The organism is Bacteroides sp. MSK.18.37, from assembly GCF_019129155.2.
In the GTDB taxonomy this organism is placed as follows: domain Bacteria; phylum Bacteroidota; class Bacteroidia; order Bacteroidales; family Bacteroidaceae; genus Bacteroides; species Bacteroides ovatus.
The window spans coordinates 3,287,275-3,402,617 of record NZ_JAHOIB020000001.1 but is presented as its reverse complement, the minus strand read 5'-3'; the positions used below and the strand labels follow the sequence as shown (position 1 = coordinate 3,402,617).

Below are 115,343 nucleotides of genomic sequence, written 5' to 3'. Positions count from 1 at the left end.
AACCTGTACATCGCTCAAGGGCAATATGAAAGAGCAGTAAACTCATTCGGTGACTCTAAGACTAACAGTGCTGCTTTGGCTCAAATCCTTGCTAAGGACTACAACAAAGCTAAAAATACATTGGCTAACGTAGAAAGACCTGATGCTTACACTGACTACCTGATGGCAGTTTTAGGTGCTAGAACTAATAATTCTTCTATGGTAACAAGCAGCTTGAAGAGCGCAGTTGCTAAAGATTCTTCATTAGCTAAGAAGGCAGCTACTGACCTGGAATTTGCTAAATTCTTCACAAATGCAGATTTCATGAACATCATTAAATAAGAGAATTACCACTCTATTTTAAATATTAAGAATTGCCTGTCATTATAAATGACGGGCAATTCTTTTTTTTTATCTGTAAAAACCGTACTTTCGCAGAAAAGAAATCAAAGCAATGAAAAAGAGTAGCATTTTAATCCTCATAATCATTTGTCTATGCAGTTGTGGTAAATCTTCAAAGAAGGTTAGCATAACCGGGGAAATCAAAGGCCTGGGCACAGATACGCTTTATCTGTATGGAATGGACGAATCATTCGACCGGATAGATACCATTTTCGCGAAGAACGATAAATTCTCTTATACAGCTTCAATAGACACCATTACTTCTGCCTTTTTACTTATTGACAATCAGACAGAATATCCAATCTTCCTTGACAAAGGAAATCAGATCAAAATAAAAGGAGATATCAATCACCCGGAATATCTGGATATCAATGGTAATATATATAATGAAGAGTTTACAAACTTTCAGAAAGAACTAAATAGCCTGCCTACCCCATCCGAGAAAGATTTAGAGCAAAAAGCAGAAGAATTCATCATGAAGCATCATTCTTCTTTTGTCAGCCTCTACTTGTTGGATAAATACTTTGTTCAGAAAGATTCGCCCGATTTCAACAAAATAAAGAAGCTAATTGAAGTCATGACAGGAATATTGCAAGACAAGCTGTATATTGAACAGCTCAACGAAGCCATCTCACTGTCAGAGAAAACAGAAACAGGCAAATATGCTCCCTTCTTCAGTCTATCTAACATAAAAGGAGAGAAAATTACCCGGTCATCAGAAGATTTCAAGAAAAAGAACTTGTTAATCAACTTTTGGGCTTCATGGGGAGATAGCATTTCCAATCACCAAAGCAATACCGAGTTAAAAGAGATCTATCAGAAATATAAGAAGAACAAACATATAGCCATGCTCGGTATCTCCCTTGATATGGATAAACAAGAATGGCAGGATGCTATAAAACGTGATACGCTCAATTGGGAGCAAGTCTGTGATTTTGGCGGACTAAATTCCGAAGTAGCCAAACAATACGCCATCAAGCAAGTTCCCAGCAACATTCTTCTGTCGGCAGACGGTAAGATTCTCGCGAAAAACCTCAAAGGAGAACAATTGAAGAAGAAAATTGAGGAAGTAGTCACTGCTGCTGAAGAAAAGGAAAAACAAGACAATAAGAAGAAAAAATAATCAATAATCAAACGTGTTAATTAAAGTATTCGGAGCGGCTGTTCAAGGGATTGATGCAACACTCATCACAATCGAAGTTAACAGCTCGCGCGGCTGTATGTTCTATCTCGTCGGCCTTCCGGATTCTGCGGTCAAAGAAAGCCATCAACGTATTATCTCCGCACTGCTGGTGAATGGTTATAAAATGCCCACTAGCAATATAGTAGTCAATATGGCACCAGCCGACATCCGTAAAGAGGGTTCAGCTTATGACTTGCCTCTTGCCATCGGATTATTAGGAGCTAGCGAAACAATCTCTTCCGAGAAGTTTTCCCACTATTTGCTAATGGGCGAACTAAGTCTGGACGGAAGCATCCAACCTATCAAAGGTGCGCTTCCCATTGCTATCAAAGCTCGCGAGGATGGTTTCGAAGGACTAATCATTCCCCAACAAAACGCACGGGAAGCTGCTGTTGTCAATCAATTAAAAGTATATGGAGTCAGTAATATCAAGGAGGTCGTCGAGTTCTTCAATAATGAACGCGAATTAGAGCCGACTGTTGTCAATACACGGGAAGAATTCTATCAACAGCAGACCAACTGTGACCTGGATTTTGCAGACGTAAAAGGACAAGAGAATGTAAAAAGGGCACTAGAAGTTGCGGCAGCCGGAGGACATAATTTAATAATGGTAGGCGCTCCGGGCAGCGGTAAATCAATGATGGCCAAACGCCTTCCTTCCATTCTTCCTCCTCTTTCACTGGGTGAAAGTTTAGAAACCACCAAGATACATTCAGTTGCCGGACAACTGAAACGCGGGTCCTCATTGATTTCCCAACGTCCATTCCGCGACCCACACCACACAATTTCCCAAGTGGCGATGGTTGGTGGAGGTAGTTTTCCACAACCGGGAGAAATCAGTCTGGCACATAATGGAGTACTTTTTTTAGATGAGTTACCGGAATTCAACCGAGGAGTGCTAGAAGTATTGCGCCAACCATTGGAGGACCGTCAAATCACCATTTCCCGCATCAAAAGCACTATCAGTTATCCGGCCAATCTGATGCTGATCGCATCCATGAATCCATGTCCCTGCGGATATTATAACCATCCGACAAAAGCGTGTGTATGCAGTCCCGGGCAAGTCCAAAAGTACTTGAATAAGATATCCGGTCCATTATTAGACCGGATTGATATTCAAATAGAGATCGTTCCTGTACCTTTTGATAAGATTTCCGATCAAAGGCAGGGAGAACCGAGCAATATCATCCGGCAACGAGTGATAAAAGCCCGTCAACTGCAGGAAAGACGATACACCGAATATGCCGGAATTTATTGCAATGCACAAATGAACAGCAAATTGCTTGCAATGTATGCTCAACCGAATGAGAAAGGACTCGCATTGCTAAAAAACGCAATGGAACGATTCAATTTGTCTGCCCGAGCCTATGACCGGATTTTAAAAGTTGCCCGTACAATCGCTGATTTGGAAGGAGTAGAACAAATACTTCCTAGTCATTTGGCAGAAGCCATCAGCTATCGGAATCTCGACAGAGAGAACTGGGCAGGATAATAATAATGAATAGAAACAGAATAGAATTATTTCATCGATAACACTATCTTTTTTCATATATTTGTTTTACATTTGTGACAAACAAATATGCAATAAATATGAAAACGTCGATAACAAGTCTTTTAATGATATTTTGTTTGAGCATAATGGCTTATGCGCAAACTCCCCAAGACAGAGCCACAGAACTAAAAAAACAAGCACAAAGCAGTCTTAATCAAAAAGATTACATCAAAGCACGTTACTTATTCAAAAAAGCATACGAAGCATTTGCAAGCCGCGAAAACTATCCACAAGCAATAGAATGTGGCGTTCAGGCTAATGCTTTATACGTCAGAGAGAACTTTTACAAAGAGGGATTCGAGCTTTGCCGTGACATGGAGCAGCTTCTATGGACCGGAGAACAGAATAAAAAGAAAGTCTTTTATGACCTGCGTTTCCTTATAAACAAGGAACGATTGCAGATGTACACCGCACTGAAAAATCCCGCACAAGCAAAGACTCAGTTGGATAAACTGGAAGAAATGGCTAATCTTGCAAAGAATGACTCCCTAACGGAGGTACTGTTGTATACAAAAGCCAATTATTACTATACTTTCAACCAAAGTACACAAGGCGATGCCTGTTTCCGCAAACTTATCAACCAATATAAGGAAAAGAAGGACTACGCCAAAGTGAGCGATTGCTACAAGAATCTTATCAATATTGCACGAAAAGGCAATAATGCTCCACTGATGGAACGCACTTACGAAAGTTTCATTGTCTGGACAGACTCGGTAAAAGCATTAACCGCACAAGACGAACTAAATGTACTGAAGAGAAAATATGACGAAAGCCAACTGACCATACAGGAAAAGGACGACTCACTATCTGCCAAGCAATATATAATCATAGGTCTCTGTGTGCTGGCAGTCATATTGGTAGCCGGCCTGGCAATACTGGCTGTGATATTGCTACGATTCATCGCCAACAATCGTAAATTAAAGAAAAGTGTAAAAATTGCCAATGAACATAATGAACTAAAAACCAAATTCATACAGAATATATCTTCGCAAATGGAGCCTACCCTGAATACGCTGGCTACTTCAGCCGAAGAACTGTCACAAAAGGTTCCTCAAGAAGCGGCCCAAATGCAGGGACAAGTCGCAGCTTTGAAGAAATTCAGTGATGACATTCAAGAACTGTCATCTTTGGAAAACTCATTAACCGAGTTTTATGAACTAAGTGAAATCAACGTGGGAACTTTCTGTGAGAATGTGATGGATAAAGTTAAAGAATACATAAAACAGGATGTCACATCTTCAGTCAATGCACCAAAACTTCAGGTAAAGACAAACAAGGAACAATTGGAACGCATTCTTCTCTATTTACTGAAAAATGCCGCTTTCTACACCGACCAGGGTCGTATCAGTCTCGAATTCAAGAAACGGGGAGCGCACACGCACCAATTCATCGTTACGGATACAGGAACTGGAATTCCGGCAGAGCAACAGGAAAATCTCTTCAAACCTTTCACAGAAGTGAAAGACCTGACTACAGGAGATGGACTAGGATTACCGATCTGTTCACTAATTGCTGCCAAGATGAACGGAAGCCTGACACTGGATACGAATTATACGAAAGGAACACGGTTCGTTCTGGAACTTCATGTATAAATTTAGCCAACAGGAAAGCTGTTGTTTCGTTTGATTACTTTTCAAATTGTAAAGTATAGTTATCTTCAACAAAGAATGTTCTAAACGCCAATTTAAGATTTTATAAAAAAACAAACAAATTTCCACATAAACAAATAGTACGTTTTTAATAAACTTTTGAGTAGTTTATTAAGAACGGTATCTGAGTTTATTAAAAACTCTGCCATTGGATTTCCGAGTTTATAAATCCATCTTTTACAACAAAAAGGCTGCAAATTTCATAAAATTTGCAGCCTTTTTGCCTATATCCGGTATATCCTTCCCAATATTTATTAGGGAACACGTCCAGATTTGTTATAATATTATACCATTCAAGTCATCAATTTCATATTCTTTTATCTGTTATTTACAAGGTTTAAGCTCTTTTCCAGACTATAAAGATACAACATTTAAAAGGATTTGTCAAGAGGAACATCCCATAAAATTCATCCCTAATGTATTTATAAGAAATATTGCCCCTCTTCTTTTAATCTTTTGCGTAGAAAACCTACATCAATCTTATGAACATCATTCTTTGTTTGTTTGATAGCATGTACCGCAGCCATTCCGGCAGCTTCACCAGTCACCAGACAAGGTGGCATCACTCGTAAGCTTCCAAAAGCTTCTTCATCAGTAGAAATACAGCGTCCGGCGGTCAATAGATTCTTCATACCTTTAGGAGTCAAGCAACGATAAGGAATTCCATGAGATTCGCCTTTTTTGTAACGCGTCTCTTTATGCCCCGGTTTATGAACATCAATATAGTAACAATTACGTCCGATCTCATCTTCAAATGTTTTACGCTCCAGCCAATCTTGGAAAGTAAACGTATAATCCCCTTCAATCCGACGACTATCTCTAACCCCCAACAAGGAGGCAGTCTTTACAACAAAAGCACTACCAAAAGTTTTAGGCTGAAGTTCTTTCAGTGCCTCCAAGTATTGTTCAGCGATTTGCCTACCGGTAGCCATCGCCCGCGTAGTAGCCCATGGGTCGGTCGAATCAACATTATCAATGTGTCCTGCATTAAATTGTACCACATCCGGACCGATCAGATTACTATTGAAATGTCTGCCTATCAATGGATATTTTCCGGACTTAATCGCGTCAAAGATAGGGCTATTTTTGTTACTCGTATGCAATGAAGGACCTATGAGATTGTAGTTATAGCTATCGACATTAGCAAACGAGAAACACAAAGTAGAACTTTGCAGTATACCATCCTCACCTCCCTTTTTAAATGAAGCACCTGCCCAGGTAGCCACATCTCCATCTCCCGTCGCATCAATAAAGACTTTTGCTTTGAATGCAACAAGCCCGGATTTATTTGCTACGATGATAGCATCTACCGTATCATCAGCTGACATCTCAACAGCAGCAACCCTCGAAAAGAAAAGGACTTTTGCCCCCGATTCAGCGACCATCCGATCGTAAACCTGCATCAAATATTCAGGATTTATATTCACCCAATTCAGTTTTTGCTTTCTCTCATGAGGCACTCCTTTTCTTGATGCCTCGAATATCTTTTCCGCCAAGCCTCGATAAATAATCTTTTCGCCGTCAGAAAACGGACACCATGCCGGAACCATACCTGCTGTTCCCATACCGCCAAGTTGTCCCATTGCCTCAATCAGCAAAGTTTTAGCTCCCTCCCGGGCCGCAGAAATCGCAGCAGTACATCCAGCAGGTCCTCCACCAATTACAATAACATCCCACCGATCATCCACTGCAATCTTGGTATTCTTTAAACGTATCTTGGATTGTGTGGTATTTCCATTCACATTAAGAGCGGGAACTGCAAAAGCAGCAGAAATCAACCCAGCTTTTTTAAGAAAATCTCTTCTTGATGTCATTACAAATTAATTTATTATATTACCTTTCCATAAAAATCTCGGCACGCCCAGGAGTAAATAATTCCCATAAAGAAGCAACAGTCCATCCGGGTGCGAAAATGTCATTATAATATCCTTTGCCATTCTTCCCGTAATCCCAACTGGTATGTTGAACAACTTCCGGATAGTAACCCACTTTGGCAATGCCACACATGTGTCCTTCATAAGGCAATAACTGCCGCATAGAGGTTGAAATCACTTCTGCGAAGTTCGAGAAACGGGATTCTTTATATTCGTTCGATAACCAACGAAGTACATCGGCAAATTCAAATACAAACACATCAATATGATTATTTTCTACCGAAACATTTCCCCAGCCACGTGTTTTCAAACCAATATCACCCAGCATCTGTCCGGGAGCAAAAGGAACATCCCACAAATAATACCACGATAATGCAAAATAAGCGGCTTGCTTCGTCAGATCAGCATAATGCTTATGTTCCTCCCCTTTAGTAACTAATGAAAGATAATAGGTAGCAGTTGCAGCATAAAGTGACGCTTCTTTATCTTCGCAATTCGCATCAAGAGTAGACGAGAAATAATCGGCCTTAGAAATCAGTTCTTTCTCCAAATAATCCGCAGTCCGCTTAGCACTATCCAAGTAACGTTTATCCTTAAAGTATTTATATCCCATGACTAAAGGTAATGTAGCCGAAGGAGTACTTCCTCCGCTTTTATCTACAATCGAAAAGTCATCACGAAACTTTCGTGGAAAACTACCATCAGCATTTTGCAATTGCAGAAACATGTTCAACATGTTTTTCAATCGCTGTTCCCATTCCGGATGCTTACGACCTTTTTCTTTTTCATAAGCCAGGAAATGAAAGATTGCATAAAGCCCTTCTGACTGACGACGGATGCTATGAACAGGATCCTCAAAGTTCTTGTCATAATTTACCGATTCCTTGAGAAAACCTGCTTCCGTGAAACCATTCTTCAAATAACTGTCGAATATTTGGGCGCTGTTAGCCTTCAAATCTTCCCGGTTACATTCCCAACCATATTCCCAGGCATTGAATGCATTCAGAAGAACACGCCCTATAAAACCGACCTCTGCCTGCCCATTACTTGTACACGCATCTGTTCTAAGATGTATGCCCGAATTATATACCAACGGATATTTATCTACAAAACTACTTACAAAGAATTGGCTAAGAGTCTGCTTCATATATTCAACTGAATAGGGAGTATCTACAGGCTTAGGCAAATATGTATCATAACAATATTCCCAAGTATGGCGCACAAAATCAGAGTAATCCTTAGCTTCACCTTCAGTAATTTGCCAAGTCAACAAAATCGTCTCTCCTTTTTTAAGATGCTGATAAGCCGTTACAGCCGGAGCTAATGTCAATTTACGGATATAACTTTTAGGAGCCTCCCGATAAGGAAAACCGAAAGAAAGAGTAGCAACCCCATCCTTATTTTCAAATCCGGTATATCCCAAAGAAGTTTTATCCGAGAGAATAATCTCACCTTCACGATGGGTAGCCAACGTGCTATTTACAAATTTATCCAGTCTGTTGACAGTCATAAAACGTTGTTTCTTCTCACAGAAAATCCCGGTGAGAGGCGCGCTTAACCTGTCTTCACTTACAATCCAACTGTCTGAAGTATGAAATGAAGGGGCTTCCTTGGGCGAACGCAGATTACGCCGATACCAGAACCCCGGCATATAGAATAGGCAATCGTTATGACGGAAATCTGTTGCCACCTGCTGACTGTAATTAAAGTAAATATCTTCCAATGCGGTAATAGACACACTAATACGTAACCCATCATCACCATCTACTATGTTTTGAGACACAGTCAACGGCATCTTTTCCGAATTCTCCAAATAATAAGTGCCGTTATTATTTTGAGACTTCTGAAAAGTCAATGGATAACGCTTCGCGTCATTCCCTGGAACTTTCAAGAAAATAGATGCAGAAATCGATTCCGGCACATTATTAAAAGCTCTAGCAATAGTAGCACATGCTACAAAAGCCATCCCACAAAGTAAATATTTCAAACTCATATAAAACATTAATGTGAATCAGCCCGCCTGATTCTATTTGTACTAAATTGTTAAGGCAAAGTTAAAGAACATCCTCCACATTGAATAAAACAAATTGGGCTATAAATAAAAAAAATTATCCAATTTGGCAAAAATCCCCTCCAAAGCCTCAACTAGAGCTCCATACAGAAACGATTATTTTTCCATAAGGGCAGCAGCACACCACAAATAAGGTCCCTGTCCATGAAAATCACCAGTGCGACACGGACGGTCATAATAGTATTGTTTGCTATTCTTTTTATTCGTTCCTACACAGACATTGCCCACCTGATTTTTTTCATTGAGATATGGCACTAAAGCCATCCACGCCTTTCGGGTAGCCGGAGCATAAGCTTCTGCATCTAACCATCCATTTTGAACCCCCTTAATAAAGGCAAAAGTGAACATTGCTGAACCAGAAGTTTCAGTCCAACAATCAGACTTGTCAATCAATTGATTCCAAAGTCCTTCCGGATTCTGATACTTTTTAAGGCTCTCCATCATTTTGAGATAGCCTTCCATAATGCGTGCACGATCTTTATGTTTTTTAGGCAGGCACTGAAGCAACTCCGCCATACCGGCAGCCATCCAGCCATTTCCACGCCCCCAATAATAAGGCACATCCGGGGCATGATAGAAAAGGCCATTCGGACGTTGTAACTCATCCAAGTACATCACCATCTCCTTAGCAGCACGGTCAATATATTTCTTATCCTTCGTTACTTTATAGGCACGTGTCTGTACAATGGTAATCATATACATATCATCAATCCATAAACGTGTTTGCCAAGAATAACCTTTTTCCGCCCATTCCTTTTCATGCGGTTTCACATTTCTCGGAAGCTCCCACTGCGAATCGGCATAAGGCAAACCTAAATAACGATATTTCAGATCCTTCGTCACCAAATAGAATTCGAGAGGAAGACTACCGAACATATTCAAATCAACATGATTCATAATAGGTTGTAAAATCTTCTCTTCGGTAAACAAGAAATCAAACTTTTCTTGTAAACGTTGAATAAGCTCCTTGTCTTTCGCTCCATCAGCATATCGCAAGGCGCCACTCCAATAGAAGGTTTCTGGATAGCCAATCCATTTACCAACATGAAGCGCGTGTTTTTCTGTTAAAAAGCGATATGCTATTCGTTTGCCTATCTCTTCTGGGGTATATCCTTCAGGAAAGTCCTTCAGTAAACTTTTCTGAGCAAACATCAATTGAAAAGGAATCAAAAATAACAAAATCAAGAATTTCTTACTCATAATATTTTTCTTTATCTATTCAACAATATATCTTTCAGTTCAACATTATATCCATCTACCCGCAAAAGCAGTTTATCAACTCCCTCCTTACAATCTACCTGAAAACAAACTTCTTTAGATTCTCCTGGCATCAGATAAAAGTATCCATCATCAAAATAAGCCGGACGAACAGCCGCATCAGTTTTTGCATCCCTTAATGTCAATGCTATTGCAGCGGCCAAGTATTGTCCCGGATTTTTCACAATAAGCCTGCCTTCATAATGATTAGTCTTTTTCGTGAAGTTCTTCACCGAAACATTTACCGAAGAAACTGGTAAATTAGCCAAGACCTTTCCGTCCCATTCCTTCTGATTGAGCCAATAAACATTATCATCCAGCAACTTTCCGTTATTAGTTGTCAACACCAACTTTACCCAGCAGAAATCAGGAAGTCCTTTTATATCATCCAACTGTGTTACAGAAGTCAGCGCATTGGCTGTCACTTGTCCTACCTTATGTTGTAAAGAGCGTATTTTTTTGCCTACTTTATCATAAACAGTAACTCCTACCTTCAAATCTCGATATTCTTTCAGTGTAGTATTAATAATATCCACTTTATGTTGACTATTAAGGCTCATCTGAATATGAAGAGGACGACATGCTTTTTGCGCGCCATAATAAGCACCAGCTGTTTCCCCATTCGAACTGTAGTTCTGCCAAACCATACTGGGCCATGCAGGATGGCTCATCCACAATAATACCCCGGAAGCATCATTCCACATCTTACTGTTCCATGCTTCAAAAATGGCCCGATGGCTTTCGTAATTAATCAATTGTGCTTTCTTGCAGAAATCATCCAAGTTATCAGAACGTCCTAGTTTACGATCCACCCCTTCCTTATAAAGCTCACTAAAAGTCTTACTACCATATCTATGATTATGCCAGTCATGGTAATACCAAACATCACTAATGGGCCATGTATCCTCTTCCGCCATAAACTCACGAACAGTTTCAGCCGTAGGCAGAGAAGGAGTACCCACTTCCGAACGAAATCCTCCAGCTAAAGAACGGTAGTACCAGCCTGCATCAAACTGATAACGCCAAGGTCCGCTTCCTGAACTATTCAATGAACGGGAATTTCCTGTATAATGCCTGCTGCCATCTTCTTTAGCTAAAGTAGCGGCCAACATGTACTCAAGTTCATTCGGAGCAAAACCCTCATTACGTGCACACCATAAAGCGATGGAAGGGTGATTACGGAAACGACGTACCGTTTCAGTCACATTCTTTATGAACAGGCAATTATCTAATGGATTAAGATTAAATCCGTCTGTTGAAAGCCAAAAATCATTCATCACTAACATTCCGTATTCATCGCAAAGCTCATAAAATACTTCTTCCGTACTCTCACCCGTCCAGTTACGAATCATATTATAATTCATATTCTTATGCAACTTCAAGGCAGGTTCCAATCGTTCCCGGGAAACACGCTTCATACCGTCATCCATGCCCCAGTTACCTCCTTTACAATAGATTCGTTGTCCGTTCACCTTTATAACCATGTATTCTTTCATCAGTGAATCCTTTATCAACTCTATTCCCTGTGAAGAAACCGGTTTCAATAAATTGGGGACAAACTCTCCATCATAATTCGTATAGCGGACCTTACTATCCGTTTTTTTACGTTTCACAGCATCAAAAACGGGTTTTCCATCCTGCAAAGCAGCAGTTGGATTATAGTTCAACCGCACCACAGGAGAGTTATCCTCATACGCAGACAATTCATATTCCAACTCACGGATACCGATACGCATTTTTTTGACATCAAGAGTATCTTTATTGGGTGATATCAGGCTCAAAGATGCTTTATATAAATATTGTTCTCCATATCCATTCGGCCACCAAAGACGTGGATTCTTCATTTGCAGTTCCTTACATTCGTGAGGAGTAAGTTTAATCATCCTTTTTTCATTTGCATTCAAAGAAACCGGATAAACAGCAGACACATCTCCTATATTAAAATGTAAATTGGCAGTACAAGTCGTTTTAGAAGAATTATAAATCTCCGTCTGAACGATAAAATTGACTGATGTAGTGTCAGGTAAAGGCAGATCCGTAATTACATGCGTATCAACAATTTCCAGTTCATTTCCAAATTTGATTCTGACATCCTGCCAAATACCCATGTTCCGGTCGCGTATGCCGGGAATCCAATCCCAGCCTTCTGAAGAGATAAAAGTAGGACCGTCTAAGCACAATGCTCCACCATTGGGGCCGATTCCTTCTTTCTTATTTGCTTCGTGAGGAATACCGGGATTGTTAGGCGGAAGAATACGGATGGCCAACAGGTTCTTCTTATCATAATCCACCCAAGGAGTTATATCAAAAATACCTCGCTCAAAAGCACCAACCATTGTTCCTAATAGTTGATGATTGAACCAGATCTCCGCTTTATAATTGATTCCATTCAGAATCAACTTCACTTTTTCTCCCTTCTTACTACGAGGAATACTAAAAGAATTGCGATACCACCAGTCCATCCGGCAAAGCGTATCAGGAATCAATAAATTGTTAAGCCCCCAATAGGGATCAGGGTATACGCCCTGATCCACCAACGTAGTTAATACTGTACCGGGAACTGTTGCCGAATACCATTCGCTTGTACCTAAATCTTGTGCAAATACCGTTTTTTCAGCTGCTCTAGCTTTATATCCTTCTATCATTTCCCAGCCTTTGGAGAGTTGGTACTCCCAATCGGAAAGCGGACTCAATTCTTCGGGCTCTACCACTTTTTTTTTAGGCTTAGCTGTCTGAAATGAATGTTTTGAATGAGGTATCACTTCGGAACTCTGTTTACGAGATAAACCAAAATTCCATTTTAGTTTTTGTGGATAAATGCATTCTGTAGAAGCACACAGAAAAACAATTACACAAGCAAGATATGTATTCAGCCTTATTCTCATCGTCTTATAATCTACTATTTTGTTTTCAATTTCTTCACATCATCACATACCGCTACCGCCACCTGTGAATCCGCACAACCATAATAGAGGTATAGTTTCTTCTTGTGATAAACAAGTCCCTCGATAAATACTGTTCCGTCCTTGTACTGTCCGCTCTTCTCAAAAGGAGCTTCGGGAGCAAAGAAAGGCTTATCCAAACGGTCTAATACTTTATAGGGATCGTTACCATCCAATAAAAGCTGTCCGGCACAATAAGCATTGCCAGGATAGTTAGCATCTCCAGTTTTACCGCTATTCTTACCATTATACACGAGAACAATGCCATGCTTAGTACGAATAGCCGGAGGGCCACATTCTGTCAACAAACTATCAAAATGTCCTTTACGAGGTTGTATGATTTTCATCAGTTCATTCTTCTCATCCAAAACCGGATACCAGTCAATCAGGTTATCAGAAGTAGCAGCATATATAGCATGTTCTCCCCAATACATGAAATACTTGCCATTAACTTTGTCTATGACCAATTGATTTCCTTTCAATTTTGTTAAAATAGACCCCGATTTACAGAAAAGGTTATTAAATCGACCATTATAGGCTTTATCAAAGGCAAGCCCGTGTTTTGTCCAGTTCTTCAGGTCTCGGGAAGTAGCTACTGCAAGGCGTGCTTTTTTCCGATTCCATGCTGTGTAGAGCATCACATACAGTCCGTCTTCGGTCATAGCCACACGAGGATCTTCACAACCACCCGGCCAATCTTGATCTTTAAAATTATCTTCAGCAGGAAAAAGAACAGGATTATCAAGCCTTTTCATCTCAATCCCATCCTTGCTTTCAGCATAACCAACACGTGAGGTTCTTTTACCTATACCTTGGGCCGAATTATCTTCTGCACGATAAAGCACGACAATCTTCCCATCTTTTACAGTAGCAGCAGGGTTAAAAGTGTCACTTTCCTCCCACTTAACTTGCTGCTTACGCATCGGGCAATAAAACTCTGTAGGCTGCGGTGATATGACAGGATTAACTCCTTCAGGACGCAAGAATGGCCCGATCACCCAATTATTATCCTGTTTCTCCTGATTAGTATCTAAAGAAGGCGCATTGGTAAATCCACATGCAGATAATATACCAACTATGCCAATGATAAGTTTCAGTTTCATCTTAGTTCTCTTTTATAGTTAAAAATGTTTTTTATCACGTAATTGATTCTACACTCCTGATATAAAGAATGTAGAACCAATTCACAACCTTACTCTTATTACTTTAGTTTATATTCTTGCTTATTTATATTCCAACCTTTCAGTGCCAATACAGCGCCGTCTTTCAGCTTTCCTTTTGCAGTCTCAATAGTCACCGTTTTCTTTTCACCCGGCATCAGGGAGAAAAAATTATCTGTATAGAATGACGGACGTATCGGACTCATCTTTGAATTCAGGAATTGCAGCTGATTAAAGAAAGCAATCTGCCCGGAGGTATTTCTCAAAGTAATATCTACAAAGTAGTTGTTATTATCTTCTCTTACTTTATAGGCAAGTTTCACTTTTGCCTGTTTTAGTTTACTCAAATCTTCAAAACCTGAAGCAGCCGGACCGGTCAAAGTCTTGCTTCCTTCATATTTGTCATTAGAACGCCAATAGAAATTAGAAGAAACATCTTTTCCCTTTTCATCTTTCAGAATCAGTTTAATAAAGTGAACTTGAGATATATTTTCCGGGAAACGAATAGTCAACGCATCGTTTACCACTCCATCCGAGGGTAGATTAACCACTGCTGATTCCTCAAAAACTTTCTTGCTGTTAATATCGTAAACCTGTGCTATCACTTTATAATCCTTAAATTCACGATAATAATCATTCACTACAGACACTGTATTTTTCAGATAGTCAAACTGTGCATGTAATGGTTCTAAAGAGTTAGCAGTATGATAAAGGGATGCTGTCGGTTCCAAAGACCAGTCCCACATACGGGAAGCTACTTGAGGCATAGAGCAGTTATGATACCAGAACAGGAGACCGGAACAGAAACGATCACCATAATCCAGTTTATTATAGTTCCATACTTCCCAAATACTCTTCGAATTAATTGCTCCCAGCAGTTGTCCTTTCTGCGCAAACTCATCGATTGATGATGATTTTCCGTAGTTATTCACCAAGTCTGTATACATAGTACTCATCAAATGGAAACCATTTCCATCCAGATAATCCCATACTTCCTTATTGATAGGCCAAAGGTCTTTTTCATCCATCATTTCCCGAAGGATTTCCACAGTCGGAAGAGTAGGCGCACCATATTCCGGGTTAAATCCATCTACACGACTTCCTCTGGGAGATGCCGTATTTTCATAATGTTGCATCGGATTTACTTGTTTGTAAGGACTGCCATCGTGAACTCCTTCACATTCGGACTGCATCTGGAATCCACGTGTGCCATCCAATTTATTCAGTAATTCAGGAGTACCTGTGACTTCCGTACTTTCATTGGAAGCAACGTAATAAGCCAAAGAAGGATGATTGCGAATGCGCTTTACTGTAGATTCTACATTGCTCATATAGACAGCCTTGTCATGTGGATGACGAGTGTCACCAGTCATCCAGAATTCTTGCCATACCAACAGTCCCAGTTCATCACACAACTGGAAGAAATAATCAGATTCTGCAATACCACCTCCCCACATTCTTAAAAGGTTGACACCGGACTGACGGGAGTAGCGCAATTCAGCATAGGTACGCTCATCCGAAGTTCTCAACATGGCTTCCGGTATCCAGTTGGTACCACGAATAAACAATCGTTTACCATTCACATAAAAGACACGTGATTTATCTGGAGTCTTTCTATCCGAAACAATTTCTCGAATACCAAATCTTGTTTTCACTGAATCACATTCTTTACCATCAACTGACACTGTCAGCTTTAGGTCATATAAGTTTTGTGGCCCTTTATTGACAGGCCACCAAAGTTTTGGAGAGTTGATGATAAGCTGCGGAAACTCTTCAGGAGAAAAGGTAGCTATCTTTTCTTCTCCACGCATCAGTCGGAAAGTCTTTTCGAAAGTGATATTCTCACCCACAATTTCACCCTTTACCTTGCAACTGATTACCCGGTTACTGGTTGATGGATTGATAATTTCAACTGATACAGTCTCACGAGCCTGATCATAATCGGGTTTTCGCAATTCAGATTTAACAAAAGGATGACGCAATGCTACTCTACCTGTAGCATAGAGAGAAATATTTTTCCATATACCTGTGTTACGGTCACGGATACCGTCCATAAAGGTAAAGTCCCAACCTACTGTCATCAACATGGTAGTATTCAAACCAATATTGCCATTTCCACCATTATGGAACTCACCAGCTGCCCCCCAAGATTTAGGCTTCGCACTTCCGGGGACATCTACCGGATAAACTTTAATAGCCAATCCATTGCTTTCCCCAATTTTCACAAAATCCGTAACATCAATATAATCCTGAATGAACATGCCGTTTATCGTGCTCAACAAGTTACCATTCACCCATACTTCTGCCCGGTAGTTGATACCATCCAACTGTAACCAGACAGTTTTTCCTTTGAATGATTGAGGAACTGTAAAATCTGTACGGAACCAGTAGGTATAAAAATCACGTCCGGTTTCAGAGATATCCGGTATCAATTTAGATTCAATCTTATTATTGATTCCATAATAAGGCTCCGGGTATTTTTGGTTATACACCAAAGAATTTAGAACTGTTCCGGGAACGATAGCCGGCATCCAATTTGCCGTTGCATAATTGGATAATGAAATCTTTTCTCCGGGGTCTGTTGCATCTCCAGCTTTAATCATTTTCCACTGGTAATCACCCTGATGACCAATTTCAGAATCAAGCCAGATGCGTTGTGCATTTCCGACATTGTTCTTCTCATTTTGTGCTGTCACTACTGCAGCAAAAAGTAATAATAAAATCGGAAAAAAGGTTTTAGCAATGTTGTGCATATTCGTACGTTACAATTTATTGGTTTATATAATCTTAAAAGTCTAAAACGGATGAGGACAAAAATAGTGTTTTCTACCTGTCCGATATGCTAAAAACAAGTCAATAAATGAAATTTCAGTCCCAAACTACTTTATACAGCCTATTTGAAGGTTGTTTAGCAACAGGCGAAAAGACTTTGGTTAATCATTGGTCTATCCATTACAAATAGTTGGCATGTCAGCTATTTATAGTTGAATTCTCGGGTATTAATACCCTACGCGACAGGTACTAATACCCGAGACCTCAACAATTAGCAGTCTGGAGACTACTAATTCCGATACATCGTTCTGTCATTTCGTAAAGACAAATTCTGTCCGTAATCCCCGGTGGTCAAACACTTCTTCAAAAGGTCCCCAATTAGGAAGAACAATATCCGACGTTTCTGTATTCTCTCCTATTACCTGGCAACTTTTCACATCCGTGTTGGGAGACAAAGTATAAAGAGTGAGATCCAAACGATCCTTGGTGTCCTTCTCACTCGGGCGCGGCGTCCACGTGAATCCCGGATGTGTCACAGGATCTGGATGTATCGTCCGGTAGGCATCACCTTTTATACCGCCTTCCCACAGAGAACGAGTAGTAGGCCACTGAACAACGTAAGAAGCAAGACCTGCCGACAGGGCACCTTCCGTCCAGTCAAGCCATGACGGTTCATTGAAGTCACCCGAAAGGCAAACAAAAGGAGTGGTAGACGAATTGAAGTCCTCCAGCAGCTTGTCCACCATGCCCTGACGGGCTTCTTTATTGACTTTTACTACATAGTCGACATCGTCCGTAGCTTCATATCCTTTATACTCGATACCGTTCAACTGATAAGGACCGTAAGGATAGAAAGCACCGTGACAGTTCATCACTAACACGATAATACCTTCACCCAAATCGATATAGACACCGTATTTGTTCGGTGTAATCCCCGAGAAAGGATAGCGCGATATAATGCTGCATTTCCCCTGTCCATTGTTGGAGTGAGTATGCACGTAAAGCCCCTGTGCTTGTATATCAGATTCGGAAAGTTTGCTGCATTCCTGTGCGCAAAGCACATCCACATCAATTTTATTGAAGTAATCCAATACAACGGAAGTGTTTTTTCCCCATAAGTTTTGCGTAGCAAGTTTCAGTGTCTTGGGTGCTACACGTGTTGCCCAAGTAGCAACAACTTTTCCGTTTGCATTAGCAGACATTTCAATATAGTAAGTCTTTCCACTACCTACATTCAGCGCAAGCCCCACTGGTACCGTTACCCGCACATCCTGTTCTCCAGAAATTGGATGAGTGATATGCAACGTAGCATTCACTCCAAAGGTTCCGGCACACATATCTGGAAGCATATAGCATACATCCTCTTGGGGCACATACTGATAGGTCTTTCGAATTACTACCGGAAGATTCTCATATTCACTGTAATACTGAGGTTCGATATGGGCATAAGGAACAGAAGAGGCGGCATCCGCAAAAGTCACGGAATTCACCGTAATATCCGAAGCAGTTTGCGAATCCTTTTGCAAAACGATCTTAGATGCACGCGGAGCAAGAGTAACCTGCACCGATGCAGACGCAGCAGCTACACGAAGTGTACCATCTTTTTCATTACCTCTACTGACAAGCATCGCCATCGGATCAGCTAACGGCAATTGAGGAACATATGCATCTAAATCCCAATAAGTCTTACCAGAAGTCAACTCTGGAAATTTATCGGCTGTAGTACACAAAAACAAGAATCGATAAACGATGCCTTTAGTTACAGAAACCTTTATTTCATTTGCTGCATCCCCTATACTTCCTGTCCTGTCAAACAGATAGTTATATTGGTCATCAAAACAGAATATTTTCCATTTCATTCCGTCCAAAGACACAGAAGACCTAGTGGGGAACATCGTTAACCCTCCCTCCATGTTCAGACTGAAACGTATTTCTTTTGTGTCATCCTCCTTCTGTACATCACTTACATATCCTTCAGCACAAGCCGTGAATAAGCTAGAAATCATTAGAAGAATCACAAATAAAGTATTCTTTAGCATTATCTTACAATTTAATCATTGAATATATATCCTTTCGAGAGCCCACACAGTTATTCCCAGCCAGCTTTATCACGAATACATCTGTAGGGGATTCCGTAATCCTTCTTCACATCCCAATTATTATAATCATAGAATGTCTTGTCTTTTATAGAGAGATCTTTCTCATTGATATTCAACCAAGCCACGCTTGGCCAAGTGCCATAACAAGCTAAATCTTTCACATTAGGAGTAGCTTTATTGTATGGATATCCCGCCAATATACGCAAATCGGTAGCCTCACCGTCTGCCTCGGACCAACAGTAAGTATATATAGACTCCATTACTTGTGACTTGAGATGCTCTCCTACCCACAAAATATACTCTTTGGCCTCTACATTGTTCAATGCTGTCCAGCCCTCGGGACAAAGATTCTTCGCCCCTTCATTACCCGTCTTACCTTTCATAGGAGTATCAAACGTAAACCCTTCATTTCCACAGAAATACGCCTTATCCACAGTGTTATGCACAAGATACGTAGACTGACGACAATGTACCGGTGAATAAAGTTTCTCCCCTCTTGACAAACAAGGCAGCGGAGTGCCCGGATACGGATCGACAAACCCGATGGCCAGCAGATTCTCGTCTGTAACAGCTCCGCTAAGATGTGTGATAGCAAACTGGCTTGTCTTCACAGGATGTGCAGTCACCGTATAAACAATCTCATGACGATAAAGACCACTACCTGCATTTTTAGTAGATGAAGAAATAGTAAGCCATGCAGGCAAACTTCCGTCATACGCAGCGTCCAATGCTGCTGAGCTATAATCTGTAACAACACGTTTTATAGTATATGGCATTGTAGCATCAGCTGCAATCTTTACATAAGTCCCTTTAATCTCTGTACCAGCAATGATAGTAGCTTTGTCATCCATTACGGAGATTCCGTCCTCAATCGTTACCCAATCAATTGAAGTTCCGTCTTTCCATTCTTCTACTGAAATATCAAAGCCTGTAGAACCAGCTATCTTTTTCGTATTAAGCTGATAGAGATAGTTAGCCTCCACATTAATATCAGCAGTAAGATTAAGATAAAGAGTCGGACCTTCTGTATTGGTATTGGCAAGTTTAGTGGTAGCCCATACTACTGTTTTTTCATTCTGCTCAAGAGTTGAAGTCAACTGAGTCGGATAAAGATAGAAACTTTTCCCATCATTAGCTAAATCAGCTACCGGTATTTCCAGAACATCAGCTGATATATTGCCTGCACTACCACTTACATCACCTATGAATCCTTGAGTGTATCTATTCTTAATATATACTTTATCGATCACTAATCCCGATTCTGTTGGATCATTCAGCAAATCAAATCTAGCTACACGTCTTTTAAGTTTTACATCAACCTGATTGTCGGAAGATTCTACATCGGTAACTGTTACATACTCCTTACCATCTGTTTTGACATTAGACATAACAAATGGAGGATTCAATTTACCACTCTCCGCAACAGTCTTACTATTTAGCAGTTCATCGATTGTATTTGCTCCACTCATATTAGGAAAGTTGTTCTCATCCTCACTCTCCACAATGATAAATCTCTTTTCTCCTCCAGTCGAAGAAGTTAATTCTACAGTATATGACCTTGTATCACCGTTTGCACCCACAGAAGCAGCTTCATAATTTAAGACATACCTTTGTTCATACTTACCTTCTTTGCTAAATTGATAAAAAGCTATTTTGTCATTAGTGCCTCCATTTTCGTCACCTACACCTACTGCCTTGGTAAGGAATGCAACCGGAGTATGCAAGTTAAATGTGATTTTTCCTTTGCCAGAAGGCTGGGGATCATCAGAGATCGGGGTTTCATCACTTTTCGAGCAACCGACTAATAAAACGGTTGAGAATAAAGCTAGACATATATAAATATTCTTTAGAATCGTTCGTTTTTTCATGATAATGCCATTTCAATCTAGTTCCAAATCTTTAAATTAATAGTTATAAAGAGGTTGATTCAAAGCACAATTTGAGCCAACCTCTTTATCATTTGTCAAGTATCACTTAATCCCATTGAATTTGTTGATCTTCATCCGGAATCAACGTATTCAGGTCACGTTGCATATTCAGGGTACCTTCCACTGTATATTTCAACCTATTGCCTGGGCTGAGTGTATAATCTTCAAATGTATAAGCTAAATAAAGTGTAATATAAATATGCTTTAAATACGGTTTTACAGCATCATATTCCTCTACTACAGTATAATAAGGCTGTTCATATTCAACATTTCCGATTTTACCATTTAATTCCTTAAAATTATTCCCCTCCGTTCCTCCATTATCTGTCCAAAGTCTCAATTTATATTTCAAAGGAGTAATTTTTTCCTTTGTAAACTCCATATACAATTTATAGCATTTGCGATCTATATAATCCACATCTCTAAGTCCCATATAGACAAATACCGTATTATCATCATGTACATAGGCCTTGTGATTAGTCACCGTAAAAGGGTCCTTTTGCCCTTCCAAAGTAATCTTAAATTGACTCCCATCATACGTGCCTGAATAATCATTGAATGGAATAACATTTAACAAAGCTTTCCGATAATGTAAGCGGTCATTCGATTGATAATCATATGAAGGATCATCTACTATTGTCAATGGCAAAATATATTTATCTGACATATCCAACGAATTAGCGTTATTTTCACCTCCTAAAGTGAAATTAATAGGTAAAGTAGCTACATACTCACCAGCAGGAATATCCACAGTTTCCGGCATCGTATAATACTGTTGATCTAACATCTGGTAATAAAGTTCCGAACGACGTTCACCAAAACGTTCCAGATTCAAGGTTTTCAGAGTATCCGGATCTAGAGCTACATGTACAGTTCTAACATTTGTATTCATTGTAGATCCACTAAGGAGTAATGGAAGATTATATGTAACCATACCATCTGGCTTATAACGTACATACGTAGAACTTACTCCCTCACCATTTATCGTAGCTTTAAAAGAGACCAGCTGCTTAAACTGTTCATCTTCCCATTCATTGTTGCACGAAGTACAGCATATCGCTAGCATTGCAACCAAAAATAAATTATATATCTTTTTCATTTTATACATATAAATAAGTTATGAGATTTATTCTGGGTCTCTCCATCCTGGATTCTGAGTCATCAACAGGTTCCGTTTCATTATATAATGATGAATCGGCCAGAACCACATTTTAGTAGAGAACATCGTTGGCATTGAAGTCGTTTCTACTGGAGTATGGAACCCTGCAGGATCTTCTTTACTGATATAAATATTACATCCATACATAGGAACTGATTCCTCTACCGGCGCATCACACCAACGACGAATATCAAAGAAACGATGCCCCTCCGCAAACAATTCAATCTGACGTTCCCGCTTAATCTTAATACGAAATTTATCAGGACTATCATACACATTATAATCTGGTAACCCTGCACGGATACGGATTGGTTGAACCCCTTTCTTCAATTCTTCTGTTGTACGTGTTATAGTATGCATTTTTTCTCCATTCCATGAAGGGATCTCATATGTACCTTGCACCTCATTCAGTGCTTCCGCATAATTCAGCAAAATCTCTGCATAACGGATATCCGGAGCATATTTAGCCTCAATGCGACTTGCATCGTATGCTTTATCTGCATCTGACAAGTCGTTTGGATGCACAAACTTTTTAATCCCAATACCAGTATTAAGCCAGTTAGTTCCTATTTTATAACCATCTGATTCGCCTCTGTAATAGAAAATCTGTACATCTTTTTCCTCCTTTTGGTTTATGTCGGCATTTAACATATGCCAAACACTTCCATTATAAGCTACCGATGCATAGAAACGAGGTTCGCGACCTGCATATTGTTTAGAAACGCCAACTCCTTTTGCCCCTAATTCTGGATACTTACTCAATTCGTCTTTCGTTACTACCTCAGTTGGTCGAGGATCATTGTTATAACGACTGGGGTCTGTATATCCTTCCATTCCTGCATACATTGAGTTCATACCTGGACAATCACTACCATCTTTCATATAATAGGCATCACATTGCTTCTGAGTCATGCCGTGACAATTGTATCCTCCCCCCTGTGAACGAGGTAATTGGTGGATAACCATCACTTTTATATTTTCCGCTCCCTGATTAGTCCCCCTAGTAAATATGATCTCAGAGTTTCCATAGGCAGAGACTTCTCCGTCAAACAATGCACGGTAGGATTTAAATGGGTCAATATTTTGCCAACCTTTAGGCCAAGGGTTAGAATGGAAAGTTCCTTCATCGTCCGGAGGAGTAATAGTTGCAGGGTCAGATAAACTTGAACCTCCTTCACTTTTATAAGCAACATACAGTTGATATTTGCCTAACTCTATTACATCTTTTGCAGCAGCTGCCGCTATAGCCCATTTCCGTTCATCATAAGTATCAGACAACAGTTTTTTTCCACTCTTGTCCACCAATGCAGCAATCACCTCTGCAGGAGCTTTTCCATTAAATAGGGGACTAGCAGCGTATAACAACACTCTGGAACGGAGACTCAAAGCTGCTCCACGAGTAGGACGTACTATATCTTGTGGACCTCGTGCCTCCTCTAGCAACATAGCAGCTTTTACTAATTCATTAGAAATGTAATCAACACATTCATCATATGAATTCCTCGGATAGGCAATCTCGTCATATTCTTTCGTATAGTCAATACCCTCATCTGGCAAAATAGGGACAGGACCAAACGAACGAATCAACATCCAATAACAATATGCCCGCAAAAAATGCGCTTGTCCTTTCATATCGGCAATTTCTGGTTCGGAAAACTCCTTATTCATGTCTATGTTATTAAGGAAAACAGACAAATGACGAATTCCTTGATAAGCAGGTTGCCAAATATATAGACTATTCCCAGTCCCCAATCCTTTTTCTGTATAATTACCACTCTTCCAATCTACATAATTCAAATCACCATAATACATGTCGTCTGCAAAATTGAAAGACGTATTTTTCTTACTATTCACCTGCTGGAGATAATCATGTTTCAAGTAAGTATAGCCACGCGCCAACCATTCATTTGTATAATCTTTACTCTGAAACACTTGTTCTATAGACATACGTTCATCAAAAATGTAGTCCGAATCCAAATAATCACGACATCCGACAATAGTGGTACCCAGCCCTACTACCAAACACAAAGTTATAATATATTTTTTCATATTTACATTGTTTATAAGTTAACAGATACACCCAATGAGAACGTTCTACTCAAAGGGTATTTCTTTCCATCAGAAACTCCTAATTCTGGATCCCAAAGTTTAAAATCAGAGAAAGTCAACAAATTAGTTCCGACAAAGAAAACACGTACTCTATTTAAGTGAATCTTATTCACCAAAGCTGTCGGAAGAGAATAACCGATATCTAAGGTTTTTAAACGTAGATAAGATCCATCTCTCAGCCAATAATCAGATTTCTGATAATTATTAGGATTCTGACCATAGGTTAAACGAGGAAATTCAGCATTAGGATCTTCATTTACTCCTAAGATCCAACGATTACCATTAGCCATCTCCTTCAATACATTTCCCCATCCATCACCACCACTAAACATCTGCACGGTAGTTCCATCAATAAAGAAAGTAGATTTACCTGATCCCTGAAAATGAACATTCACATCTAATCCTTTCCATTTAGCTGACATACCAAATCCATAAATCAAATTTGGTTTAGTCGTTGCTCCAATAGCGACTTTATCATTACCATCAATTATACCATCACCATTAATATCTTTATATTTAATATCTCCTGGCATGATTTCGTATATCTCACCTTCTGTATACCCATTCTGGGTTTTTGTATATTTGAATTCTTGTTTCGGACTATTTCTAATTTCTTCATAGTCCTTGAATAATCCCAAGGCAATAAACCCAGTTGCTTGATTCACACGATGCCCTTGATCAAGTTTATACTCATAAATAGTATTTTCTTCATCTCGTTCTATAATTTTATTCTTGCTATAAGTCATATTACCTCGCAAAGTGAAATCTACTTTTCCTATCTTTTGCTTCCAAGCAAAGTGTCCATCAAATCCTTTCGCCTCTACAATACCCACATTTGCCTTAGGATTACTTTCCAATCCGACTTCATAAGGAACAGATTTGCGTTCCATATAAATTCCCTCGCGTCGTTCATAGAAATAATCAATAGCACCTGACAATCGATCACTCAAAAAAGAAAAATCAATACCTAAATCTTGTTTCGTTGAAACTTCCCATGAAACATTGGGAGAAGCAATACTAGAATAATACTTTCCAGTCCAACTTTTGTCTCCCACAGATATATCAGCAAAGTTAAAAGTCCCTCCATCACCAATACTATACAAATAAGGGAAACGGACATTTTTACCTAGATTGTCATTACCTGTCTTTCCATAAGAGTAACGGATTTTAAGCATATTAACCCATTTTCCCGCCAGTTTCTTCATGAAAGGTTCTTCTGCCAAATTCCATGCACCAGAAATAGCCGGAAAAAAGCCAAAGCGATAGTCTTTGTGGAAATTTTCAGACCCAGTATATCCAAAATTAAAATCTACGAAATAACGATAATTCCAGTTGTAATTTACCCGACCAGCTAATCCCTGATTACGTTGAGCCATACCGGTCTTCAAGTCAGTTCCTAAATTTTGTGTAAAGACCTTGGACGATTGAGTGTACTTTAAAACACCCCCTACATGATGTTCCTTAAATCCACGATTATAATGCAATTCCCACTCAAAGAATTCTCTTCTATCACCCTCCGAGTTAGATGTCTGCGTCATAGGAACAGCTTCCCTTACCCGAGTAAAATTAAGCGTTCCATCTGGTTGACGATAACGATCGGCTCTATAAACTTCTGGACACTTATAGCGTTTAACCCAATTTGAATTATAAGTATCATATCCAAATCTGCCAATAAATCGTAATCCTTTTGTTATAAAATCCAACTTTTGTTCTAATGTTACATTGGTCTGAATATTATTCTTCCAACTCTCATTAAAACCTGTTTGAGTGGCTTGTACCCAAGGATTCATATTATCATCCTTATCAGACCAAGCAGGAAATTTTCCATCCGAATAAACTACAGGCATCATAATAGGGTTATATCCCATAAGCACCGACCAAAGATTATCCGTTCCACTTCCTGGATCATTCTGTTTACGTAATGAACCGGATAATCCCACTTTCAACAAAGTAGTCTTTGTAATATCAATATCCAGATTCATACGATATGTCCATTTTCTATAATTTGTATTGGTATTATAATCCTTTAGCGCTTTATCTACCTTATACATACCTTGTTGATTTTGATAACTACCAGACACAAAATAACGAGCTGTTCGACCACCACCACGCATATTCAGAGTAGCACGCGAACTCCAAGCACCATCACGCATCATCACATCCATCCAGTCTACATTAGGAAATCGATCTGGATCAAGCCCTGAACGGAATAATTCTAGTTCCGTTGGAGAATAAAGTGCCTCTTGATTTCGTGTCAATCTAGCCTCATTAGCCATAGAAGCATATGTATATCCATCTACAAACTCCGGTGCCTGAGTAAAAGTGCTATAAAATCCTTCTACTTTCGCATCAATATTAATCTTACTCTCTTTTCCTCGTTTTGTATTAATTAAAACGACACCATTTGCACCCTTACTTCCATAAATAGCAGTAGCAGAAGCATCTTTCAGTACAGTAAAAGATTCTATATCTTCTACATTTACTTCATCAATATCACGTTCAAATCCATCAACTAATACTAATGCAGCAGTATTAGCACCAAAGGTAGAAATACTACGAATCCAGAACTCTGACACACTACCCGGGCGACCAGAAGTCTGCATTGCCATTACTCCCGGAACCACACCAGCCAACCCATCTGCCACTGATGTAGAAGGAACAGATTTCAAAGCATCCACATCCACGTTAGTAATAGCACCTGTAACAGCTATTTTCTTCTGTGCACCTGTACCCGTAATCACAACTTCATCAATGACAGTAGCAGAAGCTTCTTTCATGACTACATTTATTACACGTTGTTCTTTCACCAATATATTCACTGTTTCATATCCGATGTATGAAAATACCAGTTTATTATAAGTAGAAGTCTTAATTTTATATCTACCATTTAGATCAGTAATCACACCTAATCCGGGCATATTCTCTATAGCAATATTCACACCAATCAGGGGTTCCTTATTCTGGTCAGTTACAATACCTGTTACTGTTACACTTTCTTGTGTCCATGCACTTATTGAGAAAAGTAACAACAATATACATATAAATATATTTTTTCTCATCATAAAATATGTGTTTATCATTTATTATTCTTCCTGGGCTATTTTACGAATGACAGCCTGTTTTGTTCCATCATGCTTTTCTCCTCTTTCACCCACATAAAAACATTTTCTTTTTTCATCATAAGCAATAGCCCATGGATGAAAGAAACGCGCCTCTGTACGTAATGCCCCATCCGCATATCCTCCTTCTGTACTTCCATTTCCACGTCCAGCAAATGTTGTTACCCTACCTGTAGGAGTTAATATTCGTATACAATGGTTATATTCATCGGTGAAATAGAAGTCATATTCATCCTCTGCACCTGTATAATCTTCATTTTTTACAAAAACGCCTTGTCCAGGCCCATTCACACGAGCATTTCCTCCTACTCCATCTACATATCCAGCTTTACTAGCATGACCGGCAATTATATAGGGCTCGGAAAATTTATCCAATACTTCATTATAATCCATTCGTGCAATATAGCTATTTTGCTGAGAAGAATACAAACGTAATAAATACGCATATTTCCCCGTAGGATGTACCACCATTCGTAAAGTTTCTTTAGTTCTCATATGACTGGCAAAAGTTGTAAATTCTTTTGTTGCAAAATCATATCGCCACATCGGTTGAGTTTCATATAATGTATAATAAAGAGTTCCAGTCTTGGGGTGTACAAAAGCACCGGTCACTCCTTTTTGTTTATGTTGACTGTCCTCTAACAAAGTTTTCGTTTTAAAACCTGAAGCACGAGAAAGAACGATATTTACAGCTCCATTATTAGATAAATCTCTAGACACAATCATATCTTGATTTTCATCCACTGTCCAATTTATAATAGTGGGTCGTTCTGTTTTATTCCCTAAATCAGGAAGCATGGTTACTGTCTTTTGCTCCAAATCAATCAAACGACACGAACCTACACCAGAGGCAGTCATATATAAATGATCAAAATTAGATTTTGGATCAAAGGAAAACCAAGTTGCCCCTTTAATACACCCACAGTCGTCAAAAGAGCCATCTTGTTCATATGCATCATTTTCATTTTGAAACCGTTGACCAGCCAATCTTGATACTAGCCATTGCTTTACATATGTAAACTTCTCTTCGGCTTCCGCATAGGCTATTTCTTCTCCCTCACCATCATAAACACTGATTTCTACATCTCCATCCACAGCCATTCGTGGAACGACACAATACAGTATTTGATTCTTAACATTAATGATATTAGCCTCTTTACCCCCAATAATAACCTTTAACTTGGTTGGATCATTACCGAAGTTATCACCATATAAAATCAAGTTATTACCAACACCTCCTTCTTTAGGCTCAAAATCAGTAATCACAATCGGCTTACTCGGATCAAAAGCCGCTTCTTCCGACTCATCGTCCTTACAACCTAGTACACAAAGGACTATCAACGGCATCATGATAGTAAACAATCTGATGTACCGGTCCTTCCAAAAACTTTTCTTTTTCATACATTAAATTTTAGTTCGCTATTTTTTTAATCTCAAAACTATATCCAACTAACATTTCAACCCTAATTATTAAATACGGGAAGAAAATCTGAAGTTGAAGGCACACAATTTTTTATATAGGGCCAACCATCTTCTGTCCACAATACCCGATCTAACATACCCAAACGTCCTCCAACCTCACCATTTTCTTTCACATAGCTATGGTATATCATCCAATCAGTACCGGCATCGTCTTGTACAATAATGGAGTTATGACCAGGACCAAAGAATTTCTGGCCATCTCCTTCCAATACCAACTCCCAAGCATTGTTAATCATATCTTTACCACTCTTATCAAGGTATGGTCCAAGTAAATCCTGTGAGCGGCCCACTACTACTTTATATCTACTTCTCTCGCCATCACAACAATTGTTTATAGATGCAAACAGATAATAATAGCCGTTCTTCTTATAAATATTGGTACCCTCAAAGGCTTTACCACAGACTTGCTTTTTAAGAGTTGGGGTACCATTCTCATTACGTTTCACAGAAAGTCCATCATCAGTAAGTTCAGTTACATAAATACCATTAAAACTACCGACAAACATATATTTTTTATTATCCTCCTCATAATAGAACTGATCAATACAATTGGACCCAAAATCTTCTTTCGTCAGCAACTCTTTACTATTCACAAAATCACCTAAAGGACTATCTGAAGTAGCAACTGCAGTGTAGCTAGCATCTCCATCTCCCCATTTTGCCCATGAAAAATAAAGTACATATTTACCATTAATATGACGGATTTCCGGAGCCCAAAATGCACCTCCACCAGGAATTTGCGGCTTTGTCGCATTTCGAAAAGCAGTTCTCTTAAATTCCCAATTCACTAAATCCTTAGAAAAATAAATAGGAACCCAATATTTATCTGTTTGAGTAGCATATAAATAGAAACCATCCTCTGTGCGAATAACAGTAGGATCGGCTGCACTTGAGAAGGTAATTACCGGGTTCGTGTAAGTTATACCTATTTTGAAGTAACAAATTTCATCACGAAGAGCAACACTTTCATGAGAACACTCCCCTAGCCGTACAGGCAACAAATATTTTACGGTCTCCATTCCTTCACGCTTAACTATAAACTCTCCAGCAGCCTCATTCTCCCCAGCTTTGAAAAATATCCCCGTTCCTAAATCATAGTTAGCCGCTGGAAGAAGCTGATAAGAAGTTTTATAGTTCTTATTATATTCAGCAACCAGTTCTTTCGCATTAGAGGGTACTTCCAATTTACACGAAAAGTTCCAAGGATTATTTTTTATTTCTCCATCTACCTTATAATTAAAAGTAGTATTAACAGAAATGGGCATCAACACTTTACTAATGCTAACCTCTTCTGAAGTAGTAGCCAAACTAACTATTGGATAATCAAACGAAATATGTAGTAGAAAATCACTCTGACTTTTACGAACCTTTACGGTAGTTGAGGTTAGTCTCAATGCTATCACATATTCAGCCCCATTTTTCTTGAATTCAGCAAATATTTTAGCTGGGTCAAATTTAACTTCTATTTCCTTTGAAGTAACTCCTTGTTCAAAAGCAAGCTGTGAGGTACTTATCGAATACAACGACGATGGCAATAATTTATAAGCAGTTTCTTCCTCCTTATTATATGCCTTCAAATCCTCCTCCTTCCACTCATCCAGTTCTGCTATAAAAGCTGTACTCGCACTGCCCCCCTTCAACTCCACAGAGAAAGGGTACACAACTTGTGTCACATCACTACTGGAAACCTTAATTACATTTAGTCCATTAGGCTGTACTTGTAAATACTGATTCGAATTTACATCCCCATCTTCACCAGAAACATCCTTAGTATCATCAGAACCACATGACAAAAAAAGCAGAAGTCCCGCACTAAGAAACATTAGCCCAATTTTTCGAATATTTTTTTTAATTGATTTGTAATTCATTACATATAGATTTAAGTAATACCCTGTGTTTTATCAAAAAACGTTATCCCTTGAACTATCTTTTTAACTGCATCTAAAACTAAATTCCGTATTATATAATAATGATCATTATCTCTCTATAAAGGTACTAGCACCCCTATCATCTGATACAAAAGTAGAAAATTGGAACTATTTAAGATATTAAATATAGGTCAATAAATGAAAAATTAGTCCCAAACTAATCTAAAGTATTCAAAGATTATACAGAGGAGTTTTTATTAGCAACCATCTGAACAATATCTTTCTTTTATTGGATAATTTCTTCTTCAACAATCCACTACTACTCAAACATTATTTGAAAACTAGAATATTTATGGTGTTGCTATATTTTAAACTAATAGCAACACCATTTCATCTAATTGCTTTCTTTATAACCGGACAAACTAAATCAGCATATCTCATCATACCTAAGTCTGTAAAATGAATGCCATCTACAGTAGCTTCTCCATCCTCTCCCAGCATATTCTTTGATGAAATAAGAATGATATTTTTCTCATTTCTTTTCTTTAAATGATTGAATATCTCTTTCAACGTATCATTCTTTCGTCGCACTTCTTTAGCAACTCTTTCATCATAAAATGTATGAGGAAAAATAGGATCCTCTATAAAAATAATTGGTGTATCCGGATGTTTACCACGAATGATACGATAGAATGTTTCCATCCGTTCTTTCATCTTTGCAACAGAAGCATTAGGCACAAAGTCCAAAACGAAAACACTAGCTTCTACTTCAGCTATTACTTTAGCTACTTCCAAATCTAGAAATGCATTTCCACTGAATCCTAAATTGATACATTCACGGTTTAATCTTCTTGATATGATATTGGTATGTGCCATCCCCGGACGTGAAGCACAACCTCCTTGAAGAATACTGGTTCCATAAAAAACAACAGGATTCTTACGAATTGGATACTCCACTAACGGCTGACTAATAGTAGCCAAAGAATCAACTCCGATAGACAAAGAAATAAGACCATCATACAATGGCAAATAAAGCATGTATTCTCTTTCTTCAGGATGCATATTTTTTATAATGGTGACCTGATTTGTTTTTCCTTTCGGACGGGCACTATTGACAAAACGCCAGTCACCATTCTTCTGAAGACAGTAAAGATCTAAACCTTTTGCACCAGTATCAGTCATATGATTCATGTGGGTATTAAAAAGAGCCACCCATTTAGCTGCTATCGTAGTGGAATTACTACGGAAACGTATTGCCATTCCTGCAGAATTACGGCTCAAATTCCATAATGGAGCACGAGAAATATTCTTTAATGAATCCGGGAACCTTTCATATCGTGCCCCAGCACTCTCTGTCGCCCTTCCTAATAGTGGAAAATTCGAAGCATCGTGGTATACTAATTGAGCATGTATATGAAACACTAAAAAAAGTACAATAAAAATACAAAATTCTCTTTTCATATTCAAGTATTATAATTTCAGACCCTTCAAAAATAAATATATGTTATGTTAAAAGCAACAATACACTATGAATAAAAAAACTCCTAGATCTGTATCCGATCTTTTATTGTTTTATTTATTCAATAATGCATAAGCACACCATATTATCGGTGCCTGTCCATGATAATCACCGGCGATGCGGGGACGATCCATATAATATTGTTTACTGTTTTTCTTTCCGGTTCCAACACAAACCTCAGTAAGATCATTCTTGTCATTAATATAATTACATAAGCCAAGCCATGCACGGCGTGCCACTGGAGCATATTCCTCTTTATTCAACCAGCCGTTATTGACCCCCACAATCATGGCATAAGCAAACATTGCCGAACCAGATGTCTCTGTCCAAAAGTCCGGTTCGGTAATCAGCTGATTCCAAAGACCGTCCTTGTTCACATATTTTTTCAAGTTATCCATCATCAACAAGTAACCTTTCATAATACGTGCACGATTAGGATCCTTTTCCGGTAAGTTATAAAGCAACTCCGTCATACCGACAGCCATCCAACCGTCACCACGTCCCCAATAATAAGGCACATCCGGTGCATGATAGAAAAGACCGTTGGGATGTTGCAATTCGTCCAAATACAGAACCATTTCTTTGGCAGCCCTATTTATGTACTTAGGATCACCAGTAGCTTTATAAGCCTCAGATTGCACAATAGTAATCATATACATATCATCAATCCAAAGACGAGTTTGCCAAGAATATCCCTTTTTATCCCATTTACGCTCCTCTTCATTCGCATTGGCAGGAAGCTCCCATTGAGTGTCAGCATAGGGCAGTCCCAGATCTAAATAACGCTTATCTTTCGTTATATTATAAAATCTTAGAGGTAAGCAACCAAACATATTTTGGTCTACGTGAATCGGTGGAGGTAGAAGTTCTTTTTCCAGATGAAACAATAATTCGAAACGGTTTCTTAACAGCTTTATCAATTCTTTATTATTTGTCAATTCTGCAAAACGAAGAGCTCCATACCATGTACACACCTCTGCATAATGTATTCCTCTATCAAAATACAGTTGATGTTTAGTTTCCATTAAACGTCTGCTCAATTTATTTCCAACCGTCTTTGGATCTGCCTTCACAGGAAAATCTCCAAAATAATTTTGAGCAGAAATCACATTTGAGCTCAAAAAAACAGTCATCAATAAGGCATAAATCAAATAATTCCTTTTCATAATCGTAGTGTTCTATATAATTAATTATTCAATATTAAATTCTCCGAATCATAACCCAGTCACCGGTATCCAACGTGCCGTACTTGTAGATGCAACATCACAAATGGCATCTAAAGAATTTCGCTTTGTAATAGAAAAATTGACAAGTACTTGCCCGGAAGTGATAGTCAATTTTGAACGTGGAATAGCAATTTCAGCAATATATCCATAATCATCTATAAGCCTCTCATTTGTTTCATTGCAAACATAAGTTTTGACCTGGGCATCTAATTGAGCTTCTTTCCATGATGCATCATATATTTCACAATTCTTCAGTCCATTCATTGTTACTTGTATGCAGCAAGCCCCTTTTGACAGCTTATTATTACTCACAGGAGATACGTATAAGGAAGCGTAATCAGAGGCTAACAAGTTTCGATCAAGTACTTCTAACAGGAAATAAATATTATCATCATCATACGAACAACGTAACGTTCCTTGTGCTTGTGACTTACTGCCCACAAAGAGTGCATGATCTGTATTTGCCCACTCTTTATTGTTACCATCTATTGTTACCTTTCTTTTCACGGCATCAATACGATGATTAAGTACAAACTGTGCCATCTGAACCGGTCCTTCTTTCGCTTTAATATTAGTTCCAACCAAAGTATGTGAATCAATAATACAAAATGATCCCCAATAACCACCAGAAAAAGGTTGATAAGCGCTACCGAAATTACGAGCAGTAGCATCTCCTATTTTAAGAGTATATTTACTTGACGATTCATACGAAAGGACGGTTTCTCCCGAAGGGAGCTGTCCCAAATATGGTCCCATACCGGAGAAAACACAATTATTACTATCGACAGGTCCTTCCTGGTCGGCAGCCAAATATTCCCATTTGTCTTTATCTGAATAACAAAGCGAAATATGATATCCTGAATTATTGGTTTCCACAGCAGCAGCTAATCCCTTATTATCATTGAGTCTCACAACAGAAGGCATCTGATGATTATAGCCGACAATTCCGTTTTTCTCCCACCTCATTCGCAATACATAATAAGGAGAAGAACTAAAGTCCGGTTTCCATGTCTTTCCTCCATCAGTAGAAACAACCATTGCCGTACCTGTATCTGTGCCATGTCCTTCCAAGCCAGTACGACTGCTATCTGTAAAGTAACAGTGTAATTCACCTGTAGGCAACTCCAACAAGAAAGGTTCCCAATTAACTCCCTGATAGATCTTGATAGGTTCACTCCAAGTAACACCATTATCCGTACTGCGCTTTAATTCAATTCCTGCATCTTCCGGCAAATCCCGATAACCGGAATTAGCTCTGCAAGATGCAACTGCCAATATATCTCCATTAGAGAGCACCAGCCCATCGCAATTAGCATAGCAATGTATATTCTTATTGCCTTTGCTATCGATAATGTCATAACTGTTAAATATTTCTCCTTTATTGCTCCAAGTTTTCAGATCCTTACTAAGCGCATAAACACAACGCCGACCAATATTATTATTAGCACTACCATTGTGATAGAACAAAATATAGTCACCATTCTTCATCTTTTTTATACGAGGATAGCGAGGATACGAAGATTCCATAGTCACAAGCATCCGATAGTTCATCATCAATGAAGAGCGTTTCGTAACATCTGCGTGGGAATTTATAATAGGTGTCCCCTGATTCAATTCCCCAATAGGTGTGATGCTACAAACCACAGGCTCCTGGGATTCGTCCTCCTTTGGTTTCTCCGTATTCCCGTTACCAGCTAGTAAATTCTCATCATTTTCACCACTGCCCCCGCACGCTATAAATGAGATAGCTATGGAGAAAAATAACATAAAAAAAGTGTTTTTCATAGCTCTAGTATATTTTATTCAACTTGCTATTTTCCCTGTCTCGTCGGTTGCGGACCTAAATATGAGCGCTTCATTCCTCCGAAATCCAAGACAATCTTTTGCAATACAGTTCCGGCATCGCCACATATAATTTTCACTGTGTGTTTACCCGGTTTGTCGATATGCAAAGTGGTTTTGTTGATTCTACAGTTCTTCAACACACTTTCGTACCAGATTTGTGCATACTCAAAAGAAGAAGTAGAAGGATTCATCACAGGACCTTCGTCAATACATACTCCATATTTCGTTTCCACATTCGTTGCTTCATGTCCGGCATACCCACGGTCCTTACTTAATGTAAATGTAGGCAATACGTATGTGTAGACATCAACCGAACCTTGTTCGAATGTATAGAAATCATATTCCAGGCGAGGGGTACTGCGACCTGCTGTCCGCTGCGGGGCGGCTGTCGGGTCACCTAGTTGAATAGCTGTATTTTCTATTCCCAAGTTAGGAATCGTTCTCATTTGAATAGCTTTGTTCTCTACCTTCCGGTGAAAACCGGCAGCGTCAATAGAAACATATCCATTGTGCTCTACAAATAAAGTGTCCATTTCGGCTAATGAAGGAGAAGAAGGGTTGAAGACTGAAATATAAACATTCTCCTTCTCGCCACGATCAGATGCGATTTCCAACGTTCCGAATACTTTCTCACCAGTCGGGACCTTAGCCCAGTCGATTGAGACTTCTATACGATTTTCCGTGGTAGTTTCTCCGGCTTTCTGACTTAACAGAATCCAGTTATCTGAAACCGATGCTTTCCATTTCAGAGGAGTCGCTCCTTTATTGAAAACGTCTACGTAATAGGATTGGCGGAAGTATGTGTTGAAACATGGCAGGGAATGGAAACTCTTCTGCCCTTTCAAAATATCCTCTCCTTCGGCCAATATGCCCAAAGAGGCTGCAGATGCCAGATTTACCTTCCGCAGAGCCGGGAGTTCAAAGTAGGCTGCGGCAAATCCCTGTTTCATGGTCATTACATGATCCCATTTACCTCCAAGTAATGAGTTATATCCTTTTGTTATTACTTCCAGACTATCATAACAAGCCTTAGTCATTTTTTCCAGTTCTGCGGTAGTTGCCCTCTGTTGAATAGAGTACCAACGGTTTCTCTGTCCGTTGAGAATCATACGGTTCAATAGTTCACATCCTTTCACCGGATAGTATAATGATTGATAATAGCATGCTTTCTTATCTTCTGGCAAAGCTTTCAGGATTTTCTCTACCATATTCCCTATCCGTTGATATTCAGCCAAACGAGTATCCACTTCACGATAATTGGCAAGCGAAAAATCAGTATCTGTATTCCGTTCTCTTCCGTGTTTGTCGGTAGCCCACTGATAACCCCATCCCATAAACTCCGGCTTACGCGCAAAGGCCAATTTATAGAAAGAATTTATCACATCCTGATATTCAACCCGATAGTCATCTCCCAACATGCCACACAACCATTCGGTACGATAGTTTGCCGCTCTTTCAAAACTGAATGAATCAATATCGAAAGCCATCGTCAGGAAATAATCAACAGCAAATTCACATGATTTGATGTCTCCGGCATTGAGCAGCCAGATACGATCAGCTGTCATGTCATAAGCTTTACGGAGTTCTTCATACATTAATGTGGGTGAAGTTGTGTTCATCCAAAGATGATCGTGAGGTTTACCCAGATAAGAAGAATGATAATATACTCCCGAACGTCCGGAACGTTTCTGTTCTTTCGGACTGCTCAAACGTTTCATATATCCATAATTATCATCCGGCCAGATAATAGTCACATCATCCGGAAGTTCCAATCCCTGATCGTATACATCCAGCACTTCCTTATAAGGAGTAAAGGCTTGAGGAATGTCTTCCGCACGCTTACCGATGGCATCTACCAGCATTTGCCTTTGTGCCATCAAAGCTTCCTGAAGCATTTCCTTTCTATCATTCATATTATTGCTTGCATTCATTGCCCGGTCGTGCAATCCACGCAAAGCCAAAGTATATACATTTTCAAACGGAGCACATTCATCTACACGTGATTTCAACACTTTGTTGACTCCATCCTTATTATTGATATAGTCCCATTCACCCATTTTATCACGCTTCCACTCACTTGCCGTGTTAAACAATAACGGTTCACAATGAGAGGATCCCATGACAATAGCAAAGCTATCCGCTACCAGGCGATTTTCAGGAATACGGTGGAATGCCATGGATGCGTCATGCATAGCCGGACAAAGATAATTAGCCTGAAGACGCAACAGCAGTTCACACACCTTTGCATACGTTCTCGGTCCGAAGTTTCCACGTTCTTTTTCAAAATTGCGTTTTGACCAACGATAGAGTCCCCAGTCCTCATCATTGATAAATATCCCTCTGAACTTGACAGACGGTGTTTTAGAAATGAACTTATCAACTTTTACACTAACTTGTTTTTGCTGTTTGATTGGAGCATCCGCCCACCAGTACCAAGGAGATACTCCTATTGCTTTTGATATGGAAAGAAGTCCGTAAGCAGTACCACGCCTGTCACTTCCAGCTACGACAATTGCTTTCTTTATGCCCGGAATAGGATTATTGACCACTTCTATCATATAACGCTCCCAACTTCCGGCAATGGCAGCTGTATCTATTTTGTGTCTCGATACCAAAGCGTCAATCCACTCGCTTTTTCCTATAGTACCGGCAATAATCGCATACCGCGCAGATACTTTCCCGGGCTTGCTTTCATCTATTCTCAACTCTTGTCCCGTCACACGACGAACATCATCCACAAAAAGAGAAGCGCTTTTACGTACTACAGTTGCATCTTTTCCATCAAAACAGATAACTGCATTCGTTGATGAAGAAACAATAGGAAAACTATTCTTTCCGGTTCCTTTGTCGAGTAAAACTTGTGCTTTTGCCGAAATCAGGCTACAACAAAATAAGCCCAGCAATAAAATTTTATTTTTCATATATACATTAGATTGACTATTGATAACGCAAAGTAAGGCAAAAAGCAATAAAACGAATAAAAGAAACCGACCTATAAATAGCAGAATATGTTCAAAAAACAACCACCGCAACTCGAGATTCGAAGTTACGGTGGCTAATTTATTATCTATTATTGAAAGCTTTCCTCATCTATCAGAATCTGTCTTCATCAGCCACAGCCTCTTCCCAAGTTTCCCATATCTGCACATTCGGATCATAACCATCATAACCGTAGTTCTGATACAAAGGAGCCTTTCCGTTAGAAACGATTGCTTTTTCAGGAATAGGCCAATAAATGTTATGTTTACCCATGATATAATTGATATCTGTTTTAGTAGCATTTACGTTAATAGTAACGCCTTTGTTGTACATACCTTTCTTTATGCAACGTTGATACCAATAGCTACCACCTTCAGAATCGGTGCCAGATTGCTTATCGAATGTTTCCACTTTATATGTATTCCCGAACTCGTCCGCTCTGCCGCTGATAGCCAAACAGAGTGACACACGGGTTAACTCTACATTACGCCATTCTTCAAAGAAAAGTTCACGCGCACGTTCATCCATGATATCACCGATAGTAACCTTACCTACATAAAATTCAGTACAATGAGCACGTTCTCTGATGATGTTTATATCATCCTTGATTGTTGGATCATCCGGATTGATATAGAATTTTACTTCTGCACGCAGCAGGTAGGCTTCCGCCAAACGATACAAATACCAATCAGCAATACTGCCATCCGTAGCTCCTTCCAGACCATTATTGGTTTCCTTAGCTTGATTGATGACATCATTCAGGCAGAAAATGTAATGAGGGACGTCATACCAACGACGAATAGTGTCAGAACACATCAAATCTCCCTTACGGGTAACAAGTTCATTTTTCTCATTGTAATAATCATCTTCTGCGTAAAGCTTAATATTTTGCCCAAAAAATTCAGAATCCGGATTATTACATTTCAGTTTCTCCATGTGCATCCAGTTTCCCGTCTCTGCACTATGCCGCAAATCGGTTTGATCCATTTTATCATTAACAGCCCACAAATCGTCTTGATAGAAAGTGGTAGTACGGAATGTAGATATACCACGTCCCAGTCCACGCATATAATCATATTCTTTACGATATTTACCATCTTTACGAGTATAGTTGAATAGAGCTTGCTTTCCATCAGGCATTTTGATTCTATTATCAAAGAAGAAAGGATACATAATACGCATAGTCAACATCGGGATGAATGATTCTTTAGCTGCTCCCCGGTTAGGCATACCCATAATCACTTCTTTGTTGGCAGCAATCAACTTGTTCTCCGGACGATGTAAATCCCAGATAACATTGCGGGTAATGGGCCATGATACAGATTCGCCGCCTTCAAAAAAGGTTCCGAAAGATTCTTTCATCAAAGAATAGCCTGATTTATCAATTAAGATATCCAACTGTTCCTTTGCCTTCCCGAATTCGCCAATAGACATATAGAGTTTAGAAAGCAACATACGGCAAGCGCCTTTATTTACCATACCAACATAATCCATATCTTTCTGTTCAGGAACCCATTGTACAGCAAATTCCATATCTGCTACCATTTTTTTCAGAATAGCGTCACGGTGAGTAGATCGATAGTTCTGCTTAGGAACTTCCGGAAGTTTTGTCAACAAAGGTACATGTCCAAATTGAAAAACTAATGAATAATAGCGATAAGCCCGATGGAAATAGGCACGGCCAATGTATTCGTTTTTCAATGTTTCGTCCATTGGTACATTACCAATAAACGAAAGTATTGTATTAGCATTTCTAACACCTTCAAAATTTTGTCTCCAGAAGAAGTATATACTGTTTGTGCGTCCTAGATTTTTTTCGTTAGTTTGGTCGCTGTTCGGCCTCAACAGATTGTCAACATTATCCAACAACCCGCTTTTATCAGTCGCAGACGGTACCATCAAATCTGAAAAAGTATATTCTGTGGGCAGTGCTATCATCTCTCTGGAATCTTCACTCACATAATTACGTTTAAGCTGACGGTCACAAATAGCCAATACAGATTTTATACCATTTTCCGTAGAAAATACAGTTTCCGGTTCAAACATTGTTTGAGGATCCGGATCCAAAAAACTTTCTGAACATCCGGTCAACATTAATGAAGTGCCTACAAATAAAGCTACACTTTTACAAATATATTTTTGAATATAATTTTTCATATACGTTTCTGTTTAAAAGATTAGAATGTTAAATTAAGTCCAAGCGTCCAAATACGAGATGCAAAATTTCCGGTTTCAGGGTCGCCATATCCTTCCCAATCTTTAGCCCATACAGCTGCGTTACGAACAGAGCCATACACTTTCACACGATCGATTTGTATTTTTTCCGTCCAAGCCCTAGGCAATGTATAGCCGACAGATATATTTTCTAAACGAATGAAAGAACGATTATATAATCTACGTGCACCTTTTGCACCTTCCGGGCCTTGCGCCTCGATACGTGCATATTTATTAGTAGGATTGTCTACAGTCCAATATTCCTTCGCATTCTTGTTCACCAATCTGTAAGTCATGCCGCCACCGTCGTCATCATTGTTCAAATACATACTTTCCAGACTCTTATGCCCCATACGAGAGTAAATATTCACAGAAAGGGTTAAATCTTTCCACAAGGTGAAATCATTACGCAATGCCCATGTAACCGGAGCGGCGGTTTGTCCTTGGAATACTTTATCATCATTATTATAGACAACCTTTACTAAATTACCATCAGCATCGTATTGGTCGTTAGCCGGATTGTTCCATACTTTCGGGTCTCCAGGAACCTGCCCGTATTTTTTAGCTTCTTCAACCTCATCTTTCTGCCAGATTCCCGTCACTTTATAATCCCAAATCGCACTAATAGGCTTATCGATAAACCAGCCGGCTGCCACATAGTCCGCTTCTCTTGAACCTACCACACTTCCAGTGGCATCCACTATATCTTGACGATCACCAAACAAATGTTTGATTCTGTTTTTATTATATGAGAGACTGAATGATGAGCTCCATTGGAAATTTTTCTTATCAATATTCAAAGTATTCAATGCCACCTCAAAACCACTATTATCCACCTGTCCTAAATTGGTAGTAATATTCTCAAATCCAGTAAAGTTAGACAAAGGTTGTCTCATAATCATATCTTTGGTACTCATTCGATAATATTCCAATGTACCTGTAATACGGTCATTTAAAAATCCAAAGTCCAATGCAAAGTTCCACGATTGTGTTTTTTCCCATTGCAGATTCGGATTCTTCATACGTTGAGCCATCAAATAACGCATTAAATATAAGTCACCTGAAGAAGTGATATAACCTTGCATTTTACCACCCCCCGGATAAAGATTGGCAAGTGCTTCGTAAGGATTTTCCAATGAACGATTACCATTTTTACCGTATGAAACACGCAGTTTACCACTATTCATGATATGAGCATATTTTTGGAAAAAATCCTCATTAGTGAATGACCATGCTATACCTCCGGAAGGAAACCATGCATAAGGATTATTTGCCCCAAAAGCCGAATAGCCGTCACGTCTGATGGTACCAGTAACCATATAACGATCATCGTAAGAATAGAATGCGCGTGCCATCAATGCATCAGCCGTTTGATGATTATCATCAGTTCTGAATGTACTGACAGACTTATCTCCATTCTGGGTGTTATGGAACCCAAGCGCGTCAGATGGCAAAATATTACGGGCTTCAATTCGGTCTGACCAATATTGGCGTTCTTCCGCTTCTTGCACAAATGTCAAAATAACATGGTGCTTGTTAGCAAAAGTCTGATCCCAAGTAATAGTATTGTTCAGAGACCAATTAAAACGTTTGGCCTGTTCCCGATTTGTTCCACGGTCATTAGGATTGGAATTAGGTCTTTCTGCAGACGTAAAATAACGGTCATAGAAAAATTGAAAACGGGGCGCAATATTAAACTGATAAGTGATGTTGAAAGGCAATTTTACTTTAGCATTGAAGATAGTATTCAATGTAGTATACCCTTTTTCCAATTGAATATATTGCTTCTCAAAATACCAGTTTGTTTCATTAGCACGGTCATATTGATACATCAAGGGGTCTTGTGTATAGTTTCCATTTTCGTCTTTCAACATGGCGTATGGACTGTTTTCCATAAAACCACCTTTATCCATGCCGATTTCACCATCCGAACGATCTTGAAAGTTTATATTTGCACCCACTTCAAACCAATTGGTTACTTTTGCATTTAGTTTCAAGTTTGCACGGATAGCTCGATAAGTATCGTCGACAAACGCTCCTTCATTGCGCAGATAACCTAAAGACATGTAATAATCCACCTTATCGCCGGCACCGCTAATGCTTACATTATAGTCTTGATTGAAACCTAATCGAAACGCTTCATCTTGCCAATCAACGGTCTTTCCCGACAAAAGATTGTCAAGTAAAGCCGTATCATATCTAAATCCTAAACGCCTTGCCCAAATACTAAGATCAGATTCTCCTTCCCGATTGGTTGAATAATTACGCCACTGTTCCAAAGACACTGCATCCGACAAATTATTAGGATTTCGGAAATACTCTGGCTTTGAAGTATATTCATTACCAGGTCTTGAATAAGCTGCATATTCTCCTGTTTCAGCATTCACACCATAAGTGTTTTTTTCTTTCCAGTCTACATAGTGTTGCAGATATTCGTCCGTAGTTTGCCATCTATCACGATAGGCAGCCTTTTGAGTTAAACCTACACTAGCTGTGAAATTAACCACAGGCTTACCTTTTTTACCTTTTTTCGTTGTGATGATGATTACACCGTTTGCAGCTTGTGCTCCATAAACAGCAGCTGCCGACGCGTCTTTCAAAACATCTATTTGCCCAATATCATCCGGATTAATTTCCGAGAGTTCTCCTTGAAAGAACATACCGTCGAGGATAATCAATGGATTATTATGACCACCATCTGTATAAACGGAACGTTGTCCACGGATCTTCATCTCACCGCCGCCTTTTGCGCCTGCATCACCTTCACCATAACCTACCACTAATCCCGGTGTTCCACGTAAAATGTCTTGAACTGTTTTAGGATTTTCATTGGCAATCTTATCAGGACGAACTTGAACGACCGAACCTGTTAAATCCTTTTTACGCATCGTACCATAACCCACTACAACTACTTCATCTAGCGTCTCTGAATCATCTTTCATTGTGACGTCAATCAGTTTTTTACCTGCTACCGAGATTTCTTGATTCTTATAACCAATATAACTGAAATTCAACACAGCATTTGAAGCCTTTACCACAATGCTATAGAACCCATTTAGATCGGTTACTGTTCCATTAGTGGTCCCTTTTTCCATCACATTTACTCCAATCAGCGGTTCACCCGATTGATCTTTCACATATCCCGTAATTTTAGAACTTTGAGCCTGTACTGTACCAAGACAAAAAGTCACCAATAGTAAGAACAATCCTACCCGAAACGTGAAACCTTCTTTTTTGTTTTTCATACTAAATAAATTTGAGTTAATATTATAAAGCTTATATTGAATCTATCTACTTTTATCCACGTTATATTTCAATAGTTACATCAATTTTATAATACAAAGTTACAAATGCAAATTTATCTCAAATAGTATTTTTGTCTCAAAAAACAAAAAAATCAGGTCATAACTAACTTTAGAGCATTTGTCTGTAGTTAACAATTAATTATGCTCCTATCTATACCCTAGCAATTGATTAGATAGTATCATTGGATATATATGGCCAATATAGTATGGTGGATATATATGACCAGCACGGTGAGTATATATATTCAGCACGGTGGATATATATATACACGACATTGTGCATATATACCCATCAAAGCTCTACGCTGTTCGCCGTCAGCAGCAAACAAAGCGGTAGACAATATTTCTCCTATCGCTCCATCGGGTGTAACCACAGCTATCTGTTGAACGCCTTCCACCAATTTCCCGTTTCGAGGAGAAACAATATGCCGACGTTCAGGAGAGTCATTACCGGAGGTTGTAAGACACTCATTATGAAGAAGTATATTATTGACTTTCCATCCCGATCCTACCGGATGATTACCTAAAGCAAGGACGGAACTGTTTCCTATATTTATCAATGCATTCTCTATCAAAAACTCATTCAGTATGCTTTTAATTGTATCCAAAGCATACCCTTTAAGAAAGCCGGATAAGTTGACAGTAACTCCCGGTTGTGAGAAATAGATGCTATGATCTTCGACTGATAAATGAACCGATTGTATCGTGTTCTGATTGTAATTTTCCGAATGGACTGTAATATCAAAACACCCCAGAGTCTTCCCGTTATATTTCAGGCATAAATCAATCATTGAATAGAGTTCTTCGCTAAGAACAACTGGTGAAGTCGGAGCAGTTCGGTTGACAAAAGACAATTCGCTGGCCGGATCATAAAAGTTCGCCATCTTTTCCAACCGGCACAATGCGTCATAAATACGATTAACCACAAGCAACAATTCTCTTTCCGTTTTCTGGCTATACAGGATAATATCCACCCGTGTATGCATGGAAAGAAACCAGGCATAAAGCAGTCCATTACCTTCATGGGATGGTTTATACATATGTTGAATAGGGACTTGCATCGTATAGTAGGACAAATTAGGCACAGATTACACGGATTTTACGGTTGTTCCAATGAAATAGCAACCGCGTAATCCGCGTAATCCATGCCTGAGTAAAAATCATAAGGAATTTTGACGTATCTCCCACAATAACATGGAATACACCTTATTTCAGTTCTTTAATCTTCACGTTCTTGAACCACACTTCGTCTCCGTGGTCCTGAAGAAGTATATTTCCTTCCTCCGGATTTCCGAAATTAGGCCAGTTTTTATATTTACTGTATGCTACCAATGCATTCCACATATCATTGTTACGATCATATTCAATCAATTTAACGCCGTTCAACCAATGTTCTACATGGTTACCTTTTACGATAATGGTAGCTGTATTAAATTCTTTCTTGTTGAAAGGTTTATTCTTAGGAGCCGGAATCAAATCATACAACGACCCTAGCTTTCTATTACCTTTCACACCCAGTTTTGCATCAGGATGTTTGTCATCATCAAGAATCTGGAATTCACAACCGATAGCAGAACCTGCACCTTTATTCATATCCGGGTTTACGAAATATTTAATTCCGCTATTTGCACCTTCAGTAATCTTAAAATCTACTTTCAGAATAAAGTTCTTGTATTTACGGGTAGTCACAATATCACCGCCATTAGCTGATTCAGCACCACCACTCTTCATTACTTTCAGAATACCATCTTCTATCTTCCAGCCTTTTGCGGGGAAAGTAGAAAGTTTAGCTCCTCTCCATCCATCAGTAGTCTTGCCATCCCATAATAGAGTCCATCCTTCTTTTGCTTCGTTCGGAGAAATCGTATTGGCAATCAGGTTCACTTCCGGTGCAGCTTGCGCTTCCGGTGTCTGATAGCGTTCTACGTCCGTCGTACAAATGCGGATATCTTTCCAACTAACTGTTTTACCTTCATCTGCCGCATTTCCAATGGCGTGCACTTGCAAAGCAATGAAGCCCACAGGAGTCATATCATCCCAGATATTAGCACAAGGTACTCCGTTTATCCAAGTACGAATTGAGTTACCTACAGCCTCAATACGGGCTTTATTCCATGCGTTATTCTTAAAAGCGGTTTTTGCCGACGGATTCAGCGTCAAAGGATAAAGCCAGTTTCTACGTGCCTCATCATAGATACCACCTGACCAAGCGCGTTTGGAAGGATCGATCTCAAACTGATAACCGTGTACACGACCCTTCTTATAATCTTTCTTGCTTTCACTACGAAGCTGTACTCCGGAATTTAAACCGTCATCGACCTTGAAGTCAAACTCAAGGATAAAGTCACCATAATTCTTTGTCGTTGCCAAAAAAGTATTGGGTGTTCCCATTTTAGATACACCGACAATGGCACCATCTACAATTTTATACTCGGCTTTGCCATTCAATTTCTTCCATCCTTTCAGGTTCTTTCCATTGAAAAGAGGTTCCCAATTCTGTGCACCTAAAGAAGCGGCACAGAATAAAAGTAAAGTTAATACGATATTCTTCTTCATAATCATTGATTAGTCTTTCCCACTCCCTTATATTCGAAGAAGGAATGGAAAAGGCTATTTTCTATTTATAATTTATAAAATTCATCCCAACCTTTACGCGGTGGAAGTCCCGCCAGCATTGCATTAGCAAATTCATTATTTGTAATCTGCTTCGTACGAGGGTCAAAGAACAACTGTGTATTAAGTCGTTGAGCCATCACACCCAGTGAGAATACCTGGCTCAACACACCATTGATTTCGAACGGCGAGCGTGTCTTTTCAATACCTTGACATGCCAGCAAGAAATTCTCGAAGTGATTGGAAGGACTTTTAGGAACCTCCGGCAACTTGTCTGCCATCTCTTTGGCTTTCTCTTCCGGAATAATAGACAAAGTGCTTCCATGACTACCACCCTTGAAGATCAAATCCTTAGTATAAATGATTTTTCCAGGATTCAACTTAGATTTCGGAGTATCTCCCTGATTAGTTACCGGGATGTTCGGATCTAATCCCGAAACTCCATAACCAGCAGGAATAGGAGGAAGATTATCCAGACCATCATACCAGGTAATATCTACCGGTGGCATTCCTTTACGTTGCGGGAAACGGAAGAGAATCGTGGAAGAATACGGGAAGAAGTAATCATTATGCCCTTTTGCATATTGCATAGTGACTTCGTATGGCAATCCCAGTTCCAGAAATTCGTGAGCCGTGTCGAGGATATGTGCTCCCCAGTCGCCCAATGCTCCCATACCAAAATCATACCAACAACGCCATTGTCCCAAATGATAATCTTTATTATACTCGTGATAAGGAGTAACTCCAAGCCAAGTGTCCCAGTCCAGATCTTTCGGCAGTTGCTGACCGGAAGGAAGTTTATAAATATTAGTGTCCCATTTATGCCAACGGCGCGGGTTATTCATGTGGGCAGTGATAGCAGTAACATCCTTGATAATTCCCGCATCCATCCAAGCTTTAAACTGGAAATAGTTTGCTTCAGAATGTCCCTGATTTCCTACTTGAGTAACCAGATTCGGACGTTTAAGTGCAGCTTGCATCAACAGTTCCGCTTCATAGAAAGTACGTGCCAACGGTTTCTCTACATATACATGCTTTCCGGAAGCCAAAGCCAGCATGCTAATCGGGAAATGCGAATGGTCAGGAGTAGCAATTGCCACGGCATCAAATTCGTTACCGGCCTTATCAAACATTTGGCGGAAATCCCTAAACTGTTTTGCTTTTGGGTATTTAGCCATTATCTTTTGTGTGTGTTTGGCACCCATGTCTACATCACATAAAGCCACCACTTCCACCAAACCAGTCCGTGCAAAGTCTTCAATAATCTGCTCTCCACGGTTACCAATGCCGATATAAGCAATCTTCACTTTGTCACCTCTTCCTTTTTTAGGTGAAGCGGTTTGCGCATGTAATAAATCACCGGTTCCTAATGCCAATCCGGCTGAAGCCATCGACATCGTTTTCAAAAAATCCCTTCGTGTTACCATAAATTATTCATTTTCATTGATATTGATTAAGTTCTTCTTTTAAAATTATATAGGAAAACTATCAACTCCTGCCCTTCTTTTTAAATAGTGCTTGCATTCCATAAAATAAAAGGCGCAAAATCCCCCAACAAGCATAAAGCACAAAAGTAAATATAATTATATAAAAAATAGACGTTATCATCTCCGTAAATGGCGCATGATAAGCAATAATTGCATAAAGATGTATCAAATTAGATACTACGAAACAAACGAGTAAAGTGATTAACTCAATTTTCTTACGTCGTGCGGTTACAATCGTGTCTTTCATATTGCTTCGGGTGTTTTTACAGATTGATGGTTCAGATAGTCTATTTTATACTCATCAGGGAAATAGAGCGTCCGTTCTTCTTCCAATGCCTGATGTCCCAACAAACAGAGCATACTTGCATAATATCCTTCTTCCGCGATGTTTTTAGGTTGTTTTTGTGTTATGACGGCCTCAACAAAAGCTTCCAACAACAATGATGTACCATCGCTCTTGGGACGTTCTCCGATAATGAATTCTCCTTTGTTTTCGTTTGCAGTTTCCGGTGCCCAGCTTGTTCCGGCAAAAGGCAGAGAATCGAATACCTTGTTCTCCCAGTCATTCACCATCTGCAGGAAGGCCGGTGCAGGAGCTACACTCTCAAAGTAATATTTTCCCTTTTCCGGTTCTACCGTTCCGAGATTACCCATGATCTGTTCTTCCAGTCCATAGAATTTATTGGAAATGACAGAATCGAATGTCATCTTTACCCCATCATCAAACACATATACACAACTCACATTGTCATACACATCCCTGCCATCTTTCCAATAAGTGATGGCACCGTGTCCCATCACCTTTTCGGGTATCTTACGCAAAGCCCAGCTTCCGATCTGAAGCTGATGGCAAGCGAGTTCCGTCATCAATCCTTTTGAGAACTCCTTGTAAAGACGCCAGTTTATCAGACGTTCCAGATTGGGTGAAGGTACCGAACGTCTCCAATCCCCATTCCGGTTCCAGAAGGTACGGATTGCATTTATTTCACCGAAGGTACCCGCATGAATCATCTCCATTGCTTTAATGTAACGAGGATCGAACAGACGCTGTTGCCCTGTGAAGAATATTTTTCCCGTGCTACGGTGTTTCTGATACATACGATAACATTCCTCCATCGTGAAACCTATCGACTTTTCGCAAAAAACGTGCTTTCCTGCGTCAAAAGCATCCAGCACTATCTTACAATGCGAACTAAGAGGAGTAGCCACGAGTATGGCATCTATCGACTTATCTTCCAACACTTCTCGATAGTCACCGTACACCTTGGCATTAGGAACGAGCTTCAGTGCTTTTTCAATAGACGGTTTATAAATGTCGCACAATGCAACAATATCGACTTTAGGATTTTTAGTCAGAAATCCCATTAAAAACTGTCCCCGGGAACCGGGACCGATAATTGCCAAACGACACTTTTCGTTTGAGGTGTTCATCACCTCCGAAAAAGCAGAAAGCCAAGGGCTTGCTGCAAGAAGAGTGCCAGCCCCGGCTATGCCTAAATTCTTTAGAAAATCCCGCCTGCTAATAGGGGTATGTTTCATGCTTGTGGTATTTAAGATTATAATTGGTTTATTTGAAAATCAGTTATTAAATACAGGTGCTTTTTGTGTTTCGTAAGAAGGAGATCCTCCCTCTACGTAAGGCCAACCTTCTTGGTCCCACTTGATCTGGTCCAACAACAGAATACGTCCGTTCTCCGGAGTTGATCTTAAAAATCCATGATACAGAAGCCAGTCTTGTCCGGCATCATCCCGGATAATCTGCGAACCGTGCCCATTGCCTACAAAATGATCATTCGCACCTATCACCAAAGAATAACCATTCTTCAACATCGGTTTACCGGTCTTGTCTTTGTACGGGCCCCATACTTTCTTGGAACGTCCCACTACGACTTTATATGTACTTTTCACTCCTTGACAACAACTTCCTATGGAGGCAAACATATAATAATAATCGTCGTGCTTATGGATATAAACAGCTTCAAAAGCAGTTCCCGCTATTCTCTTTTTTTTCGCTCCCGGCATGATCGACAGCCCATCCGCAGTCAGTTCAATAACATATATTCCCCGGAAGCTGCCCCATACCAAATAGTTTCTCCCCTCATACTGCAGGAGACTGGGATCGATCGAGTTCTGTACACCAATCTCATTGCTACGGAACATCTTACCATGATCCGTAAAAGGTCCCTGCGGAGAGTCGGCCGTAGCTACCCCTATTCCACACGTTTGTTCTCCTCCCCACACTGACATTGCATAATAAAGCACATATTTACCGTTAATATAATTAATGTCAGGTGCCCAGATTCCAGCTTTAGGTTCAAACCTGGGACGAGTTTTATTCGTGAATGCAGTGTTGCAATACGTCCATTCCACCAAATCTTTCGACTTCATGATCGGAACGTTTCTGGTAGATTCGGTAGCATACACATAAAAATAACCATCTGCAGCTTTAATCACCGTAGGGTCGGGCATGGCAATATCTACAACCGGATTCTTATAACTCACTGCAGACTTTGTCTGTGCTCTCCCCTGCGAAAGACAAGCACCTATCATGAATACGAAAACGAACAAATTTACATACTTTTTCATCAAATCATTCTTTTAAAAGCTCCTTTTTACCTTATCTTTATAGCTATAAATTAATATTAACTTACAAAATCTTTGGGTAACACTCCAAATTGCTTCTGGAAACACTTGGCAAAATAAGACGGAGAATTAAACCCTACCATATAGCAAATCTCATTTACCCGGTTTTCTCCTTCTTTCAATAATTGAGCAGCCTTCTTCAAACGTTCCAGTCGAAGATATTCATTCGGACTCAAATCCAAGACTCCCTTTATCTTCCGATAGAAATTAGAACGGCTCATATTCAGGCTATCCGCCATATCATCCATGCTAAATTCCGGATTACTATAATTCACCTGGATAACCTCATTCAACTTCTTTATAAAATCTTCGTCAGCTTTTGTCAACGCCATCGTATTGGCTGCCACAAAAGGAGACTGTGCAAAAGCCTTGCGCAGTTTCTCCCTATTCTGAATAAGGCTGGAAGCACAAGCCTGTAAATATTCCACAGAAAAAGGTTTCTCCAGATAAGCATCTGCTCCCAGTTCCATTCCCTCTATCTTAGACTGGATATTCGTCTTCGCAGTCAACAAAATAACGGGAATATGGCTATAATTCAAATCTGACTTGATCGTCTTACACAATTCAAAACCATCCATCACAGGCATCACAACATCACTAACCACCAAGTTCACATAATTACCATCCAACACTTGCAACGCTTCCGCACCATTAGTGGCAGTCAATACAGTATATTCTTTCGATAGCTGACGCACTACAAAGGCAAGCATATCCGGATTATCTTCTACAACCAGCACTGTAGGCCGGTTATCTTTCTTTTCCGTCTCTCCAACAGGAATTTCATTCATCCTGTCTATTTCAACTTCCGGTTCCGGGGTTAAGGTTATTGTCATGTCCTGAACAATCGGCAAAATCAAACAGAAGGTATTATTTTCTTCCCCTTCTCCCATAGCTAAAGTCCCTTGATGCAGTTCAGCCAATGAACGGGAAAGAGCCAAGCCGATTCCTGTTCCGGTAGTCACCTTGCCGTCTTCTTTTTCATTGAAACGAACGAAAGGCTTGAATATTTCCTCCTTCATCTCATTGGGAATAATCACTCCATCATTCTCCGTACGAATACAGAATGAATTGTTGTCATCCGTTTCCGGCACTTCCAAAGATATGTGTACGTAGCTTTCAGCATACTTCACCCCATTATTCAACAGATTACTGATAATCTTCGTAAACGCCTCCCGGTTCACATGCGCATAGAAATCCTCCTCGGGCACTTGCAAAGTAAACTCCAAACCTTTCTGTTTGGCAAGGGAAGTAAAACGCACATGAGTCTCTTTCAGCACCTCCGTTACATTACATTTCGCAAAATTCAGGCGGAATCCCTGACTTTCCGTTTTACGGAAATCAAGCAACTGGTTAGTCAGGTTCAACAACCGTTCCGTATTCTGCTTCATTACATTCAAGTCTTCCCTCGTTTCCGCATCGACCTGTTTCTTCAATATGATGTTTTCCAAAGGACCTTTAATCAGCGTCAACGGTGTACGTATCTCGTGGGCCACATTCGTAAAGAAATCAATCTTTGCATGATAAACTTCACGTTCCTTCTCCTGCTCGAATTTCTCCATCTGCCTGCGGTGTTTGCTGTTACTGCGTCTCTTGAAATACATAACCGTATACAGGGAGCAGCCGATAATCAGCAGAGCATACACACAATACGCCCATATAGAGAGGTAAAAAGGAGGAAGAATATGTACCCCTAATGACACTTCGTCGTCACTCCATACACCGTCGCTATTAGCAACCTTTACCCGGAAGGTATAATCACCGTAACGAAGATTGGAATAAGTAGGGATATTCAGTAAATGTTCCTCTTTCTAAAAAATCAAGAGAAAAGCTTTGCTTTACGTGAGCTTTTCTCTTGATTTTTTCGTTCAACTCTCCCAGTCTTCTATCTTTTTTGTACAATATTGTTTACATATTCTTGTTTTTTCCTTCCCACCCTTGCATTATGTACATGTCTTTTTTAGGGGAAGTTAAAACCTCTCCTGTTTTTCCTGTTATTTTAGTCAGATTATGCTGCCTTTCTTTTTTTCTTTTCGACCTTTTCTATCATACATACCGCATTGGCTGTATGTATCCCAAAGAAAATCCAAAGTACTTCCGTTTTCCTGTTTCTAGCTTTTATCCTGGCCAGTGAGTAATGTTGTTTCTGCGTTCCAAAACTTCCTTCCAGGCGGGTAGCTCTTTCACGGCTGAGTTCCGACCGTAAGATTTTCCGAAGCGGCTCATCTTTGGCAGCTCTGCCCTTACGCTTAAAGGAAGTACTTATATGATATTTTGTACAAAATTTCCGGTTGGCATTATTGGCATAGATTGAATCCGCCGCAAGCGCCTTAACCCTGACCCCGGTCAGTTGTTGTTGCAGATGAATACAGTCTTTCAAACGTACTCCTTCGTTAAAAGCCTTAAAGGAGATATGTTCTATAAAGGAGATTCCGTCTATCTGTATATTGTTGACTTTGGCTCCGAATTCAACGGATTTGGTTTCCTTGCCTCTGATAATGGGACGAAGGTAATGCCGGTCGATACTCACGATACGGTTGGACACTTTTTTGCCTGCAAATAAATTTTTCCCTTGCTCAAGGACTGTCTGTATGACCGAGAAACGTCTTTGGTAATCAGAGGATAGTGTAAGCCTGTTCCTGTAGGATGAATGAAGCTGCTCCAGCTGGTCAAGTAACTTTTCCAATAACTGAAGTAACCTTCGTGTAATCATACGAGTCTGTGATTTCTTGCGTTTACGCAGTTTGCTATAAGCAAGATAGGCACGGCGTACATCAAGATACTTGTTACGGGGACGTTGTATGTGCAAGGTCTGGCAATGTTTGCACAGATGACGATGAAGCCATACAATACCTTCCCATAAGAGTTTGGTATCAGTAGGAAAGCGCAGATGACTTTCATAACAGGTGGCATCGGTCATACAGACATGAAGGTTCTCAAGATAAGGTTTCCAATGCTCGGCAAGAATGAGCTGGAGGGACTCAATATCAAGGCGATCCGCTAGTTCCTGACGAATTGCACTGACGATTTTAGGATTGGTCAGTGGATGAAGCGGATCAATCTGAATACCACAAAATAACTGGTAATGAATATTACCGTTTAAATGCTCAATCAGTTGTGCATCGGAAAAGTTGGTATAGGACTTCAAGACCATCAAGGCTATTTTACCTTCGGGAGAAAAATAACTTTTACGCCCCAAAGGAGAGGACTTCAAATGCATTTGTCGGGCCAGTTCCGAGAAAGGGAACAGAGAATGGAGTCGACCTAATTCACTCGTTGCAAAACTTTGACGATATTTTTTAAGCATATCGAACTCGGTAAAACCTAAACAAGGTTCGATTTCTGAGATTTTTTGTATCTTTACCATGTGTTTTTATTTTTAATTCCCCCCGTTTTGGCCGTCAAACCGTTTTTGGGGGGGAATGCTTAAAGATACAAAAAAGGCAACTAACTCGCAATGAATTAGTTGCCTTAAATTTTATTATTTTAGGAATATCCCTAAGTAACGATAGGGCTTTCGCCAACCGTCAGCCAATCCGTATCAAAGCCCTCCAGTTTATACATAATCCGGCTCGTTTTCGGAGCCTGGAAATCCAACGCTGCTACACGGAAAGAAAAAGAATTCTGATTGGACTGGAGCACAAGCTGGTCGGAGAAAGTTATACTCTTCTCTAACGGAGATCCCGGTTCGCCGGCATACACCTCCTTACCAAACAGAAAGAAATCAGTAATGGCAACAGACGGAATGAACTTATTCTCCGAGAAATTCTTGGGATTAAAAGCGATAAAACCATCGATGCTACCCAGATAGATCGTACCATCTTCGGTTTCAAAGCTTGAACGATAATTAAACTGGTCGCCCAACAAGCCATTAGAGGTGGTATATACTTTCATCACTCCGGTGGTAGGTTGGAAGCAAACCAGACCGTTGTTGGTTGTCAACCACAAAAATCCTTCTTTGTCCTCCACAATCTGATATACAACATCGTTCGGCAATCCGGCCGACAAATTATAATTGGCAAAAGTCTCCGTATCCGGCTGAAAACGACAGAATCCCCCTCCTTGGGTAGTCAGCCAGATTTGCCGGTGAGAGTCTTCAAAGATGCTCAATACCTTGTCATACGGAAGGCTCTTCGGATTATTTTCATCGTGCAAATAGTTCTTCCATTTCTTTTCGCTCACATTGTAGCAATAAGCTCCATTTGCATAAGTTGCCAGCCATAGATTTCCTCCGGAATCTTCCTTTATATCATATACAAACCTGCCGTTCAGTTCCGGTATCCGGTCAAAATCATCAGATTGTCTGTTGTATCGCAGCAAACCGAATAAAGTACCCAGATAAATATCACCCGTCGTTGTGCGGCAAATAGAGAACACGCTATTGTCTATCAATGAACGGGGAGAGTCTGTTTTCTGATAGGTTTTCACGATAGCTCCCGTACGCGTATCTACTACTTTCACTCCTTTTGCAAAGGTTCCTACCCAAAGATGGTTATCAATCAAACACAGACCATGCACATTGGTAAAAGCACTGCTAGGGGTAAAAAAGGAAAAAGTCTTGGTCTTCGGGTTGAAACGGTTCAAACCGCCGTCTTCCGTACCAATCCACAGAATACCCTGATTATCCTGGCAAAACTCACGTACCCGTTTTCCATGCAAACCATTATCTGTTCCTTTGGGATAATATTTTTCAAAATACGTATAAAAACGCGGATAGTAGTTCACACCTCCAAAATAAGATCCAATCCAGATACCACCCTCTCGATCCTTACACAAGGAATAAATAGCATTATCGGACAAAGAATAAGGGTCGTTGATCGAACTGCGCAAATGAACATATTTACCCATTCGAAGATTATAAATATAGAGTCCCGATTCTGCACCAATCCACAATTCATTATCAGAAGCGACCAGCAGTTCGCGACAAAAAACAGACTCTCCATTTTCATCCTCTGAAAGTAAGTCATGTAGTTTGTTAGAGGTCAGGTTCAGTTCTTTCACTCCTCCTTTTAAAGAGCCTATATATAGACAATTATATGCTCCTTTCACCAGGCCTATCACGACATCATTCTCATAAGTTTTTTGATCGTCTACAGGTGATACATAAGGATGAAGGGTTTGCAAACGGTCTTTCGAATAGAAAAGTCCATCACCATAGCAGCCAATCCAAAGGGTTCCGCTATTATCGAAAACAAAAGACTGGACATTGGTGGAGATAAAAGAAAAGTTCTTCAATGTGTGGTTCTGGAGTATTCCTTCCTCCAGATCATAACAAAATAGCCCCTGCGACTCTACCGCTATCCAGACACATCCTTTGTTGTCTCCGGAGATTGCAGTTACGGTATGCTCTATTTTCGTGTTTTCTGCGCTCAATTCAGCAAAATGCCGGAAAGAATCTTTTTCCGGATTATAGATATAAAGTCCTACATCCGTACCTACCCAGATATTTCCTTTTGCATCCTCATAAAGAGCTGTGATAAAATTATTACCAATGCTCCGCCGTGTGCGGTCATCATGTTTGAATTTGCGGAATGACAAACCGTCATATCTATTCAAACCATCTTTTGTGCCGAACCACATAAAGCCCTGCTTATCCTGCAAAATCGCATTGACCGTATTTTGAGATAACCCGTTCTGTACACTAAGATTTTTGAAATAATAATGCTCGTCCGCCATTTGCGCATGGCAGCCGATCTGATAGCCGATTAAACAGATTAAAAATATGAGAACTTTCTTCATAAACATACGTGTTTTCTATCCTTCCGTTTGAGTTACCAAATGTAGGCAAAATCACAGCGGAAAGATAGTAAATATGTCTCAATGAATGAAAGAATAGTCCTATTTTTCTATTCTGATACGCGCGTCAACTGCTACAACGGCCTTTTGCGTTGCCAAGAGCGGATTTATATCCATTTCTTTGATCTCTGTAGCGAAACGTAGCAAAGTGGACAAACGGACAATAATTTCAGCAAATTTATCTTCGTTGACTCCCTTTTGCCCACGTGTTCCCTGAATGATTTTATAAGCACGCAAAGAATGAATCATTGAATAAGCTTCTTCGTAAGAAAGCGGAGCCAAACCGGAAGATACATCTTTCAGCACCTCCACAAAAATACCTCCCAAACCACAAAGTACCACGTGACCGAACTTCTCTTCATATTTTGCGCCAACAAACAGTTCCGTACCTTTCAGCATCGGCTGTACCATAATTGCTCTTGCATCAGGTATCTGCATCATACGATCAAATTCCAGTGCCAGATGTTGCTCACTTTTAATGTTCAGAACGACACCGCCGACATCTGATTTGTGCACAGGGCCAACCACTTTGGCAACTACCGGAAATCCGCACCGACGGGCAAAAGCTACTATCTCCTCTTTATCATCGGAAACAAATTCATCTACCAACGGAATACCGGCAGCGTGCAACAATGCCTGTACATAATTGGGAGCGATATAACCATCCTCCGGAATAGAATCAATAATACGACGAATCCTCGGAACGTCCACTCCGAACAATTCTATTTCAGGAACTGCCGGTTTAGGAGCATTGACGATACGTGAAAGGGCAGTACCCAAGGTCACTTCGTCTGCAAAATTCACATGCCCTTTTGCCAGGAAGGCGGAAACCTCCGCTCCGGCTGTATTAATGGAAGGAAGAATGGGAAAAATCGGTTTCTTGCAAGTCTGCATCTTTTCATGAAGCACATCATACATTTCAAACATAGTAACCAATCCCGGAGTTCCGAAGATGGCCATCATGGCGTCTATATTGTCGAGTTTCTCCTCGCAGTAGTCGATGCAAAGACGCAGATGCTCCGGTGTTCCGGTAGCCAGAATATCAATAGGATTCCCAACGGCAGCACCGGGGAACAGTCGGGCTTTTAGTTCTTCGGCTATTTCTCCTTCCAGTTTAGGAACATTCAGTCCGCCTTTACTCAAGGCGTCTGTCAGCATCACTCCCGGACCTCCGGCATGGGTGATAATAGCAAAATTCTTCCCTTTCAATTCGGGCAGAGTAAACACACAACCTACAGTAGTCAATTCTTCACGAGAGAAACAACGTACAATCCCCGCTTTACGGAACAATGCTTCCACTGCCGAATCGGAACTGGCGATTGCGCCTGTATGGGAAGACGCCGCCCGGCTTCCGCTCTCCGAACTTCCGGCTTTGATTGCCGCAATCTTACATCCTTTTCTAATCAAAGACGAAGCATGGAATAACAACCTGTCCGGATTCTGAATACTTTCAATATAAAGCAGTTTTAGATGAGAGTCTTTTTCGGGATCGAAGTTCTCATCCATAAATTGCAACACATCTTCTACGCCAATCTGCTTGGCATTTCCCACCGACCAGACTGAATTGAACTGCAAACCTTTTGTAACGGCACTTTCGAGAATAAATACCGCCGTAGCACCGGAGCTGGAAATCAAGTCCACCCCTTTCAGATTTAAATTGGGAATTGGCTGGCTGAACACGCTATGATGCCATGTGTTCATCAATCCGATGCAATTAGGACCAATCAATGAGGCTCCGTATTTATTGACTGTTTCCAGAATACGCTCTTCCAACAGTGCTCCTTCGTGGGTTTCTTCACCAAAACCTGCAGAAAGTATGATAAATGCCCTGGTTTGCTTCTTGCTGGCCAATGTTTCCACAATATCGGGACACATTACAGCAGGTATAGCCAACACTGCCAGATCTGTGTCCGGCAGATCATTCACATCCGCAAAGGCGGGAACTCCCTGCACTTCCTTTTCCTTCGGATTCACCGCCCGAAGTTCTCCCTGATAACCTCCGTTTATCAAATTCTTTAATATTGCGCCACCCGGCTTATGCACATTATTCGATGCCCCTACTACGACAATGCTTTCAGGACGAAGCAACTGGGTTGTTATCATATCATGCTTTGGTTTTCGTTTAACTTAGGTACAAATATATTCTTTCTTACGAGAAAAAAGAAAGAAAAAGGGGAGAAATATAGATGGAAATAGATGATAAAAGAGGAAATGAGCAAGAAATTATATAGATTATACTGACTTATTGAAATGCAAAGCTATAATCTTACCATGTAATTCTTATCATTAGAACAGAATATTACTTTATGCAGAAAAAATGGACATAAAACTCATACAGAATCAAAAATATACAAGATGAGTCCGGAGTATATTGGAAAACTTGAAGGATAAGCAAGTTGCATAATCCATATTCACACAAAACAGACTTTAAATCATTCGATTCAACATCAAAAAGGCAAAATTCCTAATTTCAGGAGCAGATTATTGCAAATATAAGTTCAAATAGAAACAACTCACATGTTACCTATTCGACAGCAACCAGCACAAAACAAGTATTCTAAATACCCTTTTGTCCTTTCGTTTAAAAGCAAGGAAGCACTTCTCACTGACCAATAAACCGTTTCTTTAAAAGGAACGAAGTCTTCCTTTAAAAGAAATGATTCATGATTCTATCAACAATCATGAATATTCACTCATTTGTATTCAAGAAAGATGACTTATTCCGCATATTCATACAGTATTTTATACGTCACTTCTTTTATTAGAATACAGTTTAGATACTCCTAATCTGTTTCAATCTTAAAAATAGAACATAATAGAAAATATAAAAATACCCCGATACAAATTGGCTATTTTCTAGCCAACTTATATCAGGGTAAAACACTTTCTTTTTACCTGTTTTTTTATTACGAAACGTTCCTGTTTCATTCTGTGACCACTTTTCAATGAAATAATCTGTGTTAATCCGTGTAATCTGTGGTGAAAAGTCATTATCTTTGCACATTACAAAGTTGAAAACAACAAAAATCACACTATATAATGGAAAAGAAATTCAAAAGAACCACCGTCACATCGGCACTGCCGTATGCGAACGGTCCTGTCCATATCGGTCACTTGGCTGGTGTATACGTACCGGCAGACATTTATGTGCGTTATCTGCGTCTGAAAAAAGAAGATGTATTATTCATCGGAGGTTCGGACGAGCACGGGGTACCTATCACGATTCGTGCCAAGAAAGAAGGAATTACTCCGCAGGATGTAGTAGACCGTTATCATTCGCTGATAAAAAAATCATTCGAAGAATTCGGTATCTCATTCGACGTGTATAGCCGCACCACTTCACCGACGCATCACCAATTGGCTTCGGATTTCTTCAAAACATTATACGATAAAGGCGAATTCATCGAGAAAACGTCTGAACAATATTACGACGAGGAAGCAAAAACATTCCTTGCCGACCGTTATATCACTGGAGAATGTCCCCACTGCCATTCCGAAGGCGCTTACGGCGACCAATGCGAAAAATGCGGAACCTCACTTTCTCCTACGGATCTTATCAACCCGAAAAGTGCTATCAGCGGCAGCAAACCGGTGATGAAAGAAACCAAACACTGGTATCTTCCTCTCGACAAGCACGAAGGATGGCTGCGCAAATGGATTCTGGAAGATCACAAAGAATGGCGTCCGAACGTATACGGCCAATGCAAAAGCTGGCTCGACATGGGACTGCAACCACGTGCCGTGAGCCGTGACCTCGACTGGGGTATCCCTGTTCCCGTAGAAGGAGCAGAAGGAAAAGTGCTTTATGTATGGTTTGACGCACCTATCGGCTACATATCCAACACCAAAGAACTTCTCCCCGACAGCTGGGAAACCTGGTGGAAAGATCCTGAAACCCGCCTGATCCATTTCATCGGAAAAGACAACATCGTGTTCCACTGCATCGTATTCCCCGCCATGCTGAAAGCAGAAGGCAGCTATATCCTGCCGGACAACGTGCCGAGCAACGAATTCCTTAACCTCGAAGGAGACAAAATCTCCACTTCCCGCAACTGGGCTGTATGGTTGCACGAATACCTGGCGGACTTCCCCGGCAAACAGGACGTACTCCGCTACGTACTGACCGCCAACGCACCGGAAACAAAAGACAACGACTTCACCTGGAAAGACTTCCAGGCACGCAATAACAACGAACTGGTAGCCGTATACGGCAACTTCGTGAACCGTGCAATGGTATTGACTCAAAAATACTTCGACGGGCGCGTACCTGCACAAGGTGAACTGACCGACTACGACAAGGAAACACTGAAAGAATTTGCAGACGTAAAAGCAGAAGTGGAAAAACTGCTCGACGTATTCAAATTCCGCGACGCACAGAAAGAAGCCATGAACCTGGCACGTATCGGCAACAAATACCTGGCCGACACCGAACCGTGGAAACTGGCAAAAACAGATATGGAGCGTGTAGGTACCATCCTCAACATCTCCCTGCAACTGGTTGCCAACCTTGCCATCGCTTTCGACCCGTTCCTGCCGTTCAGCTCGGAAAAACTCCGCAAAATGCTGAACATGGATACTTTCGAATGGTCTGAATTGGGACGTGACAACCTTCTCCCTGTAGGTCACCAGTTGAACAAACCGGAATTATTGTTCGAAAAGATTGAAGACGCTACTATCGAAGCACAAGTACAAAAATTGCTCGATACAAAGAAAGCAAACGAAGAAGCCAATTACAAGGCTAATCCAATCCGTCCGAACATCGAATTCGACGACTTCACGAAACTGGATATCCGTGTAGGTACCATTCTTGAATGTCAGAAAGTGCCGAAAGCGGATAAATTGCTGCAATTCAAAATCGACGACGGACTGGAAACACGTACCATCGTATCGGGCATTGCCAAGCATTATCAACCGGAAGAACTGGTAGGCAAACAGGTTTGCTTCATCGCCAACCTTGCTCCGCGCAAACTGAAAGGCATCATCAGCGAAGGCATGATTCTAAGTGCCGAAAACAACGACGGCAGTCTGGCAGTTATCATGCCGGGACGTGAGGTGAAGCCGGGTAGCGAAGTAAAATAATAAAACTTAAATAGGGAATACATGAAAAGCTATCATTGCGCATAGCCTTTTCATGTATTCTTTGCAAATAACATGAGCGAGAATCAGTCACTAAAAGAAAAAACAGCCAAAGGACTATTTTGGGGAGGATTCAGCAACGGCATACAGCAGTTGTTAAACCTGCTTTTCGGAATATTCCTCGCACGGTTGCTCACTCCGGCAGACTACGGAATGGTGGGAATGTTGGCTATCTTCTCCCTCATTGCCAGTTCGATACAGGAGAGCGGTTTCACAGCCGCCCTTGTCAACAAGAAGGAAGTGACACACAACGATTACAATGCTGTCTTCTGGTTCAATGCGGCCATCAGCTTGTCCTTGTATCTGCTGTTATTCCTGTGCGCACCGCTCATTGCCGATTTTTACCATACTCCCGAACTGACACCACTGGCACGTTATTCCTTCATCGGATTCTTCATAGCCAGCCTGGGAATATCCCACAGTGCCTATCTTCTGCGAAACCTGATGGTGAAACAGCGGGCCCTGTCTTCCGTTATCGGACTTACCGTATCCGGAATCACCGGAGTCATTCTTGCCTACTTCGGTTTCTCTTATTGGGGTATTGCCACGCAAAGCATCGTTTATGTAGCCGTCAACACAGCCTGTTATTGGCATTTCACCCGTTGGCGACCGAGCTTGCAATTCAATTTCACCCCGATTAAGGAAATGTTCGGATTCAGCGGAAAGCTATTGGTAACCAATGTATTCAATCACATCAACAACAACCTGTTCTCTGTGATACTGGGTAAGTTCTACACCGAAAAGGAAGTAGGATATTACAACCAGGCCAATAAATGGTGCGGCATGGGACAGCTCTTTATATCCGGCATGATAAACGGAGTGGCGCAACCGGTACTCACCAAAGTGTCGGACGACCTTGAACGGCAAAAACGGGTATTCCGCAAAATGCTGCGTTTCACCGCTTTCGTCTCGTTTCCCGCCATGCTCGGACTGGGAATCGTATCAGAAGAACTGATTACCATCACCATCACCGACAAGTGGTATTCCAGCATACCCATCATGCAGATTCTGTGTATCAGCGGAGCCTTCACTCCCATTGCATACCTCTATCAGCAACTCATCATCAGCAAAGGAAAATCCCGCATCTATATGTGGAACACCATAGCGCTCGGCATTATTCTACTGTCAGGCGTTCTGTTAGTCCATTCACACGGGATCTATGCCATGCTCGCCGTCTATGTATCCACCAATATACTGTGGCTACTGACGTGGCACTACTTCGTATGGCAAGAAATCGGACTAAAGCTACGCCATGCACTGATAGACATACTTCCATACGCTGTCATTGCCACCACCGTCATGGTAATCACCTATTACTCCACCCGTTCCATCGAGAATATTTATCTCCGCCTGGCAAGCAAGATAGTGCTCGCAGCAGCACTCTACGTAGCCGCCATGTGGGGCAGCCGTTCGGTCACCTTTAAAGAAAGCATCCAGTATTTCATCAAAAAGAAGCCACATGAACCCTAATGATCTTGCCACTAAATACCGCCTTCTGAACAGTTCTTTCAAAAAGACGATGATCTATCACATAGGTATAGACGCCGGATTCTTTACCGAATACACCTATATGCTCCATGCAATGCTCTATTGCCTGCAACACAAAATACAGTTCAAGCTTTACTCCGACGACGCCAACTTCGGATGGGAAAAGGGCTGGGAAGACTGTTTCGCACCTTTCTGCGAGCAAGTGCACGAACCGTTTCACCACACCTACAACACCCATCGCCTGCCTTCATGGCAAGCATTGATGCAAGACAAAAAACTATCTAAAACGAAGTTACTGAAATGGAAACTGAAAGTAACCTGCAAGAACATCATCGGAAAAGCCCTTGCTTTCTTCACGTATGGTAAACCGATCCGACTCAACTTCCAAGTGACGTTCAACCCCAACCAGCATTTCCATATCCCCGAACTGGGAATAGACGGTGACTACCTCCACACCTTCCAAAAGCTGACGGAAATCACCTGGAAACTCAACGACACCACCGCACAGGAATGTCGCCAATTTGCCACCACCCTGCAACTTCCGCCTCAATACGCAGGATGCCAGATACGCGGAGGAGACAAGATAACCGAAACCAACCTGCTGCCACCGGAACACTACATACGCCTCATCAAAGAAAAAACAGCCATCCGCGACGTCTTTGTACTGACCGACGACTACCGTCTCTTCGAGCAAGTGCAAACCCTTGCCCCGGACATACACTGGTACACCCTTTGCAGCCCCAACGAGCAAGGATACGTCAACAGTGCCTTCACGCAGACCGCCAAAGAGCTGAAACAGAAACAAATGGCACGTTTCCTCTGTTCGATACAGCTATTGATGGATGCTTCCGTCTTTATAGGAAGTATCACCACCGGTCCCAGCCTGTTCCTGTTGAAGAAGTTCTATCCGGAGATCAATCCGGCAGACTGTCTGCTCAAGGACTTTCCGCAAGCATCCGTTCTCCCCATTCCGGGACGCGGGCGAGTGGCCACCGAATTTATGCAAGGAAACTTAAAGTTATAGTAACTTAGCAATATAATTACTACATTTGCAATACAACGTGCATTAACCATTTCCGATGAACAAGAAATATACAGCCGAAGAGCTTGATTTATTACATACCGAACTCTACGACATATTGGGAGAAACCATCCGGGTGTGTCAGAAGCACAACATTCCCTATTTTGTGATTGGCGGCACGGCAATCGGTGCACTCTACGACCAGGCGATTCTCCCCTGGGATGATGATATTGACATAGGCATGACGCGGGAGAACTACAACAAATTTCTGAAAGTAGCTCCCGGGGAACTGGGTCCTTCCTACTTCCTTTCATGGATAGAGACAGACCCTCATACCCCGTATTATTTTGCCAAAGTCAAGAAAAACGACACCCTTTTTGTAGAAGAAATGTTCAAGAATGTCCCGATGCATCCGGGCATTTTTGTCGATATATTCCCATTCGACAAGATTCCCGACAACAAGCTGCTGCGAAGAATACAATCCGAAGCACTCGGCTTCCTCAAATGCTGCCTGATGGGAAAAGAGATATGGATGTGGAAACACTTCGGTACATGTGAAATAGAGAACCCCACGAACCGGGGAGCCTTCTCCTGTTTCCTGAACAGGGTAGTCGACCTACTTTTCTCTAAAAAAGCAATCTACCGCATGCTGGTGTCAGTTCAAAGCTGTTTCAACTCACGAAACACCCGTTACTATAACAACGTAATGGCCACTGCCGACCACGTAACCGTAGAAAGCATCCGCCACCTGCAACCCGTGAAATTCGGCCCTCTCACAGTGACCGCCCCCGACGACCTGGAAGGATTTTTGCGTTACAACTATCCAACCCTGCATCGATTTACAGAAGAAGAGCAGGAAAAAGTGAACAACCACTATCCTGCCGCCCTGTCATTCAGTACAACCCCAAAACAAGAACTATGAATATGAAATCCGCTTTAGTAGACGTCCCGGTACTTATCCTGTTCTTCAACCGCCCGCAACAGTTGTCGCAAGTGTTCGAGCAAGTGAAGAAAGCGCGTCCGTCCCGCCTCTTCCTCTATCAGGACGGAGCACGAAACGAACGTGACCTGCCCGGAATAAAAGCCTGCCGTGAAATCGTATCACAGATAGACTGGGAATGTGAAGTAGAACGGCTTTATCAGGAAAAGAATTTCGGCTGCGACCCTTCGGAGTACATTTCGCAGAAATGGGCCTTTTCGAAAGTCGACAAGTGCATCGTATTGGAAGACGACGATGTGCCCGCCGTCTCCTTTTTCCAATTCTGCAAGGAGATGCTGGATAAATACGAATATGACACCCGCATCAGCATGATTGCCGGATTTAACCCCGAAGAAATCACCCAAGATATGCCCTACGACTATTTCTTTACCACCACCTTCTCTATCTGGGGATGGGCAAGCTGGAAACGGGTAGTCGACCAATGGGATGAGTTCTACAACTTCCTGGACGACTCCTTCAATATGCAACAACTGGAACAGCTTATCAAGGAACGCAAATTCCGGAGCGACTTTATCTACATGTGCCAGCGTCACCGGGAACAGCAGAAAGCCTTTTATGAAACGATCTTCCACGCCTCCATACTGTTCAACTCCGGGCTAAGCATCGTGCCTACCCGCAACATGATTAATAACTTGGGAGCAACGGCAGATTCCACCCATTTCGCCGGCTCGATTCATACCCTGCCCAAAGGTTACCGCCGCATCTTCACGATGAAGCGCTATGAGGTGGATTTTCCACTGAAACATCCCCGCTACGTCATCGAAAACGTTGCCTACAAAGAGAGCGTTTACCGCATCATGGGCTGGGATCATCCGTGGATCAAGATCGGACGTTCGTTCGAAGAACTGTTCCTCAACCTGAAATACGGCAATTTCTCCATCATTACGAAAGCTGTCAAAAACCGAATCAACAAATGGCTGAAAAGAAACAAGCACCACTAAATAAGTTGCTTACTATTTATTTTTACCATACCCGCCTCACACGGGAAAGCTACGAGGAATGGAAAGAATATAAATTCCCCGGACACATCTTATACGGACTTCCTTTACTGGAGAATTACGGAATACACTCCGTGATGCACAAATGCAAATATTTCTCCGGCCGTCTGAAACTCATGCTTTACGCCACCAAAGAGATTCTCTTCTGCAAGGAGAAATACGACGTCCTCTACGCCACCTCTTTCCGGGGTATAGAGCCCGTCATCTTCCTCCGTGCACTGGGACTGTACCGCAAGCCCATCGTGATCTGGCATCATACGGCTGTCGTCACCAATCCCAAACCGTGGCGCGAACAAATCTCCCGCCTTTTCTACAAAGGTATAGACCAAATGTTCCTGTTCAGTCGGAAACTGATTCAGGACTCGCAGAAAACCCGGAAAGCACCGTCCCACAAACTGAAACTCATCCATTGGGGACCGGATCTTCCTTTCTACGACCACCTGCTTGCAGAAATGCCCGACCGGAAGCCCGAAGGATTTATCTCCACCGGCAAAGAAAACCGGGACGTAGACACCTTGCTCCAGGCATTTGCCGCAACGAACGAGAAACTGGATTTGTACATTGCCGTCTCATGCGGTAACATCAACTATAAAAAGATCATCGACCCGTATGCATTGCCCGACTCCATTCGCATCCATTATACCGACGGAGTGATTCCCTACGAACTGGGGAAACTGGTGGCACGCAAAAGTTGTATCGTGATCTGCTGCCTGGACTTCCCCTATACCGTAGGACTGACCACGCTCGTGGAAGCATTCGCCCTCGGCATCCCCGTCATCTGTTCGCGCAACCCCAACTTCGAAATAGACATCGACAAGGAAGGAATAGGCATCACCGTAGAATATAACGACGTACAAGGCTGGATAGACGCTATCCGCTACATCGCCGACCACCCCGAAGAGGCACGGCGCATGGGAGAGAATGCCCGCAAACTGGCGGAAGAACGTTTCAACCTCGAAATCTTTTCACGCGAAATAGCAGAAAGCTTGCTGGAAATATCAAACATTTCCTCTAAAAACCGTACATTTGCATAAACTTTTGCCCATGAGAGTCCTGATTATAAATACATCTGAACGAATAGGAGGAGCAGCCATCGCAGCAAGCCGGTTGATGGAGTCACTGAAAAACAACGGCATCAAAGCCAAAATGCTGGTACGTGACAAACAGACCGACCAAATCAGTGTTGTCCGCTTAAAAAGTAACTGGTTGCAAGTGTGGAAGTTCATGTGGGAACGGATTGTGATCTGGAGTGCCAACCGTTTCCGGCGTTACCATTTGTTTGACGTAGACATCGCCAACACAGGTACAGACATCACCTCACTCCCGGAATTCCGCCAGGCCGACGTGATCCATCTGCATTGGATCAACCAGGGAATGCTCTCACTGAACGATATACGAAAGATACTGACCTCCGGCAAACCCGTAGTCTGGACCATGCACGATATGTGGCCATGCACCGGCATCTGCCATTACGCACGGGAGTGCAACAACTATCAGCAGGAATGTCACGACTGTCCGTACATCTACAAAGGCGGGGGACGAAAGGATTTATCCTATCGCACGTTCCGCAAAAAACAAAAGTTATACAGCTACGCTCCCATTCATTTCGTCACGTGCAGCCATTGGCTGAAGGAACAAGCCCAGACCAGTGCATTATTTGAAGGGAAAAGCGTGACCAATATTCCGAACGCTATTAATACCAACTTGTTCAAACCCATGAACAAGAAGGAAGCGCGTGCCAAATTCATGTTGCCGGAAGGTAAGAAACTAGTTTTGTTCGGCTCATTAAAGATCACCGATAAACGAAAAGGGGTCGACTATCTGATTGGGGCATGCAAACTGTTAGCAGAAAAGCATCCGGAATGGAAAGACTCACTGGGTGTAGTCGTATTCGGCAACCAGTCGCAGCAGTTACAGGAACAACTTCCTTTCCATGTATACCCGCTCCCTTATATCAAAAATGAGCATGAAGTAGTGAATATCTACAATGCCGTAGACCTCTTCGCCATCCCGTCTCTGGAAGAGAATCTTCCCAATATGATTATGGAAGCAATGGCCTGTGGAGTGCCTTGTGTCGGTTTTAATGTGGGAGGTATCCCCGAAATGATCGATCATCTGCACAACGGCTACGTGGCACAATACAAATCCTCGGAAGATTTTGCCAACGGCATACATTGGATATTGACGGAACCGGAATACAACGAACTCTCTGCACAGGCCTGCCGCAAGGTTCTGGGTAATTATTCGGAGAGTATCGTTGCAAAGAAATATACAGATGTCTACAATAAAATAACGGGGAAATATGCATAGTGTCCATCCTACTCCCAAGTTCTCTATCATTACGGTGACATACAATGCTGAAAAGGTATTGGAAGACACGATTCAAAGTGTTATTTCACAAACCTATCATCATATAGAATATATTATCGTGGATGGAGCTTCCAAGGATGGAACCCTCTCTATTATCAACCGCTACCGGTCACGCATACACACCGTCGTCAGCGAACCCGACAAAGGACTGTATGACGCTATGAATAAGGGCATCGCCCTTGCCAGCGGTGATTATCTCTGTTTCCTGAATGCAGGCGACTGTTTTCATGAGGATGATACGCTGCAACAAATGGTGCACACCATCAACGGCAATGAACTGCCCGATATACTTTACGGAGAAACCGCTATCGTAGACAAGGACAGGCATTTCCTGCGGATGCGCAGATTGTCCGCCCCTGAAACGCTCACCTGGAAAAGTTTCAAACAGGGAATGTTAGTCTGCCACCAGGCATTCTTCCCCCGCCACACGCTCGTAGAGCCATATAATCTGCAATATCGCTTTTCTGCAGATTTCGACTGGTGCATCCGCATCATGAAGAAAGCACGTACTTTGCACAATACCCACCTGACAATCATCGACTATCTGGAGGAGGGAATGACTACCCGGAATCAGAAAGCATCCCTCAAAGAAAGATTTCGGATCATGGCAAAGCATTACGGGCTGATTGGAACCGTGGCGCATCATGCATGGTTCGTGATCCGTGCAGTTACTCACCAGTAGGCGAAGGCATATAAAGCATCACCTGGTCTAATATCACTCCTTCGTCCAATGCCTTGATTACCAATTTGTGGGACTTCTTTCCGGATACCGGAAGTCGAACCGTTCGGATGGCTTGATTGCGCAGCACGTTCTCTTTCCATTCTTCACTCCGTCCTTTCGTTTCATAAGAGATCACTTCAGGCGCTGCATCGTCCAACGATATTGAGAAACGTAATTGATCTCCTCTCACAGGATGATTAGGCAACAAGCGGATGTCAACCTCTACCGAGTCTGTTTTCCAGTTGTCAAAAGAGAACATCAGTGCATCTCCCTTGTCAATGCCTGTCGCTTTGCTTTCATATCCCAGGCCCTCACAAATAGCAGAAGTTCCTTTCCGCGCATTCAAGGTCTTACTATTCGGGATATTCTTCCCATCCAAGCCGTTCCATTTATAGATAGCTACACGCTCTTTCATCATCGGAGAAGTAGCCGTTTTTCTTTCCACGCGATTGAATACGGGGAGTTTTCGGGGTTGGAAATCCATCATGCGGTTCCACTTTCCATCTTCCAGTGAGTTATACTGTTTTGTCAATACTACAATGCTGTCATAGGCAAGATCACTTTTCTCCCAGTCCGCTTTTCCGTGGCGGGCTAATTGGGCATATAGCAATTTCCGGTTCATCTGTGTAGCAGCTTGCACCGGGTATTTCACCAATTCAAAATAGGCACTTTGTCTGCCGGATGGGATTTTCAAAGCTGCCCGTTCCACTGTCTCCGACAATTTATCATAAGCCTGCAAACGTCCGTTGATTTCTTTTTCACTCCATGGGAGATCTTTGACAACACGATAAACAGGATCTTTCTCCTCTTCCCTCGTATTTCCCATAAATTCAGGTTTACGAATATGGGCCAGACGATAGTGTTCCTGCATCACAGGTAATACTGCCTTTGCGCACGAAGCTCCCAATTCCCGTTCCAGCCAGTGTTTCAGATGAGAGGTCACTCCTTCCGAGGCCACAGCTTCTATATTCCAGGCCATATCCATAAACAACTCTATCTGATACTCGGCAGGCTTGATATCTCCGACGTTCAGTATCCACATCTTCTGTATGCCTCGATCGTAAGCCAGCTTCATTTGTTGGAAAATCAGATACGGGCTCATCGTACTCAACCAGAGATGGTCGTGCGGACGTCCCCAATAAGAAACATGATAATAGACTCCATTCCCTCCTTTACGTGGGCATTCTTCGGCCGTAGGAAAATGGCGGATATAGCCATAGTTATCGTCACACCACATCAATGTTACATCATCGGGCACCTGTAATCCGGCATGATAAATGTCGAGTACCTCTTTATAAGGGATAAAAACCTGCGGGACTTTAGTTACATCCTTATCAACATATTTTTCAATCAACCCGCGTTGATCTGCAAACACACGATCTATTACGGCCTTCTGTTCTTCCACCGTCTTCGCTCCCTGCATCTTGCCATCGTGTACACCACGCATACCCAACGTATAGAGTATTTCCTGATCTGCCACCTCTTTTACACGGTCTTCCCAGAATTTGTAAACAGCCGGAGCATTATTCACATAATCATAAGCCCCTTCCCCTCTTCGTTTCCACTCGCCGGCAGCGCTGCAAGCCATCGGTTCGCAATGGGAAGCACCGATGAAGATTCCATATTTCTTGGCAGCTTCCCGATTGCCTTTGGTCAGGAAGAAAGGAAGTGTACATTCGTGCATTGCAGGCCAATAGGTGTTGGCACGCAGACGAAGTAAGAGTTCAAAAATACGCTCGTTGGTACGCGGGCCTATCTCACCTTTCACTTTTGAAGGTTCATAGGTCCGACTGCTCCATGGCATCAAGCCCCAGTCTTCATCATTAATAAATATACCCCGATATTCCACCGAAGGAGCCTGAAGACTTTGGAATTTGGAAGATAGCTTAAAAAGTTTCTTCTTTTCCGGAGTTACGTCCGCCCACCATTCCCAGGGAGAGACACCTAACAAACGGGATATTTCGAGTATTCCATAAGCCGTACCATGTTTGTCACTGCCGGCTACGATCAATTTACCCTCCGGAGAAACAGATAATAGAAAAGCCTGCTTCTTGCCTTTTAGCGCAGAAACATCTATGCCGGTCCGGCTGATAAGCTCACTCTGCCCCACCGTTCCTATCACAATTTCACCTGTTTTCTCATTCGCTTGGGTAGTCGACGACAATACTGTCTGAATATCACGCCCCAGCATTTCCAATGCGGTTCGTACAACCAGTTCTTCAGAAGGGCTGCAAGCGATGACAACTGTTTGACCGGAAGTCAAAACAAAATCCTTACTACGAATCGGTAAAGCAACTATCAAAAAGATGAAAAAAGAAAACAGAAGTTTATGTCTCATAGGTTCTATTATTTATAGAAGACAAAAGTACGAATAAAAAGTGATAAACAGAAAAATGTAGCAAAGTTATTGGCAGATAGGCGTTTTAGGAAGATGGCTTGAAAAAATGAAAGACAGAAAAAGCAATGAAAAAGCCAAGTTAGGACATCGCAACGTTACCAATTCGTGACCATGCCCAAAACAGGTTATGATGAGGTTGGAAGAATATAGAAAACACTAACTTCCAGTGAGTTACTAACAACTCACGCAAGAAAATGCGGCGTGAACGAGAATTGCAGTATTCCTCAATGATTTGCGTAGCGACGAAGGATTCTTCACGAACTAAATTTGAAACCAAAAAAATTTTAGAACGATGAAGAGTACATTTTCAGTTATCTTCTACCTCAAAAGAGCTTGACACCAAATTATATGCTGACGTTGAGTGATTTACATTAATGTTACGCTCTGTCGGGTTACGATTTGCCAACTTGCAGATTTCATCGGATTTCTCAGTTTTGCTTTTTTCAGATAACGCTTTAACTGTGCAAAAATACAAAATGTAATCAAAAAATTCTTTCAGTCAGCTAAACTTTGACTGTATTTAACTGTTTCGAATTCCCTATTATTTGTTTCTCACTATTTGCTGGATGGATTTTGTTATCCAATAATTAACTGTTTTTTTATAATTGGATATATCATTCAATTGGCACGATGATTCTTTTATCAGATTCTTGAGACCATTGCACTTGGTATGTTTTTCCATTAATTTGGTCAAGCATGATGAAATTATAATTATTGGTTGTTGGATATAAAATAAAGCGTCCATTGACTTCTTCGTCTTTCCATACAACTGAATATAAAGATAGTGCTGTTTCAAAACGTTTGTCATCTTCAAACGACCATTGCACTTGCCAAATACGACCATTCCTTGTATCAAGTTTCAGAAATGTCCACATATTAGTTGTCGGATATAGTTTATATCTTGCAACTTCATCAACACTTCTAACAACTGTTGCAGAGTCTGTAACAGTTTGTGCGTATAATGTGTAAAACATCATCAAGAAAGCACTTATGATAAATAGTCTTTTCATATCATGTCTATTAACAATAATCATCTATTCCGTCTTCACCTTCCCATTTAAGTCCCTGAGCCAAAGTAAGAGCCTTTTGCGCACCTTGTTCCTCAAAGAACGTTGTTCCTTCATGCACGTATTTCCCGTCCTCAAATGTTATAGTAATCATTGAGAACTTCTTTATTCCATCATCTGCATGTGTGATTATCACAAGGCGATTATCATTACATGATGCAAAATCATCTATAAAATGTGTGGCATATTGATTTTTAGTTATGACAGCACCTTTTTTCAAATTGTTCAGATAAGTGGTCAGTGGCCTATCTCCAACTTCAGAAGGACAGAGTGGGAATTCTGTTGGTGTACGCCAATATCTTTGCATGGCATTAGGTGTTAATGATTCGGTCAGGCTATCTGCTGTGTGCGAATCAATACTAATCATATTGCCAATTTGTTCCGAAGTTACATTTATATTATGTTGTTCTCTCTCAAAAGGAGATTTCTTCTCTTCCCTTCCATAAGGAGTATAAATCCATTCTCCAATAGCTCCGCCTAAAGATTTCTCATTATTTTTTGTTTCTGCCCAGGCGCACAATCTTTCGTAAGAGGCTTTTGCTTCTTCCGGTGTTACGGTTCTCATCCATTCATAATTTGGATTGTCATCGACAAACTCCTGTATTATTGAAGGGTCATTCACAAAAGCCTCAATGCTCCCACAAAGATATTCTATTTTCTTTCTTGTTATCGGATTGTTCAACGCATTTTCTAACTTTGTCAGCCATCTGAGGTTTTGAGGTCTGTTGTTCCTGCGGTTGGTATCAATGTGATCAACGATGTGCTGAGGTGTGGGAGGTTCGCCAAGAAAAGCGAAAGCCACAATTCGATGTACCCGTTCTGTCCCAATTTCCATATATCCAGTATTCTCATTTGGCTTTCCGAAAGTCCACGTATTATCATCTTTCCTTATACGCTTTCCTTCTCGTGCATGGCGTAATACAGCTCCGTTATCACGAACGGAATAATGTTCTCCTTTATAAGAACATTCTTTTATTTCCGTATAATCATTCAGAATAGAATGTATATTCATTGTTTATTTCCTCCCAAATCTTGTATAAGTTTCAAATGCAAAAGCTAAAAATTTGTACCATTCATCGGCTGTTTTATAATCCAATTTTACATTTACACATACTGACCTATAAACAACATTAGTGCATACTTCTACCATACAGCCATCATCGCTAAAGGCAGGAGCTATCGGAAGTGCAGCGCAATTACCTATACGCTCTTTTAGGGTTTCACCTATAGTGAAAGTAATAAAATAGTCAGACAATCCAAAATCAGGTGTAGGGCAATCCTCATATCCAGGTTCATCTAATTTACTGAAAACTATAGCTGAAGACTTTCCTAATTTGCGCAGTATATCTGGTACGACATTTAAGAACTGCGATACAGCTTTTTGCTTCATTACCTCTTCTTCAGATTCTTTGCTGTCGTTTATCAGTTCCACATCCTCGGCAAGTTCCTTAAAGAAATTGCGGTTCAGTACTTTTGAAATTTGCTTCAACTGAGCAATATCCATTTTGCTGCGTTTAAAAATGTCATAAACATTATTTCTTTGGCAGCAAATCATCTTAGCAAATTCAGTAATCGGAATTTGTTGTTTGCGAACTTCATTTTCTATGAGTTCTCCTATAGTTCTTTTGTTTGTCATATTAACAGTTTTGATTTTACAATGCAAAGTTATATGACATCCGACAAAACATCGTAAAACGTGTGTATCATCTTATTGTACAACTTTTATTCTTCCAATACTTCGTCATCATCGAAATTTTCGCCCTCAATCTGAACATCTTCGCCAAGCATCTGCTTATAAACAATTTGCACGGTCTTATATTCATCATCATCCATGTCGTATGATGCTACAATCTTGTTCATGTCCTTGTCAAACAGATACTTCATTTCCCCGAAAACGATTTGCCCAGCATTGTTGTTGGCACGAAAACGATGTCGAGCTTTAAAACCTATAAACAACTGTTCTTTATCCAGCATGGTTTTCAGTTCGTCTGCAAGTTTCTTTGCTTTTTTCTCCGCATTTTTTTTATTCTGTGCGTTCTCGTCATATTCATCTTTTGCTTCTTGATATTCATTCTTGCTATAAGCAGATTGGTATGGTCCGCTCCAAATAGACATTGAAGATTTTGCACTCTTCATCTTTCTGTCATATTCATCAATAGACATCCCTATTTTGCATAATTGTATTGTTTTTTCATAAAATACAGGATCATCAAAAGGAGTAAATGCGCTATCAACCTGAGTTTCCGCCGGGTCGTACGTTTCAGGATGATACAATGTTTTCTTTATATCCTCTTCTATCAATGTGTTCGCCTTATCTTCCAGCGATTTGCTGCATGATGCAAACAATGTAACGAGCAAAGCTCCTAATAATATTCTTCTCATATTCTTTGTTTTTTAGTTACAAAAAAGCGCAGACATACGCCATACGCTTCACGGTTCACCACAAACCATCATCAAATATGGGATGCCTGCGCCCGTATGGGTGCAGTCCCAATATTGATGATTTGCTCTTTTACTTGCGGTGGTGATTGTGAAGCTATTGAGCAATATGTCTTGGAAAGAGTCACCTCAATCCAAGTGCAAAAGTACAAAAAATCCGTGATATGGCATTCAACTATCACGGACTTTATTTGATTTACAACTGAATACCCCTGTTTTGTTTCCTTGTCGGCAATCCCAACGCTTCCATAAACTCATCTTTCCTGCGTCTGAACCAACTTACATGCGAAACTCCGTCTATCTTGAAATCGAAATTACCTTCCGTATTCTGTTTGAGAGAGCAAACCGCACCGTCAGCCTTAAAGTGCTGCCTGAACTCGGGAGAATAAAGGTCGCCTTTAATTGAAACGTCCTTGAATGCACACAGTTTCCTGATAAGCCCATCGCCAAAATTCAGAGTGTCACGCAAGAACTTTATTGTCGGCATCAGCTTTTCAACATACGGGAAATAGCGTTTGACGAAATTCACGAACTCTGACAGCTTGCGATGCCGCTGTTCATATGCATCCGTTATCTCCTGTATGCGCTTTGCCTGTTGCTGTTCCCTTTGTCGGGCTTCTTCTTCAAGCTCAAATATACGCTCATGCAGATTCCTGTTCCCCCTCTCCAATGTCCTGACTTTATTGCTGCCGAAAAGAGAGCCGACACTCTCGGCGATGTTGGCAGCTGCGGTTGTTGCCGCACCTTTCAGCTTTTCAGTCTGTATCTCCCTTTTCGCCCGTCTGAGTTCCTCCTGTGCCGTTTCCCTGCGGTCTTGAAGTTGCTCTATATCTGTCTGTAACTGCTCTGTCTGTTGCACCAAATCACGATAATACTGCCGTGTGGAAATGTGCTTCGCTTCAGAACCGTCTATGCCACGTTGCAATCCGTATCTGCTCATGGCTTGGGCGTATGTGTCCTGATAGGATTTGAGTTTGGTACGTGTCATTATATCATCGGCACACAATCGGACTGTGTCTGTCGGTTTCTTGCGGTATCGCTTCTTCACCTGTTCCTCCTTCTTCTTGCGTTTGCGTTCTCCTCTGACAATGGGAACAAGTGTAGCATGTATGTGCGGTGTCTGCTCGTCCATGTGCAGGACTGCCGACACGATATTCTCCTTGCCGAATGTGTCAGCGAGGTATTTCAGATTGTCGCTGCACCATTCATCAAGCCTCCCATCATTGGTGATACGTTCCATATCCTCGTGGGTTCCCGTAAGCAGGATACGGATTGCCCTCACTTGATTGTTGCCGATTTTGCGTGTCAGTCCTGCGGTGTCCAACCGGTGCTGTATAGCCTGTGTCCTGTTTTCAATACCGTCAGGAAAACTTATCAATTCCCGATTGAGATGCGTCCTGCCTGCATCCGCATTCTTCGGTCGGATGGTGCGCTCTATGTGCGCTGACATGGCGGCATCCGTTCCGCTTGTTTTCTCCATGTGTAATACTGCGTAGCCCATATATGACTTCTTTTTTAGTTTGTGAAACAATGATTGATGATTGCTTTTGTACGGCTTCTGCCGTTGGTCGGGAGAGTCCAGAGAGGTGCAACCTCTTTGGCTTATTGGGGAATTTTCAGCGTTGCTTGCAATGCGGTTCGGAAAATTCCCTAATAAGCTATGGTATTTTCCGCCGGTAAATATCCGTGCGGCTGCTGAGTCCCTCTCCCTACATTTTCAGCCCTCGCTTCTTCGGTGGCTGCATTATCCGCCTTGCGGATTGGACTTGCGGCTCCTGCTTCATCGGCTCTGCCGATTGGGACAAAGGCTTACCGCACAGGTAATCGTTCAAATCCTTGTAGCCCCTGTAATTGTCGGAGAAGTCACGGAGGCGTCCGGAAAACTCTTTTCTCAGTTCCTGATATGCCCTTATCCCTGCCTCGTCATTGTCGAGCAGGCAGTGGATGCGCTCATATCCGTGCAGCGTATCTATGGCTTTGGAAACATTGGAAACCGAATTGAGGACAACGTAATCCTGCCTGTCAAGGTCAGGCATGGTCGGGCAGTTCTTCATCCGTAACGTGAGAAATGAAAGATAGTCCGTTATGCCCTCGAACACGAGGCATTTTTCTCGCCGCTCTCCCCGCTGCCGGATATGGCTGATGTCCTTCGGTGCTATGCAGCCTTTGAAGAATCGGTTGCGCACCTCGTAGCCTCCTGCCACATTAGGGAAGCCGATAGCGAAATAAGGCTTGCCGTTGTTGATAAAATGCAGTTCCTTGCACTCCGGCTTTGCAAGAGCTGTGTTTATCCCACGTTCCTGCAAGTAGCGCAGTAATGCCGGATGCGAAAGTTCCCGTACCTCCAAATGTTGGAAACTCGGCTCGTATGGTTGCCGGCGAAAAGAGAAAGATACAGGTCGGATGTGCGGTACCTGTTCCGCAATCCTGTCGAGCAAATAGGGAACATAATCCGAGCCATATAGTTCCTGTGCCAAAGTGATGATGTTGCCGCCTCTACCCAGCCCGTAATCGAACCACAGGTTACGGTCGGTGTTCACCTTGAACGATGCTTCCGTTTCCCGGCGGAACGGGGATTTATACCACAGGCTGCCGCTTTGCTGTTTCACGGGCGAGTAGCCCAGACTTTGCAGGTAGTCTGCAATCTTGATTTGTTTTGCATCTTGGATGTTCATATTTCAGTCTTTTAATTGGTTTAGTATTATAGTGGGGTTGATGATGGTTGGAAAAACGTTGATTTGATGAATGGATAGTTTAATATCCTTATATACAGTATTATACTTCCTCAACGGCTTCTCAACAAACCACTCGCCAAAAGAGAAATCAACAGTCGGACGGTGTGTTATCCTCAACTCCTCTTTTGGAGTGTTGAGATTTTGTTGAGAGTGTATATCACTTGTTATCAGCATAGTTATATTCCTATTCATCAATTCAACAAAAAAATAATAGAATTACAGGGATTCAAGCTGTTCCCTTGTGATGGTGTAATAGCGTCCCACCCTCCTTATCGGCTCATACCGACATTCCCGATTGTAGTTCAACTGGTAGGTGGTATATGTCAGACCGTTGGGCGCAGGCGTCAGTTTCCAGCACTCCTGCAATACCTTTCTCACTTGGTGCTTTTCCGCTTTGACCTGCGTGTTTACCAACAGCACAAGAATATCATTCGGGCAGAAGGAAAATGTGTCTGTGCCGACACTTTCCATGATGTCAAGGATAAGTTCGTGTATCTCTATCTCCAACCGATTGCGGTTGCTGCGGATAATCTTACGCAAGGCTTCGGTATGCAGAAGCGATGGAGCAAACCACATACGGCTCTCTTTTTCGGTGGATAGGTTTCTGCGTTGCAGGAAATGGAGAAAGGCGGGTATCTCCGCTTTCAGCTTTTGCAGGAAGTCGGTATCATCGGACTGCAGGCGGTCTATCTTACGCACCCAATAACGTGTTTCCCCTGCGTCGATGATGACTGGCAGATACTCATTGTTGGAACACAACACGAATTTAGCAAAGAAAGCTATCTCGTCACGGTCTTTGCCTTTGGCTTCCATCTTGTAGGAGAGCGTGGTGCTGAGATTCTTCAACCGCTCGCTGTCTTCCCTGCGGTTGAGCAGCACCTCGTCCACGAGGATAAGCAGCTTGCCTGCCCAGTCTGAATTGAACTGGCTGCGGAAATCCTCGTTGGTGTTGAATGTGACATTGTTTTGAAACAGGGCTTTCAGAAAGTTAAGGAACGTGCTTTTGCCGGTGTTGCGCTCCTCCGATACCAACAGCAGGATGGGCAACTTCTGGACGGGATGCAGATAGAGCAGCTGCAAGTAGTCCATGCCCAATTCGTACTGTTCCCCGAAGATGTGCCGTACCAAAGATTGGATATGCGTGAAATCGCCCTCTTCCGGTCTGTGGTCTATCGGCTCATAGAGGTTCAGGAACTTGCCGATTACAGGCTGATACCTGGCGTGTTCGGGTACGGTGCAGAAGCCGTCATACTTCGGCACCGTAGCGAGATAGTCCCTGCCATAGTCCTGCCGCAGCGTCTCGTTGTTCCATACGATACGCTTCTTCACATAGCCTCCGTTCAGTCGGGGCTGGTTCACTAACTTGTAGAGGGTCGTACCCACACGGATAAACTCCTCCTTTGCCATGACGCTGTCCGATGGCGGTCGCTGGCTGTCTTTTTCTTCTTTGGCTGTCATATTATTCGATTTTAGTTTGATAAAATGTCAGCCACAAAAGTATAATCAATTATCGGACAGCCTGTTAAGCAAAACGCAGCAGAACGCAGAAAAAAGCGAATCGAGACAGGAAAATCAATGGTTCGTGGTTGAAAACAGATGTAAAAACAAAAAATCCCGAAGAAGCAGGTCTGAAACAGTTGATTCTTCGGGACTGAATATAAATACATTAATACGAATGAATGGCAACACACCTATGTGGTTATCCGTATAAATACATTATTGACAATGGGAATACACATAGATTTAACTACTTCATGTCGCCATCTTAATAGGCTTTACGCCTGATAATTAAATGAATCCATATTGTTGGATACCAGCGAAAAGAAGATGCTTGTTTTCTCTTTTCGCAAGTACAGCCTTTCAAATATGGCTTTGCGCACCTGTTCCGCACCTAAGCTGTTGATACGGAAAGCGAGTGCCGCTATCATCGGAAAGCCGAACACATCGGCATAACAACCGTTTTCCAAGCAAACATATTTCTGCACCTCGTATTCTTTCAGGACACCGCTTTTATACACGGCTCTGACAGCGGCACGGAGTGTCGGGGCGATTACCCCGAACAGCTCCACCAATTCCGGTTCAGACATCCAAACATTTTCATTCGGTATATCAGGCAGTATTACCTTACCATATTCTGTTGTGGTTATGATAACCCTTTCCATACTCATGCTTTCAAGTTCATACAAGTTTCATCTTGTCGCTAATTTTGCTTTCCAGCATGGAAAAATCCTTGTCCAGCTTTTCCGTGGTTATCTTGGCGTAATGCTGTGTGGTGGTAATCTTCGTATGCCCCAGCACCTTGCTCACGCTCTCTATCGGCATACCGTTCGAAATAGCCATCACCGCATACGAGTGGCGGCTCATGTGGAAGGTCAGATGCTTGTTTATCCCACATTCCGCTGCAATCTGTTTCAGCAGAACATTCGTCCAGCCGTTCCGATAGAAATTGAACAGGCGTTTTCCTCTGCGGAACGGTTCGTAACGGTCTATGATTTTACATGCACTCTCCATCAGCTTCACACGGAAGGGGATATTCGTCTTTTGCCGTACCGATGAAATCCACAGGCTGCCGTTTATAGTGACAAGGTTGTCGGTAGTGAGGTTCTTGATGTCGATGAACGATATTCCCGTCAGGCATCCGAAGATGAAAATATCCCTGACAACCGTCATTGCAGGGTCATCGAAACGGTGCGACATGAGCGTCTGCACTTCTTTCTCCGTTAGAAATTCTCGCTCCTTTGTGCCGCCGCTGACATAACAGTTGGCAAACGGGTCTCTCGGTATCAGACCATTCTTGTGTGCATGGGTCACGATAGACCTCAGCGGAGCACAATACAGTCTGATTGTGGATTGTTGCACACCCACTTCATTGCGGAGATAGATGCAGTACTGGTTCAGAAAATCCTCTGTGAGTTCGTTCATGCCGATGTCGTTCCGCTTGTAGTAATACTTGATGAAGTTAGCCACATGGGTGCGGGATATGGTATGCTTGTATAAGGTTTCCTTTGTCCTGTCCTTGCCCACACGTCTGGCGAAGTCTGCATTATGCTTGTCGAAGGCACGGAGCAGCGTTTCATACTCCGTACCGATGCCCTGATAAGCATTGCGTACCATTTCCGCCGTCACGAAAGCCTCACGGTCGGAAATGCGTTGGTAGTGCTTGATGATTTGCGCCTTGATGTTGTCAAGGGCAAAGTTGATGTCCCGAGCCTCCTTGCTTTTTCCTTTCACCTTGTTGGCTTTGGTGTCCCATAACTCCACCGCTACGGAATACTTGCAGCTGAACTGCGCCTGCGTCCCGTTGATTGTCACCCGTCCCATGATGGGAACAATACCGTTTTTCTCCTTGCTCCTGTTCACGAAGAACAGCACTTTGAATGTCGCTCTCATACTGTCTGCTTTTTTGGTTGCAAAATTAGTTTCACATACGCCAAATGGCTGAAAGCAAACCTCTGCAGAACAGCGCAAAATCAGTATTGGGTTGTTAAAAATGCAGGTTTGTCGGGGTTACGATTTGGAAACCTAACTATTTCTACAATCCGCGTAATTTTGCTTTTTTGCCTATTCTGCAAAGCTATGAGAAATACCGCATAAATCACTATCTGTTAAATAGTTGTCCTCCGTTGGCTTCGTGTGGCTTCTATCGAGGATTTTTCTACCTGAAAAGACAGGCAGTGAAGAAGGACGGTACAGTACCGGTTATGGGACGTATCACAGTGGACGGAACACAGACGCAGTTCAGCAGCAAACTTTCGGTCGATCCCAAATTGTGGGACACGAAAGGCGGACGTGTCACGGGAAGAAGTTCAGCCGCGCTTGAAACAAACCGCCTGCTTGACAAGATGCGTGTGAGCATCAACAGGCATTATCAGGAAATTATGGAGCGTGACAATTTTGTGACGGCTGAAAAAGTGAAGAATGCCTTTCTCGGACTGGAACACCGCTGCCATACACTGATGCAGGTGTTCCGCCAGCACAACGAGGATTATGCAAAACAGGTGGAAGCCGGCATGAAAGCCAAAGCCACGCTTTCAAAATATCTGGTTGTTTACAAGCACCTGCAAGAGTTCCTGAATATCCGATACCATGTGAAGGATATTGCCCTGAAGGAACTTACTCCGGCATTTATCTCCGATTTTGAAATGTTTCTCCGCACGGACAAGCACTGCTGTACCAATACGGTCTGGCTTTATGTGTGTCCGTTACGGACAATGGTGTTCATTGCCATTAACAATGAATGGCTGACACGCGACCCGTTCCGTGAATATGAAATCAAGAAAGAGGAAACGACAAGAGGGTTTCTCACGAAAGAGGAAATCCGTATGCTGATGGACGGCAAACTGAAAAACGCCAAACAGGAGCTTTACCGTGACCTGTATCTGTTCTGTGCGTTCACGGGGTTGTCATTCTCCGATATGCGCAATCTGCGTGAGGAAAATATCCGTACATACTTCGACAACCATGAGTGGATAAACATCAACCGCCAGAAGACGGGCGTGGAATCGAATATCCGCCTACTGGACCTGCCCCGAAGAATCATAGAAAAATACCGCGGACTGTGTGAGGACGGAAGGATATTCCCTGTCCCACATTACATGACTTGCCTCTGTGGAATACGTGCCGTAGCCAAACGGTGCGGTATCACGAAACACCTTACATGGCACCAGAGCCGCCACACGGCGGCGACAACGGTATTCCTGTCAAACGGCGTACCTATTGAAACGGTGAGTTCGATGCTCGGACACAAGAGCATCAAGACGACGCAAATCTATGCGAAGATTACAAAAGAAAAGCTCAATCAGGATATGGAAAATCTTGTCGCACGTCTTGGCAGCATAGAAGAGTTCAAAGGATGCAACATCTAAAAAAGAAGAATCATGAAACGAAATATCATTACCATAGAAGGAAAATCGGTAACCGTAACCGGTAACGATGTATGGATGACGGCATGGGAAATCGGAGAACTGTTCAATGTGACAACAACAGCGGTGAATGCGGCTATCCGGGCAATCCTGAAAACGGACGTGCTGAATGACTTTGAGGTGTGCCGGTATGTCCGGCTGGAAAACGGTCTGAATGCCGATGTCTATTCCCTTGAAATCATTATACCGATAGCGTTCCGCCTGAATACCTATTATACCCATGTGTTCCGTTCGTGGCTTTTACGGAAAGCGTACGCCAAAGAGCAGAAGGATACCTATATGCTGTTTGTGCCGATAGCCAAAGGAGGCCATTGCTGAGAACGGAACAAACGCAAGCAAGAACGGACAACCGGATGACGGCTGTCCGTTCTTGCTTTTGGTCGGAGGCTATCTGAAAGGCTTCCGATAGTTCGCTTCCAGTACCTCACGCAGTCCCGATTCGGGATACAGTGCCTTTCCGCCTAAAATGATATAAGGCAGCAGCCGTTCGTTACGGTATTCCTGAAGAGTACGGCGGCTTACCCGTAAAAGGTCTGCCACTTCCTTGTCCGTCAGGTACACCTCACCGTCAAGCGGCGGGCGGTAACTCTCCAGAAACCCACTGAGCCATCTGGAGCTTTTTTTCATTTTCTGCAACATGGAAGCGACCTTTTCGTCTTCCATCGTGATGATTTCATTGTTCTCGTTCATGTTACTTCGGATTTAGTGGTGAATATTCGGTTATTTGCCGCCGGGGTGGATTATGCCGACAAGCGGAATCAGCCGCTTGACCTCTTCCGGCTTGTAAAAGAACTTGTGCCCGATCTGTGAATAGCCGATGAATCCCTTGTCACGCAGTTTCTGCAAGGTGCGCTGGCTTATCCGTAACCGGTTACACACATCGTCGCCCGTGAGCCAACGGGCAAGGCGTTTCCCGTCCCCCTTGCGCTGCAAGGCGGTCACTTTTTCCACAAAGGCGTCCCACTGCGCCATCAGTTCCTCGAAGGTCTTTTTCTCAATAGATACCGTTTCCATAAGAATTTGATTTTAGTTCCGTGCAAAGGTAACGGCGCAGGCGGAAAAAGATTCCATATTCCGCTAACTGGCAACTTGTTGCGCCGTTTGTCCGGGTAACGGAGCCATTTCTCAAAAAAATCTCACGTGAGCCACGTAGTGAGTTGTTAAAGCCCCTTTTGTTTATTGCTGAACTTTGCCGCAGGAACAAGAAAAAAAGACAGAACATGAAAGTGATAACGATGGAAAGTTCCGCATACAAGGCAATGATGGAACAGATAGCAGAAGTGGCCGGCTATGTCCGTGAAATCAGGGAGGCGATGAAACGTGAAAATACGGACAGGCTTCTCGACACGAATGAAGCCGCCAGAGAACTGGGCGTAAGCAAGCGGACCTTGCAGCGCATGAGGGATGATCACCGTATCAGATACGTGGTCCTGCGGCGCAAATGCCAGTACAGGCTCTCGGAAATCCGGAGGATTCTTGACTCCCATACCATCCGGGAGGACGGCAGGACACTCGAAGAACTGCACCATAACAGCAGACTGCCCACCGGAAACGGCAGGCAGCCGAAAGGAAGGAGGACATGAACATGGAACTGCTGACAAAGAAACTGTTCGAGCAGTGGATGGAAACCATCCTTGAAAGGCTTGAACGTCAGGACGAGATGCTGCTTGCCCTGAAAGCACCGGAAAAACGGGAACACATGCCGGACAGGATACGGCTCTTTGACAACCAGGACCTGTGCCTGCTGCTCCAGATAAGCAAACGGTCACTGCAACGCTACCGCAGCACAGGAGCCCTGCCCTACAAGATACTGGGCAAGAAGACCTATTACAGCGAAGATGACGTGCTGAAATTCCTGTCGGAACACGTAAAGGACTTCCAGAAGGACGATGTCGAGTTCTACAAGGCTCGTATCCATAATTTCTTTAATAAATAACAATTAAAAATTATTCAAATGGCAAAGAAAAGCGACGAAAAGGACGTGCTGATAGTCCGTGACGAAAAGACGGGCGAAATCAGCGTGGTAGCCGGCCTTAATGCGGACGGCTCGCCCAAGCGGACTCCGGCAAGGCTGGACAACGCAAAGGATTTTCTACTGTTCGACAAGCATGGCGACATGCTCGACAACTTTTTCAAAAACTTCTTCCGGCAATGCAAGGAACCCAGCCGCTTCGGTTTCTACCGCATAGCGGCGGATCAGGTGGATTCGCTCCTGGGAGTGATGAAGGACCTGCTGCAGCATCCCTATCAGAACAAGGACATCCTTGCCCCGCACAAGGTGGACACATTCCCCTATCAGATGCAGGCGGAAGAAGAGAAAAAAGAGAAGAAAGAGGAACAGGGTGAAACCCAAAAACAGGAAAACATGGAACAGAAACAGGAAAAAACGCAGGAAAAGCCTCAGACCCGACAAGGCTACCAGCCCATTGACGAGAGTTCAATCAACTGGCAGGAACTGAAAGAGAAATGGGGCATCGACCGTGAGGAGCTTGAAAAGTCCGGTGACCTGCAGAAGATGCTCAACTACGGCAAGTCGGATCTGGTGAAAGTGTCCCCAAAGTTCGGGGAGGAAACCTTTGAACTGGACGCCCGCCTGTCATTCAGGAAAAACGAGGACGGCAGCATCGGTCTTGTACCGCATTTCATCCGCAAGGAACAGAAACTTGACGAATACAAAGGACACAAGTTCTCGGAATACGACAAAAGGAACCTGAAGGCTACCGGCAACATGGGGCGTGTGATTGACCTTGTGGACAAGGAAACCGGAGAGATTATCCCCTCGTACATCAGCATTGACCGCAAGACGAACGAAATCACCGATGTCCCTGCCAGCAAGGTACGCATACCGGAAAGAATCGGAAAGACGGAAATCACCAAACAGGAGCAGGAAATGCTCCGTGCGGGGCTGCCGGTAAAAGACAAGCTGGTGGAACGCAATGACGGAAGGAAGTTCGTAACGACCCTGCAGGTGAATGTGGAACAGCGCGGAGTCGAGTTCGTGCCGGGCACCGGAAAGTCCCCGCGTACCGTACAGAAACAGGACAACACGGAACTGCCGGAACTGGAACCGGACATGAACGACGCTGAAAAGCAGGATGCGAAGCAGCAGAAAAGGAACACATGGACGAACGAGGACGGCAGTATCCGCGGCATCACCAAATGGTGCGGCAAGCCCCTGACGGAACAGCAGCAGGCGGACTACAAGGCAGGCAAGACCATCAGACTGGAGAACGTGACGGACAAGCAGGGGCAGCACGCCATCATGTATGTCAAGTTCAATCCGGAAAAGGGACGCCCGTACCGCTACGATGAAAATCCGGACAATGCCCAGAAAGTCGCCCCGTCGAACGAAAGCCGGACACAGGTAGCCGTAAACAGCGAGGGCAAGACGAACGAAGCGACCAAGAACATCAAAGAGCCGCTGCAGCAGGGACAGTCAGCCCCGAAGGATGACGCACAGAAGCAGCAGCAGGAAAAGCCCAAGAAAAACAAAGGCATGAAGGTATAGTCCCCGCACACCACTAAATCCAAAAACATAAAAAACAGAATCAAAACAAATCAGTATGAAAACAATCATAGCAGAAAAGCCCAGTGTGGCACGTGAAATCGCCCGCATCGTGGGTGCCGGCAAGCGAGAGGAAGGTTATCTGACCGGAAACGGTTATAATGTGACATGGGCATTCGGACATCTTGTCCAGCCCGCCATGCCGGAAGAATACAACCTGCACGGCTTTGTACGCAGCAATCTGCCCATCATTCCCGAAACCTTCACGCTTGTTCCCCGACAGGTAAGGACGGAAAAAGGATACAAGGCGGACAGCAGCGTGGTCGCCCAGATAAAAATCATCACCAGACTGTTCAAGGACAGCGAGCAGATTATTGTGGCGACCGATGCCGGCCGTGAAGGTGAGCTGATATTCCGATACCTCTATCATTATATCGGCTGTACGGTCCCGTTCGTGCGTCTGTGGATAAGCAGCCTGACGGACAAGGCTATCCGTGAGGGACTGAAAAAACTTGAAGACGGAAGCAAGTATGACAACCTTTACCATGCCGCCAAAGCCCGAAGTGAAGCCGACTGGCTGGTGGGGATAAACGGAACGCAGGCACTGTCCATCGCAGCCGGACGCGGAACCTACTCGGTGGGACGTGTCCAGACGCCGACACTGGCGATGATCTGTGAACGCTATTGGGAAAACCGCCGTTTCACCCCCGAAGCCTTCTGGCAGCTGCATATCTCGGCAAAAGTACAGGACAGTGACGAAGTCGTGAAAATGCCGTCGGTGGAGAAATGGAAGGACAAGGCACCCGCAACAGCCCTATATAATAATGTAAAGGAGAGCAACACGGCTACTGTCGTGAAAGTCGAACGAAAGGAGAAAATCGAAGAAACACCGCTTCTGTATGACCTGACCACACTCCAGAAGGATGCGAACACGAAGTACGGGTTCACGGCAGAGCAGACACTCGACATCACGCAGAAACTTTATGAGAAGAAACTCGTCACCTATCCCCGAACCGGCAGCCGATACATCCCGGAAGATGTCTTTGCGGAAATACCGAAACTGCTGGCTTTCATCGGCAGACTCTCACAATGGAGCGACAAAATCCCGCAAAAGCCGGAGCCTACCCGAAGAAGTGTTGATGACAGCAAGGTGACAGATCATCACGCACTGCTGGTTACGGGAGAAAAGCCCCTGTTCCTTTCCGAAGATGAAAGCAAGGTGTACCATCTGATAGCGGGACGCATGATAGAAGCCTTTTCGGAAAAATGCGTGAAGGACGTGACAGCCGTCACGGTGGAATGTTCCGGTGTGGTATTCTCAGCCAAAGGTGATGTAGTGAAACAGGCCGGATGGCGTGCCGTCTGCAAGGAAGAACAGGAAGAGACGATACTTCCGGACTGGAAAGAAGGGGAACTGCTGCACCTCAGCGGCTGTTCCATGACCGAAGGAAAGACCAAGCCCAAGCCTCTCCATACGGAAGCCACCCTGCTCTCGGCGATGGAAACGGCCGGCAGGGAAATCGAGGACGAGGAACTGCGTCAGGCACTGAAGGACTGCGGTATCGGAACCCCCGCCACCCGTGCCTCCGTCATTGAAACGCTCTTTGCCCGCGAATATGTGACAAGGCAGAAGAAATGCCTTGTGCCCACAGAAAAAGGGCTTGCCCTCTATTCCATTGTCAAGACCATGCGCATTGCCGACGTAGCCATGACCGGCGAATGGGAAAAGGAACTGGCGTGCATCGAACGCGGAGAGGTACCTGCCGGAAAGTTCCGCAAGGAGATTGAGGAATATGCGACATCCATCACCTCCGAACTGCTGTCGTGCGAAAAGCTGTTCGGGAAAAAGGATTCCGGCTGCATGTGTCCCAAGTGCGGAACGGGCAGGATGCAGTTCTTCGGCAAGGTGGTACGATGCGACAACACGGAATGCGGCCTGCCCATATTCAGGCTGAAAGCCAACAGGATGCTTACCGACGATGAAATCAGGGAACTGCTGACAAAGGGAAAGACGGGTGTCCTGAAGGGATTCAAGAACAAGCAGGGCAAGCGTTTCGATGCCGCCCTGGTCTTTGATGCCGACTTCAACACCGGTTTTGTCTTTCCGGAGAGAAAGGACGGTGCGGCATCCGCAAAAAAGAGAAAGTGAGGAATGGGAAGTAAGGGATAATCCGCCTTTCGGATGAATTATCAGCGGAATTTATTTCGTATTTCATCCGGATTGGACTACCTTTGCCACTGATTCAAGGTTCATAAATCATCATACTGATCAAGACTTTGGATTTAGTGGTGGCACTCGGAGGGATACCGGGTGCCTTTTTCTTCCCCTTCCCCGTATATCCGGACATTTGTCAAATCACTAAATCCATTGTAAAAATGAACAAAAAGAATCTTGAACAGACCGAACTTTCCTATTACGGTCTGTATCTGCTGAACTATCTCAAGGAAAACAAGTTTGAACAGTCTTCCGATGCCGCCTTCGTGAAGGCGCGTGCCGATGAAGCCGCAGAAGCCTATGAGCGTGCAAGGCTTGAGGGGTACACTCCCGACGGTGCGCAGGAGATTGCCATGTCCGCACTCGTCCACGGCCTGCACTATTCCCGATACGCCATCCTGCGTGAAGTCGTGGAAAGCGAGTTTCATGAAGAAATTCCGGAAGACGCGCGTGAGGGCTTCGTAGAGAAACTGCTGCCGCTTGTGGGCAACGTATTCTCCATTTACGACCTGTCAGACGACCAGTTCGCCCTGTCGTCCGACTATGACCTGCTCTATACGGAGCTGACGGGAGCCGTCGTCCTTTACCTGAGGGAGTATGGCATTTAACCGCAAGCAGAAACTGCGCGACAACATCGAGGCGATACGGACGGCATTCACACTGGAGAAGGAACAGCGCACGCCCACCGCGCGTGAACGTGTGCTGCTGGAAAGGTATTGCGGCTTCGGGGGACTGAAGTGCATACTGAATCCCGCCAGAGAACTGACGGATGCCGTCCATTGGGCGAAATCTGACCTCGACCTGTTTGCCCCGACCATCGAACTGCACCGGCTGATCCGTGAGAACAGCCGGGATGAAAGGGAATACAAAAGTTATGTGGACTCGCTGAAATCATCGGTACTGACGGCATTCTACACGCCGGCGGAAATTACGGGTGCAATAACGGAAGCCCTGTATGACCGTAAGGTGCGTCCCGACCGCGTACTGGAACCGTCCGCCGGGATGGGTGCTTTTGTGGATGCGGTGCTGCAATACCAGCCGCAGGCGGATGTGATGGCTTTCGAGAAGGACCTGCTGACGGGCAAGCTGCTGGGCTGCCTTTACCCGGAACAGAAAATCCGCACGATGGGTTTCGAGAAAATTGAAAAGCCGTTTCTGAACCATTTTGACCTTGCCATCTCCAATATCCCTTTCGGGGATTTCGGAGTGTTCGATGCGGAGTTCAGCCGCAGCGCATCCTTTGGCAGACGTTCGGCACAGAAAGCCATCCATGACTATTTCTTCCTGAAAGGTCTGGATGCGGTGCGTGACGGCGGCATCGTGGCGTTCATCACCTCGCAGGGGGTATTGAACAGCTCGAAGGTATCCGTCAGGAACGAGATGTTCAGCAAGGCGAATCTGGTATCGGCAATCCGCCTGCCCAACAACCTGTTCACCGACAATGCGGGTACGGAAGCCGGCAGCGACCTGATCATCCTGCAAAAAGACCTGCAAAAGAAAGAACTGACACAGGAAGAGAGGGTACTGACCATCATACAGACGGAACATAACGGCGGACTGACGGAGAACGCCTATTTTGCCTACCACACGGAACGCATCGTACATACCGATGCGAAGAGGGGTACCGACCCGTACGGAAAACCCGCCATGATATATACGCACAGCGGAGGTGTGGAAGGTATCGCGACAGACCTGGGCAGGATGCTTGCGGAGGACTTGCGCAAACGTCTGGACATGGAACTTTATCAGGGACGCAGGACAGCGGCGGAACAGACCGTACAATCCGCCATGAGCATCTCCATACCGGAAACTGAAACAGTGAAGGCGGAAAGGTCAGTTCCCGAACCTGAACCCGTCCGGCAGCAACCGGAGAACAGGGATGCAGCGACAGAAGAAAAGGCACAACCGGTTACGGAAAGACAGGAGACCGGGACGCATGAGCCGGAACAGGCTCCAACCGTGCAGCTGACACTCTTTGACCTGTGGGAATATACGGAAGAGGAACGCAATCAGGCCCTTTCGGGCAAAAAGAAAAAGTCCGCAGCCAAGTCAAAGGACAAGAACGGCAAGAAGCAGGCACAGGTTACGCCGAAGGTTATGGATGAACCGGCGGCTGCACCTGCCGTTTCCCCGCAAAAGGAGACTGAAGGCGAAAAGGCGGAAGATGTGAAAACGGAAGATGCAGAATCCAAAGAAACGGCAGCCCAGGCCCATCCGGACGACATATATGCGGATATAGACTGGGAGGAAAACCCGCCCATCAACGGTTTTTACGAAACCATGATGCACCTTACCCCCGAAGTGCGTATTCAGCTCAGGCATGAGGCGGAGAAACACAGACAGGAACTGCTTGCAAAGTCCGGCATGAAGGACACCCTCGACCCGGCGTTTGTGCCATCGTCGGATTCCCGGCCGGTGCAGCAGGCTGATATGACACACGGGTCAGAACAGGCACCGGAAGATGAAAGCCCATTGCCGGAAGGTATGACCGCTACGGCTGAGAATCCGTCCGTACAATCCGGACAGACGGGAACGACTTCCGCTTCGCTGTTCCCGGAATATGATACGGAACCTGCCAAGGAGGAAACTGCCGACCTGACACCGCACCCGTACAGCGGGACGGTGGAAGCCTATCACCGTGACGGCTCAATGGTGGCGGAAGGGACCGTCGTCGGGTATCTGAGGGACATCACCCCCTATGGAGCCACCTTCCACCCGCTTGACCTGAAAGGCTACCAGAAGGAAAAGGCCCTGCTGTATATATCCATCCGTGACGCCTATGAACGCCTGTATCGGAATGAGGCGGAAAACCGGACGGAGGACAGCCGTCAGCGTGAATACCTGAACGTGTCCTATGACGAGTTCGTGATGCGTTACGGCAACCTGAACGCCAGACAGAATGCAAAACTTCTGATGATGGATGCCTCCGGGCGTGACGTCCTTGCACTGGAACGTGCCGAAGAGGGGAAATTCGTGAAGGCGGACATTTTCGAGCGTCCCGTTTCCTTTTCGGTGGAAACATACGTCAATGCCGGGTCGCCCGAAGAAGCCCTGTCCGCCTCGCTCAACAGATATGGCGGCATAGACCTCGACTTCATGCGTGCCATTACCGACAGCACGGAAGAGGAACTGCTCGGAGCCCTGCAGGGACGTATCTATTACAACCCGCTTGTTTCGGGCTATGAGATAAAGGACCGATTCATTGCCGGAAACGTGATAGACAAGGCGGAGCGTGTGGAAGAATGGATAAACGACCATCCCGGACATGAGCGGCTTGCGGATGCGAAACAGTCTCTTGAAGCCCTGAAAGCCGCCACGCCGCAGCGTATCGGTTTTGAGGAACTGGACTTCAATTTCGGCGAGCGATGGATTCCGACAGGCATCTATGCCGCCTACATGAGCCATCTGTTTGACACGGAAGTGAAAATCTCCTATTCACCGAGCCTTGACGAGTTTTCGGTGGCATGTGCCTACAAGAACATGAAAATATGGGAGGAGTTCTGTGTAAAGGGCTATTACCGGAACTATGACGGCATGAGTCTGCTGAAACACGCTCTGCACAACACCTGCCCCGACATGATGAAGAAGGTCGGCGAGGACGAGAACGGAAACGACATCAAGGCACGCGACAGCGAGGGCATCCAACTCGCCAACGCAAAGATTGACGAAATCCGCAACGGCTTTACTGAGTGGCTGGAGGAACAGTCGCCACAGTTCAAGGAGCGTCTGACAACCATGTATAACCGGAAGTTCAACTGCTTCGTTCGACCGAAATATGACGGCTCGCACCAGACATTTCCCGACCTGAACATGAAGGGGCTGGAAAGCCGGGGTGTGAAAAGCATCTACCCATCGCAGAAGGATTGTGTCTGGATGCTGAAACAGAACGGAGGCGGGATCTGCGACCATGAGGTTCTGCGCCCATAAGGGCATATAGTAAATGTAGGCTTAGCAACCTACCCGGCAAGGGTTTTCAACGCCGGTCATTAGCCAACTTATCCACTTAGCCGAAAGGCGGTGGGGAGTGTCGCATGTTGGAAACGGCATAAGTCAGCTAACTATCATGCTGCTACTGAATGTCTAAATGAAATGATAGATATGAGGATGAAGACTATACTGTTTGAACGACAGTCCGAGTTGTTAGTTGGTAAACCCCGACGGAAGATAGTTACAAACGTCGGGCTGCAATACTTCTACTTTCCTACCTCAAGTACGAGAGCCGAAAACCGATTGCAGAACAGCCGCAATAAGCGGAAAAGGACGAAAATCGCATCCGACAATCTATTGAGCTATGTTACTATATGTCTAAATGGGGATTGTCTAAGTAGGAATGCCGAAAGGCTATGGGGTTTGCCCCCTGAATATCCTATATGACAACAGAGTCTCCGTAGTAGTCCGAGCAAGGGAAAGCCTTGTACATGGCGAAGGGAGACAGTGAGTTATTATTTAATATGTTTAACGAATGATGTGTGAGACATTATGAGAGATTCAGCAAATGTATTAAACAGTCTGGCTGGGCACAGCCAAGACCCTAATTACAAGTTTGAACGGCTTTACCGACTGCTGTTCAATGAAAATCTGTACGCACTTGCCTATCAAAAGTTGTCGCAGAATGCGGGCAACTATACGAAAGGCACAGACGGGCAGACCATAGACGGAATGAGCATAAAGCACATTCACTCTATCATTGGACAGTTGAAAGACGAAAGTTACCGTCCGTGCCCTGCACGGAGAATTTACATTCCCAAAAAGAATGGCAAGCAACGTCCTTTAGGCATACCAGCCTTTAAGGACAAACTTGTACAGGAAGTTGTAAGGATGATTCTTGAATCCATCTACGAAGGTCATTTTGAAGACTGCTCGCATGGATTCAGACCACACCGTGGCTGTCATACGGCTATGGCTTCCTTACAAAAGGGAGGTACGGGAGCACGTTGGTTCATCGAGGGAGACATCAAGGGTTTCTTTGACAACATCAACCATGATGTTTTAATCGGAATCCTTGCTGAAAGAATCAATGACGAGCGTTTCCTGCGACTGATACGTAAATTCCTCAAAGCAGGCTACATGGAACAATGGGAGTACAAAAATTCCTATATCGGAACACCGCAGGGAGGCATAATAAGTCCGATTTTGGCGAATATTTATCTTGACAAACTCGATAAATTTATGCGGAACTACATAAACGTCTTCAATAAAGGTAAAGCACGTGTACGCAACCCCGAATATAAAAGGGTTGCAAATCGTAAGGACAAACGTGTAAAGAAACTGAAGAATGAAACAGACGAGCAGAAGAAAGAAGCATTGCGCAGGGAGATAGCCATTCTCCACCGTGAGATGCAACAACTTCCTGCAACTCTTGACATGGACGAAAACTTCAAACGCATGAGGTATGTACGCTATGCCGATGATTTTCTGATTTGCGTAATCGGAAGTAAAGAGGACTGTGTAAAAGCAAAGGGGGACATTAAGACCTTTCTGCAAGATACGTTGAAACTCGAACTTTCGGATGAAAAGACGTTAATCACCAACTCACACGACGCAGCCAAATTTCTCGGCTTTGATGTTACAGTCCGCAGTACGGACAAGACGAGAAAGGATTTCAGAGGAATCCCCATACGCTCACTTGACCATAAAGTGGTTCTTCTCCTGCCTTATGAGGTTATGAGAAAGAAACTGCTTGACTATAATGCGATGCGCATAATAATCAAGAATGGCAAGGAAGCATGGGAATCGACCTCACGCCCGTATCTCCGTAGTAATGATGACCTTGAAATACTCAACCGATACAATTCGGAAATTCGGGGAATCTATAACTACTACTGTATTGCAAACAATGTCAACATTCTCAATAGTTTCTATTACTACATGAAAGAGAGTATGTATAAAACATTATCATCCAAGTATGAATCAACCGTAAGGAAAATAATCCGTAAATATTGCCGGAATAAAGTCTTTACAGTAAGGTATGAAAACAACAAGGGCGAAATGTTGGAACGTACTATTTATCATGGAGGGTTCAAGCAGAGAAAAGACGCGCGTATTGACAATGCGCATATCATGCCCAGTTATCGCGGGACTGAAAGTACCAGCCTTATGGCTCGGTTGAAAGCCCGTGAATGTGAATATTGCGGAGCGGAGGACAACCTTAGAATGGTGCATGTCCGCAAGCTAAAAGACCTGAAAGGCAAACAGGAGTGGGAACGCTTCATGATTGCCAGACAGAGAAAAACAATAGCAGTATGTGAAAATTGTTATCGTAAGATTCATGAAAAGAAATAGACTGAAAATAACCATGGAGAGCCGTATACATGGAGACGTGTACGTACGGTTCGGTGGCGAGCGTTTAGAAACCTACCGTCCGAAAGGACGGCAAGGCGCTTTGCGCTTAGCCTGTGGAACCGGCAAGACGCTGATAATGTGCATCGCAGCACATGAAATGAAACGTCTCCGGCTTGCCCACAAACCAATGATTATCGGGCTGAAGGCGAATGTCTCCGAAATTGCGGCGACCTATCAGACAGCCTATCCGAACGCACGTATCCTGTATGCCTCGGAAAAGGACTTTTCAGCCGCTAACCGCGTGCGGTTCTTCAACAACATCAAGAACAATGACTATGACTGCATCATCATGTCGCACGACCAGTTCGGAAAAATCCCGCAGTCGCCGGAACTGCAACAACGCATCCTGCAGGCAGAGCTGGATACGGTGGAGGAAAATCTGGAAGTGCTGCGCTCGCAGGGCAAGGACGTGTCGCGTGCGATGCTGAGAGGACTGGAGAAACGCAAGTTCAACCTGCAAGCCAAGCTGGACAAGGTAGAACACGCGATAAAGTCGAGGACGGACGATGTGGTGGACTTCAGGCAGATGGGCATCGACCATATTTTCATAGACGAGTCGCACCAGTTCAAGAACCTGACGTTTAACACAAGGCATGACCGTGTGGCGGGTCTGGGCAACTCGGAAGGAAGCCAGAAGGCACTGAATCTGCTGTTTGCCATCCGCACCATCCAGGAGCGGACGGGAAAGGATCTGGGGGCGACGTTCCTGTCGGGCACGACCATCAGCAACTCGCTGACGGAGCTGTACCTGCTTTTCAAGTACCTGCGCCCGAAGGAGCTGGAAAGGCAGGACATCCGATGCTTTGACGCATGGGCGGCAATCTTCGCCAAGAAGACGACGGATTTCGAGTTCAATGTGACGAACAACATCGTGCAGAAGGAACGCTTCCGCTACTTCATCAAGGTGCCGGAGCTGGCGGCGTTCTACAACGAGATAACGGACTACCGCACGGCGGAGGATGTAGGCGTGGACCGTCCGCACAAGAACGAGATACTGCACAACATACCGCCCACACCCGACCAGGAGTATTTCATCAAACAGCTTATGGAATTTGCCAAGACGGGCGACGCCTCACTGCTGGGACGCGGAAAACTGTCGGAAACGGAGGAAAAGGCGAAGATGCTCATCGCCACGGACTACGCAAGGAAGATGGCACTGGACATGCGTATGATAGACCCGGCGTATGAAGACCACCCGGACAACAAGGCGAGCCACTGCGCAAGGATGATAGCGGAATACTACCGCAGGTATGAAGCACAGAAAGGAACACAGTTCGTGTTTTCGGATCTGGGAACATACCAGACGGGAGAAGGCTGGAACGTGTACAGCGAAATCAAGCGCAAGCTGGTGGAGGACCACGGCATACCGGCACAGGAAATCCGGTTCATACAGGAGTGCAAGACGGAAAAGGCACGCAAGGCGGTGATTGCCGCCATGAATGAAGGTTCGGTACGTGTGCTGTTCGGCTCGACGAGTATGCTGGGTACGGGTGTGAACGCACAGAAACGATGTGTGGCCATCCATCATCTTGACACACCGTGGCGCCCGTCCGACCTTGCACAGCGTGACGGGCGTGGTGTGCGTGCGGGAAACGAGATCGCCAAGCATTTTGCCGGCAATAATGTGGATGTCATCATCTATGCGGTGGAAAAGTCACTGGACTCGTACAAGTTCAACCTGCTGCACTGCAAGCAGACGTTCATCAGTCAGCTGAAGAGCGGCGCGATGGGTGCGAGAACCATAGACGAGGGAGCGATGGACGAGAAATCCGGCATGAATTTTTCGGAATACATGGCGATACTGTCGGGAAACACCGACCTGCTGGACAAGGCGAAGCTGGAGAAAAAGATAGCCTCGCTGGAGGGTGAACGCAAATCGTTCAACAAGGGCAGACGCGAAACCGAACGGAAACTTGAATCCAAAACCGCCACATTGTCCGACTCGATAGAGAAAGCCAGGGGTATGACGGAAGACTGGGAAAAGTTTACGGCAGCGGTACAGACCGACATGGACGGCAACCGCCTGAATCCGATACGGGTGGACGGACTGGAACAGACGGATGAAAAATCCATCGGCAAACGCCTGCAGGAGATAGCGAAGAACGCCACGACCGGCGGACAGTACAAGCGTGTGGGCGAACTGTACGGCTTCCCCATCAAGGTGGTCAGCGAAAGGACGCTCAAAGAAGGTCTGGAGTTTATCGACAACCGCTTTGTCATAGAAGGCAATTACAAGTACACCTACAACAACGGGCATCTGGCAATGGCTGACACACATGCCGCCGCCACGAATTTCCTGAACGCACTGGAAAGGATACCGGGCATCATCGACCAGTACAAGGAAAAGATCGCCACGCTGGAGCGTGAAATCCCACAGTTGCAGGAGATTGCCGGAAAGACATGGAAGAAGGAGGACGAGCTGAAACAGCTTAAATCAGAACTCGCCGCACTGGACCGCAAGATACAGCTGGAGTTGGCTCCGCCGACACCGGAAGGCACGGAAGAGAACCGGCAAGGCAGCGAGAAGAAACAGACGGAACAGCAGCCAGAAAATTCCGTATGTAATCATTTTTTAATTGAAAATTTTGGATTAACAAGCCCCAAAATTAATAAAGGACTAAAAATGTGATTGTATTAAAAGGAGTTTCAACATGGGTTGTATAACTCCTTTTAATATATGTTCATTGTTTTGATAATGAAATATTTTATTCTGCATTATGATGAAAGTCTATATGCCTTAGGAGTCATACCCATGTGATGCTTAAAGTATTTTGAAAAGAACGAATGATTAGGGAAATTCAGCTCATTGGATATTTCCTGTATTGTCTTATTGGTTGACCGTAACAAAATCTTAGCTTCCAGAATGGTATATCTGTCTATCCAGTCATGAGCCGTCAGTCCGCTGGTCTTCTTTATAATATCTGACATATATTTTGTTGAAATAAACAGTTTTTCTGCATAGAAATCCAGTGTCCTGTTTTCCTTGTAGTGTTTTATTATCAACTGAATAAATTTACTCAGTAATTCTTCTTTTCTCTCCTTTTTTTCCCGTTTATCAGAGTTTATCAATAATCCGGCGATATAATAAATCAGAGCCTGCAGTATAGAACTTATCATTTTATCCCTATATACTGACTGGTCTTTAAGTCTTTGGATAAAGAAATCATAAAACTGCTGTATATTGAAACATTGATTTGCTGTCAATTCAATTTTAGGGTATTTTTGGATATAAAGAAAAATTGGAAGTATTTCTCCTATTTTCGGAAAAGCTTCTTCAATAAAACGCTGTGAAACAATAAAGAAAATTCCTCTGATATCAGACGAAACATCCTTGTGTTCTATTATATCTTTAGGAAGTGTTATTACCATATCTCCCGGCTGTACGTCGTACCTTATCATGTTGATATCAGTAGTTATATGTCCGTTAAGACACAAACTTATTGTAAATGCACCAAGTCTGATGGGTGAATCATTGGGAATATTTAATTTAGAGAGATCATCCAGTACAATAAAATCGTTATCTACATAATCTATATCGCCTATAAGATTCTTTGCTATTCTTATATCCAGGTTCTTAAATTGGTTCATATTTTTTTTATTACAAATATAATTGTATCCATATTTCCATCAAAGAATTTCTTACTAATAGAACATTTTTAATGGAAAAATGAATATAATATTCCCTTATCCAGCAACTACTATTCTAAATCACATAGTAAAAAAAGGGTTTTAGAACATTCCGCATGTGCAAATGGAAACGTGTTTCTCATTGGGTTTGATGAAATTTGCAAAAGCTAAAGTTTAAGACAATGAAAAGATTATTTATGTATTTGAGTGCGGGAATTATTATTCTTGCATCAGCCTCCTGTAAAACAGATTCAGGAAGAAAAGAAAGCTCTTCTGTACTGGTTAAAACATTAACAGTAGGAAATAAAGACAGCGTTGAGTATGTCAAATACTCTGGAGTTATAAATTCGGAGAAAGAAGTGACCATAGCTTTTAAGGTCAATGGCCAGATTGCATTCTTACCTGAAAATGAAGGAATGAGTTTCCGTAAAGGCAGTATTATAGCAACATTGGACAAGCATGATTTTGAAGTCCAGTATAATGCTGCAAAAGCTGTATTCGAACAATCGGAAAAAGAGACGAAACGCATACAAGCCTTGTTTGAGAATAACACAGTTTCTCCAAACGATTATGAGAAAGTCATTGCCGCAAACAAAGTGGCAGAGGCCAAGTTCAATGCTGCTGAAGATGCTTTGAGATACACGGAAATAAAAGCTCCATTTGACTGCTTTATATCAGATATTTTCAAAAACAGCGGAGAGATAGTTTCTGCCGGAATGCCCGTTTTGCTTCTGAAACAGGAAGGTGGGTACAAGGCGGACATAAGTATGGCATTAAAAGATTATAGCAGATTGAAAAATCTTATATATGCAGAACTTGTGTGCGGTAATCTATCTACCGCAATAACATTAAAAGCCCAAAACCGCAATGCATCAAACGGACAACTATACAATGTTTCCTTTGACATACCATCAGAATTTTCCAAAGTCCTGTCAGTCGGTATGAATGTAGATATAAGATTAGCATATTCAAGCACAACCCCATCATTATCATTGCCTGCATCAGCTTTATTTCAGGATAAAGGGAACACATGCGTATGGAAGATCAATAATGGGAAGGCTGCTTGTACACCCGTTAAATTAATACGGATAGAAAGAGAAACGGCATTTGTAAGAGGGTTGGAACCTCACGACAGAATAGCCATAACCGGAATCCATAGTTTGTCTGAAGGGCAGACCGTGGAAGAAATGAAAAAAGTGTCATCAACCAATATAGGAGGAATGCTATGAAAAGTATGGCGGAATATGCCTTGGAAAACAAGGCCCTGATCAAGCTGTTTATAGCTTTCCTCGTTATCGGCGGTCTATGGTCTTTCTACTCCATGAGCAAAATGGAAGATCCGGAAATAACGGTCAAACAGGCTTTGGTCATGACTGTGTATCCTGGTGCAACTGCGCATCAGGTTGAACTTGAAGTGTCTGACAAGCTGGAAAAGGCAATACGTCAGATGGGAGATATAGACTATATTGAATCAAAATCACTGAACGACCTGTCTCTTATAAAGGTAGTTCTGAAAACAACTGTACCCAATGGCGAATTGGAACAAAAATGGGATATATTGAGAAAAAAGATTGTCGATGTTCATACCCAATTGCCTACCGGTGCCTCAGTACCAATGGTACTTGATGACTTCAGTGCTGTCTATGGAATGTTCTATACGTTAACGGCTGATGGTTTTTCAGACAGTGATATGATACGATACACAAATTTCATTCAGCGTGAACTTATTAACATAGAAGGTATAAGAAATGTCCAGATATATGGAACTGCAACACCTTGTATAAATATCAATATAGATAGTAAAGAAATGGCCCGTCTGGGAATTTCTCCAATTGAAATACTGATGACGCTGCAAGATCAGAACAGGACAGTATATAGTGGCTTCTTTAATAGTGGCGATGAGCGTATGAAGGTTATGGTACCCGGAAACTTTCGAGATCTGGAAGATATTAGAAATCTGGTTCTGAAAGGTCATGACGGTAATACGTTCACTCTTGGAAATATAGCTGATATCGAGGAGGACTATGAGAAACCGCAGCGTAACAAAATGAAATATGACGGTAAAAGGGCTTATGGTATTGCAATAGCCATGGAATCAGGCTATGATATTCTAAAAATCGGAAATACTGTAACCGAAAAGATTGAAGAGCTGGAAAACGGACTTCCGTCAGGGTTCAAGTTCAACAAGGTTTTTTACCAGCCTGAGCGTGTAAGTGATGCCATTGATACATTTATTGTAAATCTTATAGAATCAGTACTTATCGTTATAGTTATTCTTATGCTTACCATGGGATTCAGAAGTGGTGTCATCATAGGAACAGGACTGGTAATTACAGTTTTGGGATCTTTTGTAGTCCTATATTTCTTTGATGGAACTCTTCAGAGAGTGTCTTTAGGGGCATTTATAGTTGCCATGGGTATGCTTGTGGATAACGCAATAGTGGTTGTGGATGGTATTTTGGTTGACAGTGCGCGTGGTATGAAAAAGCCTCAGTCACTTGTTCACACGGCTAATATCACGGCACGTCCGCTTTTGGGAGCTACCCTTATTGCTATCATAGCTTTTATGCCGGTTTCGCTGTCCCCGGATATGGCCGGAGAATATGCCCGCGACTTATTTATCGTATTGGCCGTATCTCTGCTTCTCAGCTGGATTCTGGCACTGGTACATGTCCCGATTCATTCAGAACATTATTTGAAGATTAAGACGGCAGATGACAATACAAATATTTTCAATACACCATTATACAGAAAATTTCGCGGTATGCTTACTTTCCTGCTGCATCATAAAGCCGGGACTATTATCGGAATTGTACTGCTGTTAATTGTCAGTGTTTGCTGTTTCAGTTTTTTACCACAGACATTTTTCCCGGATCTGACATACAACCAGATTTATATGGAATATAAGATGCCGGAGGGAACACGTATCGAGAAGGTTGAAAAAGATCTGGAAGAAATAGAGAGGTATCTCAAGACAAATCCGGCCATAACGCACGTAACCACATCTCTCGGAGGCACGCCGGCGAGATACAACCTTGTACGTTCAGTAGCTGATCCAAGTCTTCGATACGGAGAATTGATTATCGATTTCAAAAGCCATAAGGACATAGACAACTGTATGCAGGATTTACAGGAATATATGAACCGTCATTATCCTGATGCCTTTATCCGGCTAAAGAAATATAACACTATGTATATGGAATTTCCTATAGAAATTCTGGTCTCCGGCCCAGATCCGGGAGTTCTGAAGGAATTGAGAAACAAAATTCAGGATATTATGCGGGAGGAACCTTCTGCAATGCTTATTACAGATAATTGGGATGATCCAGTCATCAACATGGACATTAACTTCAACCAGCATAATGCCCGAAGAGCAGGACTTGGAAAAACAGATATTGGATTGTCATTGCTCTCAGTAACAGAGGGTATTCCTGTAGGTTCTTTATATGATGGCAGTATATTAAAAAATATTTACCTGAAGAACATAGGATATAACAGTCTCGAAGATGTTACTGTCAATTCTATGCTGCCTAATATTACTGCTGTGACAGAAGAGGAAAGTATCCAGCGAATGCTTATGAACCCTGAACGGAAACAGTTGTTGATAGACAGGTTGACATCCGGAAGGCCTGTTAAAGAAATATCGGACAGTATCAGCTTTGAATGGAAAGATCCAGTCGCCTACCGTTATAACGGACAGCGTGCTGTCATAGTCCAGTGTAATAATGCCTACGGATTTACCGCTGAAGATACACGCCTTGCTCTTGAAAAGAAAATTAATGAACGAATTGACTTCCCTGACGGCTATTCCATGAAATGGCTGGGTGAGTATAAGGCAAGTACAGATTCTAACAAGTATCTTTTCAGAAGTCTGCCCATAGCGGTCATATTCATGTTTGCGGTTTTGGTATTTCTATTCAGGGATTTCAAGAAACCGTTAATTATTTTTCTGTGTCTTCCGCTTGCATACATAGGTATTGTAATGGGCATTTTCGTCAGTGGAAAGCCTTTCAGTTTTGTTGCTGTTGTAGGAGCTTTGGGATTGATAGGTATGATGATAAAAAATGGAGTTGTACTTATAGATGAGATAACTGCTCAGATCAAGACTGGCGTTGAGCCTGTTGAAGCCCTGTTGTCAGCTTCTTCATCCAGATTAAGACCGGTAATGATGGCTTCAGGAACTACTATCCTTGGTATGATACCTCTGATTTCAGATGCTATGTTTGGTCCTATGGCTGTAGCCATTATGGGAGGCCTTCTTGTTGGTACAATCATTACATTAATGATTATTCCTGTATTCTATGCTTTATTCTTCAATATTAAATGTGATTAAAATGAAAAGACTTTTATCAGGCATATTTATAATCCTGCTATCATCGTTCAGTTATGCTCAAAGAGTATTCACTCTTGATGACTGTTGCAGGATTGCGGTAGAGAACAATAAAAAGATGAAACTGTCAGATTTTTCGATAAAGCAGGCAGAACTTCAAGAAAAGAATGTGGTAGCAGGTTTTCTTCCTAAACTGTCCGCATCGGGAGGCTATCTTTATGCCAATAAGGATTTTTCGATGGAACTTGCCCCTTCTTTATCTGCGGCCCTTGATATAAGCAATACTTATTTTGCAGGTGTACAGCTTGAACAGCCAGTTTATATGGGTGGCAAAATTATTGCGGCAAGGAATATGTCGGAAATTGGCACAAACATGGCTGTACTGAACCGGAAAAAGAACGATTCCGAAATCCGTATAGAAACGGAAGAAGCATACTGGAATGTAATTAAGGCCAAGGAACTATATGAGGTTTCAATCAAATACAAGAACCTTGTGGAAGAGCTCTTTAATAATATTGAAAAGATGAGTAAAACTGGTATGTCACCCAGAAATGAATTGCTCAAAGTACAGGTGAAACTGAACGAAGCTAATCTTTCCATGAAAAGAAGCGAAAATGCAATCAGACTGTCGAAAATGGCTTTATGTCATATAATGGGAATTCCTCTGACTGATGATATTGAAATCTCAGGAACCATAGAATTTGAACCGGCAGTATTCCGAAATGATGAATTCATAATAGAAAACCGTTCTGAATATAAGTTGTTGTCTGAAAATATCAATCTGAAGAGAGAGCAGATAAAGTATGTAAGAAGTGATTATTTGCCAAGAATAGGACTTGTTGCCGGATATAATTATATAGATGGAGTTAGAATGAATGGACATAAGTTTCTGAAAGATGACATATTTTCTGTAATGTTGGCTGTAAAGATTCCTCTTTTCCATTGGGGAGAAGGACACAGAAAAATAAAATCTGCAAAAATTGAATTGCAGAAAGCAGAGGTCATGCGGGATGAAATGATTGAAAAGATGCAATTGGAAGTTACAAGAAACTATAATATTCTGAATGAAGCTGAACTGGAGGTCGAACTTACTGAAAATGCTTTCAGTTATGCAGAGGAGAATTTGCAGGAAAGCAGCAAAAGCTTTGAAACAGGTATGGAAACATTGGCTAATTTTCTGGAAGCACAAGCCAGTTGGCAGAAAGCATATTTTGAGGTTATATCTGCAAAAACCAATTACCATATTGCAAAATCTAAATACTTAAATTCTATTGGTGGCTTATGAAATCAGATTCAATTGAAACAATAACAGCTGAAATAAAAAGGCTTCTATATAAAGAAAACAGGATAAGTATTAATGATATAATGAAAACAATTCATTATCCGCATGACATGGTACTTATCGCAATAGGTTATATTTTACGTGAGGATAGTATATACTTTAATGAGCAGAATATGATACTTGAGTATAAAACATTTTATTTCTGACTACCATATTTTTATTCATTATGTAATTTGAAACTATAAAAACAAGTATGAGGAAACAAATATCCCTACATCTTAAAATTCTGTCGGGCTATCTCATACTGGGACTGCTCGTACTGGGTATCATCACGGCCGTATGGTACGAAAAGCAGGTATTTGAGCAGGCAGAGGCAGAGGAACGCAGCCTGCTCATGCAGCGTGCTGCCGCCAGCGAAGCATACCGGGGACTGATCACACTGTTTCTGGACAATGACCGCGCAATGCTGTGGGACGACTCGGACATGGATACATACGACCGGCGGGAATCGCACACAATGGAGGTGATAGACCGGCTGAAAGGCTACTACGGAGAACCGGCACAGACGGCAAGGATAGACACGGTAGTAAGGCTGCTGCACGAGAAACGCAGGCTGATCGAGCGGATGGTGGATATGCCGACCACGGTGTACCGCATGGACAGCCTGCTGGAACGCCACCTGCCCGGACTGGAGCAGACGGCATCGGTACGGACAACGACAGTGACGGAACGCACCGAATCGGAAGAGGAAAAGAAACGGGGCGGGCTGTTCGGCCTGTTCCGCAAGAAAAAGAAAGAAGAACCGGCACGCACCGGGTATCCGCCCTTGCAGGCCGAAAGGCAGGAGAATGGGCTTCTGAACCGGAGCAAATAACAAAGAAAACAACAGTAACATCAAAAAAAAGAAAAAGTATGGACATTCAGATTACAAAATCCCAGCTCAGACTGCTTTGCGGCGGTCTGATAGGACTTGCATCACTGGTGATGCAGGCATGTGACATGGAACAGGACAAGGACGTGCGCGAAAGCATCTGCGGTAACTGGGAAAGCGTGGAAAGCAAACCCGACCTGCTCATCTACAAGGAAGGAAATGCGTACAAGGTGACCGTATTCAAACGCAGCGGCATAAGCCGCAAGCTGAAGCCGGAAACCTATCTGCTGCAGATGGAAGACAACGGAAACCTGTTTATGAATACCGGATTCCGCATAGATGTGGCGTACAATGAGGAAACGGACATCCTGACCTTCTCGCCGAACGGGGACTATATAAGGGCCACTCCCGCAGCAGACAACGCGGAAGACAGACAATGAAACCGATAATGACCACTAAATCCAAAGAAAGAAAATGAGAATAAAAATTCTGACAATCTTCTGCCTGTGCCTGCTTTATGCAGGCAGGGCAAGCGCACAATGGGCGGTCATAGACCCGTCCAACATTGCGCAAAGCATCATAAACACCTCGAAGAATGTGGCGCATACCTCGACCACCGCAACGAATATGGTCAAGAACTTTCAGGAGACCGTCAAGATCTACGAGCAGGGAAAGAAGTATTATGACGCGCTGAAATCGGTGAACAATCTTGTAAAAGACGCCAGAAAGGTGCAGCAGACCATTCTGATGGTGGGCGACATCACGGACATCTATGTGAACAGTTTCCAGAAGATGATGCGTGACGAGAACTTCACCGTGGAGGAACTCGGAGCCATCGCGTTCGGATATACCAAGCTGCTTGAGGAAAGCAATGACGTGCTGACGGAACTGAAGAACGTGGTGAACATCACCACACTCTCGATGACGGACAAGGAACGCATGGACGTGGTGGAACGCTGCTACTCGAAAATGAGAAGATACAGGAACCTTGTCGGCTATTATACCAACAAGAACATTTCGGTAAGCTATCTGCGTGCGAAAAAGAAAAACGACCTTGACCGCGTGCTGGGTCTTTACGGCAGTATGAACGAAAGATACTGGTAGCCTATGGAGTTCGACAACCTTCACCAGATTCTCCGCTCGCTCTACGAGCAGATGATGCCGCTGTGCGCCGACATGGCGGGCGTGGCGAAAGGCATCGCCGGGCTGGGCGCGCTCTTCTATGTCGCCTACCGGGTATGGCAGTCGCTGGCGAGAGCCGAACCGATAGACGTCTTCCCGATGCTCCGTCCCTTTGCCGTCGGTCTGTGCATCATGTTCTTCCCTACGGTGGTGCTTGGCACGATAAACAGCGTCCTCTCGCCCGTCGTGCAGGGTACGGCGAAACTGCTCGAAACGCAGACTTTGGACATGAACAAGTACCGTGAGCAGAAGGACAGGCTGGAATACGAGGCGATGGTGCGCAATCCCGAAACCGCCTACCTCGTGTCCAACGAGGAGTTTGACAAGCAACTGGAGGAATTGGGCTGGTCGCCCTCCGACATGGTGACGATGGCGGGGATGTATATCGACCGGGGGATGTACAAGATGAAGAAGGGCATCCGCGACTTCTTCCGCGAGATACTGGAACTGATGTTCCAAGCCGCCGCCCTCGTGATAGACACCATCCGCACGTTCTTCCTCGTGGTGCTGGCGATACTCGGTCCGATAGCCTTCGCCATATCGGTGTGGGACGGCTTCCAAAGCACGCTCACGCAGTGGATATGCCGCTACATTCAGGTCTATCTGTGGCTGCCCGTGTCGGACATATTCAGCACCATACTCGCCAAGATTCAGGTGTTGATGCTCCAGAGCGACATCGAGCGCATGCAGACCGACCCCAACTTCTCGCTGGATTCCAGCGACGGGGTGTATATCGTGTTCATGATAATCGGCATCATCGGCTACTTCACCATTCCGACGGTGGCGGGCTGGATCATTCAAGCCGGGGGCATGGGCGGCTACGGGCGCAACGTGAACCAGATGGCGGGACGCGCCGGAAGCATGGCGGGCAGCGTGGCGGGTGCTACCGCAGGCAACATGGTCGGACGTGCCGGGAAACTGCTGAAATAATCAATGTGCAATTATAAACGGAAAAAGTAAAATGGAATTCAAGTCACTCAAAAACATCGAATCATCGTTCAGGCAGATACGCCTGTTCGGTATCGTCTTCCTCTCGCTGTGCGCCGTGATAACGGTATGGAGCGTGTGGAGTTCCTACCGCTTCGCGGAGCGGCAGCGTGAAAAGATCTATGTGCTGGATAACGGCAAGTCGCTGATGCTGGCACTCTCGCAGGACCTCTCGCAGAACCGTCCGGCGGAAGCGAGGGAGCATGTGCGCCGCTTCCACGAGCTGTTTTTCACGCTCTCGCCCGAAAAGAGCGCGATAGAACACAACGTGAAGCGTGCGTTGCTGCTGGCGGACAAGAGCGTGTACAACTACTATTCGGACTTCGCCGAGAAAGGGTACTACAACCGCATCATCGCCGGTAACATCAACCAAGTGCTGAAAGTGGACAGTGTGGTGTGCGACTTCAACGGCTATCCCTACCGTGCCGTGACCTACGCCACGCAGAAGATCATCCGGCAGAGCAACGTCACAGAGCGCAGCCTCGTGACCACTTGTCGCCTCTTGAACTCGTCTCGTTCGGACGACAACCCCAACGGGTTCACCATCGAGGGATTCACCATCATCGAGAACAAGGATTTACAAACCATCAAAAGGTAAACGGATATGAAGAAAATCAAGAAATCATTTTGGGGCGCATATTGGAAACTCCATGACAAAAAGAAAATGCTGGTGGCAAGGCTCAGGGGCTATCTGGACGGTTTGCCGCCGAAGACACGCAGGCGCATCGTGCTGGCAATGCTCGCCGCATTCGCCACGCTTGCCCTCTACACTTTCGGTAAAGCCGTCTATGACATCGGCAGGAATGACGGTAGCCGGATGGTGACAGACCATGCCGGACAGGTGGAACTGTCCGTACAGCAAAAAACGGAAAATCACTTAATACCTTATTTATATGGAACAGACAAAGAACGAAACGAAGATTGAGAACAAGACGGAGAGCAAGCCCGAAAACAAGACGGCTCCCGGCAACGACAAGCCGAAGAAGGAGCGCAAGCCGCTGACCGAAGCCCAACGGCTGAAACGTCAGAAAATGATAGTGCTTCCCGCTATGGTGCTGGTATTCATCGGGGCGATGTGGCTGATATTCGCCCCGTCCTCCGGCAAGGAGCAGGAACCGGGAACAAGCGGCTACAACATCGAGATGCCCGACGCGGACAAGGAGAACCGCCGGATTATCGGTGACAAGGCGAAAGCCTACGAGCAGGGGGCAATGGAGGAACGGCAGGAGAACCGCAGCCGCGCCATGCAGCAGTTGGGCGACCTGTTCGACCGCGAAACGGCGGCAGCGGATGGGGACAGCGACTTCGACCTTGCCAATCCCGGCGGAACGGAAGAGGCGGTGAAGCCCGCGCCGAAAACCATCCAGTCCTCGGCAGCTGCCTACCGTGACCTCAATGCCACACTCGGCAACTTCTACGAGCAGCCGAAGAACGACAATGCGGAGATGGACGAACTGCTGGAACGCATCGCCACGCTCGAATCCGAACTGGAAAGCGGAAAAGAGAGAAGCTCCACGATGGACGAGCAGGTGGCACTCATGGAAAAATCCTACGAGCTGGCGGCGAAGTACATGGGCGGTCAGAACGGCACGCAGGCGGCGGGACAGACCACAGAGCCGTCCCCCGTGCAGAAAGCCGGAAAGAATACGGCAAAACCCGTCAGGCAGGTGACGCATCAGGTGGTGTCCTCGCTCGGACAGCCCGTGAGCAATGCCGAATTTGTCGCTTCCTTCTCGCAGGAACGCAACCGCAGTTTCAACACGGCGGTGGGCATTACAACCGTATCGGACAGGAACACCATACCGGCATGTGTCTATGGGGCGCAGAGCGTGACGGACGGGCAGGCGGTCAGGTTGCGCTTGCTGGAGCCGATGGCGGTAGCAGACCGGATCATTCCCCGTAATGCGGTGGTGGTCGGCGCAGCCAAGATTCAGGGCGAACGGCTCGCTATCGAAATCACCTCGCTGGAACACGACGGTACGGTTATCCCGGTGGAGTTGGAGGTCTATGACACGGACGGACAGCCCGGCATATTCATCCCCAACTCGATGGAGATGAACGCTGTCCGGGAGGTTGCCGCCAACATGGGCGGCTCGCTGGGGAGCAGCATCAACATCTCCACCAATGCCGGGGCGCAGCTCGCCTCCGACTTGGGCAAGGGGCTGATACAAGGCACGAGCCAGTATATAGCCAAGAAGATGCGCACCGTCAAAGTGCATCTGAAAGCCGGGTACAGGGTCATGCTCTATCAAGGAGTGAATTAAGGAAATAATCAAATTTTTATTTACCACTAAAAATCCAAAGTAAAATGAAAAAAGTAATCATGATGTTTGCCCTCGCTATGGGCATCGCAACTGCCAACGCGCAGGAAAACGTAACCGTTGGGCAAAGCAACGGAAGTGACCAACCGACCTTGACAAAGGAGGTCTATCCGCAGAAGGAGGCGGACGGCGACCTGTATCACGGTCTGACGAGAAAGCTGGGCTTTGACCGCATGGTTCCCCCGCACGGCTTGGAAGTGACCTACGACAAGACCGTGCATGTCATCTTCCCGGCGGAGGTGCGCTATGTCGATTTAGGCTCGCCCGACCTGATCGCGGGCAAAGCCGACGGAGCGGAGAACGTCATCCGTGTGAAGGCAACCGTGAGGAACTTCCCGAACGAAACCAACATGTCTGTCATCACGGAGGACGGGAGTTTCTACACCTTCAACGTGAAGTACGCCGCCGAGCCGCTGCTGCTCAATGTGGAGATGTGCGACTTCATCCATGACGGCGAGGCGGTGAACCGCCCGAACAACGCGCAGGAAATCTACCTGAAAGAGCTGGGCAGCGAAAGCCCGATGCTGGTGCGCCTTATCATGAAGTCCATCCACAAGCAGAACAAACGTGAGGTGAAGCATATCGGCTGCAAGCGTTTCGGCATCCAGTACCTTCTGAAAGGCATATACACGCACAACGGGCTTCTGTATTTCCACACGGAAATCAGGAACCAGAGCAACGTGCCTTTCGATGTGGACTACATCACATGGAAAATCGTGGACAAGAAGGTGGCGAAGCGTACCGCCGTGCAGGAGCGTGTCATCCTGCCGCTCCGCGCACAGAACTACGCCACGTTCGTGCCGGGCAAAAAAAGCGAGCGCACGGTCTTCACGATGGCGAAGTTCACCATCCCCGACGGCAAGTGCCTCGTGGTGGAGCTGAACGAGAAGAACGGAGGTCGCCACCAGTCTTTCGTGATCGAAAATGAGGATTTGGTACGTGCAAACACGATTAACGAACTCCAAGTGCGCTGACCATGAGAAAGCACATCGCAATAATCATCGCGTCGCTTGCACTCTTCACGGGGCAGGCGCACGCCCAGCGATGCCTGCCGAAGATGCAGGGTATCGAGGTCAGGGCGAATCTGGCAGACGGCTTCAAACCCGGCGGTAACGACGGCGGGTACAGTTTCGGGGCGGCTCTCTCCACCTACACGAAGAAGGGTAATAAATGGGTGTTCGGAGGTGAGTATATTCTGAAGAACAACCCCTACAAGGACACTTCCATACCTGTGGCGCAGTTCACGGCGGAAGGCGGCTACTATTTCAAGATACTTTCCGATGCCCGTAAAATCGTGTTCGTCTATGCGGGGGCTTCGGCTCTCGCCGGGTATGAATCGGTGAATTGGGGCGAAAAGGTGCTGCATGACGGCTCGACACTGCATGACCGGGACGCCTTCGTCTATGGCGGTGCGCTGACGCTGGACGTGGAGTTTTACGTGGCTGACCGTATCGCCCTGCTCGCCAACCTCCGGGAGCGTTGCCTGTGGGGTGGCGACACGAAGAAATTTCATACGCAGTGGGGCATGGGTATAAAGTTCATCATCAACTGATGCGCCGCATGGAACGGACGGATATAGACACTATGAGGCAAATATCCCTCGCGGACTTTCTCGCACGGTTGGGACATGAGCCTGTCCGAAGGAGCGGAAACGAGCTGTGGTATCATGCGCCATACCGCAATGAGCGCACGCCCTCTTTCCGCGTGAACGTGGCGAAACGGCTCTGGTACGACTTCGGCTTGGGCAAGGGCGGTGACATCTTCAATCTTGCCGGAGAGTTTATCCACAGCCGTGATTTTCTCGCACAGGCAAGGTTCATATCGGAAAGTGCCGGTGTGCCTATGGTGCAGCCGGATGCTTCCACCTTCAGGAAAAAGACTCCCGAACCGTCCTTTGAGGACGTGGAGGTCTTGCCCCTGCGGTATCAGGCTTTGAAGAAATATCTGGTGGAACGTGGCATATCTCCCGATACAGCGTCCTTTTACTGCTGCCAGTTGAACTACTACGTCCACAAGAAGAAATATTTCGCCGTCGGCTTCTCCAATGTGTCCGGCGGTTATGAACTCCGGAACCGGCTTTTCAAAGGGTGCATACCGCCCAAAGACGTATCCCTGATAAAGCGGAAGGACGGGCAGGCTGAAAGTTGCAGCCTTTATGAGGGCTTCATGGACTTCCTGTCCGCCGTGACGCTCGGCATGGCGGAGGACGGCGACAGCCTTGTCCTGAACTCGGTCGCCAATGTGGACAGGAGTTTCCGTTATCTGGACGGTTACGAAAGGATACGGTGCTACCTCGACAACGATGAAGCCGGACACCGGACGGTGGAAAAACTGCGGATGCGGTACGGTGAGAAAGTGTCGGACTGCCGTGGGTTATACAAAGGCTGCAAGGACCTGAACGAGTATTTGCAGCAACGGATAAACAAACAGAATAACAACAAACTTAAAATCAGATAAGATGATGAAGATTATGAACAATAACAGCAACAGAGGCAAATCAATTTTCAAGGCAGTGGCAGTCTGCATGGCTGTCCTGGCTGCGGGACTTTTTGCGTCCTGCGATGACGATATGGACATACAGCAGAGCTACCCGTTTACGGTGGAAACCATGCCGGTCCCTCACGATGTGGCAAAGGGGCAGACCGTGGAAATCCGCTGTGAGATGAAGAAGGAGGGCAATTTTGCCAATACACTCTATACGATACGTTACTTCCAGTATGAAGGTAAAGGGACACTGAAGATGGACAACGGTACGGTATTCCTGCCGAACGACCGTTACCTGCTGGAGAACGAGAAGTTCCGTCTGTACTACACCTCGCAATGCGATGAAACACAGAATTTCATAGTGGTCGTGGAGGATAACTTCGGCAACTCCCATGAAATGGAGTTTGATTTCAACAACTCCAACACTTCAGAAACGGAAAGCGACAGTGTGCCAGCCGTCAGTCCGTCCACTTCCAAACAAATCCGTGAATGAGGTACAGGATGTTGTTACTGCTCTGTTTCCTTTCGTTGGGCTGCACTTTGTCGGCACAGGAACCTGAAAGGGAAACAGCCAAGGAAGCAAGGATTTTCAGGTTGCCGGAATTTGAGAGGGCATTTTTGTGTGTGCGCTATTTTGAGGGTTGGCACTCGGAAAAGAACCATCCTTATGTCGGCTGGGGGCATTGCCTCCAGCCGGGCGAGAAATACTCGGCACGCACCATGACAAGACAGCAGGCTGACGAGCTGCTGCGGAAAGACCTTCGGAAGTTTTGCGCCATGTTCCGGCATCTGGGAAAGGATTCGCTGCTCCTGGGTACATTAGCTTATAATGTGGGACCGTTCCGGCTCTTGGGCAGCGGAAAGATACCCAAAAGCAAGCTGATCCGAAAACTGGAAGCCGGTGACAGGGACATCTATGAGGAGTATATATCCTACTGCCACTACAAGGGACGGAAAATCCGCTCGATAGAACGGCGACGGAAAATGGAATTTCTGCTGCTGTTCAAGAGGTAGCAGTAAGGGAGAGCTTCACCCAAATGGTGGGGTTCTCCCTTGTCATTTTCCGGAAAGGTTTTGCTTTGCTCCGGGAAAAGACCTAATTTTGTATCACTTTTTTTGAAACAGAAAAACAATCATGGAAAATTGTATGGCAAAAGCGGCGGATGCCTTTCTGACAGGGCGTCCGTATGGCATACGTCTTGACTTCAAACACAAGGGTTTCGCTCTTTTCAACTACAACATGAACGAGCTTGGCAACCATCTTCCCGGCAGACTGGAAACGCTTCCGCTGGAGGATTTTGACGTGGAGGATATTCCGCTGTGCGGGGAGCGTATTGTCCGAAAGGAAAACATAACGGACATCTTCTTCTATGACGAGAAGAGCAACCCGTATTCGGACAACCGTGTGGATATGAAGAAACTGAAAGCATACAACAAATATATCTATCCGCTTTCACTTATTCTGAATAGAAATCTGTAAGATGGAAACAAAAAAGACTTCCGTTAGTGGAAGTCTTTGGAACAGCGGTTTCTTTGCTACTTTCTTTGTCCGCCTTCTGCTCACCGAAAGAAAGTAGGGCGGCTCTCGCCGCCTCTGCCTAAAGTCGGGTGTAAAGTCCCGTTACATCCGTGAAAATCTGCTGGAGCATATCAAAGTACACTCCCTCGTATTTGGCTATCTCCTTGACCTTGATGTCCGCATACTTCGTCAGTGTCTGACGATAGAAATACATGGTGTATGTATCCGTGTCTTCATCCAATATGATTTTCAGTCTGTTGGCTGACGTCTTGTTCCTTGCAAGGCTCATTTGTAGTCCGTTGCCCAAATTGATATAGTTACGGCTTCCCGTCATGACGGTAAATCCATGACCGCCCAACTGCTGTAAGATTGTATTCGCTATCATCTGTATATGAATTTAAGTTATTGTCAATGGGTGGCTTTTGCCACCCGATTTTTTTATACGTTCATGCTCTGCCTTATATGCTCCAATGTGCGCTCGGCAATGGGGCGTGTTTCCTCCGTCCAAAGGTCATAGTCATGTACGGATATTCCCACACTCTGCAAGTCACGGATATAGCCGGACACATAATCTCCTGTAGGGAGGTAAACGAACTGCATCCATGCGTCCCTGCTGTCTGTCAATATAAAATAGTATTTCATGCTCTTTCTGTTTTATGGGTTATCTGTTTCGGGTGCGGGCGGTATTGTGTACCGCCACACCTTTAGTATTCTTTCATTTCGGCAATGGGGGTATATTTTCTGAGCCATTCCACCACATGCACCATGTTGTATTCTGAAGTGATGACTGCCGTATGTTCGCTTATCGGGGTCATTCTTGTACTTTCGTAGCTCTCTATCCACTCCTTTAGTGTTGCCACATCACAAGTATCGGTACACATCATATCCAAAATTCTGATAGGGTCGCTGAATGTCACAATCAAAGTATCATAGTATGCTGTCATAATCTGTCCTCCTTTCCTTTTATCCATTCGTCACGCAGGTGTCTGCACTCCTCCAGTGTCGGTCTCACGCAAGAGAAAAGTTCTCCGTCCGTGTGTCGGTAATCATATTGGAAAAGGGTTGTTCTTTTCCGTCTGATAGTCGTTTGGTACTTTTCGTACTTCTCAGTACCTGCCGTCTGGCAGGTACTCACTCCGTTGATGGTCATTCTTGTTGTCATGGTAGTCATTTATTAAAATTCAACAATCAGCAGTCGGTTCTCCATTACCTTTTCGGGGTCGGTTATCATCCTTTGGGCTACCCAAAGGTGATGTGCTCCGAAGCCGTAGGCGAACAGCCTTCCGAAGTTCTCGTTTTCTGAAAGTTTCGCCATTGAATTGCGGATTTCCTTTTCGCTAAAACTCAAGGACAAGGTGTTTATCAGACTGACAAAGATGTCGGTTACTTTCTCGTCCCATAATATCAGTATGTTTTCTATCTTTATTTCCATATCATGTATATTTTGAAGTCTATAAATCAAGCCCTCATCCGCTTGCGGATAAGTTCGGCATTGCTCTCTACAAGGCTGATGATGCGGTCATGGTATTCGGTATTGGAATTACATACACCTCTGCTCTGTACCACCTTGAATGTTGTCAGTGAAACCTCTACCGTTTCAATACGTTTGCCGTCAATGGTTGCGGATAGGATAAGAGAGTCTGTCCTCTTGTGATAGCTTCCCACACAATGGTGCATCAGTTTTCCTTCAAGTTGCATTTCCGCCACACTCTCAATGACCTTTACAAGAATAAGGTTGTCGGTAAACACAAGTCCGAAGAACTTGCCTTTGGACTTCAGATAATTCTTTTCGTCCTTGACCAACTGCTCCCTGCGTTGCTCCGCTCTTTCCCTTTCAATCTGTTCTTCACGTTTTCTGACAAGTCGGTCATGTACCTTTTTCAAGTCTGTCGGACAAACATATTTTGGGCAGTGGGTGTCTTTCCCGAAATGTCGGAGCAGTCTTACAAGGTCACACCACATGGAGGCATCCGCAATATGATAGCCGTTTCGGATACAGATTTTTATGGAGTTCCAATATTCATGTAAATTGATATTTGAAATGACGGCATATCTGAACATTTCTGTCTGTCCCGCTTTAAGCAGTGTTTCTTTTTTGCTGTCGGTCAGAATGGCGGTAAAAAATTCGTATGGGGTCAGTTCGTGGAATGCTCC

The 115,343-nt window shown here is 43.5% G+C and carries 81 protein-coding genes and 7 pseudogenes (2 of these 88 only partly in view); 40 read left to right on the top strand and 48 right to left on the bottom strand.

Annotation, left to right across the window (positions count from 1 at the left end; translation table 11 throughout):
• The 4 genes from KSX81_RS13515 to KSX81_RS13500 form a co-directional block, all read left to right on the top strand.
• Positions 1–321, top strand: partial view of a tetratricopeptide repeat protein gene (locus KSX81_RS13515; RefSeq protein WP_004296527.1) — the 3' end only. Its footprint begins 1,374 nt before the window's first position; only the last 321 of its 1,695 coding nucleotides appear in the window; its start codon lies beyond the left edge, outside the window; its stop codon occupies positions 319–321.
• A gap of 112 nt (positions 322–433) precedes the next feature.
• Positions 434–1,504 carry a TlpA disulfide reductase family protein gene (locus KSX81_RS13510; protein WP_004296528.1) on the top strand — a complete coding sequence of 357 codons (1,071 nt, stop codon included), beginning with the start codon at positions 434–436 and terminating at the stop codon, positions 1,502–1,504.
• Positions 1,505–1,517: 13 nt separating this feature from the next.
• Positions 1,518–3,056, top strand: a complete 1,539-nt coding sequence (locus KSX81_RS13505; RefSeq protein WP_138274387.1) for a YifB family Mg chelatase-like AAA ATPase — start codon at positions 1,518–1,520, stop codon at positions 3,054–3,056.
• Positions 3,057–3,181: 125 nt separating this feature from the next.
• Positions 3,182–4,708: a sensor histidine kinase gene (locus KSX81_RS13500; RefSeq protein WP_370445263.1), complete on the top strand. Its 1,527-nt coding sequence runs from the start codon at positions 3,182–3,184 to the stop codon at positions 4,706–4,708.
• A 479-nt stretch (positions 4,709–5,187) separates the two neighbouring features.
• On the opposite strand, the gene KSX81_RS13495 is transcribed toward KSX81_RS13500, so the two are convergent.
• The 29 genes and pseudogenes from KSX81_RS13495 to KSX81_RS13355 form a co-directional block, all read right to left on the bottom strand.
• Positions 5,188–6,579, bottom strand: a complete 1,392-nt coding sequence (locus KSX81_RS13495; protein WP_004296560.1) for an FAD-dependent oxidoreductase — start codon at positions 6,577–6,579, stop codon at positions 5,188–5,190.
• Positions 6,580–6,598: 19 nt separating this feature from the next.
• Positions 6,599–8,632: a hypothetical protein gene (locus KSX81_RS13490; RefSeq protein ID WP_052587852.1), complete on the bottom strand. Its 2,034-nt coding sequence runs from the start codon at positions 8,630–8,632 to the stop codon at positions 6,599–6,601.
• Between the two features lie 174 nt (positions 8,633–8,806).
• Positions 8,807–9,910: a glycoside hydrolase family 105 protein gene (locus tag KSX81_RS13485; protein WP_059365520.1), complete on the bottom strand. Its 1,104-nt coding sequence runs from the start codon at positions 9,908–9,910 to the stop codon at positions 8,807–8,809.
• 11 nt (positions 9,911–9,921) lie between these two features.
• Complete coding sequence (locus KSX81_RS13480; protein ID WP_004296564.1) at positions 9,922–12,852, bottom strand: glycoside hydrolase family 2 protein; 2,931 nt, start codon at positions 12,850–12,852, stop codon at positions 9,922–9,924.
• 14 nt (positions 12,853–12,866) lie between these two features.
• Positions 12,867–14,012, bottom strand: a complete 1,146-nt coding sequence (locus tag KSX81_RS13475) for a glycoside hydrolase family 130 protein (protein WP_004296565.1) — start codon at positions 14,010–14,012, stop codon at positions 12,867–12,869.
• A 98-nt stretch (positions 14,013–14,110) separates the two neighbouring features.
• Positions 14,111–16,822 (bottom strand): glycoside hydrolase family 2 protein, encoded by a 2,712-nt coding sequence (locus KSX81_RS13470; RefSeq protein ID WP_128858342.1) that lies wholly within the window; start codon positions 16,820–16,822, stop codon positions 14,111–14,113.
• A gap of 330 nt (positions 16,823–17,152) precedes the next feature.
• Positions 17,153–18,847 (bottom strand): endonuclease/exonuclease/phosphatase family protein, encoded by a 1,695-nt coding sequence (locus KSX81_RS13465; RefSeq protein WP_254888182.1) that lies wholly within the window; start codon positions 18,845–18,847, stop codon positions 17,153–17,155.
• Between the two features lie 83 nt (positions 18,848–18,930).
• Complete coding sequence (locus KSX81_RS13460) at positions 18,931–20,808, bottom strand: hypothetical protein (RefSeq protein WP_217725981.1); 1,878 nt, start codon at positions 20,806–20,808, stop codon at positions 18,931–18,933.
• 106 nt (positions 20,809–20,914) lie between these two features.
• Entirely contained in the window at positions 20,915–21,976 is a 1,062-nt protein-coding gene (locus tag KSX81_RS13455) for a DUF4973 domain-containing protein (RefSeq protein ID WP_004302545.1), read from the bottom strand.
• Between the two features lie 18 nt (positions 21,977–21,994).
• The gene (locus KSX81_RS13450; RefSeq protein WP_217725982.1) at positions 21,995–24,076 is read right to left on the bottom strand and encodes a RagB/SusD family nutrient uptake outer membrane protein; all 2,082 of its coding nucleotides are present in this window, start codon (positions 24,074–24,076) and stop codon (positions 21,995–21,997) included.
• A gap of 11 nt (positions 24,077–24,087) precedes the next feature.
• The gene (locus tag KSX81_RS13445; RefSeq protein ID WP_004302547.1) at positions 24,088–27,198 is read right to left on the bottom strand and encodes a SusC/RagA family TonB-linked outer membrane protein; all 3,111 of its coding nucleotides are present in this window, start codon (positions 27,196–27,198) and stop codon (positions 24,088–24,090) included.
• Between the two features lie 21 nt (positions 27,199–27,219).
• Positions 27,220–28,656: an IPT/TIG domain-containing protein gene (locus KSX81_RS13440; RefSeq protein WP_004302548.1), complete on the bottom strand. Its 1,437-nt coding sequence runs from the start codon at positions 28,654–28,656 to the stop codon at positions 27,220–27,222.
• Positions 28,657–28,718: 62 nt separating this feature from the next.
• Positions 28,719–30,605: a family 43 glycosylhydrolase gene (locus KSX81_RS13435; RefSeq protein ID WP_032848368.1), complete on the bottom strand. Its 1,887-nt coding sequence runs from the start codon at positions 30,603–30,605 to the stop codon at positions 28,719–28,721.
• Between the two features lie 390 nt (positions 30,606–30,995).
• Positions 30,996–32,066 (bottom strand): SGNH/GDSL hydrolase family protein, encoded by a 1,071-nt coding sequence (locus tag KSX81_RS13430; protein ID WP_004296574.1) that lies wholly within the window; start codon positions 32,064–32,066, stop codon positions 30,996–30,998.
• Between the two features lie 111 nt (positions 32,067–32,177).
• Positions 32,178–33,290, bottom strand: coding sequence for a glycoside hydrolase family 105 protein (locus KSX81_RS13425; RefSeq protein WP_004296575.1), 1,113 nt, complete (start codon positions 33,288–33,290; stop codon positions 32,178–32,180).
• Between the two features lie 48 nt (positions 33,291–33,338).
• Complete coding sequence (locus KSX81_RS13420; protein WP_004296576.1) at positions 33,339–35,135, bottom strand: exo-alpha-sialidase; 1,797 nt, start codon at positions 35,133–35,135, stop codon at positions 33,339–33,341.
• Between the two features lie 26 nt (positions 35,136–35,161).
• Positions 35,162–38,116 carry a glycosyl hydrolase 115 family protein gene (locus KSX81_RS13415; RefSeq protein WP_004296577.1) on the bottom strand — a complete coding sequence of 985 codons (2,955 nt, stop codon included), beginning with the start codon at positions 38,114–38,116 and terminating at the stop codon, positions 35,162–35,164.
• A 172-nt stretch (positions 38,117–38,288) separates the two neighbouring features.
• Positions 38,289–40,331, bottom strand: coding sequence for a RagB/SusD family nutrient uptake outer membrane protein (locus KSX81_RS13410; RefSeq protein WP_004296578.1), 2,043 nt, complete (start codon positions 40,329–40,331; stop codon positions 38,289–38,291).
• 20 nt (positions 40,332–40,351) lie between these two features.
• Positions 40,352–43,633 carry a SusC/RagA family TonB-linked outer membrane protein gene (locus KSX81_RS13405; RefSeq protein WP_004296579.1) on the bottom strand — a complete coding sequence of 1,094 codons (3,282 nt, stop codon included), beginning with the start codon at positions 43,631–43,633 and terminating at the stop codon, positions 40,352–40,354.
• A gap of 305 nt (positions 43,634–43,938) precedes the next feature.
• Positions 43,939–44,733, bottom strand: coding sequence for an FAD:protein FMN transferase (locus KSX81_RS13400; RefSeq protein ID WP_074704420.1), 795 nt, complete (start codon positions 44,731–44,733; stop codon positions 43,939–43,941).
• A gap of 166 nt (positions 44,734–44,899) precedes the next feature.
• Positions 44,900–46,249 (bottom strand): DUF1080 domain-containing protein, encoded by a 1,350-nt coding sequence (locus KSX81_RS13395; RefSeq protein WP_004302557.1) that lies wholly within the window; start codon positions 46,247–46,249, stop codon positions 44,900–44,902.
• A gap of 65 nt (positions 46,250–46,314) precedes the next feature.
• Positions 46,315–47,733: a Gfo/Idh/MocA family oxidoreductase gene (locus tag KSX81_RS13390; RefSeq protein ID WP_115483952.1), complete on the bottom strand. Its 1,419-nt coding sequence runs from the start codon at positions 47,731–47,733 to the stop codon at positions 46,315–46,317.
• 61 nt (positions 47,734–47,794) lie between these two features.
• Positions 47,795–48,040 (bottom strand): hypothetical protein, encoded by a 246-nt coding sequence (locus KSX81_RS13385; RefSeq protein ID WP_004296583.1) that lies wholly within the window; start codon positions 48,038–48,040, stop codon positions 47,795–47,797.
• Positions 48,037–49,332 (bottom strand): Gfo/Idh/MocA family oxidoreductase, encoded by a 1,296-nt coding sequence (locus KSX81_RS13380; RefSeq protein WP_004323019.1) that lies wholly within the window; start codon positions 49,330–49,332, stop codon positions 48,037–48,039. Before KSX81_RS13380 ends, KSX81_RS13385 begins: the two co-directional genes overlap by 4 nt.
• A 39-nt stretch (positions 49,333–49,371) precedes the next feature.
• Positions 49,372–50,379: a family 43 glycosylhydrolase gene (locus KSX81_RS13375; RefSeq protein ID WP_115483951.1), complete on the bottom strand. Its 1,008-nt coding sequence runs from the start codon at positions 50,377–50,379 to the stop codon at positions 49,372–49,374.
• Between the two features lie 56 nt (positions 50,380–50,435).
• A pseudogene (locus tag KSX81_RS13370) lies at positions 50,436–52,223 on the bottom strand (response regulator); the annotation flags it as partial.
• A 218-nt stretch (positions 52,224–52,441) separates the two neighbouring features.
• Positions 52,442–53,800: a transposase gene (locus tag KSX81_RS13365; protein ID WP_217726205.1), complete on the bottom strand. Its 1,359-nt coding sequence runs from the start codon at positions 53,798–53,800 to the stop codon at positions 52,442–52,444.
• A 134-nt stretch (positions 53,801–53,934) separates the two neighbouring features.
• Positions 53,935–56,172, bottom strand: a pseudogene (locus tag KSX81_RS13360) (two-component regulator propeller domain-containing protein); the annotation flags it as partial.
• Between the two features lie 99 nt (positions 56,173–56,271).
• Complete coding sequence (locus KSX81_RS13355) at positions 56,272–58,332, bottom strand: acetate--CoA ligase family protein (RefSeq protein ID WP_217726175.1); 2,061 nt, start codon at positions 58,330–58,332, stop codon at positions 56,272–56,274.
• A gap of 936 nt (positions 58,333–59,268) precedes the next feature.
• On the opposite strand from KSX81_RS13355, the gene metG reads away from it, so the two are divergent.
• From metG to KSX81_RS13315, 8 genes are all read left to right on the top strand, one after another.
• Positions 59,269–61,308: a methionine--tRNA ligase gene (metG, locus tag KSX81_RS13350; protein ID WP_004296589.1), complete on the top strand. Its 2,040-nt coding sequence runs from the start codon at positions 59,269–59,271 to the stop codon at positions 61,306–61,308.
• Between the two features lie 72 nt (positions 61,309–61,380).
• Positions 61,381–62,835, top strand: a complete 1,455-nt coding sequence (locus KSX81_RS13345; protein ID WP_004296590.1) for a lipopolysaccharide biosynthesis protein — start codon at positions 61,381–61,383, stop codon at positions 62,833–62,835.
• Positions 62,825–63,877 (top strand): hypothetical protein, encoded by a 1,053-nt coding sequence (locus KSX81_RS13340; protein WP_004317101.1) that lies wholly within the window; start codon positions 62,825–62,827, stop codon positions 63,875–63,877. The genes KSX81_RS13345 and KSX81_RS13340 overlap by 11 nt, the downstream gene beginning before the upstream one ends.
• A 55-nt stretch (positions 63,878–63,932) precedes the next feature.
• The gene (locus tag KSX81_RS13335; RefSeq protein WP_004296592.1) at positions 63,933–64,796 is read left to right on the top strand and encodes a phosphorylcholine transferase LicD; all 864 of its coding nucleotides are present in this window, start codon (positions 63,933–63,935) and stop codon (positions 64,794–64,796) included.
• Positions 64,793–65,815: a hypothetical protein gene (locus tag KSX81_RS13330; protein ID WP_004311137.1), complete on the top strand. Its 1,023-nt coding sequence runs from the start codon at positions 64,793–64,795 to the stop codon at positions 65,813–65,815. Before KSX81_RS13335 ends, KSX81_RS13330 begins: the two co-directional genes overlap by 4 nt.
• Complete coding sequence (locus tag KSX81_RS13325; RefSeq protein ID WP_004296594.1) at positions 65,788–66,906, top strand: glycosyltransferase family 4 protein; 1,119 nt, start codon at positions 65,788–65,790, stop codon at positions 66,904–66,906. Before KSX81_RS13330 ends, KSX81_RS13325 begins: the two co-directional genes overlap by 28 nt.
• A gap of 10 nt (positions 66,907–66,916) precedes the next feature.
• Positions 66,917–68,182 carry a glycosyltransferase family 4 protein gene (locus tag KSX81_RS13320; protein WP_004296595.1) on the top strand — a complete coding sequence of 422 codons (1,266 nt, stop codon included), beginning with the start codon at positions 66,917–66,919 and terminating at the stop codon, positions 68,180–68,182.
• Entirely contained in the window at positions 68,175–68,924 is a 750-nt protein-coding gene (locus KSX81_RS13315) for a glycosyltransferase family 2 protein (protein WP_004311135.1), read from the top strand. The genes KSX81_RS13320 and KSX81_RS13315 overlap by 8 nt, the downstream gene beginning before the upstream one ends.
• Here KSX81_RS13315 and KSX81_RS13310 read toward each other — a convergent pair.
• From KSX81_RS13310 to KSX81_RS13265, 10 genes are all read right to left on the bottom strand, one after another.
• The gene (locus KSX81_RS13310) at positions 68,911–71,301 is read right to left on the bottom strand and encodes a glycosyl hydrolase 115 family protein (RefSeq protein WP_004311134.1); all 2,391 of its coding nucleotides are present in this window, start codon (positions 71,299–71,301) and stop codon (positions 68,911–68,913) included. The two genes, KSX81_RS13315 and KSX81_RS13310, sit on opposite strands and share 14 nt — an antisense overlap.
• Before the next feature lie 674 nt (positions 71,302–71,975).
• On the bottom strand, positions 71,976–72,371 hold the full coding sequence (locus KSX81_RS13305) for a hypothetical protein (RefSeq protein WP_228767208.1): 396 nt from the start codon (positions 72,369–72,371) through the stop codon (positions 71,976–71,978).
• A 10-nt stretch (positions 72,372–72,381) separates the two neighbouring features.
• On the bottom strand, positions 72,382–73,440 hold the full coding sequence (locus tag KSX81_RS13300; protein WP_172504097.1) for an HNH endonuclease signature motif containing protein: 1,059 nt from the start codon (positions 73,438–73,440) through the stop codon (positions 72,382–72,384).
• Positions 73,441–73,443: 3 nt separating this feature from the next.
• Complete coding sequence (locus KSX81_RS13295; RefSeq protein WP_117969125.1) at positions 73,444–74,064, bottom strand: hypothetical protein; 621 nt, start codon at positions 74,062–74,064, stop codon at positions 73,444–73,446.
• Between the two features lie 86 nt (positions 74,065–74,150).
• The gene (locus KSX81_RS13290; protein ID WP_005783287.1) at positions 74,151–74,810 is read right to left on the bottom strand and encodes a hypothetical protein; all 660 of its coding nucleotides are present in this window, start codon (positions 74,808–74,810) and stop codon (positions 74,151–74,153) included.
• A 253-nt stretch (positions 74,811–75,063) separates the two neighbouring features.
• Entirely contained in the window at positions 75,064–76,368 is a 1,305-nt protein-coding gene (gene mobV, locus KSX81_RS13285) for a MobV family relaxase (RefSeq protein ID WP_215645223.1), read from the bottom strand.
• A 208-nt stretch (positions 76,369–76,576) separates the two neighbouring features.
• Positions 76,577–77,542 (bottom strand): toprim domain-containing protein, encoded by a 966-nt coding sequence (locus KSX81_RS13280; RefSeq protein ID WP_217719330.1) that lies wholly within the window; start codon positions 77,540–77,542, stop codon positions 76,577–76,579.
• 276 nt (positions 77,543–77,818) lie between these two features.
• Positions 77,819–79,060 carry a primase-helicase family protein gene (locus KSX81_RS13275; protein ID WP_016271898.1) on the bottom strand — a complete coding sequence of 414 codons (1,242 nt, stop codon included), beginning with the start codon at positions 79,058–79,060 and terminating at the stop codon, positions 77,819–77,821.
• Positions 79,061–79,377: 317 nt separating this feature from the next.
• Positions 79,378–79,770 carry a hypothetical protein gene (locus KSX81_RS13270; RefSeq protein WP_005783298.1) on the bottom strand — a complete coding sequence of 131 codons (393 nt, stop codon included), beginning with the start codon at positions 79,768–79,770 and terminating at the stop codon, positions 79,378–79,380.
• Positions 79,771–79,780: 10 nt separating this feature from the next.
• The gene (locus KSX81_RS13265; RefSeq protein WP_005783299.1) at positions 79,781–80,992 is read right to left on the bottom strand and encodes a site-specific integrase; all 1,212 of its coding nucleotides are present in this window, start codon (positions 80,990–80,992) and stop codon (positions 79,781–79,783) included.
• Positions 80,993–81,225: 233 nt separating this feature from the next.
• Here KSX81_RS13265 and KSX81_RS13260 point away from each other — a divergent pair, with 233 nt between their 5' ends.
• Both KSX81_RS13260 and KSX81_RS13255 read left to right on the top strand, forming a co-directional pair.
• Positions 81,226–82,467 (top strand): site-specific integrase, encoded by a 1,242-nt coding sequence (locus KSX81_RS13260; protein ID WP_217726000.1) that lies wholly within the window; start codon positions 81,226–81,228, stop codon positions 82,465–82,467.
• Between the two features lie 12 nt (positions 82,468–82,479).
• On the top strand, positions 82,480–82,842 hold the full coding sequence (locus KSX81_RS13255) for a hypothetical protein (RefSeq protein ID WP_022233786.1): 363 nt from the start codon (positions 82,480–82,482) through the stop codon (positions 82,840–82,842).
• Between the two features lie 69 nt (positions 82,843–82,911).
• Here KSX81_RS13255 and KSX81_RS13250 read toward each other — a convergent pair whose 3' ends face one another.
• Both KSX81_RS13250 and KSX81_RS13245 read right to left on the bottom strand, forming a co-directional pair.
• Positions 82,912–83,214: a helix-turn-helix domain-containing protein gene (locus KSX81_RS13250; protein ID WP_022233787.1), complete on the bottom strand. Its 303-nt coding sequence runs from the start codon at positions 83,212–83,214 to the stop codon at positions 82,912–82,914.
• A 30-nt stretch (positions 83,215–83,244) separates the two neighbouring features.
• Positions 83,245–83,538: a helix-turn-helix domain-containing protein gene (locus KSX81_RS13245; protein ID WP_217725999.1), complete on the bottom strand. Its 294-nt coding sequence runs from the start codon at positions 83,536–83,538 to the stop codon at positions 83,245–83,247.
• A 206-nt stretch (positions 83,539–83,744) separates the two neighbouring features.
• Between KSX81_RS13245 and KSX81_RS13240 the strand changes: the two genes are divergently transcribed.
• From KSX81_RS13240 to KSX81_RS13205, 9 genes and pseudogenes are all read left to right on the top strand, one after another.
• Positions 83,745–84,107: a helix-turn-helix domain-containing protein gene (locus tag KSX81_RS13240; protein WP_022233789.1), complete on the top strand. Its 363-nt coding sequence runs from the start codon at positions 83,745–83,747 to the stop codon at positions 84,105–84,107.
• Positions 84,108–84,109: 2 nt separating this feature from the next.
• Positions 84,110–84,460, top strand: a complete 351-nt coding sequence (locus KSX81_RS13235; RefSeq protein ID WP_217726001.1) for a helix-turn-helix domain-containing protein — start codon at positions 84,110–84,112, stop codon at positions 84,458–84,460.
• Positions 84,461–84,478: 18 nt separating this feature from the next.
• A pseudogene (locus KSX81_RS13230) lies at positions 84,479–85,565 on the top strand (DUF3945 domain-containing protein); the annotation flags it as partial.
• Positions 85,566–85,624: 59 nt separating this feature from the next.
• Positions 85,625–86,032: pseudogene (locus KSX81_RS29125) on the top strand (DUF3945 domain-containing protein); the annotation flags it as partial.
• Positions 86,033–86,087: 55 nt separating this feature from the next.
• Positions 86,088–88,178, top strand: coding sequence for a type IA DNA topoisomerase (locus tag KSX81_RS13225; RefSeq protein ID WP_217725997.1), 2,091 nt, complete (start codon positions 86,088–86,090; stop codon positions 88,176–88,178).
• Between the two features lie 227 nt (positions 88,179–88,405).
• The gene (locus KSX81_RS13220; protein ID WP_217725996.1) at positions 88,406–88,852 is read left to right on the top strand and encodes a DUF1896 domain-containing protein; all 447 of its coding nucleotides are present in this window, start codon (positions 88,406–88,408) and stop codon (positions 88,850–88,852) included.
• Positions 88,842–92,159, top strand: a pseudogene (locus KSX81_RS13215) (N-6 DNA methylase); the annotation flags it as partial. The gene KSX81_RS13220 and the pseudogene KSX81_RS13215, both read left to right, overlap by 11 nt.
• A 564-nt stretch (positions 92,160–92,723) precedes the next feature.
• Positions 92,724–94,526, top strand: a complete 1,803-nt coding sequence (locus KSX81_RS13210; RefSeq protein ID WP_008646012.1) for a reverse transcriptase domain-containing protein — start codon at positions 92,724–92,726, stop codon at positions 94,524–94,526.
• Positions 94,527–94,641: 115 nt separating this feature from the next.
• A pseudogene (locus KSX81_RS13205) lies at positions 94,642–97,215 on the top strand (helicase-related protein); the annotation flags it as partial.
• Between the two features lie 86 nt (positions 97,216–97,301).
• On the opposite strand, the gene KSX81_RS13200 reads toward KSX81_RS13205, so the two are convergent.
• Complete coding sequence (locus tag KSX81_RS13200; RefSeq protein ID WP_217726142.1) at positions 97,302–98,174, bottom strand: helix-turn-helix domain-containing protein; 873 nt, start codon at positions 98,172–98,174, stop codon at positions 97,302–97,304.
• Between the two features lie 221 nt (positions 98,175–98,395).
• On the opposite strand from KSX81_RS13200, the gene KSX81_RS13195 reads away from it, so the two are divergent.
• The 17 genes and pseudogenes from KSX81_RS13195 to KSX81_RS13115 all read left to right on the top strand — a co-directional run bounded on the left by KSX81_RS13195 (position 98,396) and on the right by KSX81_RS13115 (position 113,150).
• Positions 98,396–99,442, top strand: a complete 1,047-nt coding sequence (locus tag KSX81_RS13195) for an efflux RND transporter periplasmic adaptor subunit (RefSeq protein WP_217726143.1) — start codon at positions 98,396–98,398, stop codon at positions 99,440–99,442.
• On the top strand, positions 99,439–102,546 hold the full coding sequence (locus KSX81_RS13190; protein WP_217726144.1) for an efflux RND transporter permease subunit: 3,108 nt from the start codon (positions 99,439–99,441) through the stop codon (positions 102,544–102,546). The genes KSX81_RS13195 and KSX81_RS13190 overlap by 4 nt, the downstream gene beginning before the upstream one ends.
• Before the next feature lies 1 nt (position 102,547).
• Positions 102,548–103,828: a TolC family protein gene (locus KSX81_RS13185; protein ID WP_217726145.1), complete on the top strand. Its 1,281-nt coding sequence runs from the start codon at positions 102,548–102,550 to the stop codon at positions 103,826–103,828.
• Positions 103,825–104,031: a winged helix-turn-helix domain-containing protein gene (locus tag KSX81_RS13180; RefSeq protein ID WP_217726146.1), complete on the top strand. Its 207-nt coding sequence runs from the start codon at positions 103,825–103,827 to the stop codon at positions 104,029–104,031. Before KSX81_RS13185 ends, KSX81_RS13180 begins: the two co-directional genes overlap by 4 nt.
• Before the next feature lie 47 nt (positions 104,032–104,078).
• Positions 104,079–104,639: pseudogene (locus tag KSX81_RS13175) on the top strand (hybrid sensor histidine kinase/response regulator); the annotation flags it as partial.
• 98 nt (positions 104,640–104,737) lie between these two features.
• Positions 104,738–105,136: a DUF3876 domain-containing protein gene (locus KSX81_RS13170; RefSeq protein WP_204482190.1), complete on the top strand. Its 399-nt coding sequence runs from the start codon at positions 104,738–104,740 to the stop codon at positions 105,134–105,136.
• A 34-nt stretch (positions 105,137–105,170) separates the two neighbouring features.
• Positions 105,171–105,800, top strand: coding sequence for a DUF4141 domain-containing protein (locus KSX81_RS13165; RefSeq protein WP_217726147.1), 630 nt, complete (start codon positions 105,171–105,173; stop codon positions 105,798–105,800).
• A 3-nt stretch (positions 105,801–105,803) separates the two neighbouring features.
• Positions 105,804–106,808: a conjugative transposon protein TraJ gene (traJ, locus tag KSX81_RS13160; protein ID WP_005944138.1), complete on the top strand. Its 1,005-nt coding sequence runs from the start codon at positions 105,804–105,806 to the stop codon at positions 106,806–106,808.
• Between the two features lie 31 nt (positions 106,809–106,839).
• Positions 106,840–107,463, top strand: a complete 624-nt coding sequence (gene traK, locus KSX81_RS13155) for a conjugative transposon protein TraK (RefSeq protein ID WP_004308925.1) — start codon at positions 106,840–106,842, stop codon at positions 107,461–107,463.
• 6 nt (positions 107,464–107,469) lie between these two features.
• A complete protein-coding gene (locus KSX81_RS13150; RefSeq protein ID WP_005944136.1) occupies positions 107,470–107,790 on the top strand; it encodes a TraL conjugative transposon family protein in 321 nt (106 codons plus the stop codon).
• A complete protein-coding gene (traM, locus tag KSX81_RS13145) occupies positions 107,759–109,129 on the top strand; it encodes a conjugative transposon protein TraM (protein ID WP_005944132.1) in 1,371 nt (456 codons plus the stop codon). Before KSX81_RS13150 ends, traM begins: the two co-directional genes overlap by 32 nt.
• A 44-nt stretch (positions 109,130–109,173) precedes the next feature.
• The gene (gene traN / locus KSX81_RS13140; RefSeq protein WP_005944129.1) at positions 109,174–110,160 is read left to right on the top strand and encodes a conjugative transposon protein TraN; all 987 of its coding nucleotides are present in this window, start codon (positions 109,174–109,176) and stop codon (positions 110,158–110,160) included.
• A gap of 2 nt (positions 110,161–110,162) precedes the next feature.
• On the top strand, positions 110,163–110,738 hold the full coding sequence (locus tag KSX81_RS13135; protein WP_005944127.1) for a conjugal transfer protein TraO: 576 nt from the start codon (positions 110,163–110,165) through the stop codon (positions 110,736–110,738).
• A gap of 8 nt (positions 110,739–110,746) precedes the next feature.
• Positions 110,747–111,643 (top strand): toprim domain-containing protein, encoded by an 897-nt coding sequence (locus tag KSX81_RS13130; protein WP_332058556.1) that lies wholly within the window; start codon positions 110,747–110,749, stop codon positions 111,641–111,643.
• A 4-nt stretch (positions 111,644–111,647) separates the two neighbouring features.
• A complete protein-coding gene (locus tag KSX81_RS13125) occupies positions 111,648–112,163 on the top strand; it encodes a DUF3872 domain-containing protein (RefSeq protein ID WP_204482231.1) in 516 nt (171 codons plus the stop codon).
• Complete coding sequence (locus KSX81_RS13120) at positions 112,160–112,684, top strand: glycoside hydrolase family protein (protein ID WP_217726104.1); 525 nt, start codon at positions 112,160–112,162, stop codon at positions 112,682–112,684. The genes KSX81_RS13125 and KSX81_RS13120 overlap by 4 nt, the downstream gene beginning before the upstream one ends.
• A gap of 121 nt (positions 112,685–112,805) precedes the next feature.
• On the top strand, positions 112,806–113,150 hold the full coding sequence (locus KSX81_RS13115) for a hypothetical protein (protein ID WP_217726103.1): 345 nt from the start codon (positions 112,806–112,808) through the stop codon (positions 113,148–113,150).
• 118 nt (positions 113,151–113,268) lie between these two features.
• Here KSX81_RS13115 and KSX81_RS13110 read toward each other — a convergent pair whose 3' ends face one another.
• The 6 genes from KSX81_RS13110 to KSX81_RS13085 form a co-directional block, all read right to left on the bottom strand.
• Positions 113,269–113,574 carry a hypothetical protein gene (locus KSX81_RS13110; protein ID WP_005650230.1) on the bottom strand — a complete coding sequence of 102 codons (306 nt, stop codon included), beginning with the start codon at positions 113,572–113,574 and terminating at the stop codon, positions 113,269–113,271.
• Between the two features lie 53 nt (positions 113,575–113,627).
• On the bottom strand, positions 113,628–113,831 hold the full coding sequence (locus KSX81_RS13105) for a hypothetical protein (protein ID WP_021908424.1): 204 nt from the start codon (positions 113,829–113,831) through the stop codon (positions 113,628–113,630).
• A gap of 62 nt (positions 113,832–113,893) precedes the next feature.
• Entirely contained in the window at positions 113,894–114,133 is a 240-nt protein-coding gene (locus KSX81_RS13100) for a DUF6956 domain-containing protein (protein WP_217726106.1), read from the bottom strand.
• Positions 114,130–114,351: a DUF3873 domain-containing protein gene (locus tag KSX81_RS13095; RefSeq protein WP_072543831.1), complete on the bottom strand. Its 222-nt coding sequence runs from the start codon at positions 114,349–114,351 to the stop codon at positions 114,130–114,132. The genes KSX81_RS13100 and KSX81_RS13095 overlap by 4 nt, the downstream gene beginning before the upstream one ends.
• Positions 114,352–114,363: 12 nt before the next feature.
• A complete protein-coding gene (locus KSX81_RS13090) occupies positions 114,364–114,621 on the bottom strand; it encodes a hypothetical protein (protein ID WP_022232584.1) in 258 nt (85 codons plus the stop codon).
• Positions 114,622–114,647: 26 nt separating this feature from the next.
• Positions 114,648–115,343, bottom strand: partial view of a PcfJ domain-containing protein gene (locus KSX81_RS13085; RefSeq protein WP_217726102.1) — the 3' portion only. The gene runs 585 nt beyond the window's last position; 696 of the gene's 1,281 nt are visible here — the last part of the coding sequence; its start codon lies off the right edge, out of view — the gene reads right to left on this strand; it ends in the stop codon at positions 114,648–114,650.

Excerpts from the sequence above, each read along its gene's own strand:
- KSX81_RS13510 (WP_004296528.1), top strand. The coding sequence starts at position 434 with ATGAAAAAGAGTAGCATTTTAATCCTCATAATCATTTGTCTATGCAGT.
- KSX81_RS13500 (WP_370445263.1), top strand. The coding sequence starts at position 3,182 with ATGATATTTTGTTTGAGCATAATGGCTTATGCGCAAACTCCCCAAGAC.
- KSX81_RS13495 (WP_004296560.1), bottom strand. The coding sequence starts at position 6,579 with ATGACATCAAGAAGAGATTTTCTTAAAAAAGCTGGGTTGATTTCTGCT.
- KSX81_RS13490 (WP_052587852.1), bottom strand. The coding sequence starts at position 8,632 with ATGAGTTTGAAATATTTACTTTGTGGGATGGCTTTTGTAGCATGTGCT.
- KSX81_RS13485 (WP_059365520.1), bottom strand. The coding sequence starts at position 9,910 with ATGAGTAAGAAATTCTTGATTTTGTTATTTTTGATTCCTTTTCAATTG.
- KSX81_RS13480 (WP_004296564.1), bottom strand. The coding sequence starts at position 12,852 with ATGAGAATAAGGCTGAATACATATCTTGCTTGTGTAATTGTTTTTCTG.
- KSX81_RS13475 (WP_004296565.1), bottom strand. The coding sequence starts at position 14,012 with ATGAAACTGAAACTTATCATTGGCATAGTTGGTATATTATCTGCATGT.
- KSX81_RS13470 (WP_128858342.1), bottom strand. The coding sequence starts at position 16,822 with ATGCACAACATTGCTAAAACCTTTTTTCCGATTTTATTATTACTTTTT.
- KSX81_RS13465 (WP_254888182.1), bottom strand. The coding sequence starts at position 18,847 with ATGATTTCTAGCTTATTCACGGCTTGTGCTGAAGGATATGTAAGTGAT.
- KSX81_RS13460 (WP_217725981.1), bottom strand. The coding sequence starts at position 20,808 with ATGAAAAAACGAACGATTCTAAAGAATATTTATATATGTCTAGCTTTA.
- KSX81_RS13455 (WP_004302545.1), bottom strand. The coding sequence starts at position 21,976 with ATGTATAAAATGAAAAAGATATATAATTTATTTTTGGTTGCAATGCTA.
- KSX81_RS13450 (WP_217725982.1), bottom strand. The coding sequence starts at position 24,076 with ATGAAAAAATATATTATAACTTTGTGTTTGGTAGTAGGGCTGGGTACC.
- KSX81_RS13445 (WP_004302547.1), bottom strand. The coding sequence starts at position 27,198 with ATGATGAGAAAAAATATATTTATATGTATATTGTTGTTACTTTTCTCA.
- KSX81_RS13440 (WP_004302548.1), bottom strand. The coding sequence starts at position 28,656 with ATGAAAAAGAAAAGTTTTTGGAAGGACCGGTACATCAGATTGTTTACT.
- KSX81_RS13435 (WP_032848368.1), bottom strand. The coding sequence starts at position 30,605 with ATGAATTACAAATCAATTAAAAAAAATATTCGAAAAATTGGGCTAATG.
- KSX81_RS13430 (WP_004296574.1), bottom strand. The coding sequence starts at position 32,066 with ATGAAAAGAGAATTTTGTATTTTTATTGTACTTTTTTTAGTGTTTCAT.
- KSX81_RS13425 (WP_004296575.1), bottom strand. The coding sequence starts at position 33,290 with ATGAAAAGGAATTATTTGATTTATGCCTTATTGATGACTGTTTTTTTG.
- KSX81_RS13420 (WP_004296576.1), bottom strand. The coding sequence starts at position 35,135 with ATGAAAAACACTTTTTTTATGTTATTTTTCTCCATAGCTATCTCATTT.
- KSX81_RS13415 (WP_004296577.1), bottom strand. The coding sequence starts at position 38,116 with ATGAAAAATAAAATTTTATTGCTGGGCTTATTTTGTTGTAGCCTGATT.
- KSX81_RS13410 (WP_004296578.1), bottom strand. The coding sequence starts at position 40,331 with ATGAAAAATTATATTCAAAAATATATTTGTAAAAGTGTAGCTTTATTT.
- KSX81_RS13405 (WP_004296579.1), bottom strand. The coding sequence starts at position 43,633 with ATGAAAAACAAAAAAGAAGGTTTCACGTTTCGGGTAGGATTGTTCTTA.
- KSX81_RS13400 (WP_074704420.1), bottom strand. The coding sequence starts at position 44,733 with ATGTATAAACCATCCCATGAAGGTAATGGACTGCTTTATGCCTGGTTT.
- KSX81_RS13395 (WP_004302557.1), bottom strand. The coding sequence starts at position 46,249 with ATGAAGAAGAATATCGTATTAACTTTACTTTTATTCTGTGCCGCTTCT.
- KSX81_RS13390 (WP_115483952.1), bottom strand. The coding sequence starts at position 47,733 with ATGGTAACACGAAGGGATTTTTTGAAAACGATGTCGATGGCTTCAGCC.
- KSX81_RS13385 (WP_004296583.1), bottom strand. The coding sequence starts at position 48,040 with ATGAAAGACACGATTGTAACCGCACGACGTAAGAAAATTGAGTTAATC.
- KSX81_RS13380 (WP_004323019.1), bottom strand. The coding sequence starts at position 49,332 with ATGAAACATACCCCTATTAGCAGGCGGGATTTTCTAAAGAATTTAGGC.
- KSX81_RS13375 (WP_115483951.1), bottom strand. The coding sequence starts at position 50,379 with ATGAAAAAGTATGTAAATTTGTTCGTTTTCGTATTCATGATAGGTGCT.
- KSX81_RS13365 (WP_217726205.1), bottom strand. The coding sequence starts at position 53,800 with ATGGTAAAGATACAAAAAATCTCAGAAATCGAACCTTGTTTAGGTTTT.
- KSX81_RS13355 (WP_217726175.1), bottom strand. The coding sequence starts at position 58,332 with ATGATAACAACCCAGTTGCTTCGTCCTGAAAGCATTGTCGTAGTAGGG.
- metG (WP_004296589.1), top strand. The coding sequence starts at position 59,269 with ATGGAAAAGAAATTCAAAAGAACCACCGTCACATCGGCACTGCCGTAT.
- KSX81_RS13345 (WP_004296590.1), top strand. The coding sequence starts at position 61,381 with ATGAGCGAGAATCAGTCACTAAAAGAAAAAACAGCCAAAGGACTATTT.
- KSX81_RS13340 (WP_004317101.1), top strand. The coding sequence starts at position 62,825 with ATGAACCCTAATGATCTTGCCACTAAATACCGCCTTCTGAACAGTTCT.
- KSX81_RS13335 (WP_004296592.1), top strand. The coding sequence starts at position 63,933 with ATGAACAAGAAATATACAGCCGAAGAGCTTGATTTATTACATACCGAA.
- KSX81_RS13330 (WP_004311137.1), top strand. The coding sequence starts at position 64,793 with ATGAATATGAAATCCGCTTTAGTAGACGTCCCGGTACTTATCCTGTTC.
- KSX81_RS13325 (WP_004296594.1), top strand. The coding sequence starts at position 65,788 with ATGGCTGAAAAGAAACAAGCACCACTAAATAAGTTGCTTACTATTTAT.
- KSX81_RS13320 (WP_004296595.1), top strand. The coding sequence starts at position 66,917 with ATGAGAGTCCTGATTATAAATACATCTGAACGAATAGGAGGAGCAGCC.
- KSX81_RS13315 (WP_004311135.1), top strand. The coding sequence starts at position 68,175 with ATGCATAGTGTCCATCCTACTCCCAAGTTCTCTATCATTACGGTGACA.
- KSX81_RS13310 (WP_004311134.1), bottom strand. The coding sequence starts at position 71,301 with ATGAGACATAAACTTCTGTTTTCTTTTTTCATCTTTTTGATAGTTGCT.
- KSX81_RS13305 (WP_228767208.1), bottom strand. The coding sequence starts at position 72,371 with ATGAAAAGACTATTTATCATAAGTGCTTTCTTGATGATGTTTTACACA.
- KSX81_RS13300 (WP_172504097.1), bottom strand. The coding sequence starts at position 73,440 with ATGAATATACATTCTATTCTGAATGATTATACGGAAATAAAAGAATGT.
- KSX81_RS13295 (WP_117969125.1), bottom strand. The coding sequence starts at position 74,064 with ATGACAAACAAAAGAACTATAGGAGAACTCATAGAAAATGAAGTTCGC.
- KSX81_RS13290 (WP_005783287.1), bottom strand. The coding sequence starts at position 74,810 with ATGAGAAGAATATTATTAGGAGCTTTGCTCGTTACATTGTTTGCATCA.
- mobV (WP_215645223.1), bottom strand. The coding sequence starts at position 76,368 with ATGGGCTACGCAGTATTACACATGGAGAAAACAAGCGGAACGGATGCC.
- KSX81_RS13280 (WP_217719330.1), bottom strand. The coding sequence starts at position 77,542 with ATGAACATCCAAGATGCAAAACAAATCAAGATTGCAGACTACCTGCAA.
- KSX81_RS13275 (WP_016271898.1), bottom strand. The coding sequence starts at position 79,060 with ATGACAGCCAAAGAAGAAAAAGACAGCCAGCGACCGCCATCGGACAGC.
- KSX81_RS13270 (WP_005783298.1), bottom strand. The coding sequence starts at position 79,770 with ATGAGTATGGAAAGGGTTATCATAACCACAACAGAATATGGTAAGGTA.
- KSX81_RS13265 (WP_005783299.1), bottom strand. The coding sequence starts at position 80,992 with ATGAGAGCGACATTCAAAGTGCTGTTCTTCGTGAACAGGAGCAAGGAG.
- KSX81_RS13255 (WP_022233786.1), top strand. The coding sequence starts at position 82,480 with ATGAAACGAAATATCATTACCATAGAAGGAAAATCGGTAACCGTAACC.
- KSX81_RS13250 (WP_022233787.1), bottom strand. The coding sequence starts at position 83,214 with ATGAACGAGAACAATGAAATCATCACGATGGAAGACGAAAAGGTCGCT.
- KSX81_RS13245 (WP_217725999.1), bottom strand. The coding sequence starts at position 83,538 with ATGGAAACGGTATCTATTGAGAAAAAGACCTTCGAGGAACTGATGGCG.
- KSX81_RS13240 (WP_022233789.1), top strand. The coding sequence starts at position 83,745 with ATGAAAGTGATAACGATGGAAAGTTCCGCATACAAGGCAATGATGGAA.
- KSX81_RS13235 (WP_217726001.1), top strand. The coding sequence starts at position 84,110 with ATGGAACTGCTGACAAAGAAACTGTTCGAGCAGTGGATGGAAACCATC.
- KSX81_RS13225 (WP_217725997.1), top strand. The coding sequence starts at position 86,088 with ATGAAAACAATCATAGCAGAAAAGCCCAGTGTGGCACGTGAAATCGCC.
- KSX81_RS13220 (WP_217725996.1), top strand. The coding sequence starts at position 88,406 with ATGAACAAAAAGAATCTTGAACAGACCGAACTTTCCTATTACGGTCTG.
- KSX81_RS13210 (WP_008646012.1), top strand. The coding sequence starts at position 92,724 with ATGAGAGATTCAGCAAATGTATTAAACAGTCTGGCTGGGCACAGCCAA.
- KSX81_RS13200 (WP_217726142.1), bottom strand. The coding sequence starts at position 98,174 with ATGAACCAATTTAAGAACCTGGATATAAGAATAGCAAAGAATCTTATA.
- KSX81_RS13195 (WP_217726143.1), top strand. The coding sequence starts at position 98,396 with ATGAAAAGATTATTTATGTATTTGAGTGCGGGAATTATTATTCTTGCA.
- KSX81_RS13190 (WP_217726144.1), top strand. The coding sequence starts at position 99,439 with ATGAAAAGTATGGCGGAATATGCCTTGGAAAACAAGGCCCTGATCAAG.
- KSX81_RS13185 (WP_217726145.1), top strand. The coding sequence starts at position 102,548 with ATGAAAAGACTTTTATCAGGCATATTTATAATCCTGCTATCATCGTTC.
- KSX81_RS13180 (WP_217726146.1), top strand. The coding sequence starts at position 103,825 with ATGAAATCAGATTCAATTGAAACAATAACAGCTGAAATAAAAAGGCTT.
- KSX81_RS13170 (WP_204482190.1), top strand. The coding sequence starts at position 104,738 with ATGGACATTCAGATTACAAAATCCCAGCTCAGACTGCTTTGCGGCGGT.
- KSX81_RS13165 (WP_217726147.1), top strand. The coding sequence starts at position 105,171 with ATGAGAATAAAAATTCTGACAATCTTCTGCCTGTGCCTGCTTTATGCA.
- traJ (WP_005944138.1), top strand. The coding sequence starts at position 105,804 with ATGGAGTTCGACAACCTTCACCAGATTCTCCGCTCGCTCTACGAGCAG.
- traK (WP_004308925.1), top strand. The coding sequence starts at position 106,840 with ATGGAATTCAAGTCACTCAAAAACATCGAATCATCGTTCAGGCAGATA.
- KSX81_RS13150 (WP_005944136.1), top strand. The coding sequence starts at position 107,470 with ATGAAGAAAATCAAGAAATCATTTTGGGGCGCATATTGGAAACTCCAT.
- traM (WP_005944132.1), top strand. The coding sequence starts at position 107,759 with ATGGAACAGACAAAGAACGAAACGAAGATTGAGAACAAGACGGAGAGC.
- traN (WP_005944129.1), top strand. The coding sequence starts at position 109,174 with ATGAAAAAAGTAATCATGATGTTTGCCCTCGCTATGGGCATCGCAACT.
- KSX81_RS13135 (WP_005944127.1), top strand. The coding sequence starts at position 110,163 with ATGAGAAAGCACATCGCAATAATCATCGCGTCGCTTGCACTCTTCACG.
- KSX81_RS13130 (WP_332058556.1), top strand. The coding sequence starts at position 110,747 with ATGGAACGGACGGATATAGACACTATGAGGCAAATATCCCTCGCGGAC.
- KSX81_RS13125 (WP_204482231.1), top strand. The coding sequence starts at position 111,648 with ATGAAGATTATGAACAATAACAGCAACAGAGGCAAATCAATTTTCAAG.
- KSX81_RS13120 (WP_217726104.1), top strand. The coding sequence starts at position 112,160 with ATGAGGTACAGGATGTTGTTACTGCTCTGTTTCCTTTCGTTGGGCTGC.
- KSX81_RS13115 (WP_217726103.1), top strand. The coding sequence starts at position 112,806 with ATGGAAAATTGTATGGCAAAAGCGGCGGATGCCTTTCTGACAGGGCGT.
- KSX81_RS13110 (WP_005650230.1), bottom strand. The coding sequence starts at position 113,574 with ATGATAGCGAATACAATCTTACAGCAGTTGGGCGGTCATGGATTTACC.
- KSX81_RS13105 (WP_021908424.1), bottom strand. The coding sequence starts at position 113,831 with ATGAAATACTATTTTATATTGACAGACAGCAGGGACGCATGGATGCAG.
- KSX81_RS13100 (WP_217726106.1), bottom strand. The coding sequence starts at position 114,133 with ATGACAGCATACTATGATACTTTGATTGTGACATTCAGCGACCCTATC.
- KSX81_RS13095 (WP_072543831.1), bottom strand. The coding sequence starts at position 114,351 with ATGACAACAAGAATGACCATCAACGGAGTGAGTACCTGCCAGACGGCA.
- KSX81_RS13090 (WP_022232584.1), bottom strand. The coding sequence starts at position 114,621 with ATGGAAATAAAGATAGAAAACATACTGATATTATGGGACGAGAAAGTA.